92 protein-coding genes (1 of these 92 running past the window's edge) are annotated in these 115,343 nt (G+C 70.6%); 50 read left to right on the forward strand and 42 right to left on the reverse strand.

The features are described 5' to 3' along the window. From AW270_RS34375 to AW270_RS34390, 4 genes are all read left to right on the forward strand, one after another. Nucleotides 1-433 (forward strand): integrase core domain-containing protein (locus tag AW270_RS34375; RefSeq protein WP_157523073.1); only part of this gene is annotated, 433 nt, incomplete at its 5' end. A 276-nt stretch (nt 434-709) separates the two neighbouring features. Further along, complete coding sequence (locus AW270_RS34380; RefSeq protein ID WP_061300317.1) at nt 710-3,454, forward strand: helix-turn-helix transcriptional regulator; 2,745 nt, start codon at nt 710-712, stop codon at nt 3,452-3,454. Between the two features lie 70 nt (nt 3,455-3,524). Then, nucleotides 3,525-4,616 carry an alpha/beta fold hydrolase gene (locus AW270_RS34385; RefSeq protein ID WP_061300318.1) on the forward strand — a complete coding sequence of 364 codons (1,092 nt, stop codon included), beginning with the start codon at nt 3,525-3,527 and terminating at the stop codon, nt 4,614-4,616. After that, on the forward strand, nt 4,603-6,783 hold the full coding sequence (locus AW270_RS34390; protein WP_061300319.1) for an FAD-dependent oxidoreductase: 2,181 nt from the start codon (nt 4,603-4,605) through the stop codon (nt 6,781-6,783). The genes AW270_RS34385 and AW270_RS34390 overlap by 14 nt, the downstream gene beginning before the upstream one ends. Nucleotides 6,784-6,838: 55 nt before the next feature. On the opposite strand, the gene ligD is transcribed toward AW270_RS34390, so the two are convergent. Together ligD and AW270_RS34400 are read right to left on the reverse strand one after the other, a co-directional pair. Next, nucleotides 6,839-8,008: a non-homologous end-joining DNA ligase gene (ligD, locus tag AW270_RS34395; protein WP_061300320.1), complete on the reverse strand. Its 1,170-nt coding sequence runs from the start codon at nt 8,006-8,008 to the stop codon at nt 6,839-6,841. Nucleotides 8,009-8,012: 4 nt separating this feature from the next. Then, nucleotides 8,013-8,876, reverse strand: a complete 864-nt coding sequence (locus tag AW270_RS34400) for a ribokinase (protein WP_174549913.1) — start codon at nt 8,874-8,876, stop codon at nt 8,013-8,015. A gap of 79 nt (nt 8,877-8,955) precedes the next feature. Here AW270_RS34400 and AW270_RS34405 point away from each other — a divergent pair, with 79 nt between their 5' ends. Continuing rightward, nucleotides 8,956-9,828 (forward strand): sirohydrochlorin chelatase, encoded by an 873-nt coding sequence (locus tag AW270_RS34405; RefSeq protein ID WP_063819447.1) that lies wholly within the window; start codon nt 8,956-8,958, stop codon nt 9,826-9,828. On the opposite strand, the gene AW270_RS34410 is transcribed toward AW270_RS34405, so the two are convergent. Together AW270_RS34410 and AW270_RS34415 are read right to left on the reverse strand one after the other, a co-directional pair. After that, complete coding sequence (locus AW270_RS34410) at nt 9,825-10,187, reverse strand: DUF2203 domain-containing protein (RefSeq protein WP_061300322.1); 363 nt, start codon at nt 10,185-10,187, stop codon at nt 9,825-9,827. The genes AW270_RS34405 and AW270_RS34410 overlap by 4 nt on opposite strands. Beyond that, nucleotides 10,188-10,976: a phosphotransferase gene (locus tag AW270_RS34415; RefSeq protein WP_061300323.1), complete on the reverse strand. Its 789-nt coding sequence runs from the start codon at nt 10,974-10,976 to the stop codon at nt 10,188-10,190. A gap of 107 nt (nt 10,977-11,083) precedes the next feature. Here AW270_RS34415 and AW270_RS34420 point away from each other — a divergent pair, with 107 nt between their 5' ends. Next, nucleotides 11,084-13,183: a M6 family metalloprotease domain-containing protein gene (locus AW270_RS34420; protein ID WP_061300324.1), complete on the forward strand. Its 2,100-nt coding sequence runs from the start codon at nt 11,084-11,086 to the stop codon at nt 13,181-13,183. Nucleotides 13,184-13,280: 97 nt separating this feature from the next. Continuing rightward, nucleotides 13,281-16,412, forward strand: a complete 3,132-nt coding sequence (locus AW270_RS34425; protein WP_061300325.1) for an ATP-binding protein — start codon at nt 13,281-13,283, stop codon at nt 16,410-16,412. On the opposite strand, the gene AW270_RS34430 is transcribed toward AW270_RS34425, so the two are convergent. The 5 genes from AW270_RS34430 to AW270_RS34450 all read right to left on the reverse strand — a co-directional run bounded on the left by AW270_RS34430 (nt 16,378) and on the right by AW270_RS34450 (nt 20,609). Next, nucleotides 16,378-17,253 carry a bile acid:sodium symporter family protein gene (locus AW270_RS34430; protein ID WP_061300400.1) on the reverse strand — a complete coding sequence of 292 codons (876 nt, stop codon included), beginning with the start codon at nt 17,251-17,253 and terminating at the stop codon, nt 16,378-16,380. The genes AW270_RS34425 and AW270_RS34430 overlap by 35 nt on opposite strands. 41 nt (nt 17,254-17,294) lie before the next feature. Continuing rightward, nucleotides 17,295-18,014, reverse strand: coding sequence for an ABC transporter ATP-binding protein (locus AW270_RS34435; RefSeq protein ID WP_061300326.1), 720 nt, complete (start codon nt 18,012-18,014; stop codon nt 17,295-17,297). Further along, entirely contained in the window at nt 17,987-18,745 is a 759-nt protein-coding gene (locus AW270_RS34440) for an ABC transporter permease (protein ID WP_061300327.1), read from the reverse strand. The genes AW270_RS34435 and AW270_RS34440 overlap by 28 nt, the downstream gene beginning before the upstream one ends. Next, nucleotides 18,742-19,677, reverse strand: a complete 936-nt coding sequence (locus tag AW270_RS34445) for an aliphatic sulfonate ABC transporter substrate-binding protein (RefSeq protein WP_061300328.1) — start codon at nt 19,675-19,677, stop codon at nt 18,742-18,744. The genes AW270_RS34440 and AW270_RS34445 overlap by 4 nt, the downstream gene beginning before the upstream one ends. A 92-nt stretch (nt 19,678-19,769) precedes the next feature. Further along, on the reverse strand, nt 19,770-20,609 hold the full coding sequence (locus AW270_RS34450; RefSeq protein WP_061300329.1) for a helix-turn-helix transcriptional regulator: 840 nt from the start codon (nt 20,607-20,609) through the stop codon (nt 19,770-19,772). Between the two features lie 70 nt (nt 20,610-20,679). Between AW270_RS34450 and AW270_RS34455 the strand changes: the two genes are divergently transcribed. Continuing rightward, nucleotides 20,680-21,999, forward strand: a complete 1,320-nt coding sequence (locus AW270_RS34455) for an MFS transporter (RefSeq protein ID WP_082802067.1) — start codon at nt 20,680-20,682, stop codon at nt 21,997-21,999. Here the strand turns inward: AW270_RS34455 and AW270_RS34460 are convergent. Next, nucleotides 21,993-22,559 carry a hypothetical protein gene (locus tag AW270_RS34460; protein WP_157523076.1) on the reverse strand — a complete coding sequence of 189 codons (567 nt, stop codon included), beginning with the start codon at nt 22,557-22,559 and terminating at the stop codon, nt 21,993-21,995. The genes AW270_RS34455 and AW270_RS34460 overlap by 7 nt on opposite strands. A 66-nt stretch (nt 22,560-22,625) precedes the next feature. Next, nucleotides 22,626-23,519, reverse strand: a complete 894-nt coding sequence (locus tag AW270_RS34465; protein WP_061300331.1) for a GNAT family N-acetyltransferase — start codon at nt 23,517-23,519, stop codon at nt 22,626-22,628. A gap of 56 nt (nt 23,520-23,575) precedes the next feature. Between AW270_RS34465 and AW270_RS34470 the strand changes: the two genes are divergently transcribed. Together AW270_RS34470 and AW270_RS34475 are read left to right on the forward strand one after the other, a co-directional pair. Continuing rightward, complete coding sequence (locus AW270_RS34470) at nt 23,576-24,616, forward strand: LacI family DNA-binding transcriptional regulator (protein WP_061300332.1); 1,041 nt, start codon at nt 23,576-23,578, stop codon at nt 24,614-24,616. Between the two features lie 114 nt (nt 24,617-24,730). Beyond that, nucleotides 24,731-26,602: a ricin-type beta-trefoil lectin domain protein gene (locus tag AW270_RS34475; RefSeq protein ID WP_218009415.1), complete on the forward strand. Its 1,872-nt coding sequence runs from the start codon at nt 24,731-24,733 to the stop codon at nt 26,600-26,602. 151 nt (nt 26,603-26,753) lie between these two features. Here AW270_RS34475 and AW270_RS34480 read toward each other — a convergent pair whose 3' ends face one another. Next, nucleotides 26,754-27,713 (reverse strand): hypothetical protein, encoded by a 960-nt coding sequence (locus AW270_RS34480; protein ID WP_218009416.1) that lies wholly within the window; start codon nt 27,711-27,713, stop codon nt 26,754-26,756. 168 nt (nt 27,714-27,881) lie between these two features. Next, nucleotides 27,882-28,418: an RICIN domain-containing protein gene (locus tag AW270_RS34485; RefSeq protein ID WP_061300333.1), complete on the reverse strand. Its 537-nt coding sequence runs from the start codon at nt 28,416-28,418 to the stop codon at nt 27,882-27,884. Between the two features lie 266 nt (nt 28,419-28,684). Between AW270_RS34485 and AW270_RS34490 the strand changes: the two genes are divergently transcribed. From AW270_RS34490 to AW270_RS34500, 3 genes are all read left to right on the forward strand, one after another. Then, nucleotides 28,685-29,092 (forward strand): hypothetical protein, encoded by a 408-nt coding sequence (locus tag AW270_RS34490; protein ID WP_061300334.1) that lies wholly within the window; start codon nt 28,685-28,687, stop codon nt 29,090-29,092. Beyond that, nucleotides 29,076-29,459: a hypothetical protein gene (locus AW270_RS34495; protein ID WP_157523079.1), complete on the forward strand. Its 384-nt coding sequence runs from the start codon at nt 29,076-29,078 to the stop codon at nt 29,457-29,459. The genes AW270_RS34490 and AW270_RS34495 overlap by 17 nt, the downstream gene beginning before the upstream one ends. Before the next feature lie 169 nt (nt 29,460-29,628). Further along, the gene (locus tag AW270_RS34500; protein WP_157523082.1) at nt 29,629-30,099 is read left to right on the forward strand and encodes a hypothetical protein; all 471 of its coding nucleotides are present in this window, start codon (nt 29,629-29,631) and stop codon (nt 30,097-30,099) included. Nucleotides 30,100-30,159: 60 nt separating this feature from the next. On the opposite strand, the gene AW270_RS34505 is transcribed toward AW270_RS34500, so the two are convergent. Beyond that, entirely contained in the window at nt 30,160-32,034 is a 1,875-nt protein-coding gene (locus AW270_RS34505) for a mucin-5B (protein WP_157523085.1), read from the reverse strand. A gap of 397 nt (nt 32,035-32,431) precedes the next feature. Here AW270_RS34505 and AW270_RS39285 point away from each other — a divergent pair, with 397 nt between their 5' ends. Beyond that, complete coding sequence (locus AW270_RS39285) at nt 32,432-32,800, forward strand: hypothetical protein (RefSeq protein WP_157523088.1); 369 nt, start codon at nt 32,432-32,434, stop codon at nt 32,798-32,800. Nucleotides 32,801-32,964: 164 nt separating this feature from the next. Further along, nucleotides 32,965-33,939 carry an aldo/keto reductase gene (locus AW270_RS34515; protein WP_061300339.1) on the forward strand — a complete coding sequence of 325 codons (975 nt, stop codon included), beginning with the start codon at nt 32,965-32,967 and terminating at the stop codon, nt 33,937-33,939. A gap of 6 nt (nt 33,940-33,945) precedes the next feature. Here AW270_RS34515 and AW270_RS34520 read toward each other — a convergent pair whose 3' ends face one another. After that, entirely contained in the window at nt 33,946-34,158 is a 213-nt protein-coding gene (locus tag AW270_RS34520; protein WP_082802083.1) for a cold shock domain-containing protein, read from the reverse strand. Between the two features lie 27 nt (nt 34,159-34,185). On the opposite strand from AW270_RS34520, the gene AW270_RS34525 reads away from it, so the two are divergent. The 5 genes from AW270_RS34525 to AW270_RS34545 all read left to right on the forward strand — a co-directional run bounded on the left by AW270_RS34525 (nt 34,186) and on the right by AW270_RS34545 (nt 41,404). Then, complete coding sequence (locus tag AW270_RS34525) at nt 34,186-35,520, forward strand: phenylacetate--CoA ligase family protein (RefSeq protein ID WP_061300341.1); 1,335 nt, start codon at nt 34,186-34,188, stop codon at nt 35,518-35,520. 5 nt (nt 35,521-35,525) lie between these two features. Continuing rightward, nucleotides 35,526-37,205 (forward strand): DNA polymerase/3'-5' exonuclease PolX, encoded by a 1,680-nt coding sequence (gene polX, locus AW270_RS34530; protein ID WP_061300342.1) that lies wholly within the window; start codon nt 35,526-35,528, stop codon nt 37,203-37,205. A gap of 180 nt (nt 37,206-37,385) precedes the next feature. Beyond that, nucleotides 37,386-38,435 (forward strand): sulfite oxidase, encoded by a 1,050-nt coding sequence (locus AW270_RS34535; RefSeq protein WP_082802068.1) that lies wholly within the window; start codon nt 37,386-37,388, stop codon nt 38,433-38,435. A 205-nt stretch (nt 38,436-38,640) separates the two neighbouring features. Continuing rightward, a complete protein-coding gene (locus AW270_RS34540; RefSeq protein WP_061300343.1) occupies nt 38,641-40,071 on the forward strand; it encodes a WS/DGAT/MGAT family O-acyltransferase in 1,431 nt (476 codons plus the stop codon). A 229-nt stretch (nt 40,072-40,300) separates the two neighbouring features. Beyond that, the gene (locus AW270_RS34545) at nt 40,301-41,404 is read left to right on the forward strand and encodes a glycoside hydrolase family 53 protein (protein WP_061300344.1); all 1,104 of its coding nucleotides are present in this window, start codon (nt 40,301-40,303) and stop codon (nt 41,402-41,404) included. Here AW270_RS34545 and AW270_RS34550 read toward each other — a convergent pair. After that, nucleotides 41,369-41,959, reverse strand: coding sequence for a DUF998 domain-containing protein (locus AW270_RS34550; RefSeq protein WP_061300345.1), 591 nt, complete (start codon nt 41,957-41,959; stop codon nt 41,369-41,371). The genes AW270_RS34545 and AW270_RS34550 overlap by 36 nt on opposite strands. A 76-nt stretch (nt 41,960-42,035) precedes the next feature. Between AW270_RS34550 and AW270_RS34555 the strand changes: the two genes are divergently transcribed. Further along, on the forward strand, nt 42,036-42,377 hold the full coding sequence (locus AW270_RS34555) for a YciI family protein (RefSeq protein ID WP_061300346.1): 342 nt from the start codon (nt 42,036-42,038) through the stop codon (nt 42,375-42,377). On the opposite strand, the gene AW270_RS39290 is transcribed toward AW270_RS34555, so the two are convergent. From AW270_RS39290 to AW270_RS34595, 9 genes are all read right to left on the reverse strand, one after another. Further along, complete coding sequence (locus tag AW270_RS39290; protein WP_157523095.1) at nt 42,262-42,879, reverse strand: hypothetical protein; 618 nt, start codon at nt 42,877-42,879, stop codon at nt 42,262-42,264. The genes AW270_RS34555 and AW270_RS39290 overlap by 116 nt on opposite strands. 106 nt (nt 42,880-42,985) lie before the next feature. Beyond that, nucleotides 42,986-43,534: a TetR/AcrR family transcriptional regulator gene (locus tag AW270_RS34560; RefSeq protein WP_061300347.1), complete on the reverse strand. Its 549-nt coding sequence runs from the start codon at nt 43,532-43,534 to the stop codon at nt 42,986-42,988. Between the two features lie 118 nt (nt 43,535-43,652). Then, nucleotides 43,653-45,263, reverse strand: coding sequence for a monocarboxylic acid transporter (locus AW270_RS34565; RefSeq protein WP_061300348.1), 1,611 nt, complete (start codon nt 45,261-45,263; stop codon nt 43,653-43,655). Further along, entirely contained in the window at nt 45,264-45,626 is a 363-nt protein-coding gene (locus AW270_RS34570; protein WP_369409015.1) for a DUF485 domain-containing protein, read from the reverse strand. It lies immediately after the preceding gene. A 151-nt stretch (nt 45,627-45,777) separates the two neighbouring features. Beyond that, the gene (locus tag AW270_RS34575) at nt 45,778-47,265 is read right to left on the reverse strand and encodes a sodium/solute symporter (RefSeq protein WP_061300350.1); all 1,488 of its coding nucleotides are present in this window, start codon (nt 47,263-47,265) and stop codon (nt 45,778-45,780) included. After that, the gene (locus tag AW270_RS34580; RefSeq protein WP_082802072.1) at nt 47,262-47,729 is read right to left on the reverse strand and encodes a hypothetical protein; all 468 of its coding nucleotides are present in this window, start codon (nt 47,727-47,729) and stop codon (nt 47,262-47,264) included. The genes AW270_RS34575 and AW270_RS34580 overlap by 4 nt, the downstream gene beginning before the upstream one ends. Continuing rightward, nucleotides 47,726-48,478 (reverse strand): LytR/AlgR family response regulator transcription factor, encoded by a 753-nt coding sequence (locus tag AW270_RS34585; protein ID WP_061300404.1) that lies wholly within the window; start codon nt 48,476-48,478, stop codon nt 47,726-47,728. The genes AW270_RS34580 and AW270_RS34585 overlap by 4 nt, the downstream gene beginning before the upstream one ends. A 139-nt stretch (nt 48,479-48,617) precedes the next feature. After that, nucleotides 48,618-49,793, reverse strand: a complete 1,176-nt coding sequence (locus AW270_RS34590) for a sensor histidine kinase (RefSeq protein WP_061300351.1) — start codon at nt 49,791-49,793, stop codon at nt 48,618-48,620. A gap of 10 nt (nt 49,794-49,803) precedes the next feature. Continuing rightward, nucleotides 49,804-51,168 carry a cation:dicarboxylate symporter family transporter gene (locus AW270_RS34595; RefSeq protein WP_061300405.1) on the reverse strand — a complete coding sequence of 455 codons (1,365 nt, stop codon included), beginning with the start codon at nt 51,166-51,168 and terminating at the stop codon, nt 49,804-49,806. A 113-nt stretch (nt 51,169-51,281) separates the two neighbouring features. Between AW270_RS34595 and AW270_RS34600 the strand changes: the two genes are divergently transcribed. Both AW270_RS34600 and AW270_RS34605 read left to right on the forward strand, forming a co-directional pair. Continuing rightward, a complete protein-coding gene (locus AW270_RS34600) occupies nt 51,282-52,835 on the forward strand; it encodes a sensor histidine kinase (RefSeq protein ID WP_061300352.1) in 1,554 nt (517 codons plus the stop codon). After that, a complete protein-coding gene (locus tag AW270_RS34605; protein WP_061300353.1) occupies nt 52,832-53,503 on the forward strand; it encodes a response regulator in 672 nt (223 codons plus the stop codon). Before AW270_RS34600 ends, AW270_RS34605 begins: the two co-directional genes overlap by 4 nt. On the opposite strand, the gene AW270_RS34610 is transcribed toward AW270_RS34605, so the two are convergent. The 3 genes from AW270_RS34610 to AW270_RS34620 form a co-directional block, all read right to left on the reverse strand. Beyond that, complete coding sequence (locus AW270_RS34610; protein ID WP_061300354.1) at nt 53,491-53,898, reverse strand: HIT family protein; 408 nt, start codon at nt 53,896-53,898, stop codon at nt 53,491-53,493. The two genes, AW270_RS34605 and AW270_RS34610, sit on opposite strands and share 13 nt — an antisense overlap. Before the next feature lie 95 nt (nt 53,899-53,993). Beyond that, nucleotides 53,994-55,148 (reverse strand): acyl-CoA dehydrogenase family protein, encoded by a 1,155-nt coding sequence (locus AW270_RS34615; RefSeq protein WP_061300355.1) that lies wholly within the window; start codon nt 55,146-55,148, stop codon nt 53,994-53,996. After that, complete coding sequence (locus AW270_RS34620) at nt 55,145-55,660, reverse strand: MaoC family dehydratase (protein WP_061300356.1); 516 nt, start codon at nt 55,658-55,660, stop codon at nt 55,145-55,147. The genes AW270_RS34615 and AW270_RS34620 overlap by 4 nt, the downstream gene beginning before the upstream one ends. A gap of 127 nt (nt 55,661-55,787) precedes the next feature. Between AW270_RS34620 and AW270_RS34625 the strand changes: the two genes are divergently transcribed. Continuing rightward, nucleotides 55,788-56,693, forward strand: a complete 906-nt coding sequence (locus tag AW270_RS34625) for an inorganic phosphate transporter (RefSeq protein WP_245675007.1) — start codon at nt 55,788-55,790, stop codon at nt 56,691-56,693. Next, nucleotides 56,690-57,322: a DUF47 domain-containing protein gene (locus AW270_RS34630; protein ID WP_061300358.1), complete on the forward strand. Its 633-nt coding sequence runs from the start codon at nt 56,690-56,692 to the stop codon at nt 57,320-57,322. Before AW270_RS34625 ends, AW270_RS34630 begins: the two co-directional genes overlap by 4 nt. 91 nt (nt 57,323-57,413) lie before the next feature. On the opposite strand, the gene AW270_RS34635 is transcribed toward AW270_RS34630, so the two are convergent. Next, nucleotides 57,414-58,130, reverse strand: a complete 717-nt coding sequence (locus AW270_RS34635) for an SDR family oxidoreductase (protein WP_061300359.1) — start codon at nt 58,128-58,130, stop codon at nt 57,414-57,416. An 80-nt stretch (nt 58,131-58,210) separates the two neighbouring features. Here AW270_RS34635 and AW270_RS34640 point away from each other — a divergent pair, with 80 nt between their 5' ends. Then, on the forward strand, nt 58,211-59,026 hold the full coding sequence (locus AW270_RS34640; protein WP_061300360.1) for a helix-turn-helix transcriptional regulator: 816 nt from the start codon (nt 58,211-58,213) through the stop codon (nt 59,024-59,026). A gap of 74 nt (nt 59,027-59,100) precedes the next feature. Then, complete coding sequence (locus AW270_RS34645) at nt 59,101-60,828, forward strand: hypothetical protein (RefSeq protein WP_157523097.1); 1,728 nt, start codon at nt 59,101-59,103, stop codon at nt 60,826-60,828. Nucleotides 60,829-60,858: 30 nt separating this feature from the next. Here the strand turns inward: AW270_RS34645 and AW270_RS34650 are convergent, their stop codons facing one another. Next, nucleotides 60,859-61,224, reverse strand: coding sequence for a hypothetical protein (locus tag AW270_RS34650; protein WP_061300362.1), 366 nt, complete (start codon nt 61,222-61,224; stop codon nt 60,859-60,861). A gap of 191 nt (nt 61,225-61,415) precedes the next feature. On the opposite strand from AW270_RS34650, the gene AW270_RS34655 reads away from it, so the two are divergent. From AW270_RS34655 to AW270_RS34680, 6 genes are all read left to right on the forward strand, one after another. Beyond that, nucleotides 61,416-64,190, forward strand: a complete 2,775-nt coding sequence (locus AW270_RS34655; RefSeq protein WP_082802073.1) for a glycoside hydrolase family 48 protein — start codon at nt 61,416-61,418, stop codon at nt 64,188-64,190. 364 nt (nt 64,191-64,554) lie between these two features. Then, the gene (locus tag AW270_RS34660; RefSeq protein ID WP_061300364.1) at nt 64,555-66,921 is read left to right on the forward strand and encodes a glycoside hydrolase family 9 protein; all 2,367 of its coding nucleotides are present in this window, start codon (nt 64,555-64,557) and stop codon (nt 66,919-66,921) included. 164 nt (nt 66,922-67,085) lie between these two features. After that, a complete protein-coding gene (locus tag AW270_RS34665; protein WP_061300365.1) occupies nt 67,086-68,102 on the forward strand; it encodes a glycosyltransferase family 4 protein in 1,017 nt (338 codons plus the stop codon). Nucleotides 68,103-68,283: 181 nt separating this feature from the next. Next, entirely contained in the window at nt 68,284-69,399 is a 1,116-nt protein-coding gene (locus AW270_RS34670) for a glycosyltransferase (protein WP_157523099.1), read from the forward strand. Continuing rightward, nucleotides 69,396-70,400, forward strand: coding sequence for a hypothetical protein (locus tag AW270_RS34675; RefSeq protein ID WP_061300367.1), 1,005 nt, complete (start codon nt 69,396-69,398; stop codon nt 70,398-70,400). The genes AW270_RS34670 and AW270_RS34675 overlap by 4 nt, the downstream gene beginning before the upstream one ends. Continuing rightward, the gene (locus tag AW270_RS34680; RefSeq protein ID WP_061300368.1) at nt 70,397-71,875 is read left to right on the forward strand and encodes a glycoside hydrolase family 130 protein; all 1,479 of its coding nucleotides are present in this window, start codon (nt 70,397-70,399) and stop codon (nt 71,873-71,875) included. The genes AW270_RS34675 and AW270_RS34680 overlap by 4 nt, the downstream gene beginning before the upstream one ends. Before the next feature lie 194 nt (nt 71,876-72,069). On the opposite strand, the gene AW270_RS42235 is transcribed toward AW270_RS34680, so the two are convergent. Further along, nucleotides 72,070-72,621, reverse strand: a complete 552-nt coding sequence (locus AW270_RS42235; protein WP_369409016.1) for a hypothetical protein — start codon at nt 72,619-72,621, stop codon at nt 72,070-72,072. A gap of 62 nt (nt 72,622-72,683) precedes the next feature. Here AW270_RS42235 and AW270_RS42240 point away from each other — a divergent pair, with 62 nt between their 5' ends. Beyond that, the gene (locus AW270_RS42240) at nt 72,684-72,887 is read left to right on the forward strand and encodes a helix-turn-helix domain-containing protein (RefSeq protein ID WP_061300370.1); all 204 of its coding nucleotides are present in this window, start codon (nt 72,684-72,686) and stop codon (nt 72,885-72,887) included. Nucleotides 72,888-73,054: 167 nt separating this feature from the next. Here AW270_RS42240 and AW270_RS34695 read toward each other — a convergent pair whose 3' ends face one another. From AW270_RS34695 to AW270_RS34705, 3 genes are read right to left on the reverse strand one after another with little or no spacing between them, the layout of a single operon-like run. Then, on the reverse strand, nt 73,055-75,082 hold the full coding sequence (locus tag AW270_RS34695; RefSeq protein ID WP_061300371.1) for a DUF4132 domain-containing protein: 2,028 nt from the start codon (nt 75,080-75,082) through the stop codon (nt 73,055-73,057). 14 nt (nt 75,083-75,096) lie between these two features. Then, complete coding sequence (locus tag AW270_RS34700; protein ID WP_061300372.1) at nt 75,097-77,502, reverse strand: DUF4132 domain-containing protein; 2,406 nt, start codon at nt 77,500-77,502, stop codon at nt 75,097-75,099. A gap of 1 nt (nt 77,503) precedes the next feature. Then, nucleotides 77,504-77,896: a hypothetical protein gene (locus tag AW270_RS34705; RefSeq protein WP_061300406.1), complete on the reverse strand. Its 393-nt coding sequence runs from the start codon at nt 77,894-77,896 to the stop codon at nt 77,504-77,506. Between the two features lie 89 nt (nt 77,897-77,985). Here AW270_RS34705 and AW270_RS34710 point away from each other — a divergent pair, with 89 nt between their 5' ends. Together AW270_RS34710 and AW270_RS34715 are read left to right on the forward strand one after the other, a co-directional pair. Next, nucleotides 77,986-80,805, forward strand: a complete 2,820-nt coding sequence (locus tag AW270_RS34710) for a DEAD/DEAH box helicase (protein ID WP_157523101.1) — start codon at nt 77,986-77,988, stop codon at nt 80,803-80,805. A gap of 34 nt (nt 80,806-80,839) precedes the next feature. Further along, nucleotides 80,840-81,640: an SWIM zinc finger family protein gene (locus tag AW270_RS34715; protein WP_061300374.1), complete on the forward strand. Its 801-nt coding sequence runs from the start codon at nt 80,840-80,842 to the stop codon at nt 81,638-81,640. Nucleotides 81,641-81,652: 12 nt separating this feature from the next. Here AW270_RS34715 and AW270_RS34720 read toward each other — a convergent pair whose 3' ends face one another. Both AW270_RS34720 and AW270_RS34725 read right to left on the reverse strand, forming a co-directional pair. Continuing rightward, complete coding sequence (locus tag AW270_RS34720) at nt 81,653-82,591, reverse strand: diacylglycerol/lipid kinase family protein (RefSeq protein WP_061300375.1); 939 nt, start codon at nt 82,589-82,591, stop codon at nt 81,653-81,655. 64 nt (nt 82,592-82,655) lie between these two features. Further along, nucleotides 82,656-85,415: an immune inhibitor A domain-containing protein gene (locus tag AW270_RS34725; protein WP_245675009.1), complete on the reverse strand. Its 2,760-nt coding sequence runs from the start codon at nt 85,413-85,415 to the stop codon at nt 82,656-82,658. Between the two features lie 267 nt (nt 85,416-85,682). Here AW270_RS34725 and AW270_RS34730 point away from each other — a divergent pair, with 267 nt between their 5' ends. Both AW270_RS34730 and AW270_RS34735 read left to right on the forward strand, forming a co-directional pair. Further along, the gene (locus AW270_RS34730; RefSeq protein ID WP_061300377.1) at nt 85,683-87,035 is read left to right on the forward strand and encodes an FAD-binding oxidoreductase; all 1,353 of its coding nucleotides are present in this window, start codon (nt 85,683-85,685) and stop codon (nt 87,033-87,035) included. 21 nt (nt 87,036-87,056) lie between these two features. Continuing rightward, nucleotides 87,057-88,550: a serine/threonine-protein kinase gene (locus tag AW270_RS34735; RefSeq protein ID WP_061300378.1), complete on the forward strand. Its 1,494-nt coding sequence runs from the start codon at nt 87,057-87,059 to the stop codon at nt 88,548-88,550. Here AW270_RS34735 and AW270_RS34740 read toward each other — a convergent pair. Further along, nucleotides 88,547-89,749 carry a macrolide family glycosyltransferase gene (locus tag AW270_RS34740; RefSeq protein WP_439649102.1) on the reverse strand — a complete coding sequence of 401 codons (1,203 nt, stop codon included), beginning with the start codon at nt 89,747-89,749 and terminating at the stop codon, nt 88,547-88,549. The two genes, AW270_RS34735 and AW270_RS34740, sit on opposite strands and share 4 nt — an antisense overlap. A 198-nt stretch (nt 89,750-89,947) precedes the next feature. Here AW270_RS34740 and AW270_RS34745 point away from each other — a divergent pair, with 198 nt between their 5' ends. Then, entirely contained in the window at nt 89,948-91,201 is a 1,254-nt protein-coding gene (locus tag AW270_RS34745; RefSeq protein WP_061300380.1) for a hypothetical protein, read from the forward strand. Between the two features lie 57 nt (nt 91,202-91,258). Here AW270_RS34745 and AW270_RS34750 read toward each other — a convergent pair whose 3' ends face one another. Next, the gene (locus AW270_RS34750) at nt 91,259-94,600 is read right to left on the reverse strand and encodes a 3-keto-alpha-glucoside-1,2-lyase-like domain-containing protein (RefSeq protein ID WP_218009419.1); all 3,342 of its coding nucleotides are present in this window, start codon (nt 94,598-94,600) and stop codon (nt 91,259-91,261) included. Between the two features lie 652 nt (nt 94,601-95,252). On the opposite strand from AW270_RS34750, the gene AW270_RS41640 reads away from it, so the two are divergent. The 8 genes from AW270_RS41640 to AW270_RS34790 all read left to right on the forward strand — a co-directional run bounded on the left by AW270_RS41640 (nt 95,253) and on the right by AW270_RS34790 (nt 105,555). After that, nucleotides 95,253-97,943 (forward strand): RICIN domain-containing protein, encoded by a 2,691-nt coding sequence (locus AW270_RS41640; RefSeq protein WP_061300382.1) that lies wholly within the window; start codon nt 95,253-95,255, stop codon nt 97,941-97,943. Nucleotides 97,944-98,099: 156 nt separating this feature from the next. Next, nucleotides 98,100-99,632 (forward strand): acyl-CoA carboxylase subunit beta, encoded by a 1,533-nt coding sequence (locus AW270_RS34760; RefSeq protein WP_082802075.1) that lies wholly within the window; start codon nt 98,100-98,102, stop codon nt 99,630-99,632. Between the two features lie 5 nt (nt 99,633-99,637). Then, complete coding sequence (locus AW270_RS34765) at nt 99,638-101,548, forward strand: acetyl/propionyl/methylcrotonyl-CoA carboxylase subunit alpha (protein ID WP_061300384.1); 1,911 nt, start codon at nt 99,638-99,640, stop codon at nt 101,546-101,548. Further along, complete coding sequence (locus AW270_RS34770; protein ID WP_061300385.1) at nt 101,545-102,306, forward strand: enoyl-CoA hydratase family protein; 762 nt, start codon at nt 101,545-101,547, stop codon at nt 102,304-102,306. The genes AW270_RS34765 and AW270_RS34770 overlap by 4 nt, the downstream gene beginning before the upstream one ends. Further along, nucleotides 102,306-103,997 (forward strand): acyclic terpene utilization AtuA family protein, encoded by a 1,692-nt coding sequence (locus tag AW270_RS34775; RefSeq protein WP_061300386.1) that lies wholly within the window; start codon nt 102,306-102,308, stop codon nt 103,995-103,997. Before AW270_RS34770 ends, AW270_RS34775 begins: the two co-directional genes overlap by 1 nt. Nucleotides 103,998-104,089: 92 nt before the next feature. Continuing rightward, nucleotides 104,090-104,296: a hypothetical protein gene (locus AW270_RS34780; RefSeq protein ID WP_061300387.1), complete on the forward strand. Its 207-nt coding sequence runs from the start codon at nt 104,090-104,092 to the stop codon at nt 104,294-104,296. Between the two features lie 78 nt (nt 104,297-104,374). After that, a complete protein-coding gene (locus tag AW270_RS34785) occupies nt 104,375-105,229 on the forward strand; it encodes a helix-turn-helix domain-containing protein (RefSeq protein ID WP_061300388.1) in 855 nt (284 codons plus the stop codon). A 134-nt stretch (nt 105,230-105,363) separates the two neighbouring features. Further along, nucleotides 105,364-105,555, forward strand: coding sequence for a hypothetical protein (locus AW270_RS34790; protein WP_245675010.1), 192 nt, complete (start codon nt 105,364-105,366; stop codon nt 105,553-105,555). Here the strand turns inward: AW270_RS34790 and AW270_RS34795 are convergent. From AW270_RS34795 to AW270_RS34805, 3 genes are read right to left on the reverse strand one after another with little or no spacing between them, the layout of a single operon-like run. Then, nucleotides 105,528-106,913 (reverse strand): aspartate aminotransferase family protein, encoded by a 1,386-nt coding sequence (locus AW270_RS34795; RefSeq protein WP_061300390.1) that lies wholly within the window; start codon nt 106,911-106,913, stop codon nt 105,528-105,530. The two genes, AW270_RS34790 and AW270_RS34795, sit on opposite strands and share 28 nt — an antisense overlap. A 1-nt stretch (nt 106,914) precedes the next feature. Further along, on the reverse strand, nt 106,915-108,039 hold the full coding sequence (locus AW270_RS34800; protein WP_218009420.1) for an aromatic ring-hydroxylating oxygenase subunit alpha: 1,125 nt from the start codon (nt 108,037-108,039) through the stop codon (nt 106,915-106,917). Nucleotides 108,040-108,070: 31 nt separating this feature from the next. Next, a complete protein-coding gene (locus tag AW270_RS34805) occupies nt 108,071-109,669 on the reverse strand; it encodes a phytoene desaturase family protein (RefSeq protein ID WP_061300392.1) in 1,599 nt (532 codons plus the stop codon). Between the two features lie 235 nt (nt 109,670-109,904). Between AW270_RS34805 and AW270_RS34810 the strand changes: the two genes are divergently transcribed. The 3 genes from AW270_RS34810 (at nt 109,905) to AW270_RS34820 (ending at nt 112,893) form a co-directional block, all read left to right on the forward strand. Further along, entirely contained in the window at nt 109,905-110,993 is a 1,089-nt protein-coding gene (locus AW270_RS34810) for a polyamine ABC transporter substrate-binding protein (RefSeq protein WP_061300393.1), read from the forward strand. 71 nt (nt 110,994-111,064) lie between these two features. After that, complete coding sequence (locus AW270_RS34815; RefSeq protein ID WP_061300394.1) at nt 111,065-111,934, forward strand: ABC transporter permease; 870 nt, start codon at nt 111,065-111,067, stop codon at nt 111,932-111,934. Then, nucleotides 111,931-112,893 (forward strand): ABC transporter permease, encoded by a 963-nt coding sequence (locus tag AW270_RS34820; protein ID WP_082802077.1) that lies wholly within the window; start codon nt 111,931-111,933, stop codon nt 112,891-112,893. The genes AW270_RS34815 and AW270_RS34820 overlap by 4 nt, the downstream gene beginning before the upstream one ends. An 82-nt stretch (nt 112,894-112,975) precedes the next feature. On the opposite strand, the gene AW270_RS34825 is transcribed toward AW270_RS34820, so the two are convergent. After that, nucleotides 112,976-115,343, reverse strand: partial view of a LamG-like jellyroll fold domain-containing protein gene (locus tag AW270_RS34825; RefSeq protein WP_082802078.1) — the 3' portion only. The gene runs 6,680 nt beyond the window's last position; 2,368 of the gene's 9,048 nt are visible here — the last part of the coding sequence; the start codon falls outside the window, past its right edge — the gene reads right to left on this strand; the stop codon is at nt 112,976-112,978.

Below are 115,343 nucleotides of genomic sequence, written 5' to 3' on the forward strand. Positions count from 1 at the left end.
CTACCTGCACACCGCCATCGACGACCACACCCGCCTGGCCTACATCGAAGTCCTGACCGACGAGAAAGGCACCACCTGCGCCGCCTTCCTCACCCGGGCCGCGGCCTTCTTCGCCAGCCAGGGCATCACCCGCATTCAGCGGGTGATGACCGACAACGCCAAGAACTACCGGATCAGCCACGCCTTCCAGCAGGCCTGCACCGCACTGGGCGCACGGCAGAAGTTCACCCGCCCGCACTGCCCATGGACCAACGGCAAAGCCGAACGCCTCAACCGCACCATGGCCACCGAATGGGCCTACCGCCAGCCTTACGCCAGCAACCAGCACCGCACCCAAGCCCTCGGCCCCTGGCTGGAGTACTACAACACCAGCCGCCCCCACTCAGCCCTCGGCGGCAAGCCGCCCATCAGCCGACTGTCACCAAGTTCATGACCAAGTACATCTAGAGCGCAGCCCGCAGTCGTGCGAAACGGCCCCATCCGGCGCGGAGGGGCCGTTTCCGCATGCCCGGGCCCGCCCGCCATACCGGATCGGTCTTGTCTGTTTGCGCCAGAGCCGACGCGCGCCTGCAAGAACACCGCGTAGGACCGTCACGATTTGCATGACTCTGCGTCGAAAGTCACGGTGATGCGCGATATTGCGGGGCATCGTTTTCGTCGCCGCTGTAAAGTCGCTGTGAGATAGCAGGCAAGTGATCATGGTGCCGCGATGAATGATCATTCTGCCCCCCTGGTCGGCCGGCGGGACGTGCTGAATGATCTTCGGGGGTCGCTGGACGCGATCGTGAGCGGGGAGTTCCGGCTGCTCGCGCTCGTCGGCGAGCCCGGAGCCGGGAAGACCCGGCTGCTGGCCGAGCTCGAGAAGCTGGCCGAGGAACGCAACTGCCTGACACTGTGGGGCAGGGCCGCCGAGTTCGAGCAGGTCATGCCCTTCTCCGCGCTGGTCGACGCGCTCGACGGCCACCTGGAGTCGGTCGAAAACGACGACCCGCTGCTGGCCTCGGTGTTCCCCGCGCTCGGAGCGACGGCCAAGCCCTCCGACGACGTCTCGGCGCTGGCCCGCTACCGGCTCTACCGCGCCGTCGCGCACCTCCTGACGCGCATCGCCCGGCCCCGGGGGCTGGTGCTGGTGCTCGACGACGTCCACTGGGCCGACGAGGCGACGGTCGAGTTCCTCGACCACGTCAGCCGCCACTCCCCCAAGGCGTCGCTGCTGGTCGTGGTGGCCTACCGGCCGAAGCAGGCGCCGGCCCGGCTGGCGCTCGGCGGCACCCAGGTCACGATCGGGCCGCTGTCGGAGGAGGAGGCGGGCGAGCTGCTCGGCCCCTACGTGACCCGCAGCCGCAAGAAGGCCCTCTACGACGCCAGCGAGGGCTACCCCTTCTACTTACAGGCCCTCGCGCGGGTCGAGACCGGCGACGTCCTGCCCGGTTCCAAGAACGACGCGCTCGCCCTGGAGCTGCGCGACCTGTCCGGCGACGCCCTCAGGGTCGCCCAGGGCGCGGCGGTGGCCGCCGACGAGTTCGAGGCCGAGCTGGCCGCCGTCGCGGCGAAGGTGCCGCTGGCCTCCGCGCTCGACGCGCTCGACGAACTGGCCGGCCGCGACCTGGTCCGCACCGGCGCGGGGGGCCGCTTCCGGTTCCGCCACCCCCTGGTCCGCCAGGCCGTGTACGAATCGGCGAAACCCGGCTGGCGGCTGTCGGCCCACCAGCGGATCGCCGAGCGCCTGGCCGCCGTCGACGCCCCCGCCACGCTGCGCGCCCACCACGTGGAACGCTCTGCCTCCTTCGGTGACCGCGACGCGGTGGACGTGCTGGTCAAGGCCGCCCGTCAGGTCGCCACCACCGCCCCGGCGACCTCGGCCCACTGGCTGCAGGTCGCCCTCGGGCTGCTGCCCGACTCCACCGACCGGCTCGACCTGCTGCTGGAGCTGGCCCGCAACCAGACCGTCAGCGGACGGCTGACCGAGGCCAGGGCGACCGCCTACGAGGTGCTGCGGCTGCTGCCGCGCGACGACTACTCCCGCCGGGGCATGGCCGCCCGATTCTGCGCCCTGGTCGAACGGCTGCTCGACCGGCCGGGCGAGGGCCGGGCCGTGCTGGTCTCCGAGCTGCGCGAGATCCCCGAGCCCCGCCTTCCGGCGGCGCTGCCGATGCGGCTGCGCCTGGTCGCCGAGAGCCTCATGCGCGGCGACCACCGGGCCGCCCAGGCGGTGCTCGACTTCATGCCCGACGACAGCGACGACCCCGGCCTGCGGCTGGCCATCGCGATGCTGCGACCGATGACCGCCTACGCCGGCCACCGCGTGGAGGAGGCGCTGCGGCACGTCGCCGCCGCGCAGGCGCTGGCCGACGCGACCCCGGAGATCCACCAGCTCGCCTGGATGGACACCGTCGCGTGGATGTGCTGGGCGGAGATCTGGCTCGGCCACCAGCGCCCGGCGCTCGCCCGGCTGGAGCGGGCCATCGCGGCGGTGAAGGCGACCGGGCAGACGTTCATCCTCACCAACATGCTGGCCGGGCTGGCCAACCTGCACGGCGTGTTCGGCAGCATCACCGAGGGCCTGGTCGCCGCCGAGGAGTCGGCCGAGATCGCCCGCCTGCTCAACTCCGGGTACGCCGGCGTCGTCGCCCTGGCCCAGCAGAGCCTGCTCGCCGGGGCGGCCGGTGACGAGCAGGACGCCATCCGCCTCGGCCACACCGCCGTCACCTCGGGCTTCAGCACCCACGAGTGGCACGGCGCGCAGGCCCGCTACGCCTACGCCACCGCCCTGGCCCGCGCGGGGCGCATCGACGAGGAGGCGATCGCGGCGGTCGAGGAGGCGTTCACCGGCGACCGGCTCGAAGAGTTCAGCATGCTGGCCTTCTGCGAGACGATGGCCGCCGCCCACGCCGCCAGGAACGAACCGGCGCAGGCGGTGGCCTGGGCCGGCCGGGCGGCCACGATGGTCCGCCCCGAGCTGGAGTTCACCGACGGGCTGGCCCGGCTCGCCCGCGCCCACGTGACCCGCGACGCCGAGGCCGAGGAGCTGGCCGCCACCGCCGCCGAGGTCCTGACCAAGGCCGGCCGCCGCTACGACGCCGGGCGCGCGCTCCTGCGGGCCGGGGTGGCGTGTGTCGACGCCGGGCGCAAGAAGGCCGCGCTGCCCTATCTCGACGCGGCGTGCGAGATCTTCACCGCGGTCGGGGCCGGCGGGCTGGCCGCCGCGACCCTCCGGGAGCAGCGCCGGGCGGGCCGGCGCCCGGCGACCAAGAAGGCCGCCGGGGCCCACGGTCTGACCGGGCGCGAGCTGGAGATCGCCCGCCTGGTCGCGCAGGGCTGCGGCAACCAGGAGATCGCCGACCGGCTGCACATCTCCGTACGCACCGTCGAAACCCACCTGACCAGGGCGTTCGAGAAGCTCGGCGTGAACTCGCGCGGCAGTCTGACGGCCACGCTCGCCCAGCTCGGCTGAATGTACGAGTTTTCCACGATGTAGGGGTGTGCCCCCTATTGGCATTGTGGGATCCGAGAGGAGGCAGCTCATGCGCATAGCCCGGTTCACCAACGACGGCGTCAGCGACGCCGAGATCAGCATGTACCCGTTCCCGACCGACGACGGCCTGGGACTGGAACTGACGAGGTTCTTCCGGGCCGACTGCGACGACGTCGTGCTGCTGCTGCACGGGCTGCCCGCCTCCACCGACATGTTCATCATGCCGGAGCACGTCAACCTGGTGACCTACCTGCTCGGCAACGGGCTGACCGACGTCTGGTCCCTCGACTTCCGGATGAGCTGCCGCCACCCGTACGACACCGAGACCCACCGCTTCACCCTCGACGACATCGCGCTGTTCGACCACCCGGCCGGGCTGGCCGAGCTGCGCCGCCACATCGGGCCGCACAAGCGCATCCACGTGATCGCGCAGTGCCTCGGGTCGGTGTCGTTCATGATGAGCCTGGCCGCCGGGCTGGTCGACGGGATCGCCAGCGTCACCTCCAACAGCGTCGCCCTGGTCACCCGCGTGCCGGCCTGGTCGAAGCTGAAGCTGGCGTTCGGGCCGGGCTTCTTCGACTACGTCGCCGGGGTGCCGTTCCTCGACCCCCGGTTCGGCGACGCGCCGCCGATGACGCGCGGCTGGATGATCTCCCGGATGGTGTCGCTGTTCCATCGGGAGTGCGACGTGCGCTCGTGCCACATGATCAGTTTCATGTGGGGCGCCGGGAACCCCGGGCTGTGGAGCCACGAGAACCTGGCCGAGGAGACCCACCGCCGGGTGGCCGACCTGTTCGGCGCCAACGGCCTCCACTACTACCGCCACATGCGGCGGATGACCCGCGCCGGTCACGCGGTCAGGCACGACGACAGGTTCCGCGAACTGCCCGAGGACTATCTGGAGGCGGCGGCCGACATCGACGTGCCGGTGCTGTTCCTCACCGGCGACCGCAACCACGTCTTCACCGACTCCAACGTCGTCTGCCACGAGGTCATGTCGCGGCAGAGCCCGGGGCTGCACGAGCTCCGGGTCCTCCCCGGCTACGGCCACGTCGACCCGATCATCGGCAGGAACGCGCACGTCGACGTCTTCCCGCACATCGTCGACTTCATCGAGAGGCGGGGCCGTGGAGCACGTTGACGCGGTCGTCGTCGGCTCCGGCTTCGGCGGCGCGGTGGCGGCCTACCGGCTGGCCGAGGCGGGACTGTCGGTGGTCGTGCTCGAACGCGGCCGCCCCTACCCGCCCGGCAGCTTCCCGCGCAGCCCCGCCCAGATGGGCCGCGCGTTCTGGGACCCGGCCGAGGGCCTCCACGGCATGTACGACGTGTGGAGCTTCGGCTCGTGCGACTCGATCGTCTCCAGCGGTCTGGGCGGCGGCTCGCTCATCTACGCCAACGTGCTGCTGCGCAAGGACGAGGAGGCGTTCGTCCACGAGTCGCCGCTGCCGGGCGGGGGCTACGAGCACTGGCCCGTCGGCCGCAGCGACCTCGACCCCCACTACGACGAGGTCGAGCGGATGCTCGGCGCCGTCACCTACCCGATCGACCGCCCGGCCTACCGCGACACGCCGAAGACGCGGGTCATCCAGGACGCCGCGGCCGAACTGGGCCTCGACTTCTCGATGCCGCCGCTGGCGGTCAGCTTCGCCCCCAAGCCGGGCGCCGAGCCGGGCCTCGGCCTGCCGATCGTCGAGCCCGAATACGGCAGCCTCCACGCGGCCGGCCGCAAGACCTGCCGCCTGTGCGGCGAGTGCAACATCGGCTGCAACGAGGGCGCCAAGAACAGCCTCGACCACAACTACCTGGCCGCCGCCCGGCACCTGGGCGCCGACATCCGCACCCTGCACGAGGTGAAGACGATCACCCCGCGCACCGGCGGCGGCTACGACATCGGCTTTCTCCAGCACGACCCCCTGACCGGCCCTCACTCGATCAGCTGCGACGCGCTGGTGCTGGCCGCGGGGACGTACGGCACGGTGAAGCTGCTGCTGTCGAACCGGCACGCGCTGCCCGGCATGAGCCACCTGCTCGGCACCCGGTTCTCCGGCAACGGCGATCTGATCGCGTTCCTGCTGCGGGCCAAGGGGCGGTCCGTGGCGGCGTCGAAGGGACCGGTCATCACGAGTGTGGTCAGGTTGCCGGGGTCGACGTACATCCAAGACGCAGGCTTTCCCGCCTTCGTCGACTGGATAGCGGAGGCCGCCGACGTCGGCGACGAGTTCAAGCGGGCGGCCAGGTTCGCGCTGGAGCGCGTACGGGGCCTGGTCACCCGCGACCACAACCTGTCGGCCGAGCTGGCCCGCCTCATGGGGAGAGGCGAGCTCTCGGACCGGTCGCTGCCGATGCTGGCCATGGGCCGTGACGTGCCCGACGGCATTCTGCGGCTCGCGGGCGACCGGCTGGTGCTCGACTGGACGGCCGAGACCAGCGACGCGTATTTCGGGCAGGTGCGCGGCGCGATCCGCCGGATAGGCGACGTGCTGGGCGCCGACTACTCCGACGCGCCGCTGAAGCGGGTGGTCACCGTCCACCCGCTCGGCGGCGCGCCGATGGGCCGCCACCCGGGAGAGGGCGTCATCGACGCCGACGGCCAGGTCTTCGGCCACGAGGGCCTGTACGTCGCCGACGGCGCCGCCATGCCGGGCCCGGTGGGGGCCAACCCGGCCCTGACCATCGCGGCCATGGCCGACCGGCTGGCCACCAGGCTGGCCGACCGAATGATCACGACGAAGAAGGCACGTCTGATGGGAATCCGCACGGTCACCTCGCTCTCCTTCACCGAGGAGATGCGCGGGTCGCTCGACGGCAGCGACCCGATCAGCTTCCGGATCACCATCACGGCCGACGACGTCGACCGCTTCCTCGCCGAGCCAGAGCATCCGGCACGGGCCGAGGGATGGATAGACGCCGCTGTCTGCGGGGGCCGGCGTCCCATCGAGCGGGGCTGGTTCAACCTCTTCGCACCGGGAGAGGCGCCCGATCGCCGGGAGATGCGGTATCTGCTGCACTTCCACGACGGCGAGGACCGGCCCCGCACACTGGCGGGGGTCAAGCACGTCGAGCACGGGCCGCCCACCCGGCTCTGGCTCGACACCTCGACCCTGTACACACGGCTGCTGGAGGGCCACGTGCGGGAGGACGACGAGGCCAAGCCGCTCGGGCTGGGCACCATGCACATCTCGCCGTCCGACCTGGCGCGCATGCTGACGACGTTCAAGACGACGGGGCCCGACGGGCTGTCGGCGCTGGCCCGGTTCGGCAGCTTCTTCCTCGGCGAGCTCTGGGACATCTACGGCCCGGGGCGCTAGTCCGCGGTCCGGGGCGCGGGCGCTGTAAGGGGACCGCGCCCCGGACCGCTTCTTCTCAGGACCCCGCCCAGGGGTCGAAGTCGACGGCGAGGGGCTCCTGCGGGGGCCGCTTCTCCTCCGGCACGTGCTGGAGATTGACCCGGATGCGGGTCCACGTGGACGAGCGGCCGCGCATGGAGTCGACGAGGACGTCGGCGGGCAGGAGCAGCGCGGCCGCTTCCGGGTGGCGCTCCTTCCACCTCTCCAGCGCGGCGAGCGCCGGTTCCTTCTTCTCGGAGCGGGCGATCTCGATCACCGGGAAGACCTTCGGGTTCTTCGGGCGCGGCCCCTGCGCCTCGGCCAGCGCGAGCAGCGGGTCGAGTGAGCCCTCGACGCCGTCCATGGCCTCCCACGGGTCGCCGCGCTCCTCGAAGCGGGCCGTGACCGTCTCGATCGTGAACGCCGTGGGGTCGCACCCAGGCACCTCGTCCCACGTCAGCGGGGTGGACACCCAGCCGGTCGGGCGGACGGAGTAGGCGCTGACCGTGGTGCGGTCGCGGGCGTTCTGGTTGAAGTCGACGAAGACGCCCTGGCGCTCCTCCTTCCACCAGTGGGAGGTGGCGATCTCCGGGGCGCGGCTCTCGACCTCGCGGGCCACCGCCTCGGCGGCCCTGCGCACCTGCGGGTAGGTCCAGCGGGGCGCGATCGGCGCGTAGACGTGGAACCCCCGCGACCCGGACGTCTTCGGGAACGGCGTCAGCCCGTGTTCGACCAGCACGTCACGGGCGAGCAGGGCCACCTGGACGATGTCCTCCCACGGCACGCCCGGGACCGGGTCGAGGTCCACGCGCAGCTCGTCGGGGTGGTCCATGTCGGGGAAGCGCACCGAGTGGGGGTTCAGGTCGACGCAGCCGAGGTTGACGCACCAGGCGATGGTGGCCAGGTCGCGCCCGACGACCTCCTCGGCGCTGCGCCCGCTCGGATAGCGGAACTCCGCGACGTCGATCCAGTCGGGCCGCTTGGACGGCGCCCGCTTCTGGAAGAACGGCTCCTCCTCCACGCCGTGCACGAACCGCTTGAGCACGGTCGGCCGGTCGGCGACGCCGCGCAGGGCTCCCCCGCCGACCGCCAGGTAGTAACGGACCAGGTCGAGCTTGGTGTGGCCGGTGCGCGGGAAGACCACCCGATCGGGATTGGTGATCGTCACCTCGCGCCCGCCGGCCTCCACGATCTCCGCGCCGGACATGGATTCACCCTACTTCGGCGTCGATCTCCGCTCTCGCGGGCATGGAGGTCGACGCGCCGGGCCGCTGGACCGACAGCGCGGCGGCCGCGGTGGCGAACTCCAGGCACTCCCGGGCCGGACGGCCCTCCGTCCGCGCGACCGCGAACGCCCCGGCGAAGGTGTCCCCGGCGGCGGTCGTGTCGATCGCGTCCACCTTCCGGCCGGGCACGCGGAGGCGTGAGCCGTCCCGTGAGCCGTAGATCGCCCCGTCGGCACCAATTGTGACGACAACTTCCGGAACCAGCGTCAGAAGCGCTTCCAGCGCCTCCCCGGGCGTTGTGAGACCGGTGATGGCTGCCGCTTCGTGCTCATTGGGCAGGAGAAGCCCCACGGCGTCGAGAAGTTCGCGGGGCAGCGGCACGGCCGGGGCGGGCGTCAGCACCACCAGACCGGGGAAGCCGCGCGCCGCCGCGACCACGGCGGGCATCGGGAGTTCGAGCTGCAGCAGCAGCGCGTCGCCGGTGAGGCCGGCCGCGTCCCGCTCCGTCACCGCGCCGTTGGCGCCCGGCACCACGATGATCGAGTTGGCCCCGCCGTCCTGGACGACGATGTGGGCGATCCCGGAGGGCCCCTCGACCGTCCGGAGTCCGGCGGTGTCCACACCTGACCGGTCGAGCGCCTCCCGGAGTTCGCGCCCGAACCCGTCGTCGCCCACCGCGCCGACGAAACGGACGTCTCCTCCCGCGCGTGCCGATGCAATTGCTTGGTTGGCTCCCTTACCCCCGCAGATCGTGCGGAATGAACGACCTGATACGGTCTCTCCCAGCTCAGGGGCCTTTTCCACGTATGCCACAAGATCCATATTGGCGCTGCCGAAGACAGTGATCATGGGATCAATGCTCCTCTCTGTGAACGACTCGGCCCGTCGACTCCACGAAATCACCCGCTTGGTCCTAGAATCCGCCGGTGTGAACGAAGGTCATGACGTTCCGGCGAAGCTCCCGACTCGGGAGCGCTCGTCCCGCCCGGGTGGAGGCGGCCGCCACCGGCGCCCGCTGCCCGTCACCCTGCCGCCCGACGCGCCCGTGCTGGTGCTCGCGGTCCCGGGTGCGCTCGACGACGTCGTGACCGAACTGGCGCACACCATCCGCGTCGACAACCCGACCCTGGACCTGCGCCTGATCTCGCTCAGCGACGGAGGCGCCGACGCGGCCAAGGAGTTCGCCGCCATCGGCAACGCCCGCTCCGCCGAGGGCCACGCCGCGATCGTGGTCCCCCTGGTCACCGGCCCCCACCCCCGCGTCGTCCGCGCGGTCCGCGAGGCCGCCCGCGAGAGCGAGGCCGACGTCGTGGTCACCGACCCGCTCGGCCCCCACCCGCTGCTCGCCGAGGCGCTGCACGTCCGCCTGGCCGAGCGCGGCCTGGCCCGCGCCGACCGCATCCGCCTGTTCAACGTCACCTCCCCCGTCGACGGCATCATCGTGGCCACGGTCGGCGGCGACGAGTCCGCCCGCGGCGCCGACGCCACGGCGGTCCTGCTGGCCGCCCGGCTGGCCCTCCCGGTCGTCCCGGCCGCCTTCGACGGCCGTCCGACGGTGGCCGACGCGGCCGAGCGGCTGCGCAACATCGGCGCCTCCCGCATCGCCCTGGCCCCGTTCATCATCGGCCCGGAGGCCGACGCCGAGCGGGTGAGCGCCCTCACCGAGGGCTACAACTGCGCCGCCCCGCTGGGCGCCCACGAAGCCGTCGGCCGCCTCGTGACCCTGCGCTACGGCACCGTCCTGGGCAGCCTCGACCCCGACTACGACGAGGAGTACACCGGCGAGGACGAGCCCCGCTAGGGCAGCCGGCGGCGGCCGGGGAAACCCAGCGTCGTCAGGTGGTACCAGGCCAGCGACGACTCGCCCTCCAGCCAGCACAGCCGGACCGACTCGCCGTCGAGCACCGACGGGAAGTCGATGAGGAACGGCGCGATGCCCTTCACCTCGATCCCGGTCTCGGTGAACCAGCCGATCGACTCGGCCAGCCGCGCCTCCAGGCCCTTCGCCTCGGCCACCCCGCCCAGCCGCGAGTGGCCGCCGGTCTGGAGGTCGTGGGTCAGCTCGGCCAGGTCGGCGCGCAGGTCGACCAGGACGGCGGCGCGGGCCAGCACGTCGGGCATGAGGGAGTCGGCCTCGTCGAGGTCGAAGGTTCGGTCCATCTAGAGATCATTCACGGTGTCGCGGAGGATCGTCCAGCCGAACGCGTCGTCCTCGGTGCCCGTGTGGTCACGGGAGAACCTCCCCGCCTCCGCGGCGACGTCGGACAGCCGCCAGCGCAGCCCGTAGAGGTCGAGCAGCCACGGGAGCGCGCCCTCGGTCTCCCCGAGCAGCCACAGGTCCCGCTCGGGGTGGCTGATGAGGGCGGTGTCCCAGTCGATGAGCCGCCAGCCCTCGGTGGTGCGCATCGTGTTGCCCGGGTGGGGCTCGCCGTGCGTCAGCACCATCCGGTCACGCAGGTTCAGGGCGTCGCGCACGAGGGCGTCGTACCGGCGGAAACGGGTTTCGAGCACCTCGGCGCGGCTCGCGAGCAGGTCGGCGGCGCGGGCCCCGAACGGGCCCCGCCCGGGGGTGAAGGCCAGCGCGGCGTCGCGGCCGTGGATCCGGAAGGTGTCAAGGCGGGCCTGACAGAACGGCGATCGGTGCACCTCGCGGACCATGCGGAGGGTCTCGGCGCGGTGTTCGGGCGAGCTGAACTCGCCCCAGGCGAAACTCTCCCCGGTCAGGTACGGGTAGAGCTGGAGCGTCCACCGCCCGACGGTCACCAGAGGGGCGGCCGGCGCGACCCCGACCGAGGGGGGCACCGCGCTGAGTGCCGCCGCCAGCGCCTCGTGGGGCTTGTCGTCGGCGGTCACGAACCACGTCTCGCCGATCTTCCAGTGGTGGCTGCCGAAGCCGACGGGCAGGTAGTCGAGCCCCTCGACATCCAGATTCCATGACTCCGCGATCACAGTCCGGAGAAGATCGGCTGGGAGTTCCCGGGGAGGCGTGAGCATGACAGGAGTACTAACAGAGTGACGGTTGATCCACCAAACAGCCTTATATAACGTGACATTTTATGAAACGCCCCCTCAGGCTGCTGGTCGCGGCAGCGCTGCTCGCACCCCTCGCCTTAACGAACGCCACCCAAGCGTTCGCCGCCGAACCCCTGCCCGACACGGAGACCCCGTGGCGGTACGACCACTGGCCCCAGACCCAGCCCTGGCAGCAGGACGAGCCCGCCGCCATGCTGCGGACCCTCGGCGACCACGCGGACATGCCCAAGCCGATCGACCCGCAGAACTGGGAAAACCCCGACAACATGACGTGGTCGGACTACAAGAAGCCCCCCGGCACCAACTGGAACGACCCGAACGTCCAGGGCAGCGACCGCACCTTCAAGGGCGCCCTGGTCCTGCTGGACTACCCGAACCAGCCGTTCGTCGTGACGCAGCCGCAGGGCTCGACGGTCTTCAAGAACCCCTCCGCCCAGGCTCACGACATCCCGCGTGACCAGGTCGCCAAGTTCTACCAGGACTTCCTGAACACCCCGAACGACCTCAACAAGGGTCACACCATCCACGAGTACTGGATGGAGGACTCCGGCGGCCGCATCGGCGTCGACCTGACCGGCTTCGGGCCGTACATGATGCCGGGCAAGGACCACGAGTACGCGCTGGAGTACCAGCGCACCGCGTGCCCCGCCGGGGACACCTGCAACAAGAACCTGCGCAACGACGGCAACGCGGCCTGGCTCGCCGCCGTCGGCCAGGAGGTGCTCGACCAGTTCGACTTCGTCTTCTTCCTCAGCGCCGGCCAGGACGAGTCGTCCACCTGGCAGGAGTTCGGGATGATGAAGTTCCCGACCAAGGAGGACGTGACCGACGAGTTCGGTCCCGAGGACCCCGCCCTGCCCAACTGGTCGGCCACCCGCTACGTCGACTGGACCTCCTGGCAGGCCGGCTCGACCTTCTGGCCGAACGCCCGCTTCGGCGTCGACTCGGTCCAGGCCGAGAGCTCGGGCATGGGCGTCTACGCCCACGAGCTGTCGCACATCTTCGGCATCGCCGACAACTACAACAACCCCTACGGGGTTCCGGTGCGCCGGGCGTACACCGGCATCTGGGAGATGCTGAGCCGGGGCAGCTTCAACGGCCCGGGCGGCCCGCACAGCCGCTGGCTGATCCCGCCGACCGGCGGCGGCTCGATGGGCGCCCAGCACATGCTGCGCAACAAGATCAAGCTGAACATGGTCGACGAGCAGAACGTGCTGCGCCTCAACCGCGACCAGCTCGACGAGTCGGGTCTGGTGACGGCCGAGGTGACCGCCCGCGTGATCCAGCCCGGCGCCAAGGGCCTGTCGGGCATCAACGTCGCCTTCCAGACCGGCGACAAGTCCCCGGCCTGCCAGTGGCAGACCGACCCCCTGTGCGACGGCGGCAACTACAACAACTACACGCTGGAGGTCGTCGACCGGGTCGGCGCCGACTCGTTCACGCCGGACTCCGGTGTCCTGCTGGCCAAGACCAAGGACCAGGACAGCGCGCCGTTCGAGTGGGTCGTCGACGCCAACCCGCAGGACATCGGGATGACCGACTACGTCCTGCCCGACGGCACCGCCGTGCCGATCACCATCGGCGACTACCGCCAGCTCTCCGACGCGCTGTTCAAGGCCGGCGCCGACTCGGGCTCGGAGTACGAGTTCGAGGACACCGCCAACCGGCTGCACTTCTACGTCCTGGACCTGAAGCGGGCCAAGGACGGGACGCTGTCGTACAAGGTGGCCGTGCGCTCGCTCGACGGCTCGGGCCCGCAGAAGCGCGGCGTGCGGGTGCTGCCCTCGGCCGGGATCACCCTCGGCGACGGCATGGCGACCTGCAAGTTCCCGCTGACCAACACCGGCAAGGCCGCGGCGTCGACGGCCGCGCACCCGGAGGACGTGTCGGCGTACACCAAGAGTGACGTCTACCGGCTGTCGACCTCGGTGAACGGCAAGGGCTGGTCGGTCAACGTGCCGAACTTCCTGGCCTCGGCCGAGTTCGGCAAGACGGTGACCGTCCCGGTCCACGCGATCCGCGCCAAGGGCGGCAGCCTGCTGGCCACGATCAAGCTGACCGCGACCTCCGAGAGCGACCCGACCAAGAAGGCCACGGCGACCTGCCTGGCCGTCGGCCGGTAAGCCTCCGCGCACCCAGGGGCGGCTCCTCATCTCTTGAGGGGCCGCCCTTCTCTGTAGAATCGCGGCGCACCGGACACTTCATCGGGAGTCGACAGACGTGACTCGGCCCGACGGCCCCGCCGTGCGCCTGCAGATCCTCGGTCCGCTGCGGCTCTGGCGTGACGGCGTCGAACTGGACCCGGGCCCCCGGCAGCAGGCGCAACTGCTGGGGCTGCTGCTGGCGCGGGTGGGACGCCCGGTCAGCACACGCGAGCTGATCGACCTCCTCTGGGGCGACGACGCCCCGGCCAGCGCGCTCAACATCATCCACAAGTACGTCGGGGCGCTGCGGCGGCTGCTCGAACCCGGCGTCCCGGCCCGGTCGGCCGGCGCCCACCTGCACCGGCGGGGCGACGCCTACCTGTTCAGCGCCGGTCCGGCCGCGCTCGACCTGGTCACGTTCCGGCGGCTCGCCGACGCCGCGCGGGACGCCCTGGTCCGGCACGACCGCGACGCGGCGCTCGGCCACTACGTGGAGGCGCTCCGCCTCTGGCACGGCCCGGCGGGCGACGGGCTCTCCTACGGTTCGGCCGCGCTGCCGATCCTGGCCGCCCTCGACGAGGAGTTCCACGCCGCCTGTGTGGCGGCCGCCGACCTGGCCGTGGCGGCGGGGCGGCCGGAGCGAGTGATCCCGCCGGTGCGGCTGGCGGCGTCGACGGCGCCGTTCCACGAGCCCGTGCACGCGAGTCTGGTCACCGTCCTGGGCGCGGCCGGGCGGCAGGCCGAGGCGCTGGCGGCCTTCCACGCGGTCCGCGACCGCCTGGCGGAGGAGCTCGGCATCGACCCGGGCCCGGCGCTGCGGGCCGCGCACCAGCGGGTGCTGACCCAGCCGGGCACGCCGGTGGTGCGGGGCGCGCCGCCCCGGCGGGCGGCCGGGCTGGTCGGCCGGGGCGAGGAACTGGGCGTGCTGCGGCAGGCGGTCGAGGCGGCGCTGGACCGCCGCACCGGGCTCGGGATCGTCGAGGGCGAGCCGGGGTCGGGCAAGACCCGGCTGCTGGCGGAGGCCGCCGCCCTCGCGGAGCGGCGGGGCGCGCTCGTCGTCTGGGCCTCGTGCCTGGAGGGCGACGGGACCCCGTCGATGTGGCCGTGGGAGCAGGCGCTCACCGCCGTCGTCGGCAGCCTGCCCGCCGCCGCGCGGGAGAAGTGGCTGACCGGCGAGCTCGGGCATCTCCTGCGCTCCGGCGACGACACGCCGCCGGTCTCGGCGGGCCGCTCCCAGTTCCGGCTGTTCGAGCAGGTCGTCACCGTCATCGGCCAGGCCGCCGCGCAGCGGCCGCTGCTGCTGGTGCTGGACGACGTCCACTGGATCGACGCCGCCTCGCTCCAGCTCTTCGGCCACGTGGCCGGGCGGCTGCCCGCCGGCACGGCGATCGTCGCCGCGCTCCGCGACCGCGCGCCCACGCCCGGCTCCGACCTCTCGCGGGTGCTGGCCGCGGCCGGGCGGCTGCCGGGCCACCGCAGGTTCCGGCTCGGCCCGCTCGGCCTTCCCGACGTCACCGAGCTCATCCGCCGCGAGACCGGCCGGGAGCCCGACGGGGAGGTGGCCCGCGACATCCACGTCCGCACCGCGGGCAACCCCTTCTTCGTCCGCGAGCTGTCCCGGCTGCTGACCGACGGGGCGCTCGGCGAGGGGGTCCCGGCCACCGTGCGGGACGTCGTCCGCGACCGGATGTCCGGCCTGGACGACGACGCCCGCGACCTGCTGCGAGTGGCCGCGCTGATCGGCCGCGACGTCGAGCTCGGCCTGCTGGCCCGCGCGGCCGGGGTGCCCGTCGCCGACTGCCTGGAGCGCCTGGAGCCGCTGCGCGCGCTCGGCCTGCTCGAAGCCGACGCGGCCGACCCGTTCGCGTGGCGGTTCGCGCACGACCTGGTCCGCGAGTCGGTCACCGAGACGACCGAGCACTGGCGGGCGGTCCGGCTGCACCTGCGGGTCGCCGACGCGCTGGAGGACGGCCAGGCGGACGACGAGTCCGTCACCGAGCGCCTCGCCTTCCACCTGTGGGCCGCCCGCGCCCTCGCCGACCCGGTCCGCACCGCCGAGGCGCTGAAGCGGGCCGGTCGCCGCGCGGCGGCCAAGCTGGCCTTCGCCGCCGCCGACCGCCATCTGGAGTCGGCCGCGCAGGTGGCCAGGGCCGCCGGTCTGCCGGAGCTCGAACTGTCCGCCCTGTCGCTGCTGGCGGTCGCCCCACGCAGGCAGGCCGGTTTCGGCGGCACGACCTTCGACCTGCTGGAGCGGGCGGAGCTGCTGGCCCGCCGGCTCGGCCGCGACGTCGACGCCGCCGGTCTGCTGTTCGCCCGCCTGTTCGGCGCGTACACGTTCCTGGAGTGGGACCGCCTCCGGCTGGTCAACCGCCTGTACGAACAGGGCGAGGCCTCCGCCGACCCGGTCGTCCGCGTCTACGGCCGCCAGGCCTGGGGCCTGCACCAATGGGACGTCGGTGACATCGGCGAGGCCTACCGCTGCTTCTCGGAGAACGACCCAGCCCTGCTGGAAGGCGTCGTCTCCCCGCACAGCGAGACCCCGATCCGGCGGGACGTCTCGGGCGAGTGGCCCGGCTGGCTGGCCGTCATGACGGCCATGCACGGCGACGCCGCCAAGGCCGGGACCATGATCGACAAGTGGAACGGCCCGGAGGACCCGTACGCGGTCGCGACCTGGGCCTACTACGTCACGATCATCGCCTCGATGGCCGGTGACGCCCCCTGGGTGATCCGCGTCATCGACCGCTGGCGGGCCGTCGGCACCGGCCGCACCGCCGTCCAGCAGGAGCACTACATCCGCCTGAACTGGTATTGGGCCCGCGCCCTGACCGGCGACTCCCCGGCCGCCGTCGCCGCCGAGGCGGCGGAACTCCTGAACCGGACGCTGGTCGACCCGCCGAGGTGGGGCGTCGCCTACCACCACGCCCTGATCGCCGACATGTGGCTGGCCGCCGAGCTCCCGGACCGGGCGGCCGAGACCCTGGACCGCGCGGACCAGGCCTTGGACGCCTACGGCCAGCGCTACGCCGAGGGACTCGTCCGGCTGCTGCGGGCCCGCCTGCTCCACGCCCGGGGCGAACCGGCCGAGGTCGTCCGGGCGGCGGCGCGGGAGGCCCGCGACCGGTCGGCCGAGCGCGGCTCCCACCTGTTCGCCCGCCGCGCGGGCCGGTTCCTCAGTGAGCTGCCGCCGTCCGGCTCCGGCGGCTGACCAGCCAGCCGAACCCGGCCGCCGTGAAGAACATGACGACGCCGTAGACCGCGCCGGGAACGGCGATCCCGGCGCTGTTGAGCAGCGCCGGGCTCAGCGCGACCGTGATGGCGAACGCGGTGTTGTGGATGCCGATCTCGAACCCCGCCGCCAGGGCCGCGCTGTGCCCGACCCCTGTCAGCCGCGGCACGCCGTAGCCGACCAGCAGGCTGACCAGGTTGAACGCGAGCACCGCCAGCCCGACCGAGACGAAGTAGCCGACGAGGTTGTCCCGCTCCCCCCACAGCACGGCGGAGATGACCGTCAGCAGCACCACGATCGACAGCACCCGTACCGGCAGGTTGAGCCGGCGGGCCACCCCCGGCGCGAGGGCCCGCACCAGCATCCCGGCCGCGACCGGCCCGACGACCATCACGAAGACCTGCTGCAACTTGTCGACCTGGAGGCCGAGGGAGGCCCCGCCGGGGAGGAAGTAGCCGGCCGAGAGGTTCACCACGACCGGCAGCGTGACCACGACGAGCACCGAGTTGACGGCGGTGAGCGTGACGTTCAGCGCGACGTTCCCGCCGAACAGGTGGCTGAACAGGTTGGCCGTCGGCCCCCCGGGAGAGGCCGCGACCACCATCAGCCCGACGGCCGCCTCCGGCGGCAGCCCGAACGCGATCACGAGTCCGAAGCAGACGGCCGGGAGCACGACGAGCTGGCACGTCAGCGCGACCAGCGCCGCCTTGGGGTAGTGGCCCACCCGCCGGAAGTCGTCGAGGGTCAGCGTGAGCCCCAGGCCGAGCATGACGACGCCGAGGGCGTAGGGCAGGCTGGCCAAGATCAGGGGGGAGTCCATGGCGGCCATTCTCGGGCAGCCCGCGCGGCCTTCACCAGGGGTTACTCCTCCGGATCGGCCGGGACGTGGAGCAGGGCCAGCAGGCGGCGGCGCAGGGCGTTGAAGCCCGGGACGTCGACCGAGCGGGGATGGCCGAGGTCCACCTCGATCTCCTCGGCGATGCGGCCCCGGTCCAATACCAGGAGACGGTCCGACAGGAGCAGGGCCTCCTCCACGTCGTGGGTCACCAGCAGGGCCGCGAAGCCGTGCCTGGCGCGCAGCCGGCCGAACAGCGCCTGCATCTTCAGCCTGGTCAGGGCGTCGAGCGCGCCGAAGGGCTCGTCGAGCAGGAGCAGGTCGGGCTCGCGGACCAGCGCGCGGGCGAAGGCCACCCGCTGGCTCTGGCCGCCGGACAGCTCCGACGGCCACGCGCGGCCGCGGTCGGCCAGGCCGACCTCCTCCAGGGCGGTCGCCGTGCGGGCGGGGGCGTCGCCGCCGCGGACGCCCAGGGCCACGTTCTCGGCCACCCGCTTCCACGGGAGCAGGCGGTGCTCCTGGAAGACCACGGCCTTCGAGCCGGACGTGGTGAACTCGCCGGTGGCCTCCTCGTCGAGACCGGCCAGGATGCGCAGCAGCGTGCTCTTGCCCGAGCCGCTCTCGCCCAGCAGGGCGACGACCTCGCCCTTCTCGATGCGCAGGTGGACGCCGTCGAGGACCGTCGTGCCGCCGAAGACGCGGCTAACGCCGGTGGCGGTTACGACGCCTTCAGGCCGCGACGCCATGACAACGTCCTCCTCTCGGCGGTGCGCAGGGCCAGGTCGGACAGCAGGCCGAGGGCGGCGTAGACGATCAGGCCGAGGACGACGATCTCCGTCTGGCTGAAGTCGCGGGCCTCCATCATCATGAAGCCCAGCCCGCTCTGGCCGTTGACCTGCTCGCCCACGACCAGGCTGAGCCAGCCGGCCGCGAACGCCAGCCGCAGGCCCAGGAACAGCGACGGCATCGCGCCGGGCAGCACGACGTGGCGGAGGCGCTCCAGCTGGGTGAGGCCGCAGGTGCGGGCGGCCTCGACCAGGCGTTCGTCGATGTCGCGGATGCCGGCGTAGGTGTTGAGGTAGATCGGGAAGAACGCGCCCAGGGCCACCAGCGAGACCTTCAGCGACTCCCCGATGCCGACCCAGATGATGAGCAGCGGCACCAGCCCGAGGTGCGGCAGCATGCGGGCCGCCTGCACGGGCGGGTCGACCAGGTCGTCGCCGTTGCGGAACAGTCCGGCCAGCGCGCCCAGGATCAGGCCGAGCAGGCCGCCGATGAGCAGTCCCAGGGCGGCCCGCTCGACCGACTCCAGCAGGTGCAGGCCGAGGGAGCCGTCCAGGGTCAGCCGCCAGGCCGCCTCGGCGACCTGGCTGGGCGGGGGCAGCTTGTCGGGTGACAGGACGCCGGCCTGGGCGGCGCCCTCCCACCCGGCGACGAGGGCGATCGGGGTGATCAGCCGCCTTGGCCGGAACCTCACTTCAGGACGTCCGCGAAGCTCGGGTCGATCAGGGTCTTGACGTCGACCTTGCCGGGGATGAGGGCCAGGTCGGTGAAGCCGTCGGCGATCTGCTGGAGTTCGTCGCCGATCGCGGCGTCCACCGGGGCCAGCGGCTGGGCGCTGCGGTCCAAGGCGCGGCGGGCGACGTCCTCGGGGATCTTCAGTTCCGGTGCGAGCAGCTTGACGCGCTCCTCCGGGTTGGCGATGCCCCAGTCGGTGACCTCGCGGTAGACCTTCAGGTACGCGCGGACCAGATCGGGCTTCTTCTCCAGGGCCTCCGGCGAGACCAGCAGGTACTCCCGGTTGTTGGCCAGGCCGGTGGCGTCGGCGAGCACCTTCACGCCGGGCGCCTCCGCCAGCGAGAAGTACGGGTCCCAGATGATCCAGGCGTCGACCTGGTCGTTGTCGAAGGCGGGGCGCGCCTCGGCCGGTTTGAGGTACTGCACCTGGATGTCGGTGATCTTCATGTCGTTGGCTTCGAGGAGCTTGACCAGCAGCCAGTTGACGTTGGAGCCCTTGTTGAGCGCGACCTTCTTGCCCGCGAGGTCCTTGAAGGAGGTGAAGCCGCTCTTCTCCTTGACCAGCACGGCCTCGCCCTTCGGCACCGGCTGCGAGGTCGCGATGATCTTGAACTTGGTGCCGCCGGCGGCGGCGAAGATCGGCGGGGCCTCGCCCGTCTGGCCGATGTCGATCGCGCCCGCCTTGAGCGCCTCGGTCAGCGCCGGTCCGCTCTCGAACAGCGACCAGGTGGCGTTCTCGGCCAGACCCCTGGCCTTGAGCAGGCTCTGGCCGCCGAAGCGCTGGTAGCCGACGCGCAGTTGCTCACCGTCGGCGGTCGTCTCACCTCCCCCGCAGGCGGCGAGACTGCCGATCAGGGTGAGCACGCCAAATAAGACAGCGATGCGGCGCATAACGGGTGGCTCCTTGCGGGGAACGAAGCAAACGGCGTCAGTATGCCGATAAAACCTACTTAATGTATAGGGTTAGTAGGGAATTGCCCGTCCTAGTGGTCGTGGTCCAGGCCCGGCTTGTGGTCGTAGAGCCACTGCACATTCGCGCGGCTCTCGTCGTCGGCGGGGGTGTAGACGACGACCCTCGACTCGGCGGGGGAGCCGAGCGCCAGGCTGGTGCTGGCCAGGTTCAGCAGGCCCACCGCCGGATGCTTGAGGATCTTCGTCCGCCGCCACGACCGGGTCACGTCGTGGGTCGCCCACATCCGGGCGAACTCCGCGCTCTCCACCGTCAGCCGGTCGATGAAGGTCGTCCACGCCGGTTCGCCGAGGTGGCGGGCGTAGGCGGCGCGGAAGGTCGCCACCATCTGGGGCAGTTCCTCCTCGCGGTTCATCATCACCGCGCAGCACGACGGGCCGATGAGCATCTGCCAGAGCGCGTTGCGCTCGCACCGGGGGACCGTCACCATGCGGCAGAAGATCGCCGCGTACGCCTCGTTCCAGGCCAGCACGTCGTATCGGGCGTTGTAGACGGCGGCGGGCAGCGGGTCGAGCCCTTCGAGGATGTCGCGGACGGCCTGGTCGAGCTCGTCGTCGGCCGGGCCGCCGGCCACTCCCCCGGGCACGTCGGCCAGGCGGTAGAGGTGCTCGCGCTCGTCGGCGTCGAGCTTCAGCGTGCGGGCGACGGCGTCGAGGACCTGGCCGGACACGTTGATCGGGCGGCCCTGCTCCAGCCACGTGTACCAGGTCACCCCCACCCCGGCGAGCTGGGCGAGCTCCTCGCGCCGCAGGCCGGGCGTCCGCCGTCGCGCGCCGGGCGGCAGGCCCACGTCCTCGGGGGAGATGCGGGCGCGGCGATTCTTCAGGAAGGCGGCGAGTTCCGCACGGACCATGGTGGTAGCCCCAATACCAGGATAAGCAGGCTCTTAGTAACTGGATAAGTGCAAAGCCACCATACAAGCCATGACCCTCGTCGCAACCCGGTCACGCCCCCTCCTGGGCCTCATCCTGACCGGTCAGTTCATGGCGATCCTCGACGTGTCGATCGTCAACGTCGCCGCCCCCACCATCCAGGCCGACCTCGCGGCCTCGGGATCCGAGCTCCAGCTCATCGTCGCGGGCTACACGATCTCGTACGCGATGCTGCTGATCACCGGCGCGCGGCTCGGCGGACGGTCCGGCTACCGCCGGTGGTTCCTGGCCGGGCTCGCCGTGTTCACGGTCGCGTCGCTGCTGTGCGGGATCGCCCCCGGCGCGGCCACGCTCATCGCCTTCCGGCTCCTCCAGGGCGCGGGAGCCGCCCTGATGGTGCCGCAGGTGCTCAGCCTCATCCAGGTCAGCGTCCCCCAGGAGGAGCGGGCCCGGGCGCTCGGGATCTACGCCGCCGTCATCTCGCTGGCGGCGGTCGGCGGTCAGATCCTGGGCGGGCTGCTCGTCACGCTCGACCTGTTCGGCACGGCGTGGCGGCCGATCTTCCTGGTCAACGTGCCCATCGGGCTGGTGCTGCTGCGGCTCGGCGCCAGGAACCTGCCCGCCGACGAACCCCGGCCCGGCCGGGGGCTCGACCTGCCGGGGCTGCTCGCGCTCTCGCTGGCGACCAGCCTGGTCGTGGTCCCGCTCGTGCTGGAGCGCGGGTGGCTGTTCATGGTCGCGGGGGCGCTGGTGTTCGCCGGGTTCGTGCTGATCCAGCGCCGGGCCGCCCATCCGCTCATCCCCGGTCACCTGCTGAGCGTCCCCGGTCTCGTCGCGGCGGCGGTGGCGATCTTCGGGGTGATGGCCGTCTACGGCGGGTTCCTGTTCTCCAACGCCCTGCATCTGCAGAACGACCTGCACGACTCACCGCTCCGGGCGGGGCTGACCTTCACCCCGATGGCGGCGGCGTTCGCGCTGGTCAGCCTGAACTGGAAGCGGATCCCGGCCCGGCTGCACCGGCGCCTGATCGTCTCGGCCTCCGTGGTGGTGGCGCTCGGGCTGCTGGCGCTGGCCCTGGTGTTCGAGGACGGCGGGCACGGGCTGCCGTGGCTGCTGGTCGTGCTGGCGGTGATCGGGGCCGGGATGGCGGGGGCGTTCAGCCCGCTCATGACGGTCGCGCTGGCCCGGGTGGCGCCCGCCGACGCGCCGGACGCGAGCGGCCTGCTGGCGATGATGCTGCAGCTGGGCCAGGTCGTGGGGGTCGCCGCGTTCGGGACGCTGTTCCTGTCGAGCGGGTCGATCTCGGTCACGATGACGTGCCTGGCCGCGACCGCGGTCGCGTCCGCCGTCGCGGCCAGGTGGCTTCAGTAGGAGCACTGCACCACGAGGTCGTCGATGTCCGAGGCCGCCGTCGACCCCGAGCCCGCCGGGTTCACGATCGAGAAGCGCACCACGACGTCGGCGCGCTGGGCGGTCCAGCCCACCGTCACCTGCCGGTAGTCCCGCGTCCCGTTGGGAGTCAGCTGGGCGAACGCGATGTACGTCCACGTGGCCGGGTCGATCACTTCGACGTTCAGCGAGACGTTCCGGCCGGTCACGGTCGCCCAGACGCCCAGGCCGCACCGCGCGCCCGCATGGGCGGGCACCGGCGTGAGCTGGATCGTCCGCGCGATCCAGCACCACTCGCCCGGATCCAGGGCGTAGATGTGGGCGAGCCCGCTTCCGGTGCGCGGATTGGACGCCCAGCCGCCCCAGGTGGGTGTGCCGCAGACGGCCGGGTCGCTGTTCGTCCACCTCAGGCGGGCGGGCGGCGGGGACTCGAAACCTTCGGTCAACTGCCAGATCCCGGCGGACGCCGGGGCCGCCGGGACCAGCACGGTCGCGACGACCGCCGCCGTGAACAGGCGTAAGGCTGAGCGCATCGATCTCATGCCCGCATTGTCGCCACCGCGCCCTTTGCTGTGGACCCTGGACTTTCCGCCCTCCGGACCCAGGGTCTAGAGGCGGGCCCGCCAGATGTCGAGGGCCATGTAGGGCCGCATGCCCATCGACGTGTACAGCCCCAGCGCCGGGGTGACGTTGTTCGTGTCGACGTCGAGGATCGTGCCGACCCGCCCGCGCCGCCAGTCGGCGGCGAAGGCCCGGCTGAGCAGCAGCTTGCCCAGGCCGCGGCCGCGCTGCTCCGGCAGGACCGCGAGGCGCTGGACGTAGCCGCAGTTCTCGTCGGGGACGAAGTTGTCGGTCCCCACGAGGGCCGCGGCCGGCTTGCCGTGCACCCGCGCGAGCAGCATCTGGCCCCAGTCGTTGGAGCTGGAGGCCTCGCGCGACTCGTACCACTCGTCGTAGGTGCGCTCGTAGGCGCCGAAGTGCTCGGCGAAGCCGAGTTCCAGCACGCGGTGGACCTCGCGGAGCATCGCGTCCTTGTCGAACGCGCCGGCCTCCACGGTCACGCCGGGCAGGAACTCCACCTCGGGCTGCTCGGTGTGGTCGACGCGCATGCGGTGGAAGCTGGTCGCGTAGGTGAAGCCCCGTGACTCGACGGCCTTCCGCTGGGCGGTGTCCTGGGCGTACACCCCGATCTCGGCGGTCACCCCGCTGAAGCGGGTCAGGACCCGCTCCCACAGCGCCTCGGCGGCGGTGCCGGTGCGGGCCCGGACGTCGATCATGACCTCGTCGGTGCGGCCCTTGCGCAGCGCCTGGCCGAAGCCGGTGAGGCGGCCGTCCTCGAAGCAGAGCCAGCCGTCGGTCGCCGGGTCGAAGTCGGGGTCGGCGAGGAGGTCGGCGATGTCGTCGAGGGTGGAGTCGGGACGGCCGACCACGATCGTGTCGAGGTCTGCTATCAGGTCGTAGATCGCCTGGGCGTCCGCCGGTTTGGGGCGCGTCAGTTCCATGGCTCTTTTATAGGATGACCCGCTTGGCGGCGGCTTGACGATTCATTGGAGACCGAATGGCCAAGGACGGGTCGAACAGCAGGGCGACGGTGCGCGACGTCGCGGCGGCGACCGGGTTGTCGATCGCGACCGTCTCCCGGGTGCTCAACGGGCAGGCCAACGTCGCACCGCACACGCGTGAGCTGGTGCTCGCCGCCGTCGGCCGGCTCGGCGACCAGGCGCCCCGGCCGCGCGCGGAACAGGCGGCGGGCGCGGTGTACGTCCGCTGTCCCTACCTGCTGACCGACTACTTCGGCCTGATCGTCTCGTCGATCGCGGAGACCATCGACCTGCACGGCCGCCAGATGATCCTCAACGCGGGCGAGGCCGCCCAGCCGGCCGAGATCCTGAAGACCCTGCCGGGCCGCCCCGGGGTCGCGGGCGCGATCCTCATCCTGCCCCCCGAGGAGCCCGGCGATCTCGTCCGCCTCCGCGACCAGGCCTTCCCCTTCGTCGTCGTCGACCCCCGCACCCCTCCCGCCAAGGACATGGCGGCGGTGTCGGCCGCCCACTTCGCCGGAGGCCGGGTCCTGATGGCCCACCTCGTCGGGCTGGGCCACCGCCGGATCGGCATCATCGGCGGCCCGGTCGACTGGCTGGCCGCCGAGGCCCGGCTCGCCGGTTACGCCTCCGCCCTGGCGGGCGCGGGGGTGCTGCCCGTCCCGGAGCTGACCCGGGCGGTCGACGAGCCCAACACCCGCAACGGCCACCGCGCGGCGGCCGAACTGCTCGACCTGCCCGAGCGGCCGACGGCGCTGGTGGCGTTCAACGACAAGATGGCGGTGGGCGCGATGTGGGCCGCCGCCGAGCGCGGGCTGTCGGTCCCCCGCGACCTGTCGATCGCCGGGTTCGACGACATCGACGTGAGCCGCGCGACCAGCCCGGCCCTGACCACCGTGCGTCAGCCGCTCCAGGAGATGGGCCGCACGGCGGTCAGCCTGCTGATGCGGATCCTCGGCAGACAGGCCGTCGAGGCGCTGCACGTCTCCCTGGGCAGCCAGCTCGTCATCCGCGAATCGACTGGACCGGTCCCGCCTGTTCCACTTGTTTCACAGTGACCTTGACAGGTTTTGCCGAGCGTGTTGTGCTGTGGCGCACAGCAAGGTTTCTTTCCTGTTTCATTTGTTACAGGTCCGTCAGCCGGCGTCCCGCGGACCGCGAAAGGAATCACGGTGTTACCTCCCCTGCGCCGGGCCGTCGCGATCAGCGCCGCCCTCATCACGACCGGGGCGCTCCTGACGGCCCCCGCGTACGCCGCCAACGAGACCGTCAACGTCTGGCTCACCACCACCTCCGACGGCGGCGGCCGCAACGTCACCCGCGGCCTCCAGCCGCAGTCCCCCGTGACCTTTGGCAGCTCCGCCGGCGGGGCCACCCACACGATCACGGTGAACGAGAACACGACGTACCAGACCTTCGAGGGCGGCGGCGCGTCGATCACCGACACCACCGCCCACCTGTTCCGCGGCGGCGCGATCAGCGCCGCGACGCGCGACGCGGTGATGCGCCGCCTGTTCCACCCGGTCGACGGGATCGGCCTGTCGTTCGTGCGCAACCCGATCGGGGCCTCGGACCTGTCCCGGCCGGGCCACGTCTCGCTCGACGACACCTGCTGCAACCTCAACGACTTCGGCGCCAACGGCTACGACACCAACGTGCGGCTGCTCACCCAGCAGGCCAAGCAGCTCAACCCGCAGCTGCGGGTGAAGGGCGTGCCGTGGAGCGCCCCCGGCTGGATGAAGGACAACGGCCGGATGGACCAGATGGGCTGGCTCCAGTCGCAGTACTACCCGATGTACGCGCAGTACCTGGTCAAGTACATCCAGAGCTACCAGGCCGTCGGCGTCCCGGTCGACTACGTCTCGGTGCAGAACGAGCCCAACTGCTGCCAGGCCGGCAACCCGACCGCGATGAACTATCCCGGGATGAGCTGGAACGCCTCCGGCCTGACCGAGCTGACCAAGAACCACCTCTATCCGGCGCTGCGGGCGGCGGGCCTGTCGACCAAGGTGCTCGTGCACGACTGGAACTACGGCGACTACGCCCAGATCGGGTCGGGCATCATCGCCGACCCCGCGGTCCGCAACGACCCGCTGTTCGGCGGCATCGCCTGGCACGGCTACTTCGGCGACCCCGCCGTCGGCACGCAGGTGCACAACCAGTACCCGAACGTGAACCAGTTCTCCACGGAGCACTCGGGCGGCACCTGGATCGGCAACCAGCACAACGAAGACATGTCGGACATCGTGAACTACACCCGGAACTGGTCGAAGAGCGTCGTCAAGTGGTCGCTCGCGCTCAACCAGTCGATGGGCCCGCACAACGGCGGCTGCGACGTCTGCACCGGGCTCGTCACCGTCCAGGAGGGCGGCGCGCGGGCGGGTCAAGTGGACAACACCATCGAGTACTACACGACGGGCCATCTGACCAAATTTGTCAAACCGGGTGCGGCCCGCATCGAGTCAACCGCCAACGGAACCGTCCAGAACGTCGCGTGGAAGAACACCGACGGGACCAAGGCCCTGATCGCCCACAACGGCACCACGTCGGCCCAGTCCGTGCGGGTGAACTGGGGCAACCAGGCCTTCACCTACACCCTGCCCGCGCGCACGACCGCGACCTTCACATGGACGGGCACGCAGAGTGGCGGCGGCACCGGCAACCCCGGCGCCGGGGCGATCACCGGGCTGGGCGGGAAGTGCATCGACGTCGCCGGGGCCTCCACCGCGAACGGCGCGGCCGTGCAGCTCTACACCTGCAACGGGACCGCCGCGCAGCAGTGGACCCGTCCGGGTGACGGCACCGTGCGGGCCTTCGGCAAGTGCCTCGACGTGACCGGTCAGAGCACCGCCAACGGGGCCCAGCTCCAGCTGTGGGACTGCGGCGGCACCGCCAACCAGCAGTGGACCTACACCTCGGGCCGCGACCTGGTGAACCCGGTGTCCGGCAAGTGCGCCGACGTGACCGGCAACTCCAGCGCCGACGCCACCAGGCTCCAGATCTGGACCTGCACGGGCGCGGCCAACCAGAAGTGGAACGCCTAGCCATCTGAATGGGGAGTGAAGGGGTGGCCGGGCCTCGGGGGGCCCGGCCATTCACGTTGCGGCGCTTGGGCGGCGCGGCCGGTTGGCGCCGGATGCGGCGTGGACCGGGGCGGCGGGCGGTGCCGGGGTAGGCGGAGCCGTAACGGAGAGCTCAGTTCTTGACCTGGGGTTTTCCCCTGCCCTTGAAGAAGATCCCGGGGAACCCGGCGGTCTCGAAGCCGAGGCTCGGGTTGTTGCGGAGCTTCGAGCGGGTGAGGTGCAGGGTGCCCGAGTTGTCGTTGCTGACGAAGAAGATGGCGCCGCCGCCCTCGTTGGCGCGGTTGTTCTGGATGGTCGAGCCGGTGATCCTGACGGTGAAGTGGTTGCCGTCCATGTAGAGCGCGCCGCCGCTGCCGCCGCCCGGCTTGCCGCTGCGGGCCGGGTTCGCGCCCGAGCCGGTCGCGCGGTTGCCGGTGAAGACGCTGTTCTGGATCACCCACGAGACGCCGATGCTGCTCAGCGCGCCGCCGTTGGCGCAGGTCCCGTTGGTGAACCTGCTCCTGACGACGGTGACGGGCAGGTCCCGGTACTGGTCGAGCACGCGGATGGCCGCCCCGCCCAGGTCGGGCCCGCTCGCCTCACACCGGTTGCGGGTGAAGGTGGCGTTGAGGACGCTCAGCCGCCCGCCCCGGACGAAGATCGCGCCGCCCCCGCCGCCCTCGGCGACCTGGCCGATCGAGTTGCCGTCGGCGAACCCGATGTTCCTGACGGTCAGGCGCGGTGTGGCCTGGTCCTGGCAGTGGGAGGTGGTCCACACCTGGGCCCGGTCGCAGGTGTTCATGTAGAGGATGCGGCGCTTGCCCATGCCGCTCAGCGTGACCTTGCCGCCGCCGTCGATGACGACGTCGCTGCTGGTGTTGCGGACCTTCGCGGTGGCGGTCATCTTGATCGTGACCGGCCGGGGCCCGCAGTCGAACCGGATGGTCCCGCCCCTGGCGACCGCGCTGACGACGGCCTGCGAGGTGCAGCTCGCGGGAGTTCCCTCGCCGACGACCCGCACGGCCGCCGCCTGAGCCGGGAGCGCCGTCGAGACCAGCGGGACGAGCAGGACGGCGGGAAGCAGGAGACGCATCTGGCGAACGTTACCCCTGGGACGATCCGCAGTGAAACGGCACGTTCCACGGCGTTCCGCCCCGCCGGGGGCGGTGGAACGGCGGCTGTCCCGCCTTCCCGGGTGTGCACCGGCCGCGGCCCGCCCCCGCGCCGCGACCGGTGCGCACCGCCCGCCGACGGCCAGGCGTCACCACCAGGTGTTGCTCCCCCTGGCCAGCCGCCACAGCCGGTCGGTGGAGTTCTGGTCGACGTCGAGGTGGAGCGAGTCCCAGCTTCCCGCGCCCTCCCAGGTGGCGATCGTGATCGCCAGCGCCGGGTTGAGCCGGGGCCGGAAGCTCCCCCACCCGGTGGGCGCGTCGCCGAAGGTCTCCTCGGCCCGCCTCGACCAGTCCTGCAGCTTCGAGCCGTCGCAGGTGCGGATGACCAGGGCGTCGCCCGCGACCGGTGCGCCGCCGGCCGGCTGGAGGCATTTGTTGGCCAGTTCGTTCCTGAAGACCGTGTAGCCGTCGGCCCGCTCGTCGACCGACCAGCGCGCGGTCGTGTACTGCCAGCGCGGCGACCGCAGGCCGATCACCCTGGCGTTCTCGCCGGTGCCGTTGTCGGCCACCGCGAGACGGCTGCCGTCCATCCGGTTGTAGACGCGGATGTCGGTGGTGCTGTCGGCGTACGCCGGACTCGTGACCCCGGCCAGACACACGGCCGCGGCCAGCGCGATGCTACGCACAGTGAGCTTCCCTTTCCCCCAGGTGGGACGCCCTTCCGGCTTCACTTATACACACCCTCCGCCGGATGCCGTCGGACCTGCGTTTTTCCGCATGCCCGGATGTCCCCGGACGCCTCCGGACGACCACGGATTTCCCCGGAATTTTCTCGCCATATCCGCACATCGGCCCGCTGATTGAAAATCAGTAATCAATGGTGCATGCCATCACGAGAGGCATTACTCTCACAATTGTCACGGTTATCACCGCGTCCAGAAACGGATCCCCCATGCGTGATGAGCTCGCCGGAAAGGCCTCCCGAGACCTGCTCCGCGACACGGCCGTCGGCCTGCGCGTCGACGCGGGTAACCCGTCACTGAAAGAGGTCGAGAAGGCCGCGGCCGCCCTGTGCGCCGAGGAGGACAACGCCGGATGGGTCCGGTTGCCCGACTCGACCCTCTCGGACTACCTGTCGGGACGCCGGGACGTCCTGCCCGACTGGCGCTTCGTGCACACGTTCGTCGTGGTCTGCCACCGCCTGGCCATCGGCAACGGCCTGGAGCCGGAACCGTTACGGGACCTGAAGGCGACCTTCGGGGCGCTGTGGAAGGCCGCCAAGCACAAGGAGAAGGGCTCCCTGACGGTGATCACCCCGCTGCCCTACCGTCAGTACGACATCCTTGAGCCCACGATCTGAAGCCTACGCGGCGGTCTCGGCCCTCTGGGGCGAGCACCTGGCCGCGCCTCTCCCGATAGGGCTGCGGTCCCTGGAGACCGCGGCCGGCGACCCCGTGCCCTACCTCGACGCCATGATCGCCGGCTGCGTGTCGACGTACGTCCAGAACGAGGGGGACCTCGATCCGGGGCGCGCCGCGACCCTGGGCGGCTGCGCCGACGGCCTGCGGACGCTGCTGCCGGGTCTCAGGGGCGAGAACGCGGGGTACGTCCGGCGGCTGATCCAGACGGCCGACGCCGTCCTCGGGACGGTCGGCGCAGACCTGAATCTTTCACCCCTGGACGGGCCGAATCCCCCGCCGTCCCGGCAACCGGCGGAGATCGCCTAGCACGCCTGGTGACAGCGCCCGCCCCTCTGGAGATCGGCGAGGTGGGTGACTGCTTGCAGCCCCGCCGCCGACGCGGTTACGGCCGGTCGAAATCGTCGCCTCGTTGACCGTGGCGCCCGGAAGATGCTGAATTCGCGGTGGCCATGTCAGCAGCATGAGGAGGACGGCGATGGTTGTCGCGGGACAGATCCGGCGAGCGTTGGCACTGGGATTCGCACTGGTCACCACCGGCACGCTGGGCGTCGGCATGGCGCAACCCGCCGCCGCGACCGTCGCCGTGCTGACCGTCACGGTCGACTGCCTCAACGTCAACTACTCCGGGGACACCCGCGACTGGTATCCGTACAGCCTGCAGGTCAACACCTCGCCGGCCACGGCGGCCCCGAGCCTGGTCGCGATCCCGGCCACGCACGCCTTCCAGGCCACCAAGACCCTGCCCGACGGGGCCACCTCCGTGAGCGTCTCGGCCCAGTGCAGCAGCGGCCACTACCCCTACGGCGACTACAGCGGGTGGACCGGCATCTCCGGCATCCCCGCCGGGACGACCGCCATCACGGCCAGCGTGGGCTGTTCGGTCGCGCCGGTCGCGCCCGGCCCCTGGCTCACCACCTGCAGCCTGCAGTCGGTGTCCTACAGCTAGGGCGCGGGCCGCGCCCCTGGGCGGGGGGTGGGTCCCAGGGGCGCGGTCGCGTCAGTTCTCCTAGTCCTTCGGCACGTACAGCCGGATGTTGTCGATGCGGGCCTGGCCCTCGCCGACGTTCGTGTACGGCTCACCGATGACGAAGTAGTCGGGGTAGGCCGACCCGGCCGGCCACTGGTTGTCCCACGTCTTGGAGCCGAACGCGCCCGACGCGCGGTGCGAGGTGTTGAACTGGCCGTTGTACTCCGAGGCGTCGGTGTTGTAGTGGAAGATCGGGACGTTGGCCCCGATCACGCCGGCGTCGTCGTCGATGAAGCCCCGGGTGAACCGGTAGGTCTGCTTGCCGACGTTCTTGAAGACGCCGCTGACCTCCATCGTGTAACCCGCCGGGGTGCGCTCGATGGCGAACGCGTAGTCCTTGTGGGGCATCAGCTCGGGCTGCAGTTCCACGGCCGACTTCTGCACGCCGGAGACCGGCCGGCGGTCGCAGCTCGTCACGAACGTCTGCGACTGGCCGAGCGAACCGGTGAAGTAGAGCATGTTCACCGTGGTCTTGTTGCTCGTGTCCCAGGGGTACTTCTGACCGGTCAGCGAGTTGCAGACGTCGTAGCCGTTCGTGTTCCGGGACGGGGCCGGGCTGAACTGGTCCATCAGCACCTTGCGGTGCCAGTGGTACATCGCCAGGTTCCGGGGCATCGCCGGGAAGTCGAGGATCGACATGAAGTGGAAGGCGTTGTAGGCCTCGTTGCTGTCCTCCCGCACCGAGCGGGTGGCGCAGGGGTCGTTCGGGTCGATGTCGTTCGGGTTGCTGACCCAGGGGTAGAAGGTCTTGCACTCCCCGAGCTTGTAGCCGTTGTACTTGCCGTCGTAGAACAGCGAGCCGTTACGCAGGCCGCCGAAGTCGAGCGTCTTGAGCTCGTACTCGATGCGGTAGTACTTCGGCAGCGGCTCGGTGTTGCGGATGATCGCGCCACCCGTGTAGTGGGGCACCGTGATGTTGGCGACCGCGCCGACGGTGTCCAGCTTCTCCGTCGTGATCGACGGGCGCTCAGTGGTGTCGGTGTAGCTGTCGTCGACCCGCCCGCCGCTCTCGCGCGTGGAGAGGGACGCCGTGAGCCAGCCGTCCTTGCCGAACTCGGTCTCCTGCCGGTAGGTCCGCATCGTCGCCATCGACGCGTCGAACTCGGGGCCGAGCTGGAGGCGGTAGAGGTCGCCGTTGTCGTCGTTGTAGTCGTCGACCGGGTCGCTGTAGTCGTCGAGCACCCACGGGCTGGCCTCGGTGCGGATCTTCTTGTTGAACGGCTCGTCGTACTTGAGCCGCCAGCGGATCGGGGTGGGCTCCGGGTCGGGATCGGCGGCCGCGCACGGCGGGGTCACGCCGTCGTCCTCGACGATCGTCAGCGTGACGCTGTGGAAGGTCACCCCGGTCGTGCCCGCCTCGACGCGGAAGTCGGCGCCGCCGTTCTCGCGGTTGGCGAACCGGGCGTCCATCAGCTCGAAGCCGGCCGTCTTCCACGTGTTCGACCCGGTGCGGTTCACCGAACCCGTCGAGCCGTACGCGCTGCTGGTCGAGTCGTACTGGACGCGGAAGGTGGCACCGCCCTCGTCGAAGTACTCGACCATCAGGCACGCGACGTACGCGCCGTCGAAGGCGACCGCGTCGTCGACCTGGAAGTACATGTGCTGCGCCGGCGCCGAGGTCTGCACGGTCCTGCGCGCGTTCTTCCCGCCGACCGTCACCGGCGCGGTCGTGCCGTCACCCTGCTCGATCTGGCGCAGGCCGTTCTCCTCGTTCACCTCGCCCAGGACGATCGAGGCGCTGGTCCCGTCCGCGGCGGCCGGTGTCGTGGCCAGGAGCAGAGACGCCCCCAGGGTGACCACGCTCAGGGCCGCCACGGCGGAGCGCCGTCTGCGATTGCGAGTTGCTGCTGTCATTGCGCTTCCTTTTCCGTTGAGCAAGGCGTCCGACCGGGCCTCGGGGCCGCCTGAGGCACGGCCCCCGGTACGGTGCCGATGTGCGCCGGTCCGGTTCTCTCGCCGGACTCGCGTCACCCGTGAGTCGCGCTCGTCAGCGTGCTGACGGCCGTCACGTCCTGTCCGATGAGAGTGCTTCGTCGTCGGGGGCGAGCCCGTCTGGTGCGATGACCGCGACTTGAAACCCGGCCGCCGGATCGTCCGGGCTCGCGTCCGCTGTGCCGGCGGACGCCACCGCCTCCGGCAGCTCGAACGCCTCAATCGCACTCGACGACTTTCTCGTCGCCGGCATTCCTGTCGTCACCATTCGAATAACTCGAATCCTCTTCGATTCTGTACCTGATCACAGCCTTGATAAATGCGAGACACCTTGTCAAGGGTTTCGATTCGTGTACTTCCCGGCCGATCGCCGGATTCCTCACCGGCATTCGAGAATGTCGAATCGACGGTTCGCCTCGACACCGGCGTGGAGCCGTCGACGGTGATGGGCGCCGCTCGCGACAGGGTCGAGCGCAGACGGCTTCGAGGGACGCCACGCTCGCGCCACCCTGAGGTTCGCTCGGGAGACCTGACCACCAGCCGCATTTTTAATGGCCGATTCACGCATAGATCAGAACAATTCGACAAGGGTCTCTCCGATTTCGCCCGCGAAGCACGCGTACTTTTGTCAGCAGAGCCGTTCGATGGTCGCGCAGAAAATGCAGCACCAGAGCGGATGGCGCAATGATCATCCTGGCCCGTCCATCGAGTGAACGAAAGCCTTCAGCGAATTCCCGATATCGAGGAGGTGATGACGGGGGCCAGGACGCCGGCTCGGCACTTTCAGCCTCGGGACAGTGAGGCCGCAGGCCTCCGGTATCGCGACGCCGGCCACGATCTAGGGTCGAACCCATGGACTATGTACGTTTGGGCACCACGGGTCTCAAGGTCAGCCGCATCTGCCTGGGCATGATGAGCTACGGCGAACCCCGTGAGGGCTCCGAATGGATGCTCCCCGAGGACCAGGCCGAACCCCTCGTCCGCCAGGCCGTCGAAGGCGGCGTCACCTTCTTCGACACCGCCGACATGTACTCCGCCGGCGCGTCCGAGGTCGTCACGGGCAACCTGCTGAGGAAGTTCTTCGAGCGCCGCGACGACTACGTCCTGGCGACCAAGGTCTTCTTCCCCGTCCGGCAGGGCCAGAACGACAGGGGCCTGTCCCGCAAGCACATCATGGCCGCCGTCGACGACTCCCTGACCCGCCTGGGCACCGACTTCGTCGACCTCTACCAGATCCACCGCTGGGACGACGAGACCCCCATCGAGGAGACGATGGAGGCGCTGCACGACGTCGTGAAGGCGGGCAAGGCGCGATACATCGGCGCGAGCTCCATGCACGCCTGGCAGTTCGCCAAGGCCCAGCACGTCGCGGACAAGCACGGCTGGACCAGGTTCGTCGCGATGCAGAACCACTACAACCTTCTCTACCGCGAGGAGGAGCGCGAGATGATCCCGCTCTGTCTCGACCAGGGCGTGGGCCTCATCCCGTGGTCCCCGCTGGCCAGGGGCCTGCTGGCCCGCGCGGGCCAGGACCAGCACACCACCCGCCAGGACGGCGACGGCAACCGCCAGCGCCTCCTCTACGGCGGCCCCGGCGACGCCGACGTGCTGGCCAAGGTGGCGGAACTGGCGGGTGAGAAGGGCGTCGCCCCGGCGACTCTCGCCCTGGCCTGGCTGCTCCACCAGCCCGGCATGGTCGCCCCCATCATCGGCGCGACCAAGGACGGCCACATCCCCGACGCTCTCGCAGCGGTGCAGCTCGAGTTGTCGGAGGAGGAGCTGGCCGCCCTCCAGGCCCCCTACCAGCCGAGGTCGGCGCAGTTCTGAGGCACGTCAGGCCGACACGGACACCGCGCGGTACGGAAAGCCGTCCTGACCGGGGGCCTCCCATTCCAGGTCGACGGGCTGGCCGGCGATCAGCGACCGGTATCCGTCGGCCTGGATGTGGCTGAAGTGGGTCCAGCAGCCGCCGGGGGTCTCGGGAGAGTCGACGACTCCCCAGCCCTCGTCGGCGTGCCACTCCCTGACCACGCCTCGAACGCTCACCACAGGCCTCCCCGCTACAGTCGCCCCATGGCGCCCATCGAGTTGTTCCACCGCGTCGCGGCCACCGTGCCGGCCTACGCCGCGTTCCTGCGGGAACACGGCGTCGATCCGGCCGGCGTCACGTCGGCGGCCGACTGGGAAACGCTTCCCTTCACGACCAAAGACAACTACACGCGGCGCCATCCGCTCAACGACCTGTGCCGCGGCGGCACCCTCCAGGGCATGATCGCCGTCAGTTCGGGCTCGACCGGCGAACCGTCGTTCTGGGCTCGGACCACTGCCGACGAGAAGATCATCGCCGATCGGTTCGCGCAGGTCATCGATGGTTTCGGACGCAGGCCGACGCTCGCCGTCGTCTGCTTCTCGCTCGGCACGTGGGTGGGCGGGCTGTTCACCCTGGCGTGCCTGCGGCACCTGGCCGACCGGGGTTATCCGATCACCGTCGTGGCGCCGGGCAACAATCCGGCGGAGATCGAAAGGGTCGTCCCGCAGCTGGCGCCGTTCGCGGAGCAGACGGTTCTGTTCGGCTATCCGCCGTTCGTCAAAGACGTCATCGACACCGCGCGACTCCCCTGGGCCGACTACAACCTCAAAATCGTCACGGCGGGCGAGGTCTTCTCGGAGGAATGGCGCACACTGGTCGCCGACCGCGCCGGCATCGCCGACCCGGTCACGTCCACCGCTTCTCTGTACGGCACCGCCGACGCCGGCGTCCTGGGCAACGAGACCCCGCTGTCCATCGAGATCAGACGGCATCTGGCGGCCCACCCGGACAAGGCGCGGGAACTCTTCCGGGCCGACCGGCTCCCCACGCTGGTCCAATACGACCCGGCGGTCCGCTATTTCGAGGAATCCGACGGCACTCTTCTCTTCACCGGCGACAACGGGATTCCCCTGATCCGTTATCACATAGCCGACGAGGGCGGCCTGATCCCTTACGGGGAAATGCTCGGCCGCATCGGCTTCGAGCCGGAGAACCGAGGCCCGGAACTTCCTTTCGTGTACGTCTTCGGCCGCAGCCGATTCGCCGTCTCCTATTACGGCGCCAACGTCTACGCGGAGAACGTCTCGGTGGGCCTCGAACAGCCCGAGGTCAATCAGCACGTCACCGGGAAATTCGTGCTGGAGGCCCCGGAGGGCGCCGAGGGCCTGCACATCACCGTGGAACTGGCCAAGGAGGAGGAGCCGTCCGGCGACCTGGCCAAGGAGATCGCCGCCCAGGTCCTCACCCATCTCCGGCGGCTGAACAGCGAGTTCGCCCACTACGTCCCCGAGTGGCGGCAGCTCCCGCTGGTCACGCTGCGCCCCTACGCCGACCCCGCCCACTTCCCGCCCGGCGTCAAGCACCGCTATGTACGCTGATCGACATGGCACGGGCGAATGACGAGGCCGCTGCGGCCCTGGAAGAGTACGCCGAACTGTTCGCGCTGAACGGGGGCGACGCCTTCCGCGTGCGCAGCTACCAGAAGGCGGCCAAGTCGATCGCCGGCTACCCCGAGGACCTGCGGGAGATCCCGGTCCGGCAGATCCCCGGGGTGGGCGAGGCCATCGCGAAGAAGATGGAGGAGTTCCTCGAAAGGGGGAGCTTCCGCCAGCTCGACGATCTCCGCTCGAAGGTGCCCGACGGGGTCCGGCGGCTGACGAAGATCCCGACCCTGGGGCCGAAGAAGGCGCTGTTCCTGTTCCAGGAGCTCGGCATCGACTCCCCCGACGCGCTGGCGGCCGCCATCGAGAAGGGCGGGCTCAAGGGGCTGAAGGGGTTCGGGCCCAAGACCGAGGAGAACATCCTCAAGGGCATCGCCCAGATGGCCGAGACCCGCGTCCACCTGGGCATCGCCGCCGAGCTGGCCGACAAGGTGATGGCCTCGATCGACGCCGAGCGCATCGCCTTCGCCGGATCCCTCAGGAGGATGCGCGACACGATCGGCGACATCGACATTCTGGCCGTCGGCTCGCCCGAGCTGATGGAGACCTTCGCCGGGCAGCCCTACGTCACCGAAGTCATCGCGCGCGGTGAGAAGAAGACCTCGATCCGGACTGACCGGGGCATCCAGGTCGACCTCCGGCTGGTCCCGGCGGAGTCGTGGGGGGCCGCGCTCATCTACTTCACGGGGTCGAAGGAGCACAACGTCCACCTGCGCGAGATGTGCGTGAAGAAGGGGTGGAAGCTCTCCGAATACGGCCTGTTCGACGCCGACGACACGGTGATCGCCGCCGCGACGGAGGAGGACATCTACGCCGCTCTCGGCATGGAGTGGATCCCCCCGACCCTGCGCGAGGACGGCGGCGAGATCCAGGCCGCGCTCAAGAACGAGCTCCCGAGGCTGGTCACCCTCGACGACCTCAGGGGCGACCTGCACACCCACACCGACCTGACCGACGGCATCGCCACGCTGGAGGACATGCTGGCCGCCGCCGCCGGGCGCGGCTACGCCTACTACGCCGTCACCGATCACGCGCCCGACCTGGTCATGCAGCGCATGACGCTGGAGAAGGCGCTGGCGCAGCGGGCGCGGCTGAACGAGTTGCAGAAGAGCTACCCGGACATGCGGCTGCTCCACGGCAGCGAGCTCAACATCGCGCCCGACGGCTCGGTCGACTGGCCCGAAGACGTCCTGGCGGGGTTCGACGTGTGCGTGGCCAGCGTCCACTCGCATTTCGGCCAGTCGCGCGACGAGATGACCCGCCGCTTCATCGCGGCCTGTGAGAACCCCCAGGTCGACATCATCGGCCACCCGACCACCCGCAAGATCGGGAAGCGTCCGGGCGTCGACGCCGACTGGGACGCCGTCTTCCGCGCCGCCGCCCGCACCGGCACCGCCCTGGAGATCGACGCCTACCCCGACCGCGCCGACCTGCCCTCCGACCTGGTCCGGCTGGCCCGCCACCACGGCGTCAAGTTCTCCATCGACAGCGACTCTCACGCCATCCCCCACCTCGACAACCAGAAGTTCGGCGTCGGCATCGCCCAGCGCGGCTGGCTGACCCCCGACGACGTGATCAACACCTGGCCGCTCGACCGGCTCCTCCACTTCCTGGGCCGGTAAGTTCCACAGGCCCTCTCCGTTACGGCTCCCGCCTGCCCCGGCCCCGCCCGCCGTCTCCGCCCCGCGCCGTGTCCGGCGCCGGCCACCCGCTCCCGGCCCTCGCCGTCACGGCCCCACCTGGGCCATTGAACTATTTGCAACTTTCCTGGTAGGAAATACCCATTAGGAAAGGGGCTCCTCATGGACCGGACCGCTCTGTGCACCCTGGGCGACATCGCGCCCCTCTCCGCCCACCGCCGTCCCATCGTCAAACCCCTGCCCGGCGACCTCTTCACCGTCCACGGCACCGACGCCGAGACCCGCTGGGAGGCCATGGCGGGCCAGGGCTACCACACGCCGAACGACCGGTTCTTCGTCGGCAACCACACCGCCACCCCCCTCCTCGACGCCCACTCATGGCGGCTGCGCCTGCACGGCGACGGCCTCGAAGGGCCGCGGTCGCTCACCTACGCCGACCTGCGCGGACTCCCCGCCCGCACGCTGGACGCGGCGATCGAGTGCGCCGGCAACGGGCGGTCGCTCTTCCCGGGCCACGACGGCGTCCCGTGGGGGCTGGGCGGCATCGGGGTCGCCCGCTGGCGCGGGGTGCCGCTCAAAGCGGTGCTCGGCCTGGCGGGGGTGCGGCCCGACGCCGTCGAGGTGCTGGCCACCGGGCTCGACGACCCGGTCGAGGGGCAGGGCCACGTCCGGCACGCCATCCCGCTGAGCAAGGCCCTGGACGACGCGCTGATCGCGTACGAGATGAACGGGGTTCCGCTTCCCCCGGATCACGGCTATCCGGCGCGGCTCGTGGTGCCCGGCTGGGTGGGCATCGCGTCGATCAAGTGGCTCGGCGACATCGAGGTCGGCACGGAGCCCTTCACCAGCCCGTTCGCCACCGGGGTCACCACCCTGTCGGTGAAAAGCGCGTTCGAGCTGCCCTGGCCCGCGACGGTGGCCCACGGGAGGCGTCACGTCCTGCGCGGCCGTTCCTGGTCGGGGCGCGCCGGGATCGCCAAGGTCGAGGTCAGCACCGACGGCGGCCGGACGTGGCAGAAGGCCTTCCACCGGCGGGGAACCCGCGCCTGGACCCCCTGGCACGTCGAGTGGTGCCCGAGGGAGAAGGGCCCCGGCGTGCTGCTGGCGCGAGCGGTAGATCACAATGGGTACAGGCAGCCGGAAAGCAAGCCTTACCACCACATGGGGAATCTGTTCGACGCTATCGTGGCGCACCCGGTGATCGTCGAGTAGCGAAGTGTTACCTTTGCGGAAGGTTCGCTGGTTTTCATGCAGCTCGCGGGGGTTCGCGGGGGGCTGGCCGCCTATGGGGGAAGTACGGGGAGACGATTCCGCGCTGTCAGAATCGCTCCTTGGAGACGTCTTGGTAACGCCCCGGTAACCGCTCCTGAGGAAGATGGGGCCGGAACCGGCGGAGAACGACAGGGGGAGGTTGCCCATGGGCCAGCTCACGGCACTCGACGCGCAGTTCCTCAGCACGGAGTCCGACACTACGGTCACCCACGTCGCCGGCGTCGCCGTCCTGGACGGCAGCGTCACCCGGGAACGCCTGGTCGCGCTGCTGCGTGACCGGGTGCACCTCGCGCCGCCGCTGCGGATGCGGCTCGCCGACGTGCCCTTCGGGCTCGACCGGCCCTACTGGACCGAAGACGACGACTTCGACGTCGACGACCACGTCCACGAGTCGACCGTGCGGCACGAGGACGAACTCGCCGTCCACGTCGCCCGGCTCCACGCGCGCAAGCTCGACCGGAGTAGGCCGCTCTGGGAGATGCACCTGATCCACGGCCTCGGCGAGGGCCGGGTCGCGGTCTACACCAAGGTTCACCACGCGGCCATCGACGGCGTGTCGGGGTCGGAGATCCTCGGCGCCTTCCTCGACCTCACTCCCGAGCAGCGGCAGGTCGAGCCGGCCGCCGCCGACGCGCCGCGCGAGAAGGCGCCCAACCCGGCCGAGATGCTCGCCGGGGCGTTCGGCCGCATGCTGGCCCAGCCCGGCGACGCGGTGAAGTCGCTGGCCAGGGCCGTCGCCGACCTCGACGCGATGCCCGTCTCCGGGGGCCTGCCGGGGGCCCACCGGCTGGCCAGCGCCGCCCGCCGCCTGCTCGGCGAGAAGCCGCTGCCGCCGCTGCCCTCGCTGGCCGCGCCGCGCACCCCGTTCAACGGCCCCATCACCCGGATGCGGACCTTCGCCTACGGCTCGGTCGCCCTCAGCGACGTGAAGCACGTCGGCCGCGCCTACGGCATGAGCGTCAACGACGTCGTGATGACGGTCGTGTCGGGCGCGCTGCGGTCGTGGCTGGAGGAGCACGCCGCCCTGCCCGGCCAGCCGCTGGTGGCGGCCGTGCCGGTCTCGATCCGGACCGGCAAGGGCCACGAGACCATCGGCAACCAGATCTCCGCGATGATCACGCCGCTGGCCACCGACGTCGCCGACCCCGAGGAGCGTCTCTCGACGGTCCGGGGCCTGATGTCCACCGCCAAGCGCCGCTTCGCCCAGTCACGCACGAGCTGGCTGAGCGACATCTGCTCGGTCCTGCCCGCCCCGATCGCCAACCTGGCGACGCCCCACTTCTTCCGCCTGGCCGGCCGGGTCACCCCCGGCGTCAACCTCATCGTGTCGAACGTGCCCGGCCCGCAGCTCCCGCTCTACCTGTGCGGCGCCCGGCTGATGGCCTACTACCCGATGTCCGTCCTCACCGACGTGACCGGCGGCCTGTCCATCACGTGCCTGTCCTACGACGGCAGCCTCGACTTCGGCGTCGTCGCCTGCCCGGCCCGGGTGCCGGACGTGTGGCGCATCATGGACCACCTCCGCGAGGCGATGGCCGAACTGGTCAAGCTGGCCGACGCCGTCGACCCCGAGTAGCCGCTCCTCCCGCGGCGCGTCGCCCGGCCGGCCCTCTGTCGGTCCGCCGGTCCGAACCGTTCAGAGTCCCGCGCCGGGACCGCCGCCGGGCCACCGGCCGTGACCAGGCACGACCTCGGCGCGGGTGCCGCCGGGAAGGGCGGCCCCGGAGGCGCGGGATTCCCGGCACGCCGGAAATGGTCGAGCGTTCCTCTGTGACTTCGTTCTGACGTCCAACCGGAGGAACCAGGTGAAACGCTCTCTCGTGGCCGTCGTGGCCGCGCTCTGCCTGCTCGGGGTTCCGGCCCCCGCGCAGGCCCAGCCGCCGTTACCGGTCCGCGGCGCCGACGTCTCCAGCCTCGCCAAGTCCGAGGCGCACGGCGGCGTCTACCGCGACCCCGCCGGCCGGCGCGGGGACGCGCTGCGGATCATGCGGCAGGCCGGCGTGAACTACGTCCGGCTCAAGGTCTGGGTCGGCCCGGCCGACGGCTACAACGACAAGGCCCACGTCGTCGCGGTCGCTAAACGGGCCAAGGCGCTCGGCATGAAGGTGCTGGTCGACTTCCACTACTCCGACTCGTGGGCCGACCCCGGCAAGCAGAACAAGCCCGCCGCCTGGGCCGCCCTCCCCTACGACCAGCTCAGGCAGGCCGTCTACGACCACACCTTCGACGTCCTCGACACGCTGCGGCGGCAGGGCGCGACGGCCGACATGGTCCAGGTCGGCAACGAGATCAACGGCGGCCTGCTCTGGCCCGACGGGCGGTGGGACGCCTGGCCCGGCATGGCGGGGCTGCTCAACGCCGGATACGACGCCGTCAAGGCCGTGTCCGCCACCACCAAGGTCGTCATCCACCTGGCCAACGGCGGCGACAACGGCCTCTACCGGTGGTGGTTCGACACCGCCGCCACCCACGGCATCCGCTACGACGTCATCGGGCTGTCCTACTACCCGTACTGGCACGGGACCCTGGAGGCCTTCCAGTACAACCTGAACGACGTCGCCGCCCGCTACGGCAAGCCGGTCGTCGTCGCCGAGACCGCCTACCCGTTCACCACCGCCGACGAGGACGGCTGGGCGAACCTCGTCGGAGCGGCCGAGCCCTACCCGGGCTTCCCGGCGACCCCGCAGGGGCAGGCGGCGTTCGTGAAGAGGATGTACGACATCGTCAGGGCCGTCCCCGGCGGGCTCGGGCTGGGCCTGTTCTACTGGGAGGCCACCTGGACCGGCGTGCCCGGCAACGGCTGGGACCCGGCCGATCCAGGCAGCGGCAACGCCTGGGAGAACCAGGCGCTGTTCGACTACGCCGACCGCGCCCTACCGGGCCTGCGCACCCTCGGCGGCAGCCGGTGACCTGAGGAGCCGCACGCAGACCGCGGTGAACCAGGCCCAGATCACGATGACCCCGGCGGTGAAGAGCAGCAGGCTCCAGCCCGCGCCCCCCGCCGAGGCCATCGCGCCGAAGCTCGCGAAGAAGAAGACCCCGCTGAGCGCCGAGACCAGCGCCCAGCCGGGGTCGCCCCCGGCGCGGAACCGGCGGGCCATGACGAGCGCCGCGATCGTGAGGGCCGTGAAGCCGACCGCGCCGCAGACGAAGTGCATGACGCCTTCGATGCTCGTCGCACCGCCGACGGGGTCGACGGTGAAGACGGCGGCGCCCAGGAGGCTCAGGCCGTACAGAGCGAGAAGGATCCTGAGCGGCCCGGTGAAGGCGGTGGCGGCGGCGACGACGGCCAGGCCGGCGACGGCGATATTCGTGACGTGGATCCAGCCGAGGTCGCCGAGCGACAGGGCGCTCCACGGCTGGCGCAGCGGGTCGAAGCCGTCACGGGTGACGATCTCCAGCAGCGAGACGAGGACGTAACAGGGGCCGGCGAGGGCGCCGAGGGTCAGCACGGTGCGGTTCATGCCCTCTCCTCGAACGGGGACGGCGCTTTTCGACAGCCCACCGGAAACTGTCGGTGGCGTTCGGCAGGATCGGGGGATGACGCACTTTCTCATCTCCTTCCCCAGCGCCGCCATGGTGGTCGCGGAGGAGGACTTCCCCGATGTCGTCCGCGAGTCCCATGCCGTCATCCAGGAGGCGAAGGACGCCGGCGTCTACGTCTTCGGCGGCGGGATCGACGAGGCCGTCGCCCCGGTCATGGTCTCCGGCGACGGCACGGTGACCGAGGGCACCTACCCGCAGACGACCCGGTTCGACGGCGGGTTCACCGTCCTCGACCTGCCCTCCCGCGAGGCGGCGCTGAAGTGGGCCGAGAAGATCGCGGCCTCCTGCCGGTGCGCGCAGGAGGTGCGGGCGTTCCAGTACGACCCCCAGGCCTGACGGCGACGGGCGCGAAGACGTCGAGGGCGAAGATCACCGATCGCTCCGACGTCTGGCCGGTGGCGACGAACTCGTGGTGGCCGCCGGGAAGCGTCAGGTGGTAGTCGAAGCCGCGGAACCGGGCGTGGCCCGTGTCGCCCGTCTCCATCCGGGCGGCCTCCCGGCCCTCGTTGGCCACCACGACGACCTCATGCGGCGCGAACCCGCTGAACAGGAGGTCGACGGGGCGCAACTCCGGATTGCCCCAGACCTCCACGGCCGGAGGCCGGTCGGGGTCGTATGCCGGGTCCGCCGTCTGGAGCGGCGGCTCGACCGGGACGGGGTCGTCGGTGGACACCACCCGCATCGGCGGCACGCTCGTGACGTCGGAGAACGACAGCGGGACCGGGTCGGGGAAACCGGCTTCCGGGTTCGCGGCGCCGGTCAGGATCGCACCCACGGCAGCGGCCGCCGCCGTCACAACGGCGATGGCGGCTGCGGCGGCCACTTTGGCCGAGTTCATCCAGGCTCCCTCACATAGGGGACTGCCGAGTGGCGTTTCCCATCGCGGAACGCATTGTCGCCCACCCCCATCGGTGCCGCCGGTGTTCGCGCCGAAGCTGGCGCGTTCAGGCGAACAGGGCGGTCGCGATGAGGTCGGCCACGACGTCGGCGTCGATCGTGTGCCCGGTCAGGTGGCTGATGCTCTCCTGGTAGAGCAGCACCGCCGCGAACGTCGCCGCCGCCGCCTCCAGCCGGGCCGCGTCGCCCCGCCCGCCGGGCAGCGCCAGTTCGAGCGCGAACCGCGCCCGCCGGATGATCTCGCTGTTCAGGCCGTGGATGCGGTCTTTCACCGACCGGTGGGTGTCGGCCTCGCGGAACAGGATGCGGCGCATCGACGGCGAGGCCGTCAGCGGCAGGCGGCGGGCCAGGCGGGACAGCGCGCGGGCGGGGTCGTCGGGCTGGGGCTCGGGGTCCTCCTCGGTCACGAGGGTGCGTTCGTCGACCAGGGACACCAGGACGTCGATCTTGCGGGGGAAGTAGTGGAAGACGAGCCCCTTGGGCACCCCGGCCATCTGGGCGATGCGGGCCGTCGGGGTGGCGTCGTAGCCGCCCCCGGCGAACAGTTCCTCGGCGGCGTCGAGGATCCGGCTGCGCGCGTCCGACTGGCTGTCCACGAGGCCGACCCTAGCCCCTGCCGCGCGTGGCCCGACATGCCGGAAAAGGGATACCCGCCTAACAGGCGAGAAGCCCCCGGGGGCGGGTCCCGAGGGCTTCTCTCTCCAGGAGGGGTTCCTAGTGCGTGGACGCCTTCTCCGCGCCGACGCCGGTGAGGGAGCGGACCTCCATCTCGGCGTACTTCGACTCGTTGTACTCCTTGCTCATCCGCGTGGCGATGTAGCCGCACAGGAAGCCGATCGGGATCGAGAACAGGCCCGGGTTCTCCATCGGGAACCAGTGGAAGTCCATGTCCTTGATCAGCGAGGTCGGGCGGCCCGACACGACCGGCGAGAAGATCACCAGGATCAGGGCGGAGCCGAGACCGCCGTAGATCGAGGCGACCGCGCCGGCGGTGTTGAACCTCTTCCAGAACAGGCTGTAGAGGATCGCGGGCAGGTTGCCCGAGGCCGCGATGGCGAACGCCAGGGCGACCAGGAACGCCACGTTCTGCGCCTGCGCCAGGATGCCCAGCCCGATCGAGACCGCGCCGATGACGAAGGCGGAGATGCGGGCGACCAGGATCTCCTGCTTCTCGGTGACCTCGCCGCGCTTGAAGACGTGGGCGTAGAGGTCGTGGGCGAAGCTGGAGGAGCTGGCGAGGGTCAGACCGGCGACCACCGCGAGGATGGTGGCGAAGGCGACGGCGGCGATGACGGCCAGCAGGATCGTGCCGCCGACCTCGCCGAAGATGGCCTCGCCGATCGCCAGCGCGAGCTGCGGCGCGGCGGTGTTGCCGGCCGCGTTCTCGGCCCGGATCGCCTCGCTGCCGACCATGGCCGCCGCGCCGAAGCCCAGGACCAGGGTGAGCAGGTAGAAGGTGCCGATGATGCCGATGCCCCACAGGACCGACTTACGGGCGTCCTTGGCGGTGGGCACGGTGTAGAAGCGGATCAGGATGTGCGGCAGACCGGCGGTACCGAGAACCAGGGCCAGGCCCAAGCTGATCAGGTCGAACTTGCCCCAGATGCCCTGGGCCTCGGTGCCGTAGCGCAGGCCCGGCTCGGTGAAGGCGGTGCCCTTGCCGCTCTGCGCGGCAGCCTCGCCGATCAGGCCGGACAGGTTGAAGCCGAACTTGCCGAGGACCAGCAGCGTCACCAGGGTCGCGCCGCCCATCAGCAGCACGGCCTTGACGATCTGGACCCAGGTCGTGCCCTTCATGCCGCCGACGACGACGTACACGATCATCAGGATGCCGACGCCGACGATGGTCAGCGCCTTGCCCGAGTCGGAGGTGATGCCGAGCAGCAGGCCGACCAGCGCGCCCGCGCCGACCATCTGGGCGAGCAGGTAGAAGATCGACACCACGATGGTGGAGACGCCGGCGGCGGTGCGGACGGGCCGGGGGCTCATCCGGAAGGCCAGCACGTCGGCCATCGTGTACTTGCCGGAGTTCCGCATCAGCTCGGCGACCAGCAGCAGCGCGACCAGCCACGCCACCAGGAAGCCGATGGAGTAGAGGAAGCCGTCGTAGCCGTAGAGGGCGATCAGGCCGGCGATGCCGAGGAACGAGGCGGCCGACATGTAGTCGCCGCCGATGGCCAGGCCGTTCTGCGCCGCGCTGAAGGAGCGCCCGCCGGCGTAGTAGTCGGCGGCGGTCTTGTTCTGGCGGCTGGCCCAGAAGGTGATTCCCAGCGTCCCGACCACGAAGAGCAGGAACAGGACGGTGGCGAGTGTCGTGTGGCTCATTTACTTGTCCGCCTTCTCGATCTCACCGCGGAGCTCGTCGGCCAGGGGGTCGAGCTTGGCCGCCGAGTGCCGTGAATACGCCCACGAGATGTAGAAAGTGGACACGAACTGGAGCAGTCCGAAGATCAACGCGACGTTGATGTTGCCCAGCACCTTGATGGCCATGAAGTCGCGCGCGAACGCGGACAGCACGACGTACAGCAGGTACCAGACCAAGAAGGCGACCGTCATCGGGAACGCCCATGAGCGGTAGCGCCGGCGCAGCTCCTGGAACCGATCCGTCGCTCTTATCTGCTCATATACCGACGAGTCATGATGCTGCGTCGTCACGAGACCTCCCACGCTGTGATCTGGATCACCCACACGGTAGGAGTGGACGCTACCCCGGGAGGAGATACGGAGACCCGTCCTTCGCCGAGCCGACGAGCAAAGGCGCTCAGTGTTGTACGGCTTGCGCCGAATGGTCCGCTATCCACGACGAACGGCACCCTTTTCGGCCGACCTCAACTGTCCGTTATGACGACCGTGGACGCCAATCGCCCCGGTCCACGTCAAGTGTCTCGGGTGTGTGGAGACGTACCATCGTGCGCGTCACGTTGGGCGGCACCCGGCCGGGGGTGAGCAGCGAGACGACGACCATGACGGAGAACGAGATCGGCACCGACCAGGCGGCCGGCTGGGCCAGCAGCGCCCCGGCCCACCCGCCGTGCGGCCCGCCGACGATGGTGACCAGCCCGGCCACGCAGGCGAGCCCTCCCCCGGCCAGCAGCCCGGCGACGGCGCCTGAGGTGGTGAGCCGCCGCCACCAGATGCCGAGCACGAGCAGCGGGCAGAACGACGAGGCCGCCACCGCGAACGCCAGCCCGACGACGTCGGCGACCGGCAGCGCCCGCGCCACGATCGCCAGCCCGAACGGCACCGCGACCCCGATGACCGTCGCCACCCGGAACGACCGCACCCCGTCGGTGAACCGCAGGATGTCCTGCCCGAGCACGCCCGCCACCGACACCGCCAGCCCCGACGACGTCGACAGGAACGCCGCGAACGCCCCGCCGGTGACCAGCGCGGTCAGCAGCTCCCCCGCGACCCCGCCGACCAGGTGCCCCGGCATGGTCAGCACGACCGAGTCGGGCCCGTCGAGCGGCGGCAGGTAGACCCGCCCGAGATAGCCGTAGATCGACGGCAGCAGGTAGAACGCGCCGAGCAGCGACAGCACGACCAGGGTGGTCCGCCGGGCGGCCCGGCCGTCGGGGTTGGTGTAGAACCGCACGAGCACGTGCGGCAGCCCCATCGTGCCCAGGAACGTGGCCAGGATCAGCGAGTACGTCGCGTAGACCGGGTGTTCGCGCCCGTGCAGCGGCAGCGCCCACGGGTCGCCCGGCTGGAGCCCCGGCGCGCCGTCGGCCCGCCACGCCAGCAGCATGAAGACGAGCGGCACGGCCAGCGCGGTCAGCTTCAGCCAGTACTGGAACGCCTGCACGAACGTGATCGACTTCATCCCGCCCGACAGCACGTTCACCGCGACGACCCCGGCGACCAGCAGCCCGCCGGCCCACGCGGGCGCGCCGGTGATCGCCCGGAACACCATCCCGGCGCTCTGGAACTGCGGCATCAGATAGAGCCACCCGATGAGCACGACGAGCACGCTCGACACCCGGCGCACGGCCATCGACTCCAGCCGCGCCTCGGCGAAGTCGGGCAGCGTGTAGGCCCCCGACCGCCGCAGCGGCGCCGACACCAGCACGAGCAGCACGAGATAGCCGCCGGTCCACCCGACCGGCAGCCACAGCATGTCCGCGCCGTAGGTGAGGATCAGCCCGGCGATGCCCAGGAACGAGGCGGCCGACAGGTACTCCCCGCCGATCGCCGAGGCGTTCCACAGCGGGGTGACGGTCCGCGAGGCGACGTAGAAGTCGGAGGTCGTGCGCGACACCCGGACGCCGAACGCCCCGATCAGCACCGCCGCGAGCACCACGAGCACGATCGCGACGAGTGAGCTCAATCGCCCTCCACCAGCTCGGCGAACCGCCGTTCGTTGCGTTCGGCCGCCCGGACGTAGAGCCAGGCGCCGACGACGAACGCCGGGTAGATGAGCCCGGCGAGCACCAGCCACGGCAGCGGCAGGCCGAGCACGACGACCTCGCGCATCGACGGGACCAGCATGAACAGTAAGGGCATCCCGCCGATCACGCAGGCCAGCAGCGTGCAGACGAACAGGCCGAGGCGGAGCTGGGTGCGGATCAGCGAGCGCATGTAGACCTCGCCGAGCCGCGTCTGCTCGTCGATCTCGCGGGTGGCGGGATAACGCGGGCGGCGCGCGGCGACGGCCCGGGGGCTGGTGACGGTCTCCCGGCGGGGCTTGGCCGTGTCGGCCTCACCAGACCGGGGCTCCGCCGAGCGCGAGCGGCGGGTCCGGGCGCGGCCGGGCGGGTTCCTTCCCGGCTCCGCCGGTGACGGGCCGGTCATTGGTCCGGCTTGGCCCGGCGGGCCCGGCGCACCAGCAGGTCGCGCAGTTCGCGGGTGTGGCGGCGGCTGACGGGGATCTCGGTGTCGCCGATGCGGACCACGCAGCGGCCGGAGTCGATGTGCAGCTCGTCGATGTGCTTGACCGCGACGAGATGGCTGCGGTGCACGCGGAGGAACCCGGCCGAGGCCCAGCGCTCCTCCAGGGCGGCGAGCGGGATGCGTACCAGATGACTGCCGGTCGCGGTGTGCAGGCGGGCGTAGTCGCCGCGCGCCTCCACGTAACGCACCTCGGTCGAGGCGACGAAGCGGGTCACCCCGCCCAGTTCGACCGGGATGGTGTCGCTGGTCTCGGGCTCGGTGTAGGCCTCGCTCCCCGCGCAGACCCGCCGGATCGCCTCGGCCAGCCGGTCGGGGCGGACCGGCTTGAGCAGGTAGTCCTCGGCCTTGAGCTCGAACGCGTCGACGGCGTGGTCCTCGTAGGCGGTCACGAAGACGACCTTCGGTGGCCGCGAGAACTGGGTGAGCAGCCGCCCGAGCACCACCCCGTCAAGGCCGCGCATCCGGATGTCGAGGAAGACCGCGTCGATCGGCCGGCCGTCGGCCATGGCCCGGTCGAGCAGCTTCAGCGCGGCGGCGCCGTCACGGGCGGTCTGCACCTCGCCGATGCGCGGATCGGCCCGCAGGAGGTAGGCGAGGTCTTCGAGCGCGGGCTGTTCGTCGTCCACAGCCAGCACCCGCAACCCGCTCACGTCGTACCCCTTCACTGGATGAGTCCCTAGAGCGTGATAAATCGTCTTTTGTAAGTCAACGCGAAAGCCGGATCGTTAACTACAGAAACGTTTCCCTCCGTCACGGCTCCGCCCGCCCGGCCACGAGCGATCCGTGGCCTCAGCGGACGGCCACCCCCGGGCGGTATTTGGGCATCCGCATGCTGACCTTCGTCCCGGCTCCCTCGCCCGTCTCGACGACCAGCCCGAACTCGTCGCCGTAGACCTGGCGGAGCCGTTCGTCGACGTTGGCCAGGCCGACTCCCGTCGCGCGCTCCTCCCCCGCGAGCACCCGCCTGAGGTGCTCGGGGTCCATGCCGAGGCCGTCGTCCTCCACGGTGATCGAGCACTCCGCGCCGGCGTCCTCGGCGACGATGGTGATCCGCCCGACGCCCGGCTTGCTCTCCAGCCCGTGCCTGACCGCGTTCTCCACCAGCGGCTGGATGCACAGGAACGGCACCGCCACGGCCAGCACCTCGGGCGCGATCCGCAGGGTGACCTGCAACTGGTCGCCGAAGCGGGCCCGCTCCAGGGTGAGGTAGCGGTCGATCGAGCGCAGTTCCTCGGCGAGGGTGGTGTAGTCGCCGTGCCGCCGGAAGGAGTAGCGGGTGAAGTCGGCGAAGTCGATCAGGAGCTCCCGGGCCCGCTCCGGGTCGGTCCGCACGAACGAGGCGATCGTCGTGAGGGAGTTGTAGATGAAGTGGGGGGAGATCTGCGCCCGCAGGGCCCGTACCTCCGCCTCCATGAGCAGGGTCCGCGACCGGTCGAGCTCGGCGAGTTCGAGCTGGGAGTCGACCCACCGGGCGACCTCCTGCACCGCCCTGACCAGCCCGGCCGAGGTGTGGTCGCCGTAGGCGGCCAGCGAGCCGACCACCCGCTCGTCGGTGGTGAGCGGGACGACCACCGCGTGCCTGATCGGGCATTCGGGCTGCGTGCAGGAGAGCTGGAGGACCTGGATGCGGCCGTCCTTCAGCGTGCTCTTGGCGTGGTCGAAGGCCTCGCGGGCGTGGTGGTCGCCGGTCCCGTCGTAGACGAGCAGCTCCTCGGCGTTGGTGATCGCTATCGCCGGTGAGCCGAGGAGTTGCCGCAGGTGACGCGAGGCCTTGAGCACCCCCGCCTGGGTGAGCCCGGCGCGGAGCGGGGGCGCGGCGAGGCTGGCGGTGTGGAGCGTCTCGAAGGTCGCCCGTTCGGCCGGGCCGCTGCCGAGCTCGCGGCGTCCGCGCAGCACGCGCCAGAGCACGACGGCGGGCACACCCACCAGGGCGGCGACCACCAGGACGGCGACCAGGGGCTCCACGTCGCGGAGCCTACCGGACCGTTTCGGGAAGCCTGTCTTGCGTGACGTTTTCGTGCTCGTCCAGCAGCGTGGTCTCGTCGAACGGGTCGCGTCCGGAGAGAACCTCCTGCGCCCGCTCCCGGTCGAACTCCCCGGTCCAGCTCCCGATCAGCACGGTCGCCACCGCGTTCCCGGCGAAGTTGGTCAGCGCGCGGGCCTCCGACATGAACCGGTCGATGCCGACGATGAGCCCGACGCCGTCGACCAGCTCGGGCCGGTGCGACTGGAGCCCGGAGGCGAGGGTGGCCAGGCCCGCGCCGGTGACCCCCGCCGCGCCCTTGGACGCGATCATCATGAACACCAGCAGCGAGACCTGCTCGCCGAACGACAGCGGGGCCCCGGTCGCGCTGGCCACGAAGAGGGTGGCCATCGTCAGGTAGATCGCGGTCCCGTCGAGGTTGAACGAGTAGCCGGTCGGCACGGTGATCCCGACGACCGGACGGCTGACGCCGAGGTGCTCCATCTTCGCGATCAGGCGCGGCAGCGCCGACTCGGATGACGAGGTGGACAGGATCAGCAGGAACTCCCGGCGCAGATAGCCGAACAGCGACAGCACGTTGAGCCCGGAGACCAGCCGCAGCATCGGCCCGAGCACGAGGAACACGAACAGCAGGCAGGTCGCGTAGAAGCTGAGCATGATGACGCCGAGACTCTTGAGCGCGTCGACGCCGGTCGCGCCGACCACCGCCGCCATCGCCCCGAACGCGCCGACGGGCGCGGCCCACATGATCATGGCGAGGATGCGGAAGACGAGCCGCTGGACGTGCTCGACGCCGGTGAGGATCGGCGTGGCGCGCGGCCCCATCGCCTGGAGGGCGAACCCCGCGAGCAGCGCGACCAGCAGCGTCTGGAGCACCGAGCCCTCGGTGAACGCCGACACGAGCGTGGCCGGGATGATCCCGAGCAGGAACGCCGTGGTGTCGCTCTCGCCGCCCTTGGCCGCCTCGGCCGCCGCGGCGTCGCGGAGTTCCGGCGTGAGCTGGAGCCCGGAACCCGGGTCGACGAGGTTGCCCACGATGAGCCCGATCGCCAGCGCGACCGTCGACATGACGAGGAAGTAGCCGAGCGCGAGCCCGCCGACCCGCCCGACCTTCGCCGCCTTGGCCACCGAGCCGATGCCGAGCACGATCGTGCAGAAGATGATGGGGCTGATCATCATCTTGATGAGCGCCACGAAAGCGGTGCCCAGCGGCTTGAGCGCGACCCCGAGGTCCGGCGCGGCGAAGCCGACCGCGACGCCCGCCACGGCCGCGATGATGACGGCGAGGTAGAGATAGCGGGTCCTGTCCCGCCGCTCGGGGGCCGCTGCCTGGGGGGACTCCGCTGGTGCGGACATGGCGTCCACTCTCCCTAAAGTCGGTTGGTGGGCCGACTATCCGCCCCGGGAGTGACCTGGGTCACTATTGCGTACATTTCGTTCACTGGACCGAGTCAGGAGAGGTGACGCCGATGCGACGATGGAGCCTGGCGCGGCAGATGTTCGCGCTCCAGATCGTCGTCGTGGTCGCGACCGTCGCGGCGGGGACCGTGATGGCCGTCCTGCAGACCCGCGACCTGGTCGCGGAGGACGCGACCGCGGTGACCAAGGCGGTCGCGGTGAGCGTGGCGTCGGCCCCGTCGGTCCTGACCGCGCTGGGCGACCCCGACCCGACGGCCCTGCTCCAGCCGTACGCCGAGAAGGTCCGCGCGGAGACGGGCGTCGGCTTCATCACGATCATGAGCCCGGCGGGCATCAGGTACACCCACCCGACGCTCACCGAGATAGGGCGCCCCTACCTGGGAACGCTGGCCGACCGGACGTACAGCGAGACCTACACGGGCACGCTCGGCCCCTCGATCCGCACGATCACCCCCGTCCGCGACGCGTCCGGTCGGGTCAGAGGGCTGGTCAGCGCCGGTATAACGGTCGAGAACATCGGCGGCCGGCTCCGCGAGCAGCTGGAGGCCGGCGTGCTGGCCGGCCTGCTCGGCCTCGGCGCCGGCACCGCCGGCACCTACCTGGCCGGCCGCCGCCTCCGCCGCCACACCCACGACCTCGGGACGCAGGAACTGACCCTGATGTACGACTACCACGAGGCGATCCTGCACGCCGTCCGCGAAGGGTTGCTGCTGGTCGACGGGCGCAACGTGCTGACGCTGTGCAACGACGGCGCCCGCGGGCTGCTCGGCCTGCCCCCGGACGCGGAGGGCTCCCCCGTGACCGCGCTGGGCCTGCCGCCCTCCCTCACCGAACTGCTGTCCTCGGGCGGCGACCGCACCGACGAGATCCACCTGACGGGAGACCGGGTGCTGCTGGTCAGCGTCGCGGCGGTCCGCTCCGGAACCCGCTCCCTCGGCACGGTCGTGACGTTGCGCGACCACACCGAGCTCCAGGACGTGACCGGCCAGCTCGACGCCGAACGCGGCTTCGCCGACGCGCTGCGCTCGGCCGCCCACGAGTCGGCCAACCGCCTGCACACCGTGATCTCCCTGGTCGAGCTGGGCCGTCCCGAACAGGCGGTGGCCTTCGCGACCGAGGAACTCCGCGCCGCCCAGGAACTGACGGACCGGGTCGTGGCCGCCGTCCGCGAACCGGTGCTGGCGGCCCTCCTGCTGGGCAAGTCGGCCCAGGCCGCCGAGCGCGGCGTGGAGTTGTCGATCACCCCTGAGAGCGAACTCGACGACGTGGGCCTCGACCCGCACGACCTGGTGGCGATCCTCGGCAACCTGATCGACAACGCGGTCGAGGCCGCCATGTCCGGCCCGCCACCGGCGAGGGTGGAGGTGCACGTGGGCGCGTCCGGCTCCGTGTGCGAGATCCGCGTCGCCGACAGCGGCCCCGGCCTCGAACCGGCCAGGGTCGAGGAGGCCTACCGGCGCGGCTGGACGACCAAGGGCGACGGCCGGGGCCTCGGCCTGCCCTTGGCGGTGCAGGCCGTGCGCAGGCTGGGCGGCACGATCGAAGCGACCCCCGACGCGGTCTTCACCATCCGCCTCCCCCTCCCGGAGAGGACCGCCTCGTGATCTCGGTGCTCGTGGTCGAGGACGAGGAGATCACCGCCGAGGCAAATCGGATCTACGTGGAACGGGTCCCCGGCTTCGCGGTGGCGGGAGTGGTCAGGTCGGGCGGCGAGGCGCTGCGGTTCCTCGGCAGGCGGCCCGTCGACCTGGTGCTGCTCGACCTCCACCTCCCCGACATGCACGGCCTGGACGTGTGCCGGGCGATCAGAGGCGCGGGCATCCTGTGCGACGTCATCGTCATCACCTCCGCCCGCGACCTGTCGATGGTCCGCTCGGCGGTGTCGGCGGGCGTGGCCCAGTACGTGCTGAAGCCGTTCACCTTCGCCGCCCTCAACGACAAACTGCGCCAGTACGCCAGGTTCCGCTCCTCGGCCGACGCGAGCGGCGAGGCCAGCGGCCAGGGCGAGGTCGACGACATGCTGGCCGCCCTGCGCGGCCCGGCCCGCTCCCATCTTCCGAAGGGCCTGACCCAGCCCACCCTGGAAGCCGTGGTCGCCGAACTGCGCGGCGCCGCCGACGGCCTGTCCGCCACGGCGGTCGCCGCGTCGGTCGGGGTGTCCCGCGTGACGGCCCGGCGCTACCTGGAACACCTGACGGAGAGCGGAGCGGCCCGCCGCCTGCCGCAGTACGGCGGGCTCGGCCGGCCTGAGCTGGTCTATCAGCTCATCTGAGCGCGGATCCTCGCGGCGTACTCGCGCGCCTCCTCGTCGGAGGCGTACTTGGTACGCGGCCAGAAGAAGCCCCGGAGACCGTCCTTCGGGTTACGCGGGACCACGTGGGTGTGCAGATGCGCGACCGACTGGGACACGACGTTGTTGAGCGCGACGAAGCTGCCCTTGGCGTCGAGCCCCGCCATGACGGCCCGCGTGACGGCCTGCACCCGCTCGAAGTAGGGCCCGACCTCGACGAGATCGAGCAGCGTGACGACGTGGGTCTTCGGCACGACCAGGACGTGCCCCTTGAAGACGGGCCGGTGGTCGAGAAAGGCGAACACGACGTCGTCCTCGTAGACCTCGACGGTCTCGGTGGTCCCGGCCACCATCGCGCAGAACAGGCAGTCGCTCATCCTCGCGACCCTAGTTGACCGGCCAGGGCAGGCAGGCCGTCTGCACCGAGGCGTTTCAGGAGCTCACCGGCCAGCCGTGGCAGCCCTAGTACCGCTCACCAGCCGACCTTCAGCGTCCCTTTCAGCAGGGCGCGGGCGATGACCATCCGCTGGACGTCATTCGTGCCCTCACCGATCGCCATCAGCGGCGCGTCGCGGTAGAGGCGCTCAAGAACGAACTCCTGCGAATACCCGTACCCCCCATGGATCCGCATGGCCTCCATCGTCGTCGTCAGCGCCATCTCCGACGCGAAGTACTTCGCCATCGCCGCCTCCCCCGTCACCGCCCCCTGCTCCGACCGGACCGCCGCCCAGTACGTCATCAGCCGCGCCGCCTGGATCTCGGTCGCCATGTCGGCCAGCTTCAACTGGATCGCCTGGAACTCGGAGATCGGCTGCCCGAAGGCGTTCCGCTGCTGCGAATACGTAAGGGCCGCGTCATAGGCGCACTGGGCCACCCCCACCGCGCGGGCCGCGATGTTGATCCGCCCGAGTTCCAGCGCCGCCAGCACCTGCTGCATCCCCCGGCCCTCGACGCCGCCCAGCAGCCGGTCGACCGGCACCCGCGCGGAGTCGATGACGACCTCACACGTCTCCGTCCCCTTGTAGCCGAGTTTCGGCAGGTCACGGCCGATCTGGAGGTCCGCGGCGTCGATCAGCAGGACCGACATGCCCCGGTGGGCCGGGGTCTGCGCCGAGGTCTTCACCAGCACGGGCAGCGGGTCGGCGTGCCGGGCGTTGGTGATCCACGTCTTGGTGCCGGTCACCACGTAGTGGTCCCCGTCGCGGACGGCGCGCGTCGTGATCCCCTGCAGGTCCGTGCCGGCCCCCGGTTCGGTCAGAGCGATGCCGGTACGCCGTTCGCCCGACGCCCACCCCGGCAGGAACTCCTCCTTCTGCTCGGCGGTCCCGTACTGAGCCACCATCCACGTCGCCAGGGAATGGGATCCGAGGATCCCCGCCACGCCCATCCACCCGCGCGCGATCTCCTCGAAGACGAGGGCGAAGGAGACCCGGTCGAGCGCGAGCCCCCCGTGCACCTCAGGGATCGTCATCCCGAACAGGCCCAGTTCCTTGAACGACTCCACGATCTCCGCCGGATAGCGGCCCGACCGCTCCCATTCGGCCGCGACCGGGACGATCTCGTTGTCGACGAACTCGCGCAACGTCCGCCGGAAGAGGCGCTGCTCCTCGGTCAGGTCGAAGTTCATGCCATCGGGCCGTTCTTCGCTACCGGGAAGAAGCCCTTGTCGTGGGGGGCGTCCCGTTTGTAGACCATGACCGACCGCCGCCACGACATGACCTCGTCGCCGTCCTGGTTGAGGCCCCGGGTCCGGCACGTCACGATCCCCGCCCACGGCCGCGAGGCGGATTCCCGCACGGCCTCGACCAGCGACTCGGCGTAGAGGGTGTCGCCGAGGAAGACGGGGTGGGTCAGGCGGATCTCGTCCCAGCCGAGGTTCATCGAGGCGTTCTGGCTGACGTCGATGACCGACAGGCCCAGGACGATCGCCACTGATAGGCCCGAGTTCACGATGATCTTCCCGACGGGGGCCTTCGCGGCGAAGTGGGCGTTGAAGTGGTTCTGGTTGGTGTTCATCGTCAGCAGGGTGAACCAGGTGTTGTCGGCCTCGGAGATCGTGCGGCCGAGCGGGTGCTGGAACACGTCGCCGACGACGAAATCCTCGTAGTAACGCCCCAGATGGGCTGCATGGACGGTCACTTCCCTATCGTCCCCACATCTCCGGCCGAGTGATCACCCCTCCGGCCGGGAATGCCTTAGTAAACAAATGGTGAACAACAGGCAAACGGGGAGCTTATTGTCCGCCTCACTAGCTGTTCTCGCCGGAGTGTTCGCGATCGTCTCAGGGATCAACGACGGCGGCGCGCTGCTCGGCGCCGGGCTCCGGGTTCCTGGGGTGCGCCCGTTGGTGGCGCTGTTCGTGCTGGTCGCCGCGGTGGCGGCGGTGCCGATGCTGACCTCGCGGGTGGCCGCCACCTTCACCACGCGGCTGGCGTCCCTGCCGGGGGCTCCCGGGCAGGTGGCGATGACCGTCGCGGTGGTCTGCTCGCTGGTGGTGGTCCTGGTGCTGAGCAGCCGGGGGTGGCCGACCAGTCTGACGCTGGCCATCGTCGGCGGGCTGACCGGCGCGGCCGTCGGCCTCGGGCTGCCCGTCTCCGCCGGAGGCGTGGGCCTGGTGCTCGTGGCGGGGATCGCCGCGCCCTTCGTCGGGGCGACGGTGGCGGTGCTGGCCAGCCGCCTGGTGTCCCGGCTGGGCCGGGCGCAGTCGCTGCCGCGCCTGCACTGGGGCGGGTTCGCGGTGCAGTGCCTCGCCTACGCCGCCAACGACGGCCAGAAGATGCTGGCCGTCTTCCTCGTCGGGCTCGGCGTGGGCGGAGCGCCTCCGCTGGTCTGCCTGCTGGTCGCGGCGCTGTTCGCGGTCGGCGCCGTCTACGGGCTGCCGCGCGCCGGTCGGACCCTCAGCCGGCAGTTGCTGCCCGCCCGGCCGCTGCACGCCGTGGCCGCCGGGCTCGGCAGCGGGCTGTCGGTGATCGGGTGCGCGGCGGCGGGCGCGCCGGTGAGCATGACGCAGGCCATCGCGGGCGGCTTCGTCGGGGCGGGGGTCGCCGAGAGCGTCCGCCGGGTGCGGTGGCCGGCCACCATGAAGATCGTGCTCGCCTGGACGCTGACACTTCCGGCCACCGGCCTGCTGGGTCTGGCGGCCGGGCTGATGATCAGGGGGGTGGCCGGATGAGGCGGCTCCGGCGCGTGTTCGGCATGATGCGGGGGCGGATGGACAGCGCCCTGTCGGAGGCGCTCATCGGCCAGCTGGAGACGACCCGGGAGGGCGCGTGGCTGGCCATCGCCATGATCGGCGGCGAGATCGGCCGGACCAAGGCCCACCAGGCGATGCGCGACATCGAGCACCGCGGCGACACCTACCGCGCCCGCCTGGTCGCCGAGCTGGCCGGGGCCCTGATCACGCCGATCGACCGGGAGGACCTGTTCCGGCTGTCCCGCTCGATCGACGACATCCTCGACTCGCTGCGCGACTTCGTCCGCGAGTCGCACCTCTACCGGGTGCGCGGCAGGCAGCGCTTCGCCCCGATGCTCGACCAGGTGATCGTCGGCGTCGACGCGCTGGAGAAGTCGGTGCGTGACCTGGCCACCCGCTCGTCGGCGGTCGGCCACGACGCGCTGGAGGCCAAGAAGGCCGGCGGCACCCTCAAGCGGATGTACCAGTACGAGATCGCCCGCATCCTCACCTCGGAGATCACCGCCGAGACCCTGCGGGAGCGCGAACTGGTCCGGCGGCTGGAGATCGTGGGCATCGCGATCGGCGAGGCCGCCGACGCGATCGCCGACGGGGCGATGAAGCGCTGACCCGTCCAGGCCAGTCGGCGTGGGCAGGTCGAACACACCCACGCCTGACAGGACGCCTTCTATCGGCTCGCCCGCTGCCACGCACCACCGTTCACCAGGGGACGGGCGTTCCGTCCCAGGAGAAGAAGCCACCGGTGGGGCCGTCCTCCGGCAGCAGGGCCAGCCGGAGGGCTCCCCGCGCGGCCTCGTCCGGGTCGCCGCCGGCAGCAGCGGCCCGGGGGTTGAGATCGGTGGCCCGCAGGCCGGGGGCGAGCGCGTTGACCTTGAAGCCGTCCTCGGCCAGCGTCTGGGCGTAGAGGACGGTGAGGGCGTTGAGGGCGGCCTTGGACGACCGGTAGGCGGCGGCTGCGCCGCTACCCGAGATGAACTGGGGGTTGGGGGTGGTGCTCCAGGTCAGCGACGCGGTGCCACTGGAGACGTTGACTATGCGCGGGCGCGGGGACCGGCGCAGGGCGGGCAGGAAGGCATTGGTCACGGTCACCACCCCGAACACATTGGTCTCGTAGGTGCGCCTGTACTCCTCGACGCCGGTGTCGGTCGGCGGGGCGAGTGACAGCGAGATGCCGGCGTTGTTGACCAGCACGTCCAAGCGGTCCACCTGAGCCGCGGCCTGTGCGACGCCGTCGGGATCTGTCACGTCGAGGACCAGCGGACGGGCTCCGGCCCCGATCTCCTCGACGGCCCGCTGTCCGCGCAAGGGGTCACGGGAGCCCACGTACACGGTGAAGCCCTCAACGGCGAGCAGCCGGGCAATATGTCGGCCGATGCCTTTGTTTGCACCGGTGACCAGAGCTGTGCGTTCGTTCATGGGAACCACACTTCTCCGGTCATGGGTGCTCTGCCAGGGACAGCCTGTACCAGGCAGTGTGAGGCAGGAGAGGAGGCGACGTGGCGCGGCAGGAACTGGCCCACTACCTGCGGGACCGCCGTGCGGCCCTGCGTCCTCACGAGATCGGCCTGGCGGCGACGGGCACCGACCGCCGCACACCGGGTCTGCGCCGCGAAGAGGTGGCGGAGCTCGCCCACATGTCGGTCGACTACTACACCCGGCTGGAGCAGGCCCGGGGGCCGCGGCCATCGGCCCGGATCCTGGACGCGCTGGCCCGCGCGCTGCGGCTCACGCCGGCCGAGCGCAGCCATCTGTTCCGCCTGGCGGGTTCGAGCGCGCCGCCTGGCATCAGCGCCGTGCGGCAGGTCCGCCCCCACGTGGCCCGGATGCTGGAGCGGCTGCCGGAGACCGGTGCCATCGTCACTGACGCGACGTACGACGTCCTCACCTGGAACCCCCTGGCCCGCGCGCTGCTCGGCACCGACCTTGGAGGCGGGACGACGAACCTGGCCCGACGCCGCTTCCTGGGCCAGGGGCGGATGTACGAGAGCTCCAGCGCCGAGGAATTCGGGCACATCGTGGTGGCGCGGCTGCGCCGGGCCGCGGACCGCTACCCGCATGACCCGCAGCTGGCCGGGCTTCTGGCCGAACTGCACGCCGGCAGTGAGGAGTTCCGGCAGATCTGGGAGGCGCGTCCGGTCCACGCTCCCGGGCACCGGACCAAGACCCTGGACCATCCGGAGGCCGGTGCGCTGCGGTTGCACTGCGACGTCCTGCTGGTGCCCGAAGATGACCAGGAGGTCGTCCTGATGACGGCCGACCCCGGATCACCTGCCGAGCGGGCCCTGCGCGGGCTGGCCACGCAGGCGACCTGAGACGGAGGATGCGCACAGGTCCTGGTGCCGGGGCTTTCCACGCCGCCTGTCCGCGTGGCCTCTAAAGTCGGGGCATGCGAAGATCACTCCCCTTCCGGCGGCTCACCCCGGCGGAGAAGCGACTCGTGGCGGCCTACCCGGCCGGGGAATGGGTCGACGTAAGGGAAGAACGACAGCCGACCACCTGGACCGGACGCATCACCGAGGCCTACGAGAGCCTGACCGCCCCGGCCCACCGAGCCCGCTCGTCCTCGGCCACCCGAACCGACCATGATCCCCACGAGGACGCCGGGGCCTCCGTCGAGAACGACGGGACCGATCGGGCAGATCAGGTCCAGGTCGCTCCCGCCGCGCGGAAGCGGACTCCCCGGGCGGATCGGGAGCGGGTCGTCCGGGCTGAGGTGATCCGGGCGCTGCTGCTCGGGGTGCGGCCCGCCGAGCCGGGGCAGGTGGCGGCGATCCGGCTGATCGGGGCGCGGATTGTGGGGGATCTGGACCTGTCCGGGGCCGAGGTGACCGCGACGCTGCATCTGATCAGGTGCCAGGTCGACGGGGTGATCGATCTGGTCGAGGCGCAGACGCGGGCGCTGCGGTTCCGTGACTGCGAGATCCTGCGGCTGCGGGCCGGGCGGGCCCGGATCAACGGTGTCCTCGACGTGGGCGGCAGCGTGCTGAAGGAGGGGATCCGGCTCGACAACGCCCACGTCAGCGGGCAGTTACGCATGTCGGGGTGCCGGCTCGGCTGCCCTGGCGGCTGGACCTCCGAGGACGCGGGATGGTCCAGCGCCCGCTACCCGGGCGATCCCCGTGAACAGGACCAGAAGCACACCGCCCTCTGGGCCGGCGGGCTCGTCGTGGAGGGCGGCGCGTTCCTGCGCGGCATGACGGTCACCGGCGGGCTGCGGATCCAGGGCGCCCGCTTCAACGGCGGGCTGTGGCTCCAGGACACCACGATCCGGGCGACCGGCCGCTACGCCGTCCACGCCGACTACCTGCAGACGACAGTCATGAACATGGGCGAGGGATTCACCGCAGAAGGGGAGATCAGCCTGCGCGTCGCGCGGATCAGCGGCACCCTGTCGTTCCACGGCGCCCGCCTCACCTGCACGAAGGGCCCGGTCATCCAGACCCGGCACCTCGACGTCGGCGAACTGCTGCTCACTCCAGAGTCGATCGAGGGCGGCGTCGACCTCGGCTACACCCGGGTCGGGCTGCTCGCCGACCGTCCGGAGAGCTACCCGGGCGCGGTCCGGCTCGACGGGCTCGTGTACGAATCCCTGCGCAGCCCCGCCACGCTCCGCGAGCGCCTGGCGTGGCTGACCAAGCACCCCGCCGGCTACCGCCCGCAGCCCTACGAGCAGATGGCCGCCTACTACCGCCGCATGGGCCACGAACCCGACTCGCGGCGGGTCCTGCTGGCCAAACAGCGGGCGCGGCGCCGCACGTTACCGCCGGCCGGCCGGGCCTGGGGCGTCCTGCTGGACGCGGTGGTCGGCTACGGCTTCCGCCCCTGGCTGGCCGGGGCGTGGCTGGCGGCGCTGCTCACGGCGGGGACGCTCGTCTTCTCCCTGGTCCCCCCGGTCCAGATCAGCCTGGACGAGCGTCCCCGCCACTTCAACGCCTTCGTCTACACCCTCGACCACATGGTGCCGGTGAGCCTGTTCGAGCAGCGGGCCGCCTGGGAGCCCACCGGCTGGACGATCTGGGTGGCCAACGCGCTCATCGCGGCGGGATGGATCCTGGCCACCGCCCTCATCGCGGGCGGCACCCGGGTCCTGCGCCCGGCGAGCACTTCACCCTGATCTCACTTCTTGGATCTCACTTCTTGGATCTCACTTCTTGCGGCGCAGCACCCGGCGCAGCACGAACAGGGCCACCACTCCGGCCACGACGGCGACGGCCGGGCGCTTCTTGGCCTCGGCGGTCAGCCGGTCGGTGGCGTCGCGGAACTGGACCGGGGTGATCTCGGCGGCCTTGGCGGAGACCGTCTCGCCGGCCTCGCGGACCCTGTCCTTCACGGTGTCGGGAATGCGCTCCTCGACGATGGCGACCGCCTTCTGGGCGGCCTCGCGGACCTCGGGCATCTTGTCCTCGACGGTCGCGGCGACCTTGGCGGCGGTCTCGTGGAAGGTGCCCTCGATCTTGGCGGCGGTCACCTTGGCGGCGTCGGTCATCTCGTTCAGTCTCTCGTTGGCCATGGGCGCGCGACTACCCGCAGGTGACGGCCGCACACGTACCAATTTTCAGGTGAAAGTTTCACCTCCGGGCAGGGCAAAGGTCGGCGAATCCGAACGTTGATTGACAGGGATTCGGGCCCTCCGGGCATGCTGTGCGGTGGGAGCGCTCCCATCCCCCCCTGAGTCCCTGAGAGCTTGGAGAACCCCCGACCATGGCGATACGTGCTTATCGCAAACGTGCCCTGTGGGCGGCCGTGCTGGCCGTCTGCACAGGTGCCGTCACGTTGGTCGCGCAACCGGCGTCCGCCGCCGTGACGTGCGACGTGACGTACGTGACCAACGACTGGAACACCAGCCCCACCCAGGGCGGCTTCACCGCCAACATCACCGTGCGGAACACCGGCGACGCCCTGAGCAGCTGGAACCTGGGGTTCACCTTCCCCAACTCCGGCCAGCGGGTGCAGCAGGGCTGGTCGGCGAACTGGACCCAGTCGGGCGCCAACGTCACTGCCACCAACATGCCGTGGAACGGTTCCCTGGCGAGCGGCGCGACCCTCTCGCTCGGCTTCAACGGGACCTGGAGCGGGAGCAACCCCAAGCCGACCAGCTTCCGGGTGAACAACGTGGTCTGCGGCGGCACCCCCTCGCCCAGCCCGTCGCCCAGCCCCTCTCCCTCTCCCTCGCCGAGCCCCTCCCCCAGCCCCTCGCCGAGCCCGTCGCCGTCTCCGTCGCCGAGCCCCTCGCCGTCGCCGCAGCCTGACGGGTTCGTCCGCATCACGCCGACGTCGCTGCTGGTCGCCGAGGGCGGCTCCGCCTCGGCCGGCGTGTCGCTGTCGCTTCAGCCGACCTCGAACGTGACGGTGACCGTGGCGAAGGCGAGCGGCGGTGACGCCGACCTGACCGCGGCGCCCACGTCGCTGACCTTCACGCCGAGCAACTGGAACGTCGCCCAGAACGTCGTCGTCTCCGCCGCGCAGGACGCCGACGCGACCGCCGGCACGGCCAGGTTCAACCTGTCGACGAGCGGGGGCGGGGTCTTCTACTTCTCCTCGGCCCTGGACGCCACCGAGGCCGACGACGACGGCACGCAGACGGGCAGCGAGTACGTCCAGCGCTTCACGTCGCTCTACAACAAGATCCACGACCCGGCGAACGGCTACTTCTCGCCGGAGGGCGTGCCCTACCACTCGGTCGAGACGTTCATGGTCGAGGCCCCGGACCACGGACACGAGACCACGTCGGAGGCCTACAGCTACTACCTGTGGCTGGAGGCCGTCTACGGCCAGGTGACCGGCGACTGGACCAAGTTCAACGCCGCGTGGGCGTCGATGGAGAGGTACATCATCCCCTCCACGCAGGACCAGCCGACCAACTCGTTCTACAACGCGAGCAGCCCGGCGACGTACGCGGGTGAGTTCGACGACATCAGCTCCTACCCGTCGCAGATCACCAACGGCGTCTCGGTCGGCACCGACCCGATCGCGGCCGAGCTGCGGTCGGCGTACAACACCAGCGACATCTACGGCATGCACTGGCTGCTGGACGTCGACAACACCTACGGCTTCGGCCGCTGCGGCGACGGCGTGACCAAGCCGGTGTACATCAACACCTACCAGCGCGGCCCCGAGGAGTCGGTCTTCGAGACCATCCCGCAGCCGTCGTGCGACACCTTCGCGCACGGTGGCCGCAACGGCTTCCTCGACCTGTTCATCAAGGACAGCAGCTACGCCAAGCAGTGGAAGTACACCAACGCCCCCGACGCCGACGCCCGCGCCGTGCAGGTGGCCTACTACGCCAACGAGTGGGCCAAGGCCCAGGGCAAGCAGTCGCAGGTCTCCGCCACGGTCGCCAAGGCCGCGAAGATGGGTGACTACCTGCGCTACGCGATGTACGACAAGTACTTCAAGCAGCCCGGCTGCACCAGCACGTCGTGCCCGGCCGGCACCGGCAAGAACAGCGCCAGCTACCTGCTGAGCTGGTACTACGCGTGGGGTGGCGCGACCGACTCGTCGGCCGGCTGGGCCTGGCGCATCGGTTCGTCGCACAACCACGGCGGCTACCAGAACCCGCTCGCGGCCTGGGCCCTGTCGACCCAGACCGACCTGCGTCCGCGCAGCACCACCGGCGCGTCCGACTGGGCGACCTCGCTGACCCGCCAGCTCCAGTTCTACAAGTGGCTGCAGTCGGACGAGGGCGCCATCGCCGGCGGCGCGACCAACTCGTGGCAGGGCCACTACGCGACCCCGCCGTCGAACCTGCCGAAGTTCCACGGCATGACCTACGACTGGCAGCCGGTCTACCACGACCCGCCGTCGAACCAGTGGTTCGGCTTCCAGGCGTGGTCGATGGAGCGCGTGGCCTCGCTGTACTACGCCAGCGGCAACGCCGACGCCAAGACGATCCTCGACAAGTGGGTCGCCTGGGCGATGGCGAACACGACCGTCAACGCCAACGGGACCTACCAGATCCCGTCGACGCTGCGCTGGTCCGGCGCGCCCGCCGGTAACTGGAGCTCCACCACCGGCATGCCCCCGGCCAACCCGGGCCTGCACGTCACCGTGGCCGACCACACCACCGACGTGGGCGTCGCGGGTTCGTACGCGAAGGTCCTCATGTACTACGCCGCCCGCGCCAACCACACGGGTGCGAAGAACATGGCCAAGGCGCTCCTCGACGGCATCTGGCTGAACCAGGACGCCAAGGGCGTGTCGGTCCCCGAGACCAAGGCCGACTACAACCGCATCGACGACCCGGTCTACGTGCCCCCGGGCTGGACCGGCACGATGCCGAACGGCGACCCGATCAACTCCAGCTCGACCTTCCTGTCGATCCGCTCGTTCTACAAGAACGACCCCGACTGGCCCGAGGTCAAGGCCTACCTGGACGGGACCGGCCCGGCCCCGACCTTCAACTACCACCGCTTCTGGGCCCAGGTCGACGTCGCCGTCGCCATGGGCGAGTTCGGCCGCCTGTTCCCGAACGGCTGATCCCCACGAGCTGGGGGTGACGGTGCCGGACCCGCCGTCACTCCCTGATCAGTAAGACGAGGAGCCCCCTCCGGGGGGCTCCTTCCTTTTTTCCGTACGTTTTCCGTACGCCGTTGGCGAGCGCGGGAACTGAAAGTTTCAGCATACGAACGCGCTGGTCACAGGGCGTGACCGGCATAAGTCCAGCCCGGGGCGCAAACACCCCGGATCGCCCCGGTGAGCCTGCCGACCCTTGATTGACATCCGTGGTCCCGTCCAGGAAATTCGCCTTGGGAGCGCTCCCACGCCCCAGCAAGGCCAGGGGTGCGACAGCGCCTGACCCGCTGTCGCGCCCCCGACACCCCCTCCCCGTAAGGACGCTCCTATGCGCCGTACGCTCCGCATCGCGGCCGTGGCACTGGTCGCGGCCGTGACCCTCCAACCGCAGCAGGCCTCCGCCGCCGTGTTCAACTACGGCGAGGCGTTGCAGAAGTCGATCCTGTTCTACGAGGCCCAGCAGGCGGGCCCGCTGCCCTCATGGAACCGCGTCTCGTGGCGCGGGCCGTCCGGCCTGACCGACGGCGCCGACGTCGGGCTCGACCTGACCGGCGGCTGGTACGACGCCGGTGACCACGTCAAGTTCGGCCTGCCGATGGCGGCCGCCACGACGATGCTGGCGTGGGGGGCGGTCGAGAACCGGGCCGCGTACGGCAGCCAGCTCACCCACCTGACGAACAACCTGCGGTTCGTCAACGACTACTTCATCAAGGCCCACCCGTCGGCCAACGTGCTCTACGGGCAGGTCGGCAACGGCGGGCTCGACCACGCCTGGTGGGGGCCGGCCGAGGCGATGCAGATGAGCCGGCCGTCGTACAAGATCGACGCGAGCTGCGGCGGCGCCGACCTGGCCGGTGAGACGGCTGCGGCGATGGCGGCCTCCTCGATGGTGTTCCGGCCGACCGACCCGACCTACGCCAACACGCTGGTGACCCACGCGCGGCAGCTGTACTCCTTCGCCGAGAACGTGCGGCGCGCCTACAGCGACTGCATCACCGACGCGGCTGGCTACTACCGCTCGTGGAGCGGCTTCAACGACGAGCTCGTGTGGGGCGCGATCTGGCTCTACCGGGCCACCGGCGAGGCCTCCTACCTGGCCAAGGCCGAGGCCGGTTACGCCAACCTGGGCACCGAGCCGCAGTCGACGACCAAGTCGTACAAGTGGACGATCGCCTGGGACGACAAGTCCTACGGCGCCTACGTCCTGCTGGCCAAGCTGACCGGCAAGCAGCAGTACCTCGACGACGCCAACCGCTGGCTCGACTTCTGGACCGTCGGCGTCAACGGCCAGCGGGTGACCTACTCCCCCGGCGGCCAGGCCGTCCTCGACCGGTGGGGTTCGCTCCGGTACGCCGCCAACACCGCCTTCGCGGCGCTGGTCCACAGCGACTCGATCACCGACGCCACGCGCAAGGCCCGCTACCACGACTTCGCCAAGCGCCAGATCGACTACGCGCTCGGCGACAACCCGCGCAACTCCTCGTACGTGATCGGGTTCGGCAACAACCCGCCGAAGAACCCGCACCACCGCACCGCGCACGGCTCGTGGACCGACCAGATGACCAACCCGGTCGAGACCCGCCACACCCTCTACGGCGCCCTGGTCGGCGGCCCGCCCGACCCGAACGACGCCTACACCGACAAGCGCGACGACTACGTGATGAACGAGGTCGCCACCGACTACAACGCCGGCTTCACCAGCGCGGTGGCCCGCCTCTACGGCGAGTACGGCGGCACGCCGCTGGCCAACTTCCCGCAGCCGGAGACGGCCCCCGAACCGGAGATCTTCACCGAGGCCTCCGTGAACGCGACCGGGACCGGCTTCACCGAGGTCAAGGTCATGATCCGGAACCAGTCGGGCTGGCCGGCCCGGAACCTGACCAACGGCTCCTTCCGCTACTACTTCACCCTCGACGGGGACACCACCCCGGCCGACATCACGGTGACGGCCAACTACAACCAGTGCAGCGCGCCCACCGGCCCGACCCAGCACTCCGGCGCGATCTACTACGTGACCATCAACTGCGCCGGGCAGAACATCTCCCCGGCCGGGCAGTCGGCGCACCGGCGCGAGGTGCAGTTCCGGGTGGCGAGCTCCAAGCAGTGGAGCGCGGCCAACGACTGGTCGTACGTGGGCGTCTCGACGACCCCCGGCTCGACGCCGGTCCGGGTCACCAACATCCCGCTGTTCGCCGGGACGACCAAGATCTGGGGCAACACCCCGGGCGCGGACCCGTCGCCCTCGCCGTCCCCCAGCCCCTCCCCGTCGCCCAGCCCCTCCCCGTCGCCGTCTCCCTCCCCGTCTCCGTCTCCGTCTCCGTCTCCCTCGCCTTCGCCTTCGCCGAGCCCCAGCCCGTCGCCCTCCCCGTCGCCTTCGCCGTCTCCCGGCGGTAAGGCGTGCGCGGCGACGTACAGCATCACCGACCAGTGGGGTGGCGGGTTCGGCGCCCAGGTCTCGGTGCGGAACTCCGGCAACGTCGCCATCACCGGCTGGACCGTGAACTGGACCTGGCCCAACGGCCAGACCATCTCGCAGCTCTGGAACGGCCAGCACACCCAGTCGGGCTCCGCCGTGGCGGTCCGGAACATGTCCTACAACGGCAACCTGTCGCCGAACACCTCCACCACGTTCGGATTCAACGGCAACTGGTCCGGCACCAACGGGACCCCGACCCTCACCTGCACCCCCGCCTGACCCTCAAGCCGCCCGCCTTCCCCAGACGGACCCCTCTGGGGGAGGCGGGCCCTCCACGGCCCCGCCCCTCATTCCGCAGGGGGGCGGGGCTTTCGGTGTAACCTCGGACATCTCCGGCACACCGGGAGGTGCGCGATGAGCCATCGGACCCAGATCCTGTCGTCGTGAAGGTCGCCCTGCTGGGCCCGGTCGCCTGGCGGACGCCGCCGGTCCACTACGGCCCGTGGGAGCAGGTCACCAGCCTGCTCGCCGAGGGGCTGGTCGCCCGCGGCGTCGACGTGACCCTGTTCGCCACACTCGACTCGGTCACCTCCGCCACGCTCGACGGGGTCGTGCCGCGCGGCTACGCCGACGACCCGTCCGTCGACGGGCGGGTGTGGGAGGCGCTCCACGTCGCCCACGTGTTCGGCCGGTCGGCCGAGTTCGACCTCGTGCACAGTCATCTCGACTGGCTGCCGCTGGCGTTCGCGCGGCACTGCCGGGCGCCGCTTCTCACCACCGTCCACGGTTTCTCGGGGCCGGGCATCCTGCCCGCCTACACACGGGCCGCGTCGGCCTACGTCTCCATCTCGCACGCCGACCGCTCCCCCGGCCTCGACTACGTCGCCACCGTCCACCACGGCATCGACTTCGGCGAGTTCCCCTTCGCGCCTGATGGCGGACCGGGGCTGGTCAGCTTCGGCCGGATCCATCCGGACAAGGGGACCCGCACAGCGATCGAGATCGCCCGGCGGACCGGCATGCCACTGACGATCTGCGGGATCGTCCAGGACCGGCGCTATTTCGAAGAGGAGGTCGCGCCGCTGATCGACGGCGACCAGGTCGTCTACCTGGGGTCGGTCGGGCCGGAGCGGCGCGCGGCGGTCCTCGGCGGCGGGGCCGCGCTGCTGCACCCGATCGACTTCGACGAGCCGTTCGGGCTGTCGGTGGTCGAGGCGATGGCGTGCGGCACGCCCGTCGTCGCCTACCGCCGGGGGTCGATGGCCGAGGTGGTGGACCCGGGGGTGACCGGGTTCCTGGTCGGCTCGCCCGATGAGGCCGTCGAGGCGGTGGGGCGGGTGAAGACGCTCGATCGGGCGGCGTGCAGGGCGCGGGCCGAGAGCCGGTTCGGCGTCGACCGGATGGTCACCGACTATCTGCGGGTGTATCGCCGCATGATAGGAGCCGGCAACCCCGGGTAGTGTGGGATCTGCCGCAGAATCCCGCCGTCGGACGAGGATCGCGGCAGCCGGGCCCCCGCACGAGGGCGGGCCCCCGGCAACCCGCTCGGAAATTCTCCGCCTCAGGCAACCGCCGATCTCATCGAGCGAGCCCGCGATGGCATGTCACCGTGCGCGGGCGCCCACCGGAAGGCTTGGACAGTTGGCCCGCTCTTACGGCTTCCTCAGCACCCATCCCCCTACACGATGCGGACTGGCGACCTTCAACTCCGCCCTGGCCGCCCACCTCAACGGGGGTCACGGCATCGTCCGCGTCACCGCTGAGGGCGATGACGAACGGCCCCTGCCGGGGGTGGTGCACACCTGGGCGGCCCTTGAGCCCGGCGGCTGGTCCGACGCCGCCACGGCCCTCAACCGCCACGACGTGGCCATCGTCCAGCACGAATTCGGCATCTACCCCGGCGCGGACGGCCGGGACCTGCTGCCGCTGCTGCGGAGGCTGTCGGTGCCGAGCGTCGTGGTGCTGCACACCGTGCTGGTCCGGCCGACCCCCGCCCAGAAGGTGCTGCTGGAGGAGATCGCCGACGCCGCGGGGGCGATCGTGCTGATGACCGGCACCGCCCGTGACCGGCTGCTGGCGGGTTACCGCGTCGACCCGGCGAAGGTCTCGGTGATCCCCCACGGGACCGCCGACCACATGCGCGTCCCCGCGCGGCGGCACGCCCGCCCCCACCTGCTGACCTGGGGGCTGATCGGGCCCGGCAAGGGCATCGAGTGGGCCGTTCGGGCGCTCCCGCATCTCGGGGACCTCGCGCCGACGTACACGATCGCCGGGAAGACCCACCCCAAGGTGCTGGAACTGCAGGGCGAGTCCTATCGGGACGGCCTCCGCGAGATCGCCGGCCGGCTGGGGGTGGCCTCCTCCGTCCGGCACGACGCGGTCTACCGGGACCAGGAATCGCTGAGCCTGCTGGTGCGGTCGGCGGACGTCGTCGTCCTGCCGTACGACTCGACCGAGCAGGTCACCTCGGGGGTGCTGATCGAGGCGGTGGCCGCCGGGGTGCCCGTGGTCGCCACCACGTTCCCGCACGCCGTGGAGCTGCTGACGGACGGTCCGGGACTGCTGGTGCCGCACCGGGACCCCGTGGCGCTCGCCGCCGCCGTCCGCCGCGTCCTCACCGAACCGGGGCTGGCCGACGAGCTGACCGGGCGGACCCACGCGCTGGCCTCGGCGCCGCTGTGGCCCTCGGTCGCCGCGCGCTACGCCGCGCTCGTGGGGTCGCTGCCGGCCGAACGGCCGACCGCGGCGTTGCGATGATCCCTTCGCCGCCGGGGTTCCGGCATCTCGTCCGGCTGAGCGACGACACCGGCCTGTTCGAGCACGCGCGGCACGCCGTGGTCCGCCGCGAGCACGGCTACTGCACCGACGACGTCGCCCGGGGGCTGGTCGTGGTCAGCCGGGAGCCGAGCCCGTCCCATCGGCTGATCCGGTTGTCGGAGTCGTACCTGACCTTCCTGACCCACGCGCAGGACGAGTCGGGCGCTTTCCGCAACCGGCTCGGGTTCGACCGGCACTGGTCCGACGAGCCGGGGCTCGGCGACTGGTGGGGGCGGGCGATGTGGGGCCTCGGCACCGCGGCGGCCCGCAACGCCACCTCCTGGGTGCGGCAGGAGGCGCTGGCCGCCTTCCTCACCGGGGCCCGGCAGCGGTCTCCTCATGTCCGCGCCATGGCCTTCGCCGGGCTCGGCGCGGCCGAGATGCTACGGGCCAACCCGGACAGCGCGGTGGCCGCCGAGCTGCTGACCGACGCCGCCGAGGCGATCGGCACCCCGGCCGAGGATCCTTCCTGGACGTGGCCGCAGCCCTTCCTGGCCTACGCCAACGCCGCGCTGGCCGAAGTGGTCATCGCGGCCGGCGAGCTGAGCGGTGACCGGCGGCTCCTCGGCAGTGGCCTGCGGTCGCTCGCTTGGCTGTGCGGCGCCCAGACGCGCGAGGGCCGTTATTCGGTCGTCCCCGTCGGCGGCTGGCGGCCGGGTGAGCCCCGGGCCCGCCACGACCAGCAGCCGATCGAGGTGGCCGCGCTCGCCGACGCCTGCGCCACCGCCGCGCTGGCCTCGGGCGACCCGTCGTGGCAGGAGGGGATCGTCCGGGCGGCGGCCTGGTTCCAGGGCGACAACGACGCCGGCGCGCCGATGTGGGACCCCTCGACCGGCGGCGGCTACGACGGCCTGACCGAGAACGGCCCCAACCTGAACCAGGGAGCGGAGTCCACCATCGCGCTGATCTCCACCATGCAGCGGCACCGGGAGCTGCCGTGACCGGCGGCGATCTGGCCACCCGGCTCCCCCAGACGATCGCACCGGACCCCCGCCGGGTGATCGTCAAGCTGTTCGTGCCGGGCGAGGACGCCGCCCTCACCCGGACGAGGGCAGCCGCGCTGATCGAGCGCATCATGCTGCTCGGCTCGGAGGCGACGGCGGACCTGCTCCACCGGACGCTCGAACGCTTCGGCGCCCGCCACGACGACCTGGAGGCGACCTTCGCCCACCACTGCGACTTGGTGGGCCACCGGATCCCCCGCGACGCCGAGCTGCCGGCGCCCACCCGTCTCCTGGTCGGCGCCTACTTCAGCCACGAGTACGCCGTCGAGGCGGCGGCGCTCTGCAACCCCTCGATGGTTCCCCACCCCGACCAGGCGGGTCTCGATCCCGGCTGTCTCCGGGTGGCGGTCAGCCTGCGGCAGATCGGCGAGGGCCACCTGTCGTCCATCGGCTTCCTCACCGCCGTGGTCACCCCCGGCCCCGCCATGGTCCTGGACGACCGGTGCGGCCCGCCGTCCGTCGGGCACAGGCACCCGACGCGGCACCGCCGCGACCTGCTGGCCGCCGGTCTGTCGGACGACGCCTGGGACAACGAGGCCTCGGCCGCCATGCTGGAGTCGCTGCCCGACCGGTTCACCGACGACGACTTCGAACAGGCCGTCGCCCGCCTGCCCGCCGACCTGCTCACCCGCACCACCACGCAGCGGACCCTCGACGAACTGCGCAGGGCCACCCGCGCCGACTACGCGGTCACCTTCCCGGTCGGCCTCCCCCTGCACCGCCGGGTGCTCTGGCCCGCGATCGAGGCCGAGTCCAACGGCATGGAGGACGCCCGCTTCGTCAAGATCCGCGAGGAGGACGGCCGGGATTCCTACCGGGCCACGTACACCGCCTACGACGGCCGGCACATCCGCTCACACCAGATAGCCAGCGACGACCTGCGCCACTTCGAGATCACCCCGATGCGCGGCCCGGCCTCGGTCAACAAGGGCATGGCCCTGTTTCCCCGCCAGGTGGCCGGCCGCACCCTGGCGCTGTGCCGCTCCGACGGCGAGACGATCGGCCTGACCACCCTCGACGCCCACCACATGTGGCAGGCCCCGGTGCCCCTTCACACGCCGCGCCACAGCTGGGAGCTGATCCAGGTGGGCAACTGCGGGTCGCCGATCGAGACCGAGCACGGCTGGCTGGTCCTGACCCACGGCGTGGGCCCGATGCGCGACTACGCGATCGGCGCCCTGCTGCTCGACCTCGACGAGCCCGACCGCGTCATCGCCGAGCTCCCCGGCCCTCTGCTGAGCTCGCGGGGCCCGGAACGCGACGGCTACGTCCCCAACGTCGTCTACTCCTGCGGCGGCCTGCTGCACGAGGGCGTCGTGTGGATTCCCTACGGCGCGAGTGACACCCGCATCGGGTTCGCCACTGTGCCCCTGGCCACCCTGATCGAGGCCATGCGACCGGACGTCCTCTGATCAGGGACGACTGCGCGTGGCCGAAACCGGTCGCCGACCTCATCAGCGACCCGCGCTTTCCCCGGCCCACGAGGCGGAGACCCCTTCGGGCGGTCAGAGAACTGTCGCGGTGCCGCCGAGGAACGGCCCGTCGTGCCGCGCTGACGCACCCGCCATGACACCTGAGCACGACCACCGTTCGGTCGACAGATCAGTCACAATTCCGCGATAAGGGAATACCTTTCCTCGCGAGTATTTATGGCGGATTTAGAGAAAATCCCGCGACGACGACTTTGTCCATTGTCGTCGGTCGTTGTGCCGCGGCCATGCGCGGCGGGCTGGGCCTGGTCGCGAGCGTCGCCGGGCTGCTCGGGGTGACACTCCAGCTCGGCTACAGCCCCGGCGCGCACGCCCTGGAGGCCAACGCGCGCAAGGCCATCGCGCTGCCGGAGAGCCGGGCGGAGCTGGCGGCGGCGGGGCTGGCGGCGAAGGCCGTGCACGCGGACCTGCTGGAGCGGCAGCGGGCCGTACGGGAGATCGCGGCCGACGTCCTGCTCCTGGACCTGGAGCTGTACGGCCACCGGGAACTCGACCGCGTCCACGAGCTGTGCCAGGAGGGCCGGAAGGTCATCGTCTTCTCGGTCCTGGACGCGGGCGCGGCGGCCTTCCTGGCCAAGCACGAGAGCGGCGACTACTGCGTCGAGGTGATCAAGGACGTGGCGGCGGGCCGGCTGACCGTCACGCCGAGCATGGCCGGCGCGATGCACGCCGACGACCGGCGCAGCTCTCGCCCAACGAGCGCAAGGCGCTGCTGCTGTGGTTCCAGTCGATGTCGAAGGCCTCGGGGGCCCAGCGGATGGGGATCACCGAGTCGACGGTGCGTCCGTACATCATGCGGGCCCGCGCCAAGTACGCCGCCGTGGGCCGGCACGCCACGTCCAAGGACGCGCTGCTGGCCCGCGCCATCGAAGACGGGCTGATCACGACGGCGGAGGTCCGGGAGTACCGGTCGCGCGCCCGTCGGGACGGCTGAGGCCGCGCGACCCGGAGGATCAGGGCGCGCGGCGATTTGCGTTCCGCGCGGACACGTCCCAGCATGGCCCGGGTGAAGCCCTGGGTGAAGGTCGTCTGTCTGGTCCTGGTCGTGAGTCTCGCCGGCGCGGCGCTGGTGTCGGCGGTGGATCTCTTCCTGTCGTTCGTCTAGAGGCTCCGGATCTGGCGGGTGATCGACGGATCGGTGATAGCGGTGTCGTCCGCCAGCAGGAGGGCCTTGCTGATGATCAGCGACAGCCGCCCGTCCTCCTCGAACGGCAGGAACAGCCCCTTCGGCGACGACCGGCCGGCCACGACGCACAGGTAGGCGTCGTCGGGCTCCATCAGGACGTTGGCCGAGCCGAGGTGGATCTTGTAGGTGCGCAGGTCGCCCCGGACCACCAGGAAGCGGCCGGTCAGGGTGCAGCGGTCGGCGACGGCGAGGCGCGGCAGCAGCCGGGCCAGGGCGTCGCGGCGGACCTCGGCGGAGGACGACAACTCGGCGACCGCGCCCCTCCGCCAGTAGTCGCGCAGGCGGCCCGATTCCCGGTCGGCCCACCCGGGATCGGCCGCGATCGAGGTGACCCCCACGAACAGGTCGACGTCGCGCATCGCCTCGCTGAACAGCAGCGGAGGGACCTCCGCCAGCGGGACGTCGCGCCAGCCGTCGTCCCACTCGTCGACCGGCTCGACGCCGGACGGCCGCTGGAAGCGGACCTCGCCGGTGACGGCGTGGTCCGCGTCGTGCAGGCTGTGGGCAAGGGTCGCCCGCCATCGGCCGCCCGCCAGGAGGCGTCTGGCCCGGTCGTCGTAGCCGCCCTCCCAGTGGCCCATGTAAGGGGCCTGCCAGCCGCGGTCCTTCAGCAGCGCGTAGAGCCGGGAGTAGACCACGACGTGGTCCGCGAAGCGGAGCGAGGTGGTCCCCGCCGCCTCCTCAGCCGGGGTCAGCGGGTAGATCTCACGGAAGGCCTGCTTGAACGGCTGCTTGATCTCCTTGTGTTGGACGACCTCCCGCCAGGCCCGCACCTCCTCCACCGTGGCCCGCGCCGGATGCCACAACCGCACCGGCACGTCGGGGACGGTCAGGCCCAGCTCGGCCCGCCACACTCCCGGTTCGACCTCGAACTCCCAGATCACCCGGTCGGCCATCGGGTTGCCGGCCAGCTGGCGGTAGGGCGGCGGCGTCGCGCTGGTGTATCCGGCCTCCAGCGCCCGGGCCAGCGTGACCTGGTGCTGCCTGGCCTGCTTGACCAGGTCCCTCAGGCGGGTGACCTCCTCGGGGTGGTCGCGCCGGACGGCGGCGGGCACCGACTTCACCTTCTTGTCGCCGTGCCACCACGACAGTTCGACCCCGTCGTCCACGGAGATCACCGCGACGTGCTCGCCGACCTGCCGGCGCAGCCGCCCGTCGGGCATCCGGAACGCGACGTCGAGGCGCTCGGCGAGTGCGGAGACCATGCGCTTGAGCTTGCGGTCGAGCTCCTTGATCACGCCCGCGTGCCGGGCGATCCGCCGGGCGGTCCGCATGGAGTTGATCGCCTCGGGGGTCGGCAGCTCCTCGACCGCGCGGGCGATCTCGTAGAGCAGCGCCATCGAGGGCAGCGTCCTGGCCTGGGTGGGGGCCACCGCGATGCCCCGGACGAGACCGTCGAGCACGTCGGGCAGCCAAGGCTCGTCCCGGTGGAGCGCCACCCGGACGGCCCGGCCGACGGCGGACTCGTCGCCGTCGAAGGCTTTGGTCGTGTACGGGATCTCGCCCGCCTGGACGGCCCGCGCCCTGGCCTCGGCCGCCTCCACCGCGACCCGGGCGAACTCGACGTAGCCCGGCTGGTCGGCCAGCCAGTCGAGCGTCGCCACGGGCGTCGGCCGGAACATCACCCCGTCGTCCCGGGGCGACGTCTCTCGCGGCGACGAGTCCCAGCGTCGGGGGTCCCAGCTGGTGATCAGCGTCCTCTGGCCCGCCGCGATGGCGCCCACCTGCTCGGCGAAATGGGCGCGTCCGTCGTCGTCGAGACCGGCCAGTCCGGCGGCCACGAGGGCGGGGAGGCTCCACGGCCCGGCCAGCAGCCGTTCGGCCAGGGCGCGGCCCGGCTGGGAAAGCCGTCGCAGGTCGGCGTCGGGGAACGCGGCGGGCCACTGCGCGGGGTCGCGCCACGGCCCATTGAGCAGGGCGGAAAGGCCCTGGGTGATGTCCATGTCCGTCATTTCGGTCAGGTGCGGAGCTGATGGGTGATGGTCGGATCGGTGATCGCGGTGTCGTCGGCCAGCAGGAAGGCCTTGGACAGCACGACCGACAACATGCCGCCCTCCTCCTCGAACGGGAGGAACACCCGGTCGCCCGCCCCGGTCGGGACGATGCACAGGTAGGCGTCGTCGGGCTCCATCAGGATGTTGCCGGAGCCCAGGTGGATCTTGTACGTGCGCAGGTCGCCCCGGACGACCAGGAACCGGTCGGTGAGGGCGCAGCGGTCGGCGATGGCCAGGCGGGGCAGCAGCCGGGCCAGCGCGTCGCGCCTGACCTTGGCGCTCTCGGCGAGGTCGCCGAAGCCGTAGGACCGCCAGTAGTCGCCCTCGCCCTCGGGGTCGAGCCCGGTCGAGGTGACGCCCACGGCGAGATCGGCGTCCCGCAGCGCCTCCGACAGGTCGAGCCGCGGGACCTCGGTCAGCGGGACCAGGGTGGCCGGGTTGTCGTACTCGCGGTAGAGGCCGTCGTAGAAGCGCAGGTCACCGCTGACGCAGATCGACGCCAAGTGATCGTCGTCGTAGGGGCCCAGGTGGAAGTCCCAGGCGGCGGTGAGGCCGCCGGGCAGCCGCCTGGTGGCGGTGCACCGGTCGGATCCGCCCGCGCCGTCCCACCAGCCGAGCGACAGGCCCGACCAGCCGCGCTCGGTGATCAGCGCCTTGGCCTGGCCGTAGCGGAGCAGGTGGCCGGCGAAGCGGCGCGAGTGGTCGCGGGCGCCCTCCTCGGCGGGGGTCAGCGGGTAGATCTCGCGGAAGGCCTGCTTGAACGGCTGGCGCAGACCCCGGTCGAGCAGGTGGTCGCGCCAGACGCGCACCTCGTCGGGGGTGTGGCCGAGCGGGTGCCACAGCCGGACCTCGGTCTCGGGGCCGGGCTGGATCCGGTCTCCCGCCGGGCCGGTCAGCTCCCACGCGCCGCCGACCTGGACGGGCAGCCCCGCCGGGCCCTGGACGATCTCCCAGATGAGCGTGCGGGCGAAGAATCCGGTGACCGGGTGGTCGAGGTAGAGCGCGCGGACGTCGTGCCAGCTCCAGGTGCGCCCGGCGGCCAGCGCGCGTTCGACCCGGAACCGCTCGGCGGGGAGGGCCTTCTTCAGCTCCTTGGCGGTGGCCCGGAACTCGGCCAGCAGCGCGCGGTCGACGCTCTTGGGGACCGTCTTGCGGCCCTCGAAGGTGATCGCGCCGGTCACGGAGAGGGTCAGCCCGTCGCGGGTGCGGGTGCCGTCGGGGCCGAGGCCGAAGGCGGGCACGGTGCGTTCGAGGAGCTGGTCGGGGGTGAGTCCCTCGCGGGCGCCGATCGACTCCAGGATCCCGGCGACCTTGGTCAGGATGCTCTTCCTGCGGACCTTCGCCTGCACCCGGGCGAGAGGGGCGACCACGTCGAGGCCGCCGATCCGGTCGAGCACGTTGAGCGCCGCGTTGGCCACCCGCTCGTTGCGCGCGTTGGGGCCGGAGCCGCCGATCCCCGTGCCGGTGGCCAGGGCGACCTCGCCGAGCAGGCCGACCGCCCAGGGCTCGTCGACGACCTCGCAGGTCCAGAGCATGCCGCGCAGGAGGTCGGCGGTGCGCTTGTCGAGGTAGGTGACGACGTCGCGGTAGCCGTTGTGCCACGTCTGCTCGCGGTAGCCGGGCACCCGGCCGAGGACCTCGCGGAGCAGGGCGGTGCTCTCGGGGGTGAGCAGCTCACGGGCGCGGTCGGTCCAGCCCTTGGGCGGGGTGGCCGTGGTGGCGGTGATCCAGTGGCGCAGCAGCGGGAGCGAGCCGGCCGCGCCGAGACGGGCGCCGTACTCCTCGCGCAGCAGGGCGGCGAAAGGGTCGACGGCGGGTACCGCGGCGTGCGCGGCCTCGACCGGATCTTCGGCCAGCTGCGCCGCAAGGAGATCGTGGAGGACGCGCCGCGCCGTCGAATCCGCGGGATAGACGACCCCCGCCATGTCCTTGCGTGCCTGGAGGAGGAGCGGCAGCAGGGGCCCGAGCTCGGTGGGTGTCAGGTCTTTGATCGCGGCGATCGGGACGCGATAGCGATAGTCGGTCAGCGGCTTGTCGGGGAGGGCCACGACCGCCCTCCACAGCAGGTCGCGCTGGTCCGGCGTCCACTTCAACTTGCGCTGGGCCAGCCGCAGGTCGGTCTCGTTGCCGGTGACGCCGTTGGCGGTGTGCCTGATCAGGTGTGCCCACAGGGCCATGGCCCTCCATTCGGGCTCGCCCCAGCCGGTGGAGTGCTGGTCGACCAGTCTGAGGTCGACACGCAGGTGGTGGGCGTCGTGGCCGGGAGTCAGCAAGGTGTCGTCGAAGGAGGCGAACAGCTCCAGCGTCGCCGGGTCGAGCTCGTCGAGCCAGTCGCGGTGCCGCGCCGGGAGGCCGTCGAGGACGCCCATGTCAGCCCCCGACCAGCGGCACGAGCTTGACGAACGACACCACCGGGTCGGCGACCAGGTCGATCTCGGTGTCGAGGTCGAGGATCTGCCGGTCGCCGACCAGCAGCAGGAAGCCGTTGCGGCCGAAGGCGGCCTCCGCCGCGTCGGCCTGGCGCTCCCAGTCGAGCCGCCGCGCCGCCCGCATGCGGTAGCCGTTGAGCTCGGTCTCGGCCTCGGTCGGCTTCACCAGGCCCCGGAAGTGGTCGGAGGGCGCGGCGTTGTGACGGGCCACCTCCTCCCGCACCCGCAACCGGACCAGTTCCCGGGCCGAGATGCGCTCCGGCAGGTCGGGGAGGGAGAACTCGGCCAGCGCGCGGCCGGTCGCGGTCTCGTCGCGGAACGTCACCAATGCCATGGGGGGCACCTCGTCGTCGGGAGGGAAGATCATGTGATCGCGTCATTCTTAGCAACGGCTCCCGACAGAATCGGGGGTAGCTTGTCCTGATGCTGGTGCACGCGGTCTGGGCCGGGGGGCGGGCCGGATTCTGGGCGGAAGGCTCGCCGCGCCCCGCGACGTCGGAGATCCACCCTTTCGCCGAACCGCCGGAGGAGCTCGACGGGCTTCCCGAGGAGATCGTCGTGCGGCTGCCGTCCGACGCCGACGGGCCGGTGCACTCGTCGTTCACCACGGCGACCCACCTGCGCGAGTGGTCCCTCCCCGCGGTCTTCCCCGACGCGCTGCCGGAGCTGGAAGAGCCTTCCGGTTCCGTGCGCTTCCTCGCCGCCCTCGACGACTTCGCGCGTGACCTGGTGAGGAGGGGCCGCGTGCTGCCCGGCCTGGTCGGCGACGAGGCCCGCTGGCGGCCCGTGCTGACCGGCGCCGACGCCACCCGGGCCGGTGAGCTGGCCGCCGCGATGCCGCCGGTGTTCCGGTCGGCCGACGCGCGGCCCGCCCGCGAGCTGCTGGCCGAGGCGCTGACCCGGCTGGCCGACCGGACCGTGCGGCAGACGCTCCCCGACCGCATCCTCATGGGCCACCGGCCGGGGAAGCGCAGCCCGATCGCCGACCAGTGGGCGGTGAAGCTCATCGGCGACGACACCCGCCTGGAGGGCGACCTCGCCGAGCTGCGCGGGGAGCTCGACCGGTGGCACGCCGCCGCGCACGCCTTCGACGGCCCGGCCAGGGCCGCCTTCACCCTCAGGGAGATCGGCGACGACGGGTGGGAGGTCGGCTTCTCGCTCCAGTCGTCCGACGACCCGAGCCTCGACCTGCCGGCCGCCGAGGTCTGGCGCGGCGCGCGGCTGCCCGGGGTGGTCGCGGAGAACGAGCTGCTCGCGGGGCTGGGCCGGGCGGTCCGGCTCTATCCGGATCTCGACCGGGCGCTGCGCGAGCCCCGGCCCGAGGCGCTGCCGCTCGACACCCGGGGCGCGTTCGCCTTCCTGAAGAACGCGGCGCCGCTCCTGGGCGCGGCCGGGTTCGGCGTGCGTCTCCCGGCCTGGGCGGGGAGGACGAGGCTGGGGCTCAAGCTCACCACCCGTTCACGGCAGGGACCGAAGGCGGTCGGCGGCCAGGGGTTCGGGCTCGACCAGATCGTCGACTTCCGGGTCGATCTCGCCGTGGGCGACCAGGTCATCTCCGAGGAGGAGCTCGCCGAGCTGGCCCGGCTGAAGGTGCCGCTGGTGCGGGTGCGCGGTCAGTGGGTCGAGCTCGACGACCGGCAGCTCAAGGCCGCGTTGAAGATCCTGGAGCAGCGGCGGGAGGGTGAGCTGTCCGCGCGCGAGGTCATCAACGAGGTCGTGCTCGGCGGTGACGACGACCTCCCGATCACGGCGGTCGACGCCGACGGCCTCCTCGGCGACCTGCTGTCGGGCGAGGCCGATCGACGGCTGGAGCCGGTGCCGGTGCCTGCGACGCTGACCGGCACGCTCCGCCCGTACCAGCAGAGAGGCCTGTCGTGGTTGAGCTTCCTGTCCGGGCTGGGCCTCGGCGGGGTGCTGGCCGACGACATGGGCCTCGGCAAGACGATCACGACGCTGTCGCTGCTGCTGGCGGAGCGGGAGCAGGGCACGCCCGCGCCGACGCTGCTGGTCTGCCCGATGTCGCTGCTCAGCAACTGGCAGAAGGAGGCCGCCCGGTTCGCCCCGAGTCTGCGGGTGCACGTCTACCACGGGTCGGGCCGCGAACTGGCCGACGCCGACCTGGTGCTGACCACCTACGGCACCGCGCTGCGCGACGTCGGGAACCTGGCCGCCCGGCAGTGGGAGCGGGTGGTCTGCGACGAGGCGCAGGCGATCAAGAACAGCGCGGCCCGGCAGGCGCAGGCGGTCAGGTCGATCGGGGCCCGGACCAAGCTCGCCCTCACCGGCACCCCGGTCGAGAACCACCTCGCCGAGCTCTGGTCGATCATGGAGTTCTGCAACCCCGGCCTGCTCGGTTCGGCCCGCGCGTTCCGCGACCGGTTCCAGGAGCCGATCGAGGTGCGCCGCGACGAGAACGCCGTGGCCGCCCTGAAGCGCGCGACCGGCCCGTTCGTGCTGCGGCGGCTGAAGACCGACAAGTCGATCATCACCGACCTGCCCGACAAGCTGGAGATGAAGGTCTGGTGCACCCTCACCCCCGAGCAGGCCACCCTCTACCGCGCGGTCGTCGACGACATGATGGGCCGCATCGAGAGCAGTGACGGCATCGAGCGGCGCGGCAACGTGCTGGCCGCGATGACCCGCCTGAAGCAGGTTTGCAACCACCCCGCCCACCTGCTGAAAGACGGCTCGCGGCTGCCCGGCCGATCGGGCAAGCTGGCCCGCCTGGAGGAGCTCTGCGAGGAGATCCTGGCCGAGGGCGAGAAGGCGCTGGTCTTCACCCAGTACGCCGAGTTCGGCTCCCTCCTGCTCCCCCACCTGGAGGCCCGCCTCGACCGGCCGGTGCTCTGGCTGCACGGCGGGCTCGCCAAGAAGCGGCGCGACGAGCTCGTCGACCGCTTCCAGACCGACGACGAACCGATGATCTTCCTGCTGTCGCTGAAGGCGGCCGGCACCGGCCTCAACCTGACCGCCGCCAACCACGTGATCCACGTCGACCGGTGGTGGAACCCGGCCGTGGAGAACCAGGCGACCGACCGGGCGTTCCGCATCGGCCAGACGAAGAACGTGCAGGTCCGCAAGTTCATCTGCACGGGCACCATCGAGGAGCGCGTCGACGAGATGATCGAACGCAAACAGGCCCTGGCCGAGAGCGTCGTCGGCACCGGCGAAGACTGGATCACCTCCCTGTCGACCGAGCAGCTCAGAGACCTGTTCACGCTGGGACCGGAGGCGGTCGCATGACCCGGCCGACCCCGCATCGACACGAGGCGGTCCGATGAGCCCCGTCGGGAGAGACGGCTGGTTCGAGGCCGGGACGCCCATCAAGGTCGAGGGCGGGATCAGGGCGCGCGGCCGTCGCGGCACCCTCGGGGAGAAGTGGTGGTCGCGGCGGTTCGTGGACATCCTCGAACGCGTCTGCGATGCCGGGCGGCTCGCGCGCGGGCGGGCCTACGCCCGCAAGGGCCAGGTCGTCTCCATGTCCGTCGGCGACGGGATCGTCGCGGCCCTGGTGCAGGGGTCGCGCCCCGAGCCGTACACGGTCGAGATCGAGATCGAGGCTTACGGCCACGACGCATGGGCGCTGCTCGAAGGGGTCATCGCCGGTCAGGCCGGTCACCGGGCCCGGCTGCTGGCCGGGGAGATGCCGACGGAGCTCGACGCGCTGTTCTCCCGCGCGGGCTTCCCGCTCTTCCCCGAGCAGGGCGAACTGGAGATGACCTGCGGCTGCCCCGACTGGGGCAATCCGTGCAAACACGTCTCGGCGGTGCTCTACCTGCTGGCCGAGGCGTTCGACGACGACCCGTTCCTGGTGCTGGCCTGGCGCGGCAAGCCCAGGGAGCAGCTCTTGGACGACCTCCGCATCCCCGCCGACGAACCGCTGGAAGACCGGCTCGCCGACTTCTACGCGCTCAACGTCTCGGCCGCCCGCCTGAAGGGCCCCCGGACCCCGGACACCCCGCCCGACCTGCTGCTGCGGGCGCTCGAACCACCGAAGGTGAAGGTCAGGCACATCCCCCTGCTCGACCTGCTCCGCCCGGCCTACCGGAGCTTCACCGAACCGCCGGGCGACGGCTGACCTGCGGCCGGCTCAGGTGTCGACGAAGCCCTGCGGCACCATGACGCGCACCCCGTTGGGGATCGTCTTGATCACCAGCGGGGTCATCAGCCGCACCTCGCCGTCGATGTCGGCGGCCATCGGCGGGTCGGTCTCCAGGAGCATCTCCTTGCCGACCACGAACGGCCCGCCCGCCAGGCTCCGCCACTTGCCGGTGGTCGCGCGCAGGAACGTCTCGCCGAGCAGGCGCAGGCGCTTGCCCGACCCGAGCTGGTAGGCGACCAGGTTGCGGTTGTCGATGGAGATGTCGCTGGCGATCTGCCAGCCGCCGTGGAAGCGGCCGTTGGCGATGTTGAGCTGGTGGGTGAGCAGCTCGTGGCGGCGGCCCTCGACGGTGATGAACGCCCGGAACGGCGTGTGGCCCGGCAGGATCGTCAGCGCGGTGAGCGGGTAGGCGGCCCGGCCGGCCAGCTTCTTCAGCCACGGCTTGACGGTCCCGGCGACCTCGACGGACACCCCGAAGCTGGCCAGGTTGGCGAACGGGCGGTCGCCGCACAGGCCGAGGTCGATGTCGGCGACCTTGCCGTCGGTGAAGACGCGCACCGCGCCCGCGCGGGTCAGCGGCAGGCCGAGGCTGCGGGCGAAGTTGTTGGTCGTGCCCAGCGGCAGCACGCCCAGCGCGACGTCGCGGTGGGCGATGTGCTTGATGGAGCTGGACAGGGTGCCGTCGCCGCCGCCGACGATGAGCAGGTCGGGGCCGAGCCCGAGCGCCTCGTCGAGCCGGTCGCGCAACCGGCGTGGGTCGTCGACCGGGAAGACGCCGAGCGGCGAGAAGCCGGCGTCGCGGATGAGCCGGACCACTTCCGCGAAGTGCTTGCGGCCGCGGCGGGATTTCGTGTTCACGACGACGGCGGCCCGGCGATTATCCCGGATGGCCGCCGTATGGTCGGGCTTGCTCCGCACCCTGCACATGGTAGTGCCCGGCGGTCTCCCGCCGGGCACCGGTCAGATGAACGTGATCTTTACTTTCCCGTGCTCACTTCTTCGGCGGGGTCACCTGGACGATGACACCGAGGTTCAGCGGCAGCGGGCTGATCAGCTTGAGCTTCACGCCCAGCTGCTTGCCCTCGTCGCCGGGGTTGCCCGTGCCGAGCACGAACCCGTTGACGTTCTCGCCGTACAGGTCGGTGGCCGGGCTGCCGTCGGGGTTGACGATCCGGACCGAGTAGGCCTGGTTGTCCTTGGACGGCACGACCACCGAGGCGTCCCGCGAGCGGTAGTAGAGACCGTCGGGACGGTTCTCGAAGCCCGGGTACCAGGTCTTGGCGTCGGTGAACTCCTTGACCGGGTTCTGGGCCGGGAAGCTCGTGCAGTACTCGACGAACGGCTCGGCGGCCGGCTCCAGGCACTCCTTGAACGGATACGTCTTGCCGAAGCCGAAGGCGGCGTTGGACGCCTGCGGACGCATCGGGATGTTCTTCAGCGCGCTCGGGTCCTTCGTCGCGGCGACGCCGGAGCGGCGCAGCGGCTCGAAGTGCGAGTCGACGAGGAGCAGCTGGCCCTTCGAACCCACCGACGGCAGGTTGAAGTGGTTGGCCGGCACGTTGTTCTGCCCGTACGCCGCGTCACGCAGCCACACCAGCAGACCGGGGGCGTTGTAGGCGACCTTCTCGACCTTCCAGGCGCCGTCGCGCTGCCAGGTGGTGTCGTAGGTGTACTTGAGGCCCTGGTCGAACCCGTCGTAGTTGCGCCACTCGGCCAGGTAGTACTGCTCGCTGTTGAGCGAGCCGCCGTGGATGTTCCAGCCGGCGCCGGTCGTGTCGGTGAACGTGCCGGTGGTGGCGGTCCAGCCGTTGGCGCCGCCCTCGACGTCGTCGCTCCAGACGGTCGCGCCACCGGCGGTGACGGAGAAGTCGTCGGAGAACCAGCCGCGCTCGATGGCGGCCTCGTCGGTGTTGTACGTCAGGCGGATCTGGATCGTGGCGCCCGCGAACGGCGTCAGGTCGACGTAGTCGTGCCGCCAGCCGTGGGTGTCGCCGGTCAGGCCGTACTTCTTGTTGCCGAAGTCGTGCAGGCGGCCGTTGGGGTCGGCGTAGCCGTCGTCGGTGCTGACGAGCGTGCCGTCCTCGGAGTAGACCTTCTGCTGGGTCCACGTCGCGCCGCCGTCGGTCGAGACCTCGACGAAGCCGAAGTCCCACTCCTCCTCGATGGTGTAGTCGTTCCACATCCAGAAGCGGGGACCGCCGGTGGCCGGGACCTGGACGGTCCGGGTCAGCTTGCTGTCGGCCCACATCTGGTCGTTGTTCGACCACCACATGTTCGCGCCCGAGTGGGGCGTGGACATGACGACGTGCTTGGGCGGCAGGTTGACGCGCAGGCCGTCCTCGGTCAGCTTGGGCGTGCGCGAGGTCTGGCCGATGGTGACGAGCTTGGTCTTGTCACCGGGGTTGACGACCTCGGGGTCGACCCAGCCGAGCACCCACTTGTCCCACAGGCCCATGTGGGTCGGCATCGACTGGAAGATCGGGCCCGAGTGGGAGCCGGTCGACATCAGGTCCCAGAACTCCACCGAGGTGTCGCCGGCGCCGGAGGCGTCGTACAGGTCGGGCAGGCCCAGGTCGTGGCCGTACTCGTGGGCGAACACGCCGACGCCGGAGTCCTCCGGCTGCACGATGTAGTTGGCGATCTTCTTGTTGGTGCCCGGGATGGTGTAGCCGCCGGGGATGGTCGAGGAGTGCGCCCAGATGGCGTACGTGCCCTCGGCGCCGCCGCCGCCGGACTTGTCCTCACCGGCGTGCACCAGCACGAGGTGGTCGATGACGCCGTCGGGCTCCAGGACGTTGCCGTCGCCGTCGGCGTCGGCGGTGTCCTCGATGTCGTAGTCGGCCCACGGGAAGTTCGGCTGCTGCTGCGCGAGAACGTTCACCGCGTCGATGCCGAGCGTGGCCGGGCCGGCCGGGTTGTCGGGGTGGCCGGCCATCTGCTGCGGGTAGGTGCCGCACTGACCGGCGCCGTACCAGGCCTCGGAGTGGGGGACCTTCAGCCAGCCGATCGCCGCGCCGGAGACGGTGTAGGCGCCCTTCGACATCTCCTCGTACATCTTCTTCATGGTGAAGCCGGAGATGTCGATGCCCTTCTTGCCGTCGCGGGGGTCCTTGAGGTCCTTGCGGACCCGCTCGGTGATCCCGGCGTCGGAGTAGAGCATCTTGTTGAAGTGGTCGGTGCTGAAGTTGGGCACCCAGAACGAGTTGTTGTCCTTGCCGCCGCCCGCGGCCGTGGCCGGGTCGGGGATGTTGTTGTGCAGCGGGCCGTTCAGCTTCGTGCCGGCCGGCTCGGTGACACAGGTGTTGATGTCGGCGGTCGACGCCGGGCGGACGAACCCGGAGAAGTCGTCGTTGGCGTTCTCGTTGAACTCCACGAGAAGCGTCAGCAGTTTGGCCGTACGCTTCGTGCCCGCCTTCTTGTAGATGAAGTCGAACGGGTTCTGCCCGGTGCGGATGGCGCGGCGCTCGTTGTTGGCCAGGCCGCGGGCCGCGACGGGGTTGCCGCCGGCGTACTTGTGGTCGATCTCGTCGGCGACCGCCTGGGTGGCCTGCCGGCTGGCCTTGGCGGCCTCGCTCAGCTTCTCGTCCGAGCGGTCGGAGACGTCCGACTGCGCGCGCGGGGGCGTGTAGTTGATGTAGTGGTCGCTGAGCGACGGGATCCAGCGGGCCTCCGTGGAGTCCGCCGATGCCGGGACCGTGGCCGCGGTGAGACCCGCGGCCAGCAGCCCGAGCGCGGGCACGATGGCGGCCAACCGTCGTGCTCTGCGAGGGGATGCTGCAAAGGCTGACAAAACTTCCTCCCTCACCCGGTAGTCAGCCGGGCTGTTTCCGAGGCGCGCAGGGGGTGTTCGCACGCCACCGATGCGCGACGGGCGCGCGGCAAAACCGCCACACCCGTCGCAACCGGGACGTTAGATGACCGGGTAAAGGAAAAGTAAAGTCAATTCGGGATGTTGCGAAACCGATATCGACCGGCCGCCTGACGGGAGCTGTCAGGCCGGTTGATACTGTTTCGCGATGTGGACGACCTCATCTCAGCGTTGCCTCCCGGACGCGTGCTGACCGATCCCGACGTCACCGCCTCCTACGCCGGAGACCGCACGTTCCTGCAGGCCGGAGCCGTGCGCGGCGTGGTGCTCGCGGAATCGCGCGACGACGTGGTCGCCACGATGAAATGGGCCACCGCCAACCGGGTCCCGGTCGTGCCGCGCGGCGCGGGCACCGGGCTGGCCGGAGGGGCGGTCGCGGGCGACGGATCGATCGTGCTCTCGCTGGCCCGCATGACTCGGATTGTCGAACTCTCCCCGGCCGACGAGCTCGCCGTCGTCCAGCCCGGCGTCATCACCGCCGACGTCGACCGCGCCGCCCGCGCCCACGGGCTGATGTACGCCCCCGACCCCTCCTCCTACGAGATCTCCACGATCGGCGGCAACCTGGCCACCAACGCGGGCGGCCTGCGCTGCGTCAAATACGGCGTCACCCGCGACTCGGCCCTCGGCCTGGAGGTCGTCCTGGCCGACGGCCAGGTGATCAACACCGGCCGCCGCACCATGAAGGGCGTCACCGGCTACGACCTGACCGGCCTGTTCGTCGGCTCGGAGGGCACGCTCGGGATCATCACCGAGGCCACCGTGCGCCTGCGGCGGGCCCCCTTCCGGCAGCCGGTGACCGTCGCCGCCGAGTTCGCCTCGCTCCACGACGCCGCCTCGGCGGTGGCCGCGATCATCGCGGCGGGCTGCCAGCCGTCGATGCTGGAGCTGATCGACCGCAACACCCTCCAGGCGATCGACGACTGGAAGAACATCGGCCTGGAGCCCGCCACGCAGGGCATGCTGCTGGCCCAGTCGGACGCCGCCGACGCCGACGCGGCCGCCGACCGGATGACCGCGCTCTGCGAGGAGCACGGCGCCACGTTCGCCGCCCGGTCGACCACGCCCGAGGAGGCCGACGAGCTGATCGCCGTCCGGCGGATGGCCTACCAGGCGAAGGAGCGCCAGGGCGCCTGCCTGACCGAGGACGTCTGCGTCCCGCGTTCCAAGCTGCCCGACATGATCACCGAGATCGAGGCGGTCGCGCGCCGCCACGACGTGCAGATCTGCACGGTCGCCCACGCGGGCGACGGCAACCTCCACCCGGTGTTCATCTTCGAGCGCGGCCTGCCCGAGCCCCCGCCCCACGTGTGGGCGGCGGCCGACGAGATCTTCCGGGCCGCGCTGGCCCTGGGCGGCACCCTCACCGGCGAACACGGCGTGGGCCTGCTGAAGCGGCGGTGGCTGGAACTGGAGAGCGGCCCGGTCGTGGCCTCCCTCCAGGCCGGGATAAAGCAGGTCTTCGACCCCCACAACCTCCTCAACCCGGGCAAGGCCATCTAACCCCCTGGTAACGTGCTGCCCATGGTGGAAGGCGACCCCACGAGGCTGGGGCCGTTCGAGATCGTCGATCGGCTCGGCGAGGGTGGCCAGGGCGTCGTCTACAAGGGTCTGACCCCCGACGGCACGGCCGTGGCCGTGAAGCTGCTGCACACCCGGCTCAGCGCCGACCTGGCGGCCCGCGCCCGTTTCCTGCGCGAGGTGAGCCTCGCGCAGCGGGTGGCCCGGTTCAGCACCGCCCCGGTCCTGTACGCCGACCTGGCCGGCAACCAGCCCTACATCGTCAGCGAGTACGTGCCCGGCCCGTCGCTGAAGGAGCTGGTCGAGCGGGAGGGGCCGCGCCGGGGCGCGGCGCTGGAGCGGCTGGGCCTGGCGACCGCCACCGCGCTGTCGGCGATCCACCGGGCCGGGATCACCCACCGCGACCTGAAGCCGGCCAACGTGCTGATGGGGCCCGAGGGCCCGGTCGTGATCGACTTCGGCGTGGCCAAGGCGCTCGACGCCCCGCAGGCCACGATGAGCGGCACGACCATGGGCACCCCCGCCTACCTGGCCCCCGAGCTGCTCAGCGAGGCCACCGCGAGCCCCGCCTCCGACGTGTTCGCGTGGGGCGTCACGATGGTGTTCGCCGCCACCGGCCGCCCCGCCTTCGGGGCCGAGTCGATCCCGGTCGTGCTGAACCGGATCCTGCACTCCGAGCCCGACCTGGGCGGCCTCGAAGGGCCGATGCGCACGCTGGTCGCCCGCTGCCTGGCCAAGGACCCGGCCGACCGCCCGTCCCCCGACCAGCTCGTCGCCTATTTACGCGGCGACACCGGCGCGATCGGCCGGGCCGCCAAGGGCCGGGGGCGCGGCGGGCTGGTGCTGGCCGGAGCCACCGCCGTCCTGCTGCTGGGCGGCGCGGCCTATGTCATGACGCAGACCGGTCCGGGCACCCCGATCGCCGCCCCGACGGTCGCCCCCGTCATCGCCCAGATCACCCCGACCAAGCGGGCGCCCCGCCCGTCGCTGTCGCCGGTCGCCGCCCAGCCCGAGCCGCCCGCGCCGACCACCGAGACCCCGGCCGAGCGCCCGGACACGGTCGACAAACCGCGCCCGAGCGTGACCCCGTCGCCGTCGCCGAGCCCCTCGCCGTCACCGTCGCCGAGCCCTTCGCCGTCGCCCTCGCCGACGCCGAAGGTCAAGGAGCCCAACCCCCACACGGCCGCCGGCCTGTGCGGGGCCGGTTTCGCGGTCGTCGACCGGCACAGGTGGCAGGGCGGCCGGGCCACCACCTATCTCCTGTACGAACAGGCGACCGGCCTCAACTGCGTGGTCACCCTGTCGAAGAACCTCATCCCGGGCACCATCAGGATGGGCGCCCTGCTGCGCGTCCAGAAGGGCCCCCACGGCAACGACTGGGGCCGCTACACCGCCTACGCCGGCCCGATCCGGCTCCTGGCGAAGAACAAGTGCGTCGTCTGGGGCGGCGGCTTCGCCAAGGCGACCTGGCAGACCGGCTGGACCCACTGCAACTAGAGCAGGCCCTCGATGATGTCGGCCGCCCTGGCGGCGCCGCCGTTGTCCCGGAGCTCGGCACTGATCACGGCCAGCCGGTCGGCGACGCCGGGGTCTGACGTGAGGCCGAGCAGGGCCGCCCGCAGCCGCTCGGGGGTGGCCTCCTCCACAGGGACGTGCACGCCGACGCCGAGCTCCTGGATCCGTTCGGCGTTCTGGAACTGGTCGGCCGCCTGCGGCACCGCGATCATCGGCACGCCGTGGTAGAGCCCCTCCATCGTGCCGCCCATCCCGGCGTGCGTGACGAACGCCGACGCCTGGGCGAGGATCGCGAGCTGCGGCACCCACGGATGCACCTCGACGTCGCCGGGCACCTCGCCGAGCGCGGCGGGGTCGGTCCGGGAGCCGATCTGCAGCACCACGTGCCACCCCAGCCCGGAGAACGCCTCGACGCAGTCGCGGTAGAACGCGGGCCGGTCGGTGAATGCCGACCCCAGCGAGACCAGCACGACGGGCCGGTCCGACGGTGCGCTCCAGGTCCCTTGGTGGGCCCGGTCGGCGAGGGTCGGCCCGACGAAGGCCACGTGGTCGGAGACCCGGTCGGCGTGCGGCTGGAGCACCCGGGGGATGAGCGCGACACAGCGCGGCGGCCGCCCGGTGAAGTGGTCGTACGGGAGGTCGATCCCGTTCCCGGCCAGCCACGCCGTGAAGTCGGCGTAGTAGTCGTCACCCCCGGGCACCGACCGCACGAGCTGCTCGACCCCGGCCGCGACCTCCTCCTCGTAGCCGTCCCAGCCGACGTAGGTCGGCGACAGCTGGACGAGAGGCAGGTCCCACTTGTGGGCGAGCACCCGGCCGGGGTAGCCGCCGATGTCGTACAGGACGAGATCGGGCCTGTCGTCGGCGTAGAGCTTCTCGACCTGCGGCAGCACGTGCACGGCCTCGTCGAAGAACGACCTGAAGGCCATCAAGATGTCGTCGTCGGCGTAGGGCCACGGCTTCCCGGGCTCGGGGAACACCGAGTCGTGCGGGAGGGGTCGCGCGCCCGAGGCCGCGACGGCGTCGGCGAAGTGGGCCGTGGTCGGGAACGTCACCCGATGGCCGCGCCGGACCAGCTCGGAGATGACGGCCAGCGACGGGTTCACGTGACCGTGCGCGGGCACGGCGAACATGGCGATGTGGGCCATTTGCAGAGAAGTCTCCATAAAGAGGGTGTTGATGTCACAGTCTGGCCCACCCGACCGGCCCTGTCGCACGGACCCACTGGCCAATGGCGAAGACGGTTTTGCGCTAAAGGCGAGCATCCCAATGAATTGTCGCCATTTCTCTGATTGAATCCGGACCTGGCGAAGGGAAATGCGGCGGTCTTCGCGATTCCTCGTCACACCCCGGCGCGAGAACCCCTGTCAGGAGCGGCGATGGACGACGAGATTCAGCTGATCAGCGACGGCGACGGACTGGCGGTCATCGGGAACGCGCCGGATGTCGAACGCTTCCTGGCCTCCGAGGGGCTGCCGTCGAAGGATCTGGGACTGCGGCGACTCAGGGCAGCCATGGAGATGGGGGCCACTGTCGCTCAGGCCGGCGCGGAGATCGCCGCCGAATCCGGTCGCTGGGTGAAACTCACCGAGGAGTCGGCCAAGGTCGTCGAGAAGTACGGACTGAGGGAAAGCGCGGCGTCAGGTCTGAGCACAGGAGTGGTGAAGGGACCCAAGGGCCAGATCAGAGGATTCGTCGAATTCACGAAGAACCCCCGGTCGTTTCTGACGAACCCGGCGAATCTCGCCGGCGCCGGGCGGATCATGGCGCAGGTCGCGATGCAACAGACCATGGACGAGATCGCCGACTATCTCGCCGTCATCGACAAGAAGGTCGACGACGTGCTGCGGGCCCAGAAGGACACCATGCTGGCGCGCATGATCGGCGCGGGCTACGTCATCGAGGAGGCGATGACCCTCCGCGAGACGAAGGGCAGGGTCGACGAGATCACATGGTCGAAGATGCAGACCGCGCCGACGACGATCGCGGAGACCCAGGCGTACGCGCTGCTGCGGCTCGACGCGCTCGCGGAGAAGCTCGAACAGCAGAGCAACATCAGTGATCTCGCCACGACGGCCAAGGAGGCCGAGGCCGTGATCCAGGAGTGGCTCACCGTGCTGGCCCGCTGCTTCCAGCTCCAGGACGCGATCGCCGTGCTCGAACTCGACCGGGTGCTGGACGAGTCACCCGAGGAGCTGAACGGGCATCGCCTCGGCCTGAAGGCCGCCCGGCAGGACCGGCTGGACCACATCGCGCGCAGCACCGGGCAGCTGGTGGCCAGGATGAACGCCGCCGCGGCACGGGCGAACGCGAAGGTGCTGTTCAACCCCGCCAAGTCCCCTGCCGTGGTGCAGTCGAGCAATCACGTCGTGGCCGGTGTCCACGACTTCCGCGGGCGGCTCGGGATCGAGTCCGGTCGCGAGTCGCCGGAGGCGAGGCGGTGGGTGGAGGCGGCCGTGGAGGTGCGGGACAAGGCGCTCGAGACAGGAGCCAAGGGCGTCGGCGCCGCCAGGGTTCTCGGCGGCGAGACCCTCGACCGGGCCGGTTCGGTGGCGGACAAGCTCTCGACCGGGATCGCCGAACGGGCGCGCCGCTGGCGCGGGGCCGACCAGAAACGCGACCAGGACGGCTGAACGAGCGCCGGCAGGCCGGTCCCACGCGAGGTGGGGCGGCCTGCCGGCTGGATCAGGTCAGGAGACGGGTTCGATCCACACGTTGCGGAAACGGGGGTTCTCGCCGGCGTCGCCGTGGTCCTGGAGGCGGATGCCGCCCGTCGCCACGCTTTCGGCGATGTGGTCGCCGGTGCCGCCGTCGACGGCCACGTTGTCGTGGACCACCTCGCCGTTCCAGACGACCGTGACCCGGGCGTTGTCGACCTTCACGCCGGTGCTGGTGTAGCGGGCGGCGCGGAAGGTGATGTCGTAGGTCTGCCACGTGCCGGGGGCGGTGGCCCTGTTGGTGTCGGCGGCGCGCTTGTTGTAGATCGAGCCCGCGCCGTTGATCAGCGGTGCGGGGTCGCCGGCGGACTCCAGGACCTGAACCTCGTAGCGTTCCTGGAGGAAGATGCCGCTGTTGCCGCGCTGCTGGCCGGTCACGTTCGCCGGGTAGTCCGGCACCAGCCACTCGGCGTGGAGCTTGAAGTCGCCGAAGGTCCGCCGGGTGCGGATGTCGCCGCCGAGGGACTCCACGGAGCCGTTCGCGATCGGCCAGGTGGCCGTGCCGCCGGCCCGCTTCTCCCACGCCGCCAGGTTCGACCCGTCGAACAGGGTGATCCGCTCGGCGAGCGACACGGAGATGTGGTCGAGGTTGACGTGTCCGCCGTCACCGGCGTCGTACCGGTAGGTGATCTCGTTGGTGCCCCGCCGCAGGTTGAGGGGCTCGGTCTGGATCGCCCAGGAGTCCCAGCCGCCGCTGGAGGCCAGCCGCGTCTGGCGGATCTTCTCGCCGTTGACGTACACGCTCAGCGACCTGACGGTGTCGGCCGCGTAGCGGAGGCTGACGTTGTGCGGGCCGGTGGTGTCCGACCACACGCTGAACGAGGTGCTCGCGCCCTGGTTCCAGTAGCCGTCGACGAAGCCCTTGTAGGTGTGGCCGGGGTGGTCGGTGTTGGCCTTCGCGCCACCGGCCAGGGTGGCGTTCTCCGCCTCGAAGACCCGCTGCGCGGCCACGGTGATCGAGTCGAGGTTGACGTGGCCCGTGTCGCCGGCGTCGACCTTGTAGGTGATGGTGTTGACGCCTTCCTTCAGCGTCAGCGGCTCGACCCGGGTGGCCCACTGCTCCCACGTCACCGTGCTGGGCAGCGGCACCTGCCGGATCTTGGCGCCGTTGACGTACACGCTCACGGACTTGTTGCCGGGGGCGGGGTTGGGGCCGTTGGAGTAGCGCAGGCCGACGTGGTAGGTGCCGTCCCGGGGGACCTTCACGGCGAACTGCGTGGCCGCGCCCTGGTTGCCGTAGCCGGCGACGAAGCCGCTGCCGGTGTAGCTCAGGTGGTCGGTGGCCAGGTTCGCGCCGCCGCTGTGCGAGGCGCTCTCCGCCTCGTACACCGTGTCGGTCTCCGGGCCGTTGACCAGGGTGTTGAGGGTGTACCAGGCCTCGGTGCTCCACAACGGCTGACCCGACGCCGAGGCGAACGGGCGCGGCGAGCGCAGGTGCACGACGCGGTCGGCCTTCAGGCCGCCGATCTTGAGGGTGACCTTCTTGCCGTCGGCGCTCAGGTCGGCGGAGGTGACGGTCAGCGGCTCCTCGTCGACCTTGGGGCCGCCGTAGGTGGAGGCGGCGGCGTAGCGCCACTGGGTGATCTGGTACTTGGCGGCCAGCGACTCGGCGGTCGCGGCCGACAGCGGCTGGGTGTACTCCAGCTCGAAGCCGCCCTCGATCGCGCGCATCCGCAGGATGTCGAAGGCCTTGTCGCCGCTGGGGGTCAGCTTCTGCAGGCCGTAGGTGAGCTTGCCCTCCTGGCCCCAGTTGCCGCCCGCGCCGAGACCTCCGGCGTAGATCGCGCCGTCGGGTCCGATGCTGATCCGGTTGACCCCGGCCTCCAGGCCCTGGGTGAGGCGGAAGACCGCGCCCTGGTACTCGCCGTTGACCTTCTCCAGGAAGCCGCGCTGGAGCCCGCCATAGGTGACGTCGCCGAAGAGCATCTGCCCCGCGAACCGGCCCTGCTTGATCAGGACCGGGGTGCTGGGCGAGTTGGCGATCTCGTTGTGCGGCAGCCAGAGCACCGGCTTGGTGACCACGTTGCCGTCGAAGCGGCCGTCGGGGTTGGTGTAGTGGTTGAAGAACCGGTCCTTGGTGACGTGCACGAGCTTCGAGGCGGGCAGCCAGCCGCCCTGGTTGTCCATGACGAACAGGTCGTCGTTGGGACCCCAGCCCAGTCCGTTGGGTGTGCGCAGACCGCCCGCGACGTACTCGATCGCGCCCGTGTCCTTGTTGACCTTGATGGTCGTGCCCCGGTCGGGGGCGGGCTGCGGGTCGGTGGTGGCGCCGCCGTAGTTGATGGCGACGGACAGGTTGATGTAGAAGTGCCCGTCGCGGTAGAGCATCCCGAACGCGAACTCGTGGAAGTTGCCGCCGAACGGCCAGGTCGCCACGGTCCGCAGGTTGTCGGCCACGTCGTCACCGTTGGTGTCGTTCAGCTCCACCAGGCGGGACTTCTCCGACACGTAGAGCTTGCCGTCGACGTACTTGAGGCCCATGGGCTCCTGGAGCCCACTGGCGATCTTCTTGGCGGTCACCTGAGCGGGCGAGGTCGCGCCGGTGACGTGGTCGAGCAGGTAGACCTCGCCGAGCTTGTTGTCCGTGCCGCCCCACGTGGTGATGGCCAGCCGGCCGTCGGGCAGCCAGTCCATGCCGGTCACCTGCGGCTGGAAGCCGGCCGGCCGGAGGTCGGTGAGGGTGAAGTCGGGGTGGACGGCCTGGAGCGGCAGCCCGTCGCCCGGGGAGTCGGCGCCGCTCTCGCACTCCTTGCGCCCGGGGGCGGTGACCCGGACGACGTCGGCGTCCGTGCTGAGGACCGAGGTGGGCACGAGGGTGAACCCCGAGGCGCCCGGCGGCTTCCACTCCAGCCGGAGTTCCTGGCCGTAGAGGTGCTCGAAGTGGTCGACGCGCAGCGCGTGGTAGCCGGTGGTCAGGTTGATCGCGCCGTCCACGGAGATCGCGCCGTGCCGGCCGTCGTTGGTGATCACGACGGTGTCGTCGATGCGCAGCCGGGAGCCGTCGTCGCTGGTCAGCCGGAACTCGTAGGTGCCGGCGGTCGCGATGGAGATGTTGCCGATCACCTCGGTGACGAACATGTCGACCAGGCCGAAGTCGGCGTCGGCCGCCCAGTTGATCGTGGGCATCAGCTTGTCGACGTTGGGGGTCTGACCGGGCTTGAGCGTGCAGAGCTTGTTCAGCTCGACCTGGACGTCGTAGGTGCGCAGGGTCACGCCGGGCACCTGCGGCGGCACGTCCGCGCGCGCCTGCGCGGGGACGGCGAGCGAGGTGAGCGTGGTGAGCAGGAGCACGGATAACAGGGGCAGTTTCCGCAAGGCCAATCCGATCTCGGTTCAGGTGCCGCGGGCACCGCGGCGCAGGGGGTGACGGCGCTGCCGACAGGGCCAGGCTGGCGGCCGGCGCCGGATCTCAGTCCCTGTAACACGGGGGACATCGATGCTGCTCTGCGCCGTAATATAGATCTAGTTCTTCCGCTTGCCCATAGCCTTTTGCTGGAAATCGACGAAAGTCCCGAGGTTTTCGACAGAAGCGCGCGACTCCGTGAGCCCGCCTGCATCCCCAGAACGCCGCGACCTGGGCTTTCCCGGAAAACACCAAGAAACCCGGGCAGACGTCGTTCGCGGACCCAGGACGATCTCTCCGCAAGACGAGCGTCGGCCCGCCGGCTGAAAGTTTCACGACCGGGTGCCGCCGACGGCCGCCGACGCGAACGCCCGCCTCTCGTGACCCACCCGTAACACGACGGAATCCCGGAATTCGCCCACGTCACCGGTGATCACCCGGCACGGATGGGCGAATGGGCGAAAAGTGGGCCCTCTCCCCCTGTTGCCAGACCTCCGTGTTAATGCGACATTACGCCCAGACGTCAGTCGGCATACGTCATATGTCTTGAATGTTCGGCAGCGGCCCTCCCCGCCGATCTGTTAGCGCGAACATTCCGCCGGGAAGCAACGAAAGGAACAGAGCGTGAAGTCAGCCTTATCCATCACCGGGAAGGTGTCAGCGGCGCTCGCGGTGTTCGCCGCCGCTGTGCTGCTGCCGACGTTCACCGGCGGCGTGGCCTCGGCGGCGACCCAGGCCACCTACTACGTCGCGCCCGACGGCAACGACGGCAACCCGGGAACGATCTCCTCCCCGTTCAGGACCCTGCAGCGCGCGCGGGACGTCGTCCGCACGGTGAACACCGGCATGACCGGCGACATCTACGTGTACCTCCGCGGCGGCAACTACCCGATCGGCAGCACCGTCGACTTCACGCAGGCCGACTCCGGCACGAACGGCTTCCGGGTCATCTACTCCGCGTACCAGAACGAGACGCCGGTCCTCAACGGCGGCGTCCAGGTGACCGGATGGACCCAGCACAGCGGCAACATCTGGAAGGCCCCGCTGAGCCGCAGCAACAAGCTCCGCGCGCTCTACGTCAACGACAAGCGCGCGTTCATGGCCTCCAAGACCATGAACTCGGGCGGCTGCAACGGCACCTACAACATCACGGCCGGGCAGGCCTCCTGGGCATGGGAGTCGGGTTCGCAGTGCGCCGGGGCGAGGTACAGCCTCAACGACTTCCCGGCCATCCCCAACAACCAGGACGACATCGAGATCGAGACGGGCACGACCTGGACCACGGCCATCGTGGGCGTCCGGACGGTCACCTCCGACGGCTCGAACCGCATCGTGCAGTACCAGCAGCCGGGCGCGGCCATCGCCCAGGGCGCCTTCAACGGCAACGCCCAGATCAACGGCAGCCACAAGGTGATGAACGCCTACGAGTTCCTCGACTCCCCGGGCGAGTTCTTCTTCGACAAGACGAGCCAGACCGTGTACTACTACAAGGCCAGCTCGGAGAACATGTCGACGGCGACGGTGTACGCGCCGAACAACGTGGCGACCATCATCAAGGTCGCCGGCAGCTCCACCAGCGCCCGCGCCCGGAACATCACCTTCTCCGGCCTGACGGTCCAGCACTCCGACTGGAACCTGTTCAACGTGGCCGGTTCGGTGCTCAAGCAGGCCCAGCAGGGCAACCTCGGCGCGCTCGCCTACGCCAGGCAGAACTTCCACGTCTACTACTACCGCAACGTCGACACGGCGCCCGGCGCCATCCAGATCGACAACGCCGACGGGCTGCTGCTGCAGAACAACCGGGTCCAGCACACCGGCGTCGACGGCATCAACATGGTCAACGACGTGGTGAACACGCAGCTGATCGGCAACTTCACCAACGACATCGCCGGGTCGGCCATCACCGTGGGCCATCCCCAGCACGTCTACATCGGCGACTACACCTCCTCCAACCGCGAGAAGTACACCGTCGCGACCGAGGGCGCGCCCAAGAACATCGCGATAAGGAACAACTACATCTACGACAGCGCGGTGCTGTTCAACGGGCACAGCCCCATCTCGGCCTACTTCGCCGACACCCTGTCGGTCCAGCGCAACCGCATCGAGAAGACCCCGTGGTCGGGCGTGACGCTCGGCTGGGGCTGGTGGAACTTCGACGGCTCGTCCGGCTCGATCCGGCCCAACGTGCCGACCACCGTGGCGAAGAACAACACCATCAGCCACAACCACTTCATCGACACGGTGCAGCGCCTGAGCGACACCGCCCCGGTCTACACGCTGGGCAACCAGCCGGGGACGACGATCACCAACAACTACATGCAGGGCGTGCCGTCCGGGCACAAGTACGGCCTCCACCCGGACGAGGGCTCGGGAAACATGATCTTCCGTGACAACGTCCTGAGCGTCGACAAGAACATCACGTGGCTCATCAACTCCGACGACTTCGGGCGCAAGCACGACCTGAGCATCACGCAGACCTACGGCCCGATCAACAAGGTCTCCAACAAGAACCTGCCGAACAGCACGGTCCAGGACATCATCGTGTCCTCCGACTACGTCTGGCCGGCGGCGGCGTACAGCATCGCGGTGAACTCGGGCCTTGAAGACGCCTACCGGGGCATCATCCCGCAGAGCAACCTCTCCCTGCCCGACTACGTCCTGCCCGCCAGCACGTACGTCACCAGCGGGTCGGCCACGATCCCGATCCGCAGCACCGGCGACGCGACCAAGAGCGTCTGGCTGGCCCCGGCCGGCACGACCACCTTCACCGCCGGCGCCACGATGACCCGGGCGGGCGGCACCGCGACCTCCATGGCCGTCCCGTCGACGAACGGCGAATACCGGCTCTTCGTGGTGGACGCCCAGGGCAACCGCTCCGCGCAGTCGGTCTCGCTCGTCCGGCAGGGCGGCGGCGGCAACACCGGCGGCGGGCAGCAGATCGTCGGCGGCCAGTCGAACCGGTGCGTCGACATCGTCAACAGCTCCACCGCCAACGGCACCCAGGCCCAGCTGTGGGACTGCGGCACCGGCGCCAACCAGCGGCTGACCTACACCTCCGGCAAGCAGCTCCAGGTCTTCGGCACCAAGTGCCTGGACGCCAACGGCCAGGGCACCACCAACGGCACCCAGATCATCATCTGGGACTGCAACGGCCAGACGAACCAGCAGTGGAACGTCAACTCCAACGGCACCATCACCGGCGTCCAGTCAGGCCTCTGCCTGGACGCCAACGGCGCCGGCACCGCCAACGGCACCAGGCTCATCCTGTGGTCCTGCAACGGCGGCACGAACCAGCAGTGGACCCTGCGCAACTGATCTGAGGTCCCGCCCCGGACCCTCCTGGCCCTGTGGCCAGGGGGGTCCGGCGGTCGTCCCCCCGGATAACCGGCCGTCCCCGCGCGTAGGACATTAAACTCACCGAACGTGATCCAACCTCCCGACTCGGCGGAAACGCAGCAGCGACGGACCGCGATGCTCGGCCGGCTCGCCGACCTTGCGGCGGAGCACGCCAAGGCGGTCGAAGGCGGCGGCCAGAAGTACGTGGACCGCCACCACTCCCGGGGCAAGCTGCTCGCCCGTGAGCGCGTCGAGCTGCTGCTCGACCCCGACGCCCCGTTCCTCGAACTGTCCCCGCTGGCCGCGTGGGGCTCCGACTTTCCCGTCGGCGCCAGCGTGGTGACCGGCATCGGGGTGGTCGAGGGCGTCGAGTGCGTGATCGTCGCCAACGACCCGACCGTCCGGGGCGGCGCGTCGAACCCGTGGACGCTGCGCAAGACGCTGCGGGCCACCCAGATCGCCCTGGAGAACCGGCTCCCGCTGATCAACCTGGTCGAGTCGGGCGGCGCCGACCTGCCGACCCAGAAGGAGATCTTCATCCCGGGCGGCCGGATGTTCCGCGACCTGACCCGGCTGTCGGCGGCCGGGATCCCGACGGTCGCGATCGTCTTCGGCAACTCCACCGCCGGTGGCGCGTACGTGCCGGGCATGTCGGACCACGTCGTCATGGTCCGGGAACGCGCCAAGGTGTTCCTCGGCGGCCCGCCGCTGGTCAAGGTCGCGACCGGGGAGGACGCCGACGACGAGTCGCTCGGCGGGGCCGAGATGCACGCCCGCGACTCCGGCCTGGCCGACTATCTCGCGGAGTCGGAGCACGACGCCCTCAGGATCGGCCGCGCCGTGGTGAAGCGGCTCAACTGGCGGAAGAAGGGCCGCCGGCCGAAGCCCTCACGACCGCCGCTGCTCGACGAGGACGGCCTCCTCGGCATCGTGCCGGAGGACCTGCGCATCCCCTTCGACCCGCGCGAGGTCATCGGCAGGATCGCCGACGCGAGCGAGTTCGACGAGTTCAAGCCCCTCTACGGCACGAGCCTGGTCACCGGCTGGGCCACGATCCACGGCTACGACGTCGGGATCCTGGCCAACGCGCGGGGCGTGCTGTTCAGCCAGGAGGCGCAGAAGGCGGCGCAGTTCATCCAGCTCGCCAACCAGTCGCGCACCCCGCTGCTGTTCCTCCAGAACACCACGGGCTACATGGTCGGCAAGGACTACGAGCGGGCCGGGATCATCAAGCACGGCTCGATGATGATCAACGCCGTGTCCAACTCCACGGTCCCCCACCTGACGGTCGTCATGGGCGCCAGCTACGGCGCGGGGAACTACGGGATGTGCGGGCGGGCGTACGACCCCCGGTTCCTGTTCACCTGGCCGAGCGCGAAGTCGGCGGTGATGGGTCCGGCGCAGCTGGCCGGGGTGCTGTCGATCGTGGGCCGGGCCGCCGCCGAGGCGCGCGGGCAGGCGTTCGACGAGGAGGGCGACGCGGCGATGCGGGCCCTGGTGGAGGGGCAGGTGGAGGCGGAGTCGCTGCCGTTCTTCCTGTCCGGCCGCCTCTACGACGACGGGGTGATCGACCCTCGCGACACCCGTACCGTCATCGGTTTGTGCCTGTCCGCCATCGGCTCGGCCGCCGAGCCCGCCAGCGCCGGTTTCGGCGTCTTCCGGATGTGAGCGACATGATTCGACGGGTTCTGGTGGCCAACCGGGGCGAGATCGCCCGGCGGGTGATCCGCGCGTGCGACGCGCTGGGCATCGAGACGGTGGCGGTGTTCGGCGACGCCGACGCGACGGCGCGGCACGTCGCCGAGGCCGGGTCGGCGGTGCGCGTGGCCCGGTACACCGACGTGGAGCAGCTCATCTCGGCTGCCCGGGCCGCGGGCGCCGACGCGGTGCATCCCGGCTACGGGTTCCTCTCCGAGGACGCCGGGTTCGCGCGGGCGGTGATGGAGGCGGGGCTGACCTGGATCGGGCCCTCCCCCGAGGCCATCGCGTCGATGGGCGACAAGATCGAGGCCAAGGCGCTGATGGCCGAGGCGGGGGTGCCGCTGCTGCCGACCCTGGCGTTCGGCGGCGCCTTCACCGAGCCGCCCGCCGATCTCACCTACCCGCTGCTGCTGAAGGCGTCGGCCGGGGGCGGCGGGCGCGGGATGCGCATCGTGCGGTCGGCCGACGAGCTCGCCGAGGCGGTGGAGTCGGCCGGGCGGGAGGCCGCGGCGGCGTTCGGCGACGGGACCGTGTTCGCCGAGCCGCTGCTGGAGCGGGCCCGCCACGTCGAGGTGCAGATCCTCGCCGACACCCACGGCACGATCTGGGCGCTCGGTGAGCGGGAGTGCTCGATCCAGCGCCGCCACCAGAAGGTCCTCGAGGAGGCGCCCTCCCCCGGCGTGACGCCCGAGCTGCGCCGGGCGCTGGCCGAGGCGGCGGTGAACGCGGCCCGCGCGATCGGCTACACCGGCGCGGGCACCGTGGAGTTCCTGCTGGCCGACGGCCGGTTCCACTTCCTGGAGATGAACACCCGCCTCCAGGTGGAACACCCGGTCACCGAGGCCGTCTACGGCGTCGACCTGGTCCGTCTCCAGATCGAGATCGCCGAGGGCGCGGCCCTGCCCGGCCTGCCGCCGAGCCCAGTGGGCCACGCCATCGAGGTGCGCCTCTACGCCGAGGACCCGGCCGACGACTGGAGCCCCCAGACCGGCCGGATGCACCGGTTCGAGGTCCCGGGCGTGGAGTCGGAGTTCGGCGAGGGCGGCCTGCGGCTCGACTCGGGCATCGTCTCGGGCGACGAGATCAGCACCTTCTACGACCCGATGCTGGCCAAGGTCATCGCCTACGCCCCGACCCGGGAGGCGGCGGCCCGCCGGCTGGCCACGGCGCTGGCCTTCGCGAAGCTGCACGGCCCGGCGACCAACCGCGACCTCCTCGTCCGCGTCCTGCGGCACCCCGAGTTCCTGGAGGGCGGCACCGACACGGGTTTCCTGACCCGCCACGAGTTCGCTCCCCTGGCGGGCGTCGACGCCGTGCGGTTCTCCGCGCTGGCCGCCGCCCTCGCGCGGGCCGCGCGGCCCCGGGAGACCCTGGGCGACCTGCCCGCCGGCTGGCGCAACGTCGTGTCCCAGCCACACCGGGCCGCCTTCGAGGAGGCCGGGGAGATCACCTACCTCCACACCCGCGACGGCCTGCGGTCCTCCCCCGAGGCGGTCTTCGTGTCCGCCTCGGAGAGCGAGGTCGTGCTGGAGATCGCCGGGGTCCGCCGGGTGTTCGGCGTCGCCTGGTACGACGGGGCCGTCCACGTCGACTCCACGCTCGGTCCCGTCCGGCTCACCCCGCTTCCCCGGCTGCCGGAACCGGTGGTGCAGACTCCTCCTGGGTCGTTGCCCGCCCCGATGCCCGGCACCGTGCTGCGGGTCGAGGTCGGCGTGGGTGACGAGGTGAAACCTGGGCAGACGGTCGTGGTGCTGGAGGCCATGAAGATGGAACACCGCATCACGGCCCCGGCCGGGGGGGTGGTCGCCGAGCTGACCGCCGTCGCGGGACGGCAGGTCGAAGCGGGTACCCCACTGGCTGTGATCAAAGAGGGGGAACGGTGACCGAGGTCGTACACCTGACGGTCGAGCGCGGGGTGGCCACGGTCACGCTCGACTCGCCGCGCAACCGCAACGCCCTGTCGCGTCAGCTCGTCGAGGAGCTGTCGGCCCACCTGGAGGCGGCCGGCTCCGACGACGACGTGCGGGCGGTGCTGCTGGCCCACACCGGGCCGGTCTTCTGCGCCGGGGCCGACCTGTCGGAGGCGGCGGCCGAGGGCATGGAGGCGGGCACCCGCCGGATGATCGACCTGTTCACGCTGGTCGTCGAGCTGCCGAAGCCGGTGGTCTGCCGGGTCGCGGGCAAGGCGCGGGCGGGCGGGCTCGGCCTGCTCGGCGCGTGCGACATCGTGGTCGCCGACGACAGCGGCGACTACGCGTTCACCGAGGCCCGCCTCGGGCTGGCCCCCGCGATGATCTCGCTGACGCTGCTGCCGCGCCTCGACGGCCGGGCCGCCGGGCGCTACTTCATCACCGGCGAGACCTTCGGCGCGATGGAGGCCCAGCGCATCGGCCTGCTGACCCAGGCGGTGCCGCTGCCGCAGCTCGACGACGCGGTCGAGACCGTCCTCGACGGGCTGCGGGCCGCCTCGCCGCAGGGCCTGGCGGAGTCGAAGCGGCTGGTCACCGAGCCGGTGCGGAAGCTGCTGGCCGAGCGCGGCGACGAGATGGCGACCCTGTCCGCCAAGCTGTTCTCCTCCACCGAGGCGCGGGAGGGCATGAGCGCGTTCCTGCAGAAGCGCCCGCCGAACTGGGCCGTCTGATGCTCCGCGTCGCCAACTGCTCGGGTTTCTACGGCGACCGCCTCTCGGCCGCGCGGGAACAGGTCGAAGGCGGCCCGATCGACGTCCTCACGGGCGACTGGCTGGCCGAGCTGACCATGCTGATCCTGGCCGGGAACCGGCTGAAGGGCCGGCCCGGCTACGCGGCCACGTTCGTGAAGCAGCTCTCCGAGGTGCTGGCGACCTGCCTCGACCGCGGCATCAAGATCGTGTCGAACGCGGGCGGCCTCGACCCGGCGGCCTGCGCGCGGGCGATCCGCGAGCTGGGCCTGCCGGCCAAGGTCGCGACCGTGACCGGCGACGACCTGATGCCCCGCCTGCCGGAGCTGGGCCCGCTGGTCAACCTCGACACCGGCGAGACCCTCACCGCCGAGCCGGTCACCGCCAACGCCTACCTGGGCGGCTTCCCCATCGCCGCCGCGCTCTCGGCGGGGGCCGACGTCGTGGTGACCGGCCGCGTCACCGACGCGGCCCTGGTCACCGGGCCCGCGATCTGGCGGTACGGCTGGCGTCCGGGCGACCTCGACCGGCTCGCGGGCTCGGTCGTGGCCGGTCACATCATCGAGTGCGGCTGCCAGGCCACCGGCGGCAACTACGCCTTCTTCGACGAGATCCCCGACCTGGCCCACTGCGGCTTCCCCATCGCCGAGATCCACGACGACGGCTCCTGCGTCATCACCAAACACCCGGGCACCGGCGGCGCGGTCACCGTGGGAACCGTCACGGCCCAGCTCCTGTACGAGATCGGCGGCCCCGGCTACCTCGGCCCCGACGTGACGGCCCGCTTCGACACGATCCGCCTCATGCAGGACGGCCCCGACCGCGTGTCGGTGAGCGGGGTGCGCGGCGAGGCGCCCCCGCCGACGCTGAAGGCGGCCGTCAACGTGCTCGGCGGCTACCGCAACACGATGACCCTGCTGGTCACCGGTCTCGACGTGGCCGAAAAGGCCCGGCTCGCCGAGGAGGCGGTCTGGGCGCGCGTGCCCAAGGAGAGCTTCGAGCGGACGTACACGGAACTGACCGGGAACCTGCTCCGGATCACGGTCATGGATCCCGACCGGCGCAAGGCCGGTCGCCTCTTCTCCTCCGCCGTGGTGGAGACGGGCCTGGCCAGCTATCCCGGCTTCTATGGCCTGACCCCGCCCGGCGACGCCTCGCCCTACGGCGTCTACTGGCCCGTCGCGGTCCCCCGCGAGCTGGTCCACGTGGAGGTCACGCTGGACGGCGCGGAGGTCCCGTTCGGGGACGACGCCCCGGGAAACGCCCCCGGCGTGCCGCCCGCGCCTCTCGCCGAGCCCTTGTCGGAGGCCGGGCCGTGGTTCTCCGCGCCGGTGCCGATCCCGCTGCCGCTGGAGGAAGAGCTCCGACCTCTGGGCCTGATCGCGGGCGCCCGGTCGGGCGACAAGGGCGGCAACGCCAACCTCGGGGTGTGGGTGCGGACGCCCGACCACTACGCGTGGCTGGAGGGTTACCTGACGGCCGACCGGCTGCCCGAGTTGCTCCCCGAGGTGGCCGGATTGCGCGTCGAGCGGTTCGCCTTCCCCAATCTCCTCGCGGTCAACTTCGTCGTCCACGGCCTGCTCGGCCGGGGAGTGGCCGCCAGCCCGCTGATGGACGCGCAGGCCAAGGCGCTCGGTGAACGCCTGCGCGCGATACCGGTCCCGCTGCCCTGAGTCCATACCGCAACCCGAACCGGATTCCGGCGAAACATGAGCCCTCCTACAATTGCTCGCAATTGCGGCTGTTGTACGGAAGGACACCCCCCATGCGCCTCCGCTTCCTCGGCACCACCTCCGAGGCAACCACGTGCCCCGCGCTGTACGAGACCGACCGCGGCACCATCGTCGTGCAGGGCACGGAGGTGGTGGACCCCGAGGCCAGAGCCGACCTCCGGCACCTCGCCGACTACGAGACCGCCGTCGAGGTCCCCCGGGAGCTCCTGGTCGAGATCGCACGCAAGGTCTTGACCTGATCACGATTAGGGAGCTCCCTATGGCCTGAGCGCGGAGGGGCGGTCTACGTTGGTCCGCACCATGGCGGGAGGGATCGAGTGAGCGGTTTCCAGCAGGCGCGCATCGACTTGGGCATCCAGCTCAGGCAGCTCCGCGAGGCCGCTCACCTGTCCGGGAAGGACCTGGCCGAACGGCTGCACTGGCAGCCGTCGAAGGTCTCCCGGATCGAGAACGCCCGCCAGACGCCGACCGAGGACGACGTCGTCGTCTGGGCCCAGGCCGTCACGGCCGAGCCCGGCGTGGTCGACGTGCTGATCCAGCAGGCGGTCGGCCTGGTGGAGCGGCACGACTCGTGGAAGGCCCGGCACAAGGGCGGCCTGGCGGCGCTCCAGGAGGACGTGCGCGATCTCGAGGCGCGCATCCGCACGCTGCGGATCTTCGAGGCGGGGCTGGTCCCCGGCCTGCTCCAGACCGCGGAGTACTCGCGCAACATCTTCCAGAAGGTGCGCCGGGTCTACGAGGCGGTCGACGACGTCGACGCGGCCATCCGGGTGAGGATGCAGCGCCAGGAGATCCTCTACGACCCCGCCCGCCAGTTCCGGTTCGTGGTGCCCGAGGCGGTGCTGCACGTGCGGCTGGCCCCGGTCGACGTGATGCGCGGCCAGATGGACCGGCTGCTGGCGATCACCACGCTGCCCAACGTCGAGTTCGGCGTGATCCCGTTCGCCACGCCGATGCCGGCCACCCCGCTGCACAGCTTCGCCATCTACAACGAGGCGCTCGTCGGCGTCGCCACGTTCACCAAGGATCTGCTGCTCAGGGACCCTGACGACATCACTTTCTACGGCCGCGCGTTCGACGACTTCGCGGGCGCCGCCGCCTATCGCGACGACGCCCGCGCGGTGATCGTCCGGGTGATCGACGAATTGGGGAAACAATCCGCTGATTCGTAAGAGCAATTGCTTGCCTCATGTGACGGGAGCGTGCAATCCTTTTCCCTCAGCCGGGAGGTGATTGTGCGATGGTTGACACATTGTGGTGTCTTGAGCGATTCGCCGATGCGACGCGGGATCACATCGATCTGTCCGTGCGCCTGTTGAGCGCCAACCCGCCGGCGGTGCACGTCCGCAACCGATTCTCCGACACCCTGGCCGAGACGGTGACCTGCACCGACTGCGGCGCCTTCCTCACCTCGTGGGGCTACCGGCTCGGCACGGTCGAGTCGGTCGAGGACGCCGCCGCCCGGCTCGCCTACCTGATGGCCGCGCTGCCGGCGTAGTCACGCCCCATGGCGTCCAGGTTCGCCAGGAACCTGCGCACGTCGTCGTCGCCGTGCTGGACCGAGAGCGTCCACTGTTCGGTCTTTCCCCAGGGCGGCAGGAAAACCCCGCCGTTGTGCTGGTAGAGCCAGTGCGCGTGGCCCCATTCATCGGGGTACTCCAGAAAGTCGCGATAGTCGCGGAGTTTCTGGTGAAATATTACTGAGCCCTTCGCGCCATACGCCTGCACATATCCCGGCAGGTCGTATCTCCGCAGAATGGCGGTCACTCCGCTCACCATTGCCGCGCGCAGCCGATCGAAGTGACGATAAGCGTCCGTATTCAACACGTCGCGCAGCACGACGGCCGCGACCGCCATGGTGAGCGGATTGCCGTTGAAGGTGCCGACCTGCTCGTACACCCCCTCGGAGATCAGGCCCATCAGTTCGGGCGTGCCGCCGATCGCCCCGCACGGCAGCCCGCCGCCGAGCGCCTTGGCCAGGCAGATGATGTCGGGCGTCACGCCGAGCAGCCCGGACGCGCCGCCGGGGGCCACCGACAGGCCGGTCTTGACCTCGTCGAAGGCGAGGTGGGCGCCGTGGCGGTGGAGGAGGTCCTTGAGGGCGGCCAGGTAGCCGTCGGGGGGCGGGATGAGGCCGATGTTCATCATGACGGGTTCGAGGATCATGCCGGCGACCTCGCCGGAGTTCTCGATCAGCGCCCGCTCGACGGCCTCCAGGTCGCCGAACGGCACCACGACGGTCAGCCGGGCGAGGTCCGGCGGCACCGACCGGCTGTAGCGCACCGAGCGCGGCCGGAGCGGCGGCCCGGCCTCCTCGACCGTCGGATAGACGCTGACCTGCACGGAGTCGTGGTGGCCGTGGTAGCTGCCCTCGACCTTGATGATCTTCATGCGGCCGGTGGCGGCCCGCATGAGGTGCACGGCGTCCATGGTCGCCTCGGTGCCGGAGTTCCCGAACCGCCACATCGGCAGCCCGAAGCGGTCGGCCAGCAGCCGGGCGACGGTGACGGCGTCCCGGGTGGGCTGCGCGAAATGGGTGCCTTTTCTGACGCGCTCGTCGATGGTCTCGACGATCGCGGGATGGGCGTGCCCGACGAGGTTCACCCCGAACCCGCCGTGCAGGTCGACGTACGAGGTGCCGTCGAGGTCGACGACGCGGGACCCCTGGCCGTGCGAGATCCACACGGCCCCGGGCGGTGCGTCCTGCCAGTTGGAGGCCACTCCTCCGGGCAAGACATCGGAGCATTCGGCCCGCACGCGCCGTGATTCGACGGTCCGGGCCAGGAACGCCGCCTCTTGAACGGCGATGAGGTCGTCCAGTGTGCGAGCCGGTGTGCGCTCGCTGACGACGGTCATTTCAGATCCTCTCGGGCAGGGCCGGCGCGCGGCCCGTCAGATAAGCGGTCGCCACGGTGGCGATCCACTGGAAGGTGACGTCCTCGTCGGCCGAGAAGGGCCCGGGACGGTAGCCGCGTGAGCTCACCCCGCGCTGGACCCCTTCGCAGGCGGCCCAGTCCTGGCGGTTGGTGAGGTCCCAGAAGTCGACGGCGTAGCCGACGTCGGTGACGCCCGGCGGGAACAGCCACTGGCAGGTGACCCGGGTCCTCGTCGCGGTGAGCGGTTCCAGGACGTGCGTCATGACGTAGTCGGGATGCAGGCTGAGCAGCAGGTTCGGGAACAGGTGGAGGTATTCGACGATCCTCAGCCGCTCGCCCGTGATGCCCGGCAGCGGGCCCGTCGCCGACGCGCCGTCCATCGACATGGTCTCCGCGCCGTCGACAAGGTCCATCCTCCCGCCCGCCCACAGGCCGGTCGGGACGTAGTTGTCGCCGCTGTCGGGCGGGGAGACCGCGCAGAGCTCCGGGTGGATCGCCGGGCAGTGGTAGCACTCGTGGTAGTTCTCGACGGCGAGTTTCCAGTTGGCGTCGAGCTCGTACTCGTGCGACGCCGCGACGTCGAGGTCCTTCAGCGCGTACGGCCCGACGATCTCCGCCAGGCCGTCGAGGTAGTCGTCGACGGGCGGGGCCTGGCCGTCGGCGTTGACGAACACGAACCCGTGCCACTCGGTGATCGGGACCTCGACGAGGCCCAGCTGGGGGGCGGGCTCGCCCGGGATGCGGTGCAGGTCGCCCCGCAGGTCGTAGACCCAGTTGTGGTAAGGGCAGGCGATGAACCTGCCGGTCGCGCTGGACCCGCACGGCAGGAGTTCGTGGGCCCGGTGGCGGCAGACGTTGTAGAAGCCGCGGAGGGTGGCGTCGTCGTCGCGTACGAGCAGGACCGAGTCGTCGCCGACGGCGACGGCCTTCCTGGCGCGGTTGTGGATGTCGGCCGAGCGCCCGGCGCAGACCCAGCCACCGGCGAAGATGACCTTCCGCTCCCAGTCGAGGACGTCGTCGGCGGTGTAGGCCGCCCGCGGGAGCATCTGACCCGGCGCCTTGAGGCACTCGCGGACGTCGTCGGGGTTCAACGGAGCGGGGATCATCGCTCGCACCACCTCATGCAGTCATCCGTGATCATTTCTTCCATCGCCTCCTGCGGTCCTTCAGGATGCGGCGGGTGGCCAGGTAGCCGGCGATGCCGGTCACGCCGCCGCCGCCGTGGGTCGCCGAGCTGCACTGGTAGAGCCCCTTCACCGGGGTGGTGAAGTCGGCGTAGCCGGGGGCCGGTCTGAGGTGGAAGAGCTGGTCGGGGGAGAGCTCGCCGTGGAAGATGTTGCCGCCGACCAGGCCGTATTCGTGCTCCATCTCGTGGGGGCCGATGACCTGGCGGTGGATGACCGACGCCTTGAAGCCGGGGGCCAGCTGGTCGTAGCCGTCGATGACCCGGTCGGCGTAGGCGTCGAGCTCCTCGGTGTGCGGGGCCTCGTTCCAGGTGTGCGGGACCCACTGCGTGAACATCGACATGATGTGGGTGCCCTCGGGACAGAGCGTGCGGTCGACCGTGGACGGGATCACCGAGTCGGAGAAGGGCCTGCGCGCCGGGACGCCCGACCTCGCGTCCTGGAAGGCCTGCTCGACGTAGTCGATGGAGTGGCAGAGCTCGACCGAGCCGGTCAGGTCGGCGTCGGGGTTGGACGGGAAGTTCGGAAGCTCGGAGAGTGCGACGTTGATCTTCACGACGCCCGAGCGGGAGCGCCAGCGTTCGATGTCGCGGACGAAGTCGTCGGGGAGGTGCCCCCGGTCGACGTGGTGCAGGAAGGTGGTCCGGGGGTGGGTGGCGGCGACGACGACCGGGGCGGTGAACTCCCGGCCGTCGGCGAGAGCGACCCCCGTCGCTTGATCGCCCTTGACGAGGATCCTCTCGACACGCGCGTCGGTGAGCACGGTCGCGCCGAACGCCTCCGCCGAGTCGCGGATGGCCTGGCTGACCGCGCCCATGCCGCCGATCGGGTAGCCCCACGACCCCATCCGGCCGTCGCCGACGTCGCCGATCGTGTGGTGCATCATCACGTAGGCGGTGCCCGGTTCGGCCGGGCCGGCCCAGGTGCCGATGACGCCGTTGATGGACATCACGCCCTTGACCTCGGGCGACTCGAACCACTCGTCGAGCAGGTCCTCGACCGACATGGTGAACAGGCGGACCGCGTCGGCGGTGCCGCGCGTGCGCAGACCGCGCAGCCCCCACGCCAGCCGCAGCTGGTCGATCAGGTCGCGCGGCCTCGTCGACCCGACGTTGGGCGGGGTGCGCATGAGCAGCGGGGACAGGACGTCGCCGATGCCCTGGAGCCAGGCCTCGTACTTCGGCATGTTCTCGGCGTCCTTCTTCGAGAACGCCGCGAGCTGGGCGTGGTCGCGGGCCGGATCGCCGGTCTCGGTCAGAAGGGAACGGCCGTCGGGGAAGGGGACGAAGCTGGGCCCCATCGGGATCACGTCGTAGCCGTGCTCCTTGAGCCGCAGGTCACGGAGGATGGTGGGGGGCATCAGGCTCATGACGTACGAGAGCGCGGTGACCTTGAAGTCAGGTCCCCAGGGAGTTTCGGTCGTGGCCGCGCCGCCGGTGACCGGACGGGCTTCGGCGACGAGGGTGGAGAGCCCGGCCCGGGCGAGATAGGCCGCGGCGACGAGCCCGTTGTGACCGCCGCCGACGATGATCGCGTCGTATGCGTGTTTCACCGGCTTGACCCCTTCTGCATGGCGTTACGACCCGGAAAACTTGTGCCCGCACGCCTTGTGACCCATCGGGCCACATCGTCAGACTAACTGGTTAACCAGTCAGTCTGGCAAGAGGAGATTCGGTACCAGAAAAGGAAACAGCATGGATCGACGCAGGTTTCTGCTGGTCAGCGCCTTAGCTGCGACTGCGGCATGTGGAGGCGAGCGGCCCGCCCGCTCGACGGGGTCCTCCGCAGTGCCGCTCACCCGGACAGACTCACCGGGCTCGCTGCCCCTGCACGACGACATCCCTCCGATCGCGGACGGGCTCTCCCCGGAGTCCGGCGGGGTGCTCAAGATCTTGAACTATCCCGAGTACGTGTCGCCCGACGTCCTGAAGGCGTTCGGGAAGACCCACGGGGTCGAGGTCGAGCTGACGACCTTCAACACGATGGAAGACGCGATCTCCAAGCTCCGGACACCGGGCGCGTCGTTCGACGTGTGGTTCCCCACCCCCGACGTGATCGGCAAGGCCGCCGTCGGGAAGCTGCTGCGGCCCCTGAACAAGACGTACCTGGGGAACCTGGCCAACGCCTGGCCACAGTTGCAGTCGCCCTTCTACGACGAGGGGTCGCGCTACTCCGTGCCCTACTGCGCGTACACGTCGGGCATCGGCTACCGGGCCGACCGGGTCTCCGCCGGGTTCGGCTACGGGCTGCTCTGGGACCCGGCCTACAAGGGCAAGGCCTACCTGATCGACGACCACCGCGAGGGCCTGGCCCTGGCGATGCTCAAGAACGGGCTCCGGGAGATCAACACCGAGGACCCGGTGAAGATCGAACAGGCCGGGACGTGGCTCGCCGAACTGGTCCCCCTGATGAACATCAAGACCGGCATCGCCGCCTACCAGCTCGTCGCCGAAGGCCAGGCCACGGTGCATCACTGCTGGTCAGGCGACATGATCAACGCACAGTCGTACCTGCCCAAGGGGGTGGACGCCGACGTGCTCGGCTACTGGTACCCCGCCGACGACCTCGGCGTGGTGGGCACCGACTCGCTCGCCGTGCCCGCCTCCGCCACGAAGCCGGTGCTGGCACATCTGCTGCTGAACCACCTGCTGGACCCGGTGGTGGCACAGGAGAACTTCTCCTTCACGGGCTACCAGCCGGCGCTGTCGGCGATCACACCGGAGAAGATGGTCACCGACGAGTTCGTGACCGAAGCCCTGAAGCCGGCGATCGTCACCCCGGACGTCTACGCCCGCAGCCAGCAGATCTTCCAGATCTCCCCGGCGGCGGAAGCGGTGTGGCTGGACACCTGGTCGCAGTTCAAGGCAGGCCAGTGACCGGGGACGGCGGGGATTCCCCTACCCATCCCGAGCCCTCCCCACGGCGTGGCCGGGCCCGTGGTGGCGGGTTGTGGGCCCTGCTCGCGGCGCCAGGCGCGTTCTGGCTGGTGGCGCTGTTCGCGGTGCCCTTCTACGCCATCGCCGCCGTGGCCTTCGGTTACACCGACCCGGTCTTCAACGCGCCCGTCCCGGAATGGGACCCGCGCTACTGGGACTTCACCGCGTTCTCCGAGATCCTGACGCGGTCGGTGTCCGGAGACCTGCGCCCCGTCTTCCTGCGGACGCTGCTGTACGTGGCCCTCGCCCTCGGACTGTGCGTGGCCATCGGATATCCGGTGGCCTACTACGTGGCCCGGCACGCCGGGCGGCGTCGGGCCCTGCTGCTCGGCCTGATCCTCGCGCCGTGGTGGGTCAACTACCTGACCCGGATGCTGGCCTGGCTCAACCTGCTCCAGGACGACGGCTACGTCAACGACCTGCTGCTGCTCACCAGGCTGGTCGACGAACCTGTCCGATGGCTCTCCGGGAACCCGGTGACGGTCGTCCTGGCACTGGTCTACGGGTACGTCCCGTTCTTCATCGTGCCGCTGTTCGCCACGCTCGACCGGATCGACCCGCTGCTGCTGGAGGCGGCCCGGGACCTCGGCTGCTCGGGGCGCAGGGCGTTCTGGCACGTGACGCTGCCACTGTCCCGGCCGGGCCTGCTGACGGCGTCGGCCATCACGGCGCTGCCGATGTTCGGCGACTACTACACGAACACGCTCGTGTCCGGATCGCCGACCACCACGATGATCGCCAACCAGATCGAGTTCTACCTGCTCGGCGGGACCCGCAAGGAACTCGGGGCGTCACTCGTGCTGCTGCTGTCCGCGCTGCTGATGGCGTTGATGGTCTACTACCTGATCTCCAGCCGCCGGGCCGAGGAGGTGGTGTCGTGAGACGGCGTCCGTGGGTGCTCGCGTCGGTGACGTGGGCGTACGTCGTGTGGTCGCTGGCGCCGATCCTGGTGGCGATCCAGTTCTCCTTCAACGACGGCCGGTCGCGGAGCACCTGGCAGGGCTTCTCCCTGCAGTGGTACTTCGGCTCGTCGGGCTCGGTGGCCGAGGATCCGTCACTACGCCTGGCCCTGGTGAACAGCCTCGTCGTGGCCGGGCTGACGACGCTGATCGCCACCCCCCTGGGCGTGGCGACGGCGCTCGGCCTGTCGCGGTGGCGGGGCAGGACCGGTCGCGTGGTCGGCGGCCTGACGCTGCTGCCCCTGGCCACGCCGGAGATCGTGATGGGCTCGGCGCTGTACCTCGTCTTCACCAACCTCTACCTGTTCGTCCCGCTGGGCCAGCCCGCCCAGGTCATCGGCCACGTGACGTTCTCGGTGTCGTACGTGGTGGTGATCGTCCGCTCGCGCCTGGCCTCGATCGGGACCGATTACGAGGAGGCGGCGCGGGATCTGGGGTGCAGCCGCCTGACCGCCGTCCGCCTGATCCTGCTCCCCCTGCTCACCCCGGCCGTCTTCGCCGGCGCGATGATCGTTTTCGCCTCGTCGATGGACGACTTCGTCATCTCGGCGTTCCTGTCCCCCGACGCGTCGTCGGTGACGGTCCCCATCAAGCTCTACAGCTCGGTACGCAACGCGCCCACCCCCGCCCTCAACGCCCTGGCGACGTTGCTGGTGCTCGCATCACTGGTGGCGCTGCTCCTCGGCTGGCTGGCGCAACGGCGAGGGTCACTCCACGAAGATACGGATCACGAGCGCGACCAGGATAAGAACAGCCCCGGACACGGACATGTAAATCGCTTGGCGGTCGGCTCCGGGAAGGGCGACACTCATCCGCACCGCGGCGGTGACACAGAGCGCCAACCCCAGGAAGCCGAACATCCTACGAACCCACTTCATTGATCGCCTTCGTCTCTCGGTAGAGGGAGCAGAGCTTCTCGGCAAGCTCTGCTCCCGCGACATCCACATGGTTTCGAGCAGGGGCCTATTGTCCCTTGACGGAGAGACAGGGAAGCCAGTGGCACTTTCCGTACTCGATGACGATTCCCTTGCCCTTGTTCGCGCCGTTGATCACTCCCAGACCCGCTCCGACGAATGCAGTGACAATTCCACATGCGGCCGATGCAGGAATGCCGATCACCGACTCAAGTCCGACGATCGTGCAGGCCCCCGCTGCTACGGTGATGTAGCCGAGGTAAGTCGCAAGCAGGTTCGTGTCTTCTTGGCTGAGGTACTGCCGACACGTGTCATTACCGGCAAGCGCCTTCTTGAAGCTGTATTCGTCACAGTCCCAGCCGGTTACCCCGTCATCCCCCACACAGCCGCTCTCCTTGTACTTCTTAGCGCATTTCAGGTAAGTGGGAGAAACCCACGAGCACTCATTGAGTGAGTAGTCCTTCAGGCATCGCAGATTGGCGTCGACCACTCCAGTACAGAAGGCGTCACTGTGCTTGCCCGACCCATAGGAAGTGTCTCGGCAGCCGAGATAGGACGAAGCCTGGAGTGAACAGGCATAATCCTCCTTCCCTGTCTTGTCCTTGCACTTGAGATAGCTCTGCGAGGCGTTCTGGCAGGCGTAGTGATCCTTTACCCCGTTGCGCTTCCTGCAGTTCAGGTAGATCGAGGAACTCTTCGTACAGACACCCGCTGTATGCCCACCACCTCCAGCACGGCACTCCGTATACCCCTCGAAGGCCCGCTCGCATGCGTTCTTCGAGTTTGAACCGCCGCGGCAGCCCGCATACTGAATGGCTCCCGACTGGCAGACCGAGCCCTCCAGCCCATCCTTGGCGCACCCGAGATAAAGCTCCTCTGCCTCCTTGCAGTTCTTGCTGGAGTATTTCTTGGTGGTGCAGCCGACGTAGACCTCGACGCCGTTGCACTTCTGCTGCGAACCACCGTTCAGACGGCAGTCCGTATATGCTTCCTCCGCTTTTTTGCATCCCTTCTTGCCATAGTCGGCGACGCAGTCGACGTGGGTGTCGGCCACCTCCTTCTTGATCTGCACCTCAACCTTCTTGCATTTCTTCTGGTTGGGCTTCTTGGCGCAGGTCGCATGGCCGTCGGGGTCGATGTTCGTGAGCGGATTGTCGTTGGCGTAGGCGTATCTGTTCAGTTGGACCGACGGGTCGGCCGGAAGAGTCAGGGTGTCGCGGGAGATGAAGGCACCAGTGGCCGGCTGGTACCAACGGGCGGCCATGTTGACCTTCTTGGTGGTCGGATCGGTGTACTCGCCCTGGTAGCCGAGGCCGTGGGTAACACCGATCTGGGCAGTCACCTCTCCGAAGGGGTTGTAAGCCGTCGAGTCCACCAAGGTTGCGCCGCCGGAGGTGAACGTGCCTATCAGGTCGCCCCGTAAGTCGCTGAGCGCCAGTTGACCGCCGCCTCCGTCCGACAGGCTCACCGTGTTGCCGGCGGCGTCCCGGCCGTAGGAGGCCTTCAGCACGTTCTGCGTGTCGGTGACAGCAACCAAATTGTTGGTCTGACCGTCATAGGCGAACCGCGTCGTCTGCCCGTTCTCTGTCCGGTTCTCAACCCGGCCGAGAGAATCGTAGTCATAGGTCACGGCCGCGTCCTGAATCAGGCGGTCGAACGCATCGAACCTGGACATCCGAACCATGCCGTCGGAGGACTCGGCCAGGGTGCCACGCGCGGTGTAGGAGTACGTGACCCCGTCTCCAGAGGTGAGACGGTTGCGTTCGTCGTATACGAAGGTCTTGTCACCTTCGCTGATGCGGTTGCCTGCTGCGTCCCACCCGTACTCGGTGGTTTTCCCGTCGGAAGCCGTCCAGGAGGTGAGCCGGTTGGAGTGGTCATAGGTGTAGGTGTTGGATCCGGATCCCGCCAGTCCCCCGGTGGTCTTGCCGGTCATGTTGCCATCGGCGTCGTAGCCGTAGGAGATGGAAGTGATGAGGGCGTTCTGGGAGTTCTTCAGCTCATCCGTTTTCAGGCGGTTGAGCAGGTCGTAGGTGAAGGACCGGCTGGCACCGCCGGCGCCGTAGGTCAAACCGGTCAGGCGGGACGCCTGGTCGTATGCGTACCCGATCTCCGTGTCGGTGAGCGGGTCGAACATCTGGGTGAGCCGGTCGGCGGCATCCCAGGTGAAGGATGCCGTTCCGGTGGCGTCGGCACGCTGGACCAGTCTGTCGTCGGCATCGTAGGCGTAGGCGCTGATGTCGCCGCCGGGTCCACTGGTCTTGATGAGCCGACCCCGGTCATTGAGGGTAAAACTCTGGTCACCCGCCATCGTTAGCCGACCGGCGAGATCGTAGCCGAACGCCTTGTCCTCGGTGGCGGCCTCCGCTCCGGCACCGGTCTGGCGTACGAGGCGGTTCAGTTCGTCGAAGGTGCTC

This window comes from Herbidospora cretacea (assembly GCF_001570605.1).
GTDB classification, from domain to species: Bacteria; Actinomycetota; Actinomycetes; order Streptosporangiales; family Streptosporangiaceae; genus Herbidospora; species Herbidospora cretacea.

Bases quoted from the DNA above. Each gene is read 5' to 3' on its own strand.
- AW270_RS34430 (WP_061300400.1), bottom strand. From the start codon at position 17,253: ATGGACTCCCCCCTGATCTTGGCCAGCCTGCCCTACGCCCTCGGCGTC.
- AW270_RS34745 (WP_061300380.1), top strand. From the start codon at position 89,948: ATGGACGACGAGATTCAGCTGATCAGCGACGGCGACGGACTGGCGGTC.
- AW270_RS34795 (WP_061300390.1), bottom strand. From the start codon at position 106,913: ATGACCGTCGTCAGCGAGCGCACACCGGCTCGCACACTGGACGACCTC.
- AW270_RS34695 (WP_061300371.1), bottom strand. From the start codon at position 75,082: ATGGACATCACCCAGGGCCTTTCCGCCCTGCTCAATGGGCCGTGGCGC.
- AW270_RS34515 (WP_061300339.1), top strand. From the start codon at position 32,965: ATGGACTATGTACGTTTGGGCACCACGGGTCTCAAGGTCAGCCGCATC.
- AW270_RS34465 (WP_061300331.1), bottom strand. From the start codon at position 23,519: ATGGAACTGACGCGCCCCAAACCGGCGGACGCCCAGGCGATCTACGAC.
- AW270_RS34610 (WP_061300354.1), bottom strand. From the start codon at position 53,898: ATGAGCGACTGCCTGTTCTGCGCGATGGTGGCCGGGACCACCGAGACC.
- AW270_RS34700 (WP_061300372.1), bottom strand. From the start codon at position 77,502: ATGGGCGTCCTCGACGGCCTCCCGGCGCGGCACCGCGACTGGCTCGAC.
- AW270_RS34705 (WP_061300406.1), bottom strand. From the start codon at position 77,896: ATGGCATTGGTGACGTTCCGCGACGAGACCGCGACCGGCCGCGCGCTG.
- AW270_RS34800 (WP_218009420.1), bottom strand. From the start codon at position 108,039: ATGATCCCCGCTCCGTTGAACCCCGACGACGTCCGCGAGTGCCTCAAG.
- AW270_RS34630 (WP_061300358.1), top strand. From the start codon at position 56,690: ATGAGGCGGCTCCGGCGCGTGTTCGGCATGATGCGGGGGCGGATGGAC.
- AW270_RS34540 (WP_061300343.1), top strand. From the start codon at position 38,641: ATGGGCCAGCTCACGGCACTCGACGCGCAGTTCCTCAGCACGGAGTCC.
- AW270_RS34580 (WP_082802072.1), bottom strand. From the start codon at position 47,729: ATGACCGGCCCGTCACCGGCGGAGCCGGGAAGGAACCCGCCCGGCCGC.
- AW270_RS34780 (WP_061300387.1), top strand. From the start codon at position 104,090: ATGCGCCTCCGCTTCCTCGGCACCACCTCCGAGGCAACCACGTGCCCC.
- AW270_RS34385 (WP_061300318.1), top strand. From the start codon at position 3,525: ATGCGCATAGCCCGGTTCACCAACGACGGCGTCAGCGACGCCGAGATC.
- AW270_RS34760 (WP_082802075.1), top strand. From the start codon at position 98,100: ATGCTCGGCCGGCTCGCCGACCTTGCGGCGGAGCACGCCAAGGCGGTC.
- AW270_RS34565 (WP_061300348.1), bottom strand. From the start codon at position 45,263: ATGAGCCACACGACACTCGCCACCGTCCTGTTCCTGCTCTTCGTGGTC.
- AW270_RS34460 (WP_157523076.1), bottom strand. From the start codon at position 22,559: ATGAGATCGATGCGCTCAGCCTTACGCCTGTTCACGGCGGCGGTCGTC.
- AW270_RS34550 (WP_061300345.1), bottom strand. From the start codon at position 41,959: ATGAACCGCACCGTGCTGACCCTCGGCGCCCTCGCCGGCCCCTGTTAC.
- AW270_RS34765 (WP_061300384.1), top strand. From the start codon at position 99,638: ATGATTCGACGGGTTCTGGTGGCCAACCGGGGCGAGATCGCCCGGCGG.
- AW270_RS34720 (WP_061300375.1), bottom strand. From the start codon at position 82,591: ATGTGCAGGGTGCGGAGCAAGCCCGACCATACGGCGGCCATCCGGGAT.
- AW270_RS34535 (WP_082802068.1), top strand. From the start codon at position 37,386: ATGGACCGGACCGCTCTGTGCACCCTGGGCGACATCGCGCCCCTCTCC.
- AW270_RS34650 (WP_061300362.1), bottom strand. From the start codon at position 61,224: ATGGCCAACGAGAGACTGAACGAGATGACCGACGCCGCCAAGGTGACC.
- AW270_RS34595 (WP_061300405.1), bottom strand. From the start codon at position 51,168: ATGTCCGCACCAGCGGAGTCCCCCCAGGCAGCGGCCCCCGAGCGGCGG.
- ligD (WP_061300320.1), bottom strand. From the start codon at position 8,008: ATGTCCGGCGCGGAGATCGTGGAGGCCGGCGGGCGCGAGGTGACGATC.
- AW270_RS34735 (WP_061300378.1), top strand. From the start codon at position 87,057: ATGGTGGAAGGCGACCCCACGAGGCTGGGGCCGTTCGAGATCGTCGAT.
- polX (WP_061300342.1), top strand. From the start codon at position 35,526: ATGGCACGGGCGAATGACGAGGCCGCTGCGGCCCTGGAAGAGTACGCC.
- AW270_RS34600 (WP_061300352.1), top strand. From the start codon at position 51,282: ATGCGACGATGGAGCCTGGCGCGGCAGATGTTCGCGCTCCAGATCGTC.
- AW270_RS34455 (WP_082802067.1), top strand. From the start codon at position 20,680: ATGACCCTCGTCGCAACCCGGTCACGCCCCCTCCTGGGCCTCATCCTG.
- AW270_RS34410 (WP_061300322.1), bottom strand. From the start codon at position 10,187: ATGGACCGAACCTTCGACCTCGACGAGGCCGACTCCCTCATGCCCGAC.
- AW270_RS39285 (WP_157523088.1), top strand. From the start codon at position 32,432: ATGCGAGACACCTTGTCAAGGGTTTCGATTCGTGTACTTCCCGGCCGA.
- AW270_RS34525 (WP_061300341.1), top strand. From the start codon at position 34,186: ATGGCGCCCATCGAGTTGTTCCACCGCGTCGCGGCCACCGTGCCGGCC.
- AW270_RS42240 (WP_061300370.1), top strand. From the start codon at position 72,684: ATGTCGAAGGCCTCGGGGGCCCAGCGGATGGGGATCACCGAGTCGACG.
- AW270_RS34710 (WP_157523101.1), top strand. From the start codon at position 77,986: ATGCTGGTGCACGCGGTCTGGGCCGGGGGGCGGGCCGGATTCTGGGCG.
- AW270_RS34555 (WP_061300346.1), top strand. From the start codon at position 42,036: ATGACGCACTTTCTCATCTCCTTCCCCAGCGCCGCCATGGTGGTCGCG.
- AW270_RS34420 (WP_061300324.1), top strand. From the start codon at position 11,084: ATGAAACGCCCCCTCAGGCTGCTGGTCGCGGCAGCGCTGCTCGCACCC.
- AW270_RS34445 (WP_061300328.1), bottom strand. From the start codon at position 19,677: ATGCGCCGCATCGCTGTCTTATTTGGCGTGCTCACCCTGATCGGCAGT.
- AW270_RS34635 (WP_061300359.1), bottom strand. From the start codon at position 58,130: ATGAACGAACGCACAGCTCTGGTCACCGGTGCAAACAAAGGCATCGGC.
- AW270_RS34505 (WP_157523085.1), bottom strand. From the start codon at position 32,034: ATGACAGCAGCAACTCGCAATCGCAGACGGCGCTCCGCCGTGGCGGCC.
- AW270_RS34675 (WP_061300367.1), top strand. From the start codon at position 69,396: ATGATCCCTTCGCCGCCGGGGTTCCGGCATCTCGTCCGGCTGAGCGAC.
- AW270_RS34380 (WP_061300317.1), top strand. From the start codon at position 710: ATGAATGATCATTCTGCCCCCCTGGTCGGCCGGCGGGACGTGCTGAAT.
- AW270_RS34645 (WP_157523097.1), top strand. From the start codon at position 59,101: ATGCGAAGATCACTCCCCTTCCGGCGGCTCACCCCGGCGGAGAAGCGA.
- AW270_RS34450 (WP_061300329.1), bottom strand. From the start codon at position 20,609: ATGGTCCGTGCGGAACTCGCCGCCTTCCTGAAGAATCGCCGCGCCCGC.
- AW270_RS34480 (WP_218009416.1), bottom strand. From the start codon at position 27,713: ATGCGTCTCCTGCTTCCCGCCGTCCTGCTCGTCCCGCTGGTCTCGACG.
- AW270_RS34435 (WP_061300326.1), bottom strand. From the start codon at position 18,014: ATGGCGTCGCGGCCTGAAGGCGTCGTAACCGCCACCGGCGTTAGCCGC.
- AW270_RS34615 (WP_061300355.1), bottom strand. From the start codon at position 55,148: ATGAACTTCGACCTGACCGAGGAGCAGCGCCTCTTCCGGCGGACGTTG.
- AW270_RS34500 (WP_157523082.1), top strand. From the start codon at position 29,629: ATGGTTGTCGCGGGACAGATCCGGCGAGCGTTGGCACTGGGATTCGCA.
- AW270_RS39290 (WP_157523095.1), bottom strand. From the start codon at position 42,879: ATGAACTCGGCCAAAGTGGCCGCCGCAGCCGCCATCGCCGTTGTGACG.
- AW270_RS34400 (WP_174549913.1), bottom strand. From the start codon at position 8,876: ATGATCACTGTCTTCGGCAGCGCCAATATGGATCTTGTGGCATACGTG.
- AW270_RS34490 (WP_061300334.1), top strand. From the start codon at position 28,685: ATGCGTGATGAGCTCGCCGGAAAGGCCTCCCGAGACCTGCTCCGCGAC.
- AW270_RS34655 (WP_082802073.1), top strand. From the start codon at position 61,416: ATGGCGATACGTGCTTATCGCAAACGTGCCCTGTGGGCGGCCGTGCTG.
- AW270_RS34715 (WP_061300374.1), top strand. From the start codon at position 80,840: ATGAGCCCCGTCGGGAGAGACGGCTGGTTCGAGGCCGGGACGCCCATC.
- AW270_RS34660 (WP_061300364.1), top strand. From the start codon at position 64,555: ATGCGCCGTACGCTCCGCATCGCGGCCGTGGCACTGGTCGCGGCCGTG.
- AW270_RS34470 (WP_061300332.1), top strand. From the start codon at position 23,576: ATGGCCAAGGACGGGTCGAACAGCAGGGCGACGGTGCGCGACGTCGCG.
- AW270_RS34775 (WP_061300386.1), top strand. From the start codon at position 102,306: ATGCTCCGCGTCGCCAACTGCTCGGGTTTCTACGGCGACCGCCTCTCG.